Annotated in this window: 93 protein-coding genes and 4 tRNA genes; 11 read left to right on the top strand and 86 right to left on the bottom strand. The window is 54.5% G+C overall.

Annotation, left to right across the window (positions count from 1 at the left end):
* Nucleotides 1–234: 234 nt before the first annotated feature.
* From ACYCZJ_RS09330 to ACYCZJ_RS09315, 4 genes are all read left to right on the top strand, one after another.
* Nucleotides 235–582, top strand: coding sequence for a hypothetical protein (locus tag ACYCZJ_RS09330; RefSeq protein WP_461553942.1), 348 nt, complete (start codon nucleotides 235–237; stop codon nucleotides 580–582).
* A gap of 102 nt (nucleotides 583–684) precedes the next feature.
* Nucleotides 685–1452, top strand: coding sequence for a hypothetical protein (locus ACYCZJ_RS09325; protein WP_461553941.1), 768 nt, complete (start codon nucleotides 685–687; stop codon nucleotides 1450–1452).
* Between the two features lie 253 nt (nucleotides 1453–1705).
* A complete protein-coding gene (locus tag ACYCZJ_RS09320) occupies nucleotides 1706–2113 on the top strand; it encodes a GFA family protein (RefSeq protein WP_461553940.1) in 408 nt (135 codons plus the stop codon).
* An 84-nt stretch (nucleotides 2114–2197) separates the two neighbouring features.
* Complete coding sequence (locus tag ACYCZJ_RS09315; protein ID WP_461553939.1) at nucleotides 2198–3076, top strand: oxygenase MpaB family protein; 879 nt, start codon at nucleotides 2198–2200, stop codon at nucleotides 3074–3076.
* A gap of 56 nt (nucleotides 3077–3132) precedes the next feature.
* Here the strand turns inward: ACYCZJ_RS09315 and ycaO are convergent, their stop codons facing one another.
* The 3 genes from ycaO to pmbA form a co-directional block, all read right to left on the bottom strand.
* Complete coding sequence (gene ycaO, locus ACYCZJ_RS09310) at nucleotides 3133–4848, bottom strand: 30S ribosomal protein S12 methylthiotransferase accessory factor YcaO (RefSeq protein ID WP_461553938.1); 1716 nt, start codon at nucleotides 4846–4848, stop codon at nucleotides 3133–3135.
* 89 nt (nucleotides 4849–4937) lie between these two features.
* On the bottom strand, nucleotides 4938–5567 hold the full coding sequence (locus ACYCZJ_RS09305) for a GDSL-type esterase/lipase family protein (protein ID WP_461553937.1): 630 nt from the start codon (nucleotides 5565–5567) through the stop codon (nucleotides 4938–4940).
* A gap of 4 nt (nucleotides 5568–5571) precedes the next feature.
* Nucleotides 5572–6909, bottom strand: a complete 1338-nt coding sequence (gene pmbA / locus ACYCZJ_RS09300; RefSeq protein WP_461553936.1) for a metalloprotease PmbA — start codon at nucleotides 6907–6909, stop codon at nucleotides 5572–5574.
* Between the two features lie 66 nt (nucleotides 6910–6975).
* Between pmbA and yjgA the strand changes: the two genes are divergently transcribed.
* A complete protein-coding gene (gene yjgA, locus ACYCZJ_RS09295) occupies nucleotides 6976–7500 on the top strand; it encodes a ribosome biogenesis factor YjgA (RefSeq protein WP_461553935.1) in 525 nt (174 codons plus the stop codon).
* A 51-nt stretch (nucleotides 7501–7551) separates the two neighbouring features.
* Here the strand turns inward: yjgA and ACYCZJ_RS09290 are convergent, their stop codons facing one another.
* The 5 genes from ACYCZJ_RS09290 to pal all read right to left on the bottom strand — a co-directional run bounded on the left by ACYCZJ_RS09290 (nucleotide 7552) and on the right by pal (nucleotide 11593).
* Complete coding sequence (locus ACYCZJ_RS09290) at nucleotides 7552–8730, bottom strand: YeeE/YedE family protein (protein ID WP_461553934.1); 1179 nt, start codon at nucleotides 8728–8730, stop codon at nucleotides 7552–7554.
* A 154-nt stretch (nucleotides 8731–8884) separates the two neighbouring features.
* Complete coding sequence (queC, locus tag ACYCZJ_RS09285; RefSeq protein ID WP_461553933.1) at nucleotides 8885–9574, bottom strand: 7-cyano-7-deazaguanine synthase QueC; 690 nt, start codon at nucleotides 9572–9574, stop codon at nucleotides 8885–8887.
* Nucleotides 9574–10221, bottom strand: coding sequence for a 7-carboxy-7-deazaguanine synthase QueE (gene queE, locus ACYCZJ_RS09280; protein ID WP_461553932.1), 648 nt, complete (start codon nucleotides 10219–10221; stop codon nucleotides 9574–9576). Before queE ends, queC begins: the two co-directional genes overlap by 1 nt.
* 4 nt (nucleotides 10222–10225) lie before the next feature.
* The gene (ybgF, locus tag ACYCZJ_RS09275; protein WP_461553931.1) at nucleotides 10226–11017 is read right to left on the bottom strand and encodes a tol-pal system protein YbgF; all 792 of its coding nucleotides are present in this window, start codon (nucleotides 11015–11017) and stop codon (nucleotides 10226–10228) included.
* Between the two features lie 6 nt (nucleotides 11018–11023).
* Entirely contained in the window at nucleotides 11024–11593 is a 570-nt protein-coding gene (gene pal / locus ACYCZJ_RS09270; protein ID WP_461553930.1) for a peptidoglycan-associated lipoprotein Pal, read from the bottom strand.
* Nucleotides 11594–11676: 83 nt separating this feature from the next.
* On the opposite strand from pal, the gene ACYCZJ_RS09265 reads away from it, so the two are divergent.
* The gene (locus ACYCZJ_RS09265; protein ID WP_461553929.1) at nucleotides 11677–11907 is read left to right on the top strand and encodes a hypothetical protein; all 231 of its coding nucleotides are present in this window, start codon (nucleotides 11677–11679) and stop codon (nucleotides 11905–11907) included.
* Nucleotides 11908–11947: 40 nt separating this feature from the next.
* Here ACYCZJ_RS09265 and tolB read toward each other — a convergent pair whose 3' ends face one another.
* The 9 genes from tolB to ACYCZJ_RS09220 are packed head-to-tail and all read right to left on the bottom strand — an operon-like array spanning nucleotide 11948 to nucleotide 18604.
* Entirely contained in the window at nucleotides 11948–13240 is a 1293-nt protein-coding gene (tolB, locus tag ACYCZJ_RS09260) for a Tol-Pal system beta propeller repeat protein TolB (protein WP_461553928.1), read from the bottom strand.
* A 30-nt stretch (nucleotides 13241–13270) separates the two neighbouring features.
* Entirely contained in the window at nucleotides 13271–14167 is an 897-nt protein-coding gene (gene tolA / locus ACYCZJ_RS09255; RefSeq protein ID WP_461553927.1) for a cell envelope integrity protein TolA, read from the bottom strand.
* Complete coding sequence (tolR, locus tag ACYCZJ_RS09250; protein WP_461553926.1) at nucleotides 14167–14586, bottom strand: protein TolR; 420 nt, start codon at nucleotides 14584–14586, stop codon at nucleotides 14167–14169. Before tolR ends, tolA begins: the two co-directional genes overlap by 1 nt.
* 3 nt (nucleotides 14587–14589) lie before the next feature.
* A complete protein-coding gene (tolQ, locus tag ACYCZJ_RS09245; protein WP_461553947.1) occupies nucleotides 14590–15273 on the bottom strand; it encodes a protein TolQ in 684 nt (227 codons plus the stop codon).
* A gap of 2 nt (nucleotides 15274–15275) precedes the next feature.
* Complete coding sequence (gene ybgC / locus ACYCZJ_RS09240; RefSeq protein ID WP_461553925.1) at nucleotides 15276–15677, bottom strand: tol-pal system-associated acyl-CoA thioesterase; 402 nt, start codon at nucleotides 15675–15677, stop codon at nucleotides 15276–15278.
* The gene (ruvB, locus tag ACYCZJ_RS09235; protein WP_461553924.1) at nucleotides 15670–16713 is read right to left on the bottom strand and encodes a Holliday junction branch migration DNA helicase RuvB; all 1044 of its coding nucleotides are present in this window, start codon (nucleotides 16711–16713) and stop codon (nucleotides 15670–15672) included. Before ruvB ends, ybgC begins: the two co-directional genes overlap by 8 nt.
* Complete coding sequence (ruvA, locus tag ACYCZJ_RS09230; RefSeq protein ID WP_461553923.1) at nucleotides 16710–17288, bottom strand: Holliday junction branch migration protein RuvA; 579 nt, start codon at nucleotides 17286–17288, stop codon at nucleotides 16710–16712. Before ruvA ends, ruvB begins: the two co-directional genes overlap by 4 nt.
* A 16-nt stretch (nucleotides 17289–17304) precedes the next feature.
* A complete protein-coding gene (ruvC, locus tag ACYCZJ_RS09225) occupies nucleotides 17305–17832 on the bottom strand; it encodes a crossover junction endodeoxyribonuclease RuvC (protein WP_461553922.1) in 528 nt (175 codons plus the stop codon).
* 46 nt (nucleotides 17833–17878) lie between these two features.
* Complete coding sequence (locus ACYCZJ_RS09220; protein WP_461553921.1) at nucleotides 17879–18604, bottom strand: YebC/PmpR family DNA-binding transcriptional regulator; 726 nt, start codon at nucleotides 18602–18604, stop codon at nucleotides 17879–17881.
* A gap of 71 nt (nucleotides 18605–18675) precedes the next feature.
* Here ACYCZJ_RS09220 and ACYCZJ_RS09215 point away from each other — a divergent pair, with 71 nt between their 5' ends.
* On the top strand, nucleotides 18676–20160 hold the full coding sequence (locus tag ACYCZJ_RS09215; RefSeq protein ID WP_461553920.1) for a helicase HerA-like domain-containing protein: 1485 nt from the start codon (nucleotides 18676–18678) through the stop codon (nucleotides 20158–20160).
* 89 nt (nucleotides 20161–20249) lie between these two features.
* Here the strand turns inward: ACYCZJ_RS09215 and ACYCZJ_RS09210 are convergent, their stop codons facing one another.
* The 3 genes from ACYCZJ_RS09210 to ACYCZJ_RS09200 are packed head-to-tail and all read right to left on the bottom strand — an operon-like array spanning nucleotide 20250 to nucleotide 22877.
* On the bottom strand, nucleotides 20250–20753 hold the full coding sequence (locus ACYCZJ_RS09210; protein ID WP_461553919.1) for a DsrE family protein: 504 nt from the start codon (nucleotides 20751–20753) through the stop codon (nucleotides 20250–20252).
* Nucleotides 20754–20769: 16 nt separating this feature from the next.
* A complete protein-coding gene (locus tag ACYCZJ_RS09205; protein ID WP_461553918.1) occupies nucleotides 20770–21501 on the bottom strand; it encodes a response regulator in 732 nt (243 codons plus the stop codon).
* Nucleotides 21498–22877, bottom strand: a complete 1380-nt coding sequence (locus ACYCZJ_RS09200; protein WP_461553917.1) for a sensor histidine kinase — start codon at nucleotides 22875–22877, stop codon at nucleotides 21498–21500. Before ACYCZJ_RS09200 ends, ACYCZJ_RS09205 begins: the two co-directional genes overlap by 4 nt.
* A 211-nt stretch (nucleotides 22878–23088) precedes the next feature.
* Here ACYCZJ_RS09200 and ACYCZJ_RS09195 point away from each other — a divergent pair, with 211 nt between their 5' ends.
* Nucleotides 23089–23541: a DsrE family protein gene (locus tag ACYCZJ_RS09195; protein WP_461553916.1), complete on the top strand. Its 453-nt coding sequence runs from the start codon at nucleotides 23089–23091 to the stop codon at nucleotides 23539–23541.
* 79 nt (nucleotides 23542–23620) lie between these two features.
* Here the strand turns inward: ACYCZJ_RS09195 and ACYCZJ_RS09190 are convergent, their stop codons facing one another.
* The 5 genes from ACYCZJ_RS09190 to nudB form a co-directional block, all read right to left on the bottom strand.
* Nucleotides 23621–23854, bottom strand: coding sequence for a hypothetical protein (locus tag ACYCZJ_RS09190; protein ID WP_461553915.1), 234 nt, complete (start codon nucleotides 23852–23854; stop codon nucleotides 23621–23623).
* A gap of 69 nt (nucleotides 23855–23923) precedes the next feature.
* Complete coding sequence (clsB, locus tag ACYCZJ_RS09185) at nucleotides 23924–25081, bottom strand: cardiolipin synthase ClsB (protein ID WP_461553914.1); 1158 nt, start codon at nucleotides 25079–25081, stop codon at nucleotides 23924–23926.
* A complete protein-coding gene (locus ACYCZJ_RS09180) occupies nucleotides 25078–25830 on the bottom strand; it encodes an endonuclease/exonuclease/phosphatase family protein (RefSeq protein ID WP_461553946.1) in 753 nt (250 codons plus the stop codon). Before ACYCZJ_RS09180 ends, clsB begins: the two co-directional genes overlap by 4 nt.
* A 75-nt stretch (nucleotides 25831–25905) precedes the next feature.
* Nucleotides 25906–27696: a GGDEF domain-containing protein gene (locus ACYCZJ_RS09175; protein WP_461553913.1), complete on the bottom strand. Its 1791-nt coding sequence runs from the start codon at nucleotides 27694–27696 to the stop codon at nucleotides 25906–25908.
* A 113-nt stretch (nucleotides 27697–27809) separates the two neighbouring features.
* Complete coding sequence (gene nudB, locus ACYCZJ_RS09170) at nucleotides 27810–28247, bottom strand: dihydroneopterin triphosphate diphosphatase (RefSeq protein WP_461553912.1); 438 nt, start codon at nucleotides 28245–28247, stop codon at nucleotides 27810–27812.
* A gap of 90 nt (nucleotides 28248–28337) precedes the next feature.
* Here nudB and ACYCZJ_RS09165 point away from each other — a divergent pair, with 90 nt between their 5' ends.
* Nucleotides 28338–28865, top strand: coding sequence for a hypothetical protein (locus ACYCZJ_RS09165; RefSeq protein WP_461553911.1), 528 nt, complete (start codon nucleotides 28338–28340; stop codon nucleotides 28863–28865).
* Between the two features lie 28 nt (nucleotides 28866–28893).
* Here the strand turns inward: ACYCZJ_RS09165 and aspS are convergent, their stop codons facing one another.
* The 10 genes from aspS to ACYCZJ_RS09115 form a co-directional block, all read right to left on the bottom strand.
* Nucleotides 28894–30678, bottom strand: coding sequence for an aspartate--tRNA ligase (gene aspS / locus ACYCZJ_RS09160; RefSeq protein ID WP_461553910.1), 1785 nt, complete (start codon nucleotides 30676–30678; stop codon nucleotides 28894–28896).
* 39 nt (nucleotides 30679–30717) lie between these two features.
* Nucleotides 30718–31335 (bottom strand): DUF502 domain-containing protein, encoded by a 618-nt coding sequence (locus tag ACYCZJ_RS09155; RefSeq protein WP_461553909.1) that lies wholly within the window; start codon nucleotides 31333–31335, stop codon nucleotides 30718–30720.
* Between the two features lie 37 nt (nucleotides 31336–31372).
* Nucleotides 31373–31630: an FmdB family zinc ribbon protein gene (locus ACYCZJ_RS09150; protein ID WP_461553908.1), complete on the bottom strand. Its 258-nt coding sequence runs from the start codon at nucleotides 31628–31630 to the stop codon at nucleotides 31373–31375.
* An 81-nt stretch (nucleotides 31631–31711) separates the two neighbouring features.
* A complete protein-coding gene (locus tag ACYCZJ_RS09145) occupies nucleotides 31712–33601 on the bottom strand; it encodes an ATP-binding response regulator (protein WP_461553907.1) in 1890 nt (629 codons plus the stop codon).
* Complete coding sequence (locus tag ACYCZJ_RS09140; protein ID WP_461553906.1) at nucleotides 33598–33942, bottom strand: hypothetical protein; 345 nt, start codon at nucleotides 33940–33942, stop codon at nucleotides 33598–33600. The genes ACYCZJ_RS09145 and ACYCZJ_RS09140 overlap by 4 nt, the downstream gene beginning before the upstream one ends.
* Before the next feature lie 430 nt (nucleotides 33943–34372).
* The gene (locus ACYCZJ_RS09135) at nucleotides 34373–35023 is read right to left on the bottom strand and encodes a response regulator (protein WP_461553905.1); all 651 of its coding nucleotides are present in this window, start codon (nucleotides 35021–35023) and stop codon (nucleotides 34373–34375) included.
* Between the two features lie 2 nt (nucleotides 35024–35025).
* Entirely contained in the window at nucleotides 35026–37011 is a 1986-nt protein-coding gene (locus ACYCZJ_RS09130) for a TonB-dependent receptor plug domain-containing protein (RefSeq protein ID WP_461553904.1), read from the bottom strand.
* 60 nt (nucleotides 37012–37071) lie between these two features.
* On the bottom strand, nucleotides 37072–38640 hold the full coding sequence (locus ACYCZJ_RS09125; RefSeq protein ID WP_461553903.1) for an AMP-binding protein: 1569 nt from the start codon (nucleotides 38638–38640) through the stop codon (nucleotides 37072–37074).
* Nucleotides 38640–39110 carry a single-stranded DNA-binding protein gene (gene ssb / locus ACYCZJ_RS09120; protein ID WP_461553902.1) on the bottom strand — a complete coding sequence of 157 codons (471 nt, stop codon included), beginning with the start codon at nucleotides 39108–39110 and terminating at the stop codon, nucleotides 38640–38642. Before ssb ends, ACYCZJ_RS09125 begins: the two co-directional genes overlap by 1 nt.
* Nucleotides 39110–40489 carry an MFS transporter gene (locus tag ACYCZJ_RS09115; protein ID WP_461553901.1) on the bottom strand — a complete coding sequence of 460 codons (1380 nt, stop codon included), beginning with the start codon at nucleotides 40487–40489 and terminating at the stop codon, nucleotides 39110–39112. The genes ssb and ACYCZJ_RS09115 overlap by 1 nt, the downstream gene beginning before the upstream one ends.
* Before the next feature lie 146 nt (nucleotides 40490–40635).
* Between ACYCZJ_RS09115 and uvrA the strand changes: the two genes are divergently transcribed.
* Together uvrA and ACYCZJ_RS09105 are read left to right on the top strand one after the other, a co-directional pair.
* Nucleotides 40636–43452 carry an excinuclease ABC subunit UvrA gene (gene uvrA / locus ACYCZJ_RS09110; RefSeq protein WP_461553900.1) on the top strand — a complete coding sequence of 939 codons (2817 nt, stop codon included), beginning with the start codon at nucleotides 40636–40638 and terminating at the stop codon, nucleotides 43450–43452.
* A 1-nt stretch (nucleotide 43453) separates the two neighbouring features.
* Nucleotides 43454–44734, top strand: a complete 1281-nt coding sequence (locus tag ACYCZJ_RS09105) for a glycerate kinase type-2 family protein (protein WP_461553899.1) — start codon at nucleotides 43454–43456, stop codon at nucleotides 44732–44734.
* Here the strand turns inward: ACYCZJ_RS09105 and ACYCZJ_RS09100 are convergent.
* The 51 genes from ACYCZJ_RS09100 to ACYCZJ_RS08850 form a co-directional block, all read right to left on the bottom strand.
* Nucleotides 44624–45466 carry an SAM hydrolase/SAM-dependent halogenase family protein gene (locus ACYCZJ_RS09100; RefSeq protein WP_461553898.1) on the bottom strand — a complete coding sequence of 281 codons (843 nt, stop codon included), beginning with the start codon at nucleotides 45464–45466 and terminating at the stop codon, nucleotides 44624–44626. The two genes, ACYCZJ_RS09105 and ACYCZJ_RS09100, sit on opposite strands and share 111 nt — an antisense overlap.
* A gap of 94 nt (nucleotides 45467–45560) precedes the next feature.
* Nucleotides 45561–45950: a 50S ribosomal protein L17 gene (rplQ, locus tag ACYCZJ_RS09095; RefSeq protein ID WP_461553897.1), complete on the bottom strand. Its 390-nt coding sequence runs from the start codon at nucleotides 45948–45950 to the stop codon at nucleotides 45561–45563.
* 21 nt (nucleotides 45951–45971) lie between these two features.
* Entirely contained in the window at nucleotides 45972–46955 is a 984-nt protein-coding gene (locus ACYCZJ_RS09090; RefSeq protein WP_461553896.1) for a DNA-directed RNA polymerase subunit alpha, read from the bottom strand.
* Between the two features lie 29 nt (nucleotides 46956–46984).
* Entirely contained in the window at nucleotides 46985–47614 is a 630-nt protein-coding gene (rpsD, locus tag ACYCZJ_RS09085) for a 30S ribosomal protein S4 (RefSeq protein ID WP_461553895.1), read from the bottom strand.
* 15 nt (nucleotides 47615–47629) lie between these two features.
* On the bottom strand, nucleotides 47630–48019 hold the full coding sequence (gene rpsK / locus ACYCZJ_RS09080) for a 30S ribosomal protein S11 (protein ID WP_087447756.1): 390 nt from the start codon (nucleotides 48017–48019) through the stop codon (nucleotides 47630–47632).
* 14 nt (nucleotides 48020–48033) lie between these two features.
* Nucleotides 48034–48396 carry a 30S ribosomal protein S13 gene (gene rpsM, locus ACYCZJ_RS09075; protein WP_461553894.1) on the bottom strand — a complete coding sequence of 121 codons (363 nt, stop codon included), beginning with the start codon at nucleotides 48394–48396 and terminating at the stop codon, nucleotides 48034–48036.
* A gap of 58 nt (nucleotides 48397–48454) precedes the next feature.
* A complete protein-coding gene (gene rpmJ, locus ACYCZJ_RS09070) occupies nucleotides 48455–48568 on the bottom strand; it encodes a 50S ribosomal protein L36 (protein ID WP_124705130.1) in 114 nt (37 codons plus the stop codon).
* A gap of 42 nt (nucleotides 48569–48610) precedes the next feature.
* Nucleotides 48611–48829, bottom strand: a complete 219-nt coding sequence (gene infA / locus ACYCZJ_RS09065) for a translation initiation factor IF-1 (RefSeq protein ID WP_461553893.1) — start codon at nucleotides 48827–48829, stop codon at nucleotides 48611–48613.
* Between the two features lie 19 nt (nucleotides 48830–48848).
* The gene (secY, locus tag ACYCZJ_RS09060) at nucleotides 48849–50174 is read right to left on the bottom strand and encodes a preprotein translocase subunit SecY (protein WP_461553892.1); all 1326 of its coding nucleotides are present in this window, start codon (nucleotides 50172–50174) and stop codon (nucleotides 48849–48851) included.
* A gap of 2 nt (nucleotides 50175–50176) precedes the next feature.
* Nucleotides 50177–50611, bottom strand: coding sequence for a 50S ribosomal protein L15 (rplO, locus tag ACYCZJ_RS09055; RefSeq protein WP_461553891.1), 435 nt, complete (start codon nucleotides 50609–50611; stop codon nucleotides 50177–50179).
* A 3-nt stretch (nucleotides 50612–50614) separates the two neighbouring features.
* Complete coding sequence (rpmD, locus tag ACYCZJ_RS09050) at nucleotides 50615–50803, bottom strand: 50S ribosomal protein L30 (protein ID WP_461553945.1); 189 nt, start codon at nucleotides 50801–50803, stop codon at nucleotides 50615–50617.
* Between the two features lie 5 nt (nucleotides 50804–50808).
* Nucleotides 50809–51318, bottom strand: a complete 510-nt coding sequence (gene rpsE, locus ACYCZJ_RS09045; protein WP_147074887.1) for a 30S ribosomal protein S5 — start codon at nucleotides 51316–51318, stop codon at nucleotides 50809–50811.
* Nucleotides 51319–51330: 12 nt separating this feature from the next.
* Nucleotides 51331–51684 carry a 50S ribosomal protein L18 gene (rplR, locus tag ACYCZJ_RS09040; RefSeq protein WP_461553890.1) on the bottom strand — a complete coding sequence of 118 codons (354 nt, stop codon included), beginning with the start codon at nucleotides 51682–51684 and terminating at the stop codon, nucleotides 51331–51333.
* Between the two features lie 13 nt (nucleotides 51685–51697).
* Nucleotides 51698–52231 carry a 50S ribosomal protein L6 gene (gene rplF / locus ACYCZJ_RS09035; RefSeq protein ID WP_461553889.1) on the bottom strand — a complete coding sequence of 178 codons (534 nt, stop codon included), beginning with the start codon at nucleotides 52229–52231 and terminating at the stop codon, nucleotides 51698–51700.
* Nucleotides 52232–52244: 13 nt separating this feature from the next.
* Entirely contained in the window at nucleotides 52245–52640 is a 396-nt protein-coding gene (gene rpsH / locus ACYCZJ_RS09030; RefSeq protein ID WP_461553888.1) for a 30S ribosomal protein S8, read from the bottom strand.
* A gap of 15 nt (nucleotides 52641–52655) precedes the next feature.
* Nucleotides 52656–52961 carry a 30S ribosomal protein S14 gene (gene rpsN, locus ACYCZJ_RS09025; RefSeq protein WP_461553887.1) on the bottom strand — a complete coding sequence of 102 codons (306 nt, stop codon included), beginning with the start codon at nucleotides 52959–52961 and terminating at the stop codon, nucleotides 52656–52658.
* A 7-nt stretch (nucleotides 52962–52968) separates the two neighbouring features.
* Complete coding sequence (gene rplE / locus ACYCZJ_RS09020; RefSeq protein ID WP_461553886.1) at nucleotides 52969–53508, bottom strand: 50S ribosomal protein L5; 540 nt, start codon at nucleotides 53506–53508, stop codon at nucleotides 52969–52971.
* Nucleotides 53509–53517: 9 nt separating this feature from the next.
* Nucleotides 53518–53835 carry a 50S ribosomal protein L24 gene (gene rplX / locus ACYCZJ_RS09015; RefSeq protein ID WP_124705140.1) on the bottom strand — a complete coding sequence of 106 codons (318 nt, stop codon included), beginning with the start codon at nucleotides 53833–53835 and terminating at the stop codon, nucleotides 53518–53520.
* A 9-nt stretch (nucleotides 53836–53844) separates the two neighbouring features.
* Entirely contained in the window at nucleotides 53845–54213 is a 369-nt protein-coding gene (rplN, locus tag ACYCZJ_RS09010; RefSeq protein WP_124705141.1) for a 50S ribosomal protein L14, read from the bottom strand.
* A 140-nt stretch (nucleotides 54214–54353) separates the two neighbouring features.
* Entirely contained in the window at nucleotides 54354–54623 is a 270-nt protein-coding gene (gene rpsQ, locus ACYCZJ_RS09005; protein WP_461553885.1) for a 30S ribosomal protein S17, read from the bottom strand.
* Nucleotides 54620–54823 (bottom strand): 50S ribosomal protein L29, encoded by a 204-nt coding sequence (gene rpmC, locus ACYCZJ_RS09000; protein WP_461553884.1) that lies wholly within the window; start codon nucleotides 54821–54823, stop codon nucleotides 54620–54622. The genes rpsQ and rpmC overlap by 4 nt, the downstream gene beginning before the upstream one ends.
* Before the next feature lie 2 nt (nucleotides 54824–54825).
* Entirely contained in the window at nucleotides 54826–55242 is a 417-nt protein-coding gene (gene rplP, locus ACYCZJ_RS08995) for a 50S ribosomal protein L16 (RefSeq protein WP_124705144.1), read from the bottom strand.
* Nucleotides 55226–55933: a 30S ribosomal protein S3 gene (rpsC, locus tag ACYCZJ_RS08990; protein WP_461553883.1), complete on the bottom strand. Its 708-nt coding sequence runs from the start codon at nucleotides 55931–55933 to the stop codon at nucleotides 55226–55228. The genes rplP and rpsC overlap by 17 nt, the downstream gene beginning before the upstream one ends.
* 9 nt (nucleotides 55934–55942) lie before the next feature.
* The gene (gene rplV, locus ACYCZJ_RS08985; protein ID WP_461553944.1) at nucleotides 55943–56275 is read right to left on the bottom strand and encodes a 50S ribosomal protein L22; all 333 of its coding nucleotides are present in this window, start codon (nucleotides 56273–56275) and stop codon (nucleotides 55943–55945) included.
* A gap of 8 nt (nucleotides 56276–56283) precedes the next feature.
* Nucleotides 56284–56559 carry a 30S ribosomal protein S19 gene (rpsS, locus tag ACYCZJ_RS08980; protein WP_124705146.1) on the bottom strand — a complete coding sequence of 92 codons (276 nt, stop codon included), beginning with the start codon at nucleotides 56557–56559 and terminating at the stop codon, nucleotides 56284–56286.
* A 13-nt stretch (nucleotides 56560–56572) separates the two neighbouring features.
* Nucleotides 56573–57400 carry a 50S ribosomal protein L2 gene (rplB, locus tag ACYCZJ_RS08975; protein ID WP_461553882.1) on the bottom strand — a complete coding sequence of 276 codons (828 nt, stop codon included), beginning with the start codon at nucleotides 57398–57400 and terminating at the stop codon, nucleotides 56573–56575.
* 9 nt (nucleotides 57401–57409) lie between these two features.
* Entirely contained in the window at nucleotides 57410–57721 is a 312-nt protein-coding gene (gene rplW / locus ACYCZJ_RS08970; protein WP_461553881.1) for a 50S ribosomal protein L23, read from the bottom strand.
* On the bottom strand, nucleotides 57718–58338 hold the full coding sequence (gene rplD / locus ACYCZJ_RS08965; RefSeq protein ID WP_461553880.1) for a 50S ribosomal protein L4: 621 nt from the start codon (nucleotides 58336–58338) through the stop codon (nucleotides 57718–57720). Before rplD ends, rplW begins: the two co-directional genes overlap by 4 nt.
* Nucleotides 58338–58982: a 50S ribosomal protein L3 gene (gene rplC / locus ACYCZJ_RS08960; protein WP_461553879.1), complete on the bottom strand. Its 645-nt coding sequence runs from the start codon at nucleotides 58980–58982 to the stop codon at nucleotides 58338–58340. The genes rplD and rplC overlap by 1 nt, the downstream gene beginning before the upstream one ends.
* Before the next feature lie 89 nt (nucleotides 58983–59071).
* Nucleotides 59072–59380, bottom strand: a complete 309-nt coding sequence (gene rpsJ / locus ACYCZJ_RS08955; RefSeq protein WP_124705151.1) for a 30S ribosomal protein S10 — start codon at nucleotides 59378–59380, stop codon at nucleotides 59072–59074.
* A 79-nt stretch (nucleotides 59381–59459) separates the two neighbouring features.
* Nucleotides 59460–60650, bottom strand: coding sequence for an elongation factor Tu (tuf, locus tag ACYCZJ_RS08950; RefSeq protein WP_461553872.1), 1191 nt, complete (start codon nucleotides 60648–60650; stop codon nucleotides 59460–59462).
* 24 nt (nucleotides 60651–60674) lie between these two features.
* Nucleotides 60675–62765, bottom strand: coding sequence for an elongation factor G (gene fusA / locus ACYCZJ_RS08945; protein ID WP_461553878.1), 2091 nt, complete (start codon nucleotides 62763–62765; stop codon nucleotides 60675–60677).
* A 57-nt stretch (nucleotides 62766–62822) separates the two neighbouring features.
* A complete protein-coding gene (gene rpsG / locus ACYCZJ_RS08940) occupies nucleotides 62823–63293 on the bottom strand; it encodes a 30S ribosomal protein S7 (RefSeq protein WP_147075042.1) in 471 nt (156 codons plus the stop codon).
* Between the two features lie 92 nt (nucleotides 63294–63385).
* Entirely contained in the window at nucleotides 63386–63763 is a 378-nt protein-coding gene (gene rpsL / locus ACYCZJ_RS08935; RefSeq protein WP_124705464.1) for a 30S ribosomal protein S12, read from the bottom strand.
* Nucleotides 63764–63925: 162 nt separating this feature from the next.
* On the bottom strand, nucleotides 63926–68125 hold the full coding sequence (gene rpoC / locus ACYCZJ_RS08930; RefSeq protein ID WP_461553877.1) for a DNA-directed RNA polymerase subunit beta': 4200 nt from the start codon (nucleotides 68123–68125) through the stop codon (nucleotides 63926–63928).
* A gap of 71 nt (nucleotides 68126–68196) precedes the next feature.
* On the bottom strand, nucleotides 68197–72270 hold the full coding sequence (rpoB, locus tag ACYCZJ_RS08925; protein ID WP_461553876.1) for a DNA-directed RNA polymerase subunit beta: 4074 nt from the start codon (nucleotides 72268–72270) through the stop codon (nucleotides 68197–68199).
* Nucleotides 72271–72418: 148 nt separating this feature from the next.
* Nucleotides 72419–72793 (bottom strand): 50S ribosomal protein L7/L12, encoded by a 375-nt coding sequence (gene rplL / locus ACYCZJ_RS08920; RefSeq protein WP_461553875.1) that lies wholly within the window; start codon nucleotides 72791–72793, stop codon nucleotides 72419–72421.
* A 66-nt stretch (nucleotides 72794–72859) separates the two neighbouring features.
* Nucleotides 72860–73381: a 50S ribosomal protein L10 gene (rplJ, locus tag ACYCZJ_RS08915; RefSeq protein WP_124705460.1), complete on the bottom strand. Its 522-nt coding sequence runs from the start codon at nucleotides 73379–73381 to the stop codon at nucleotides 72860–72862.
* A gap of 298 nt (nucleotides 73382–73679) precedes the next feature.
* On the bottom strand, nucleotides 73680–74378 hold the full coding sequence (gene rplA / locus ACYCZJ_RS08910) for a 50S ribosomal protein L1 (RefSeq protein WP_124705459.1): 699 nt from the start codon (nucleotides 74376–74378) through the stop codon (nucleotides 73680–73682).
* Nucleotides 74379–74810 (bottom strand): 50S ribosomal protein L11, encoded by a 432-nt coding sequence (rplK, locus tag ACYCZJ_RS08905; RefSeq protein ID WP_124705458.1) that lies wholly within the window; start codon nucleotides 74808–74810, stop codon nucleotides 74379–74381.
* A 98-nt stretch (nucleotides 74811–74908) separates the two neighbouring features.
* A complete protein-coding gene (nusG, locus tag ACYCZJ_RS08900; protein ID WP_461553874.1) occupies nucleotides 74909–75442 on the bottom strand; it encodes a transcription termination/antitermination protein NusG in 534 nt (177 codons plus the stop codon).
* On the bottom strand, nucleotides 75439–75786 hold the full coding sequence (secE, locus tag ACYCZJ_RS08895) for a preprotein translocase subunit SecE (RefSeq protein WP_461553873.1): 348 nt from the start codon (nucleotides 75784–75786) through the stop codon (nucleotides 75439–75441). The genes nusG and secE overlap by 4 nt, the downstream gene beginning before the upstream one ends.
* A gap of 56 nt (nucleotides 75787–75842) precedes the next feature.
* Nucleotides 75843–75918, bottom strand: a tRNA-Trp gene (locus ACYCZJ_RS08890).
* 57 nt (nucleotides 75919–75975) lie between these two features.
* A complete protein-coding gene (gene tuf, locus ACYCZJ_RS08885; protein WP_461553872.1) occupies nucleotides 75976–77166 on the bottom strand; it encodes an elongation factor Tu in 1191 nt (396 codons plus the stop codon).
* 51 nt (nucleotides 77167–77217) lie between these two features.
* A tRNA-Thr gene (locus ACYCZJ_RS08880) sits at nucleotides 77218–77292 on the bottom strand.
* Between the two features lie 42 nt (nucleotides 77293–77334).
* Nucleotides 77335–77408 (bottom strand) — tRNA-Gly (locus ACYCZJ_RS08875).
* 71 nt (nucleotides 77409–77479) lie between these two features.
* Nucleotides 77480–77564: transfer RNA gene (locus ACYCZJ_RS08870), tRNA-Tyr, on the bottom strand.
* A gap of 39 nt (nucleotides 77565–77603) precedes the next feature.
* Complete coding sequence (gene ychF / locus ACYCZJ_RS08865) at nucleotides 77604–78695, bottom strand: redox-regulated ATPase YchF (RefSeq protein WP_461553871.1); 1092 nt, start codon at nucleotides 78693–78695, stop codon at nucleotides 77604–77606.
* A gap of 3 nt (nucleotides 78696–78698) precedes the next feature.
* Nucleotides 78699–79280, bottom strand: coding sequence for an aminoacyl-tRNA hydrolase (pth, locus tag ACYCZJ_RS08860; RefSeq protein WP_461553870.1), 582 nt, complete (start codon nucleotides 79278–79280; stop codon nucleotides 78699–78701).
* Between the two features lie 21 nt (nucleotides 79281–79301).
* On the bottom strand, nucleotides 79302–79931 hold the full coding sequence (locus ACYCZJ_RS08855) for a 50S ribosomal protein L25/general stress protein Ctc (protein WP_461553869.1): 630 nt from the start codon (nucleotides 79929–79931) through the stop codon (nucleotides 79302–79304).
* Between the two features lie 113 nt (nucleotides 79932–80044).
* Nucleotides 80045–80995 (bottom strand): ribose-phosphate pyrophosphokinase, encoded by a 951-nt coding sequence (locus ACYCZJ_RS08850; protein ID WP_461553943.1) that lies wholly within the window; start codon nucleotides 80993–80995, stop codon nucleotides 80045–80047.
* Between the last annotated feature and the right edge of the window lie 12 nt (nucleotides 80996–81007).

Below are 81007 nucleotides of genomic sequence, written 5' to 3'. Positions count from 1 at the left end.
AAAAAATGGACCATGCCCATCCAGAACTGGCGCAATGCAATGAGCCGATTTATTATCGCCTTCGAGGATCGACTTCAAGGACATATTTAAACGCGGGGCAGTTACACAGAATTATTTACAGGCTCGACACGCCTGAAAGTGACATATCTCATTTCAAATCGGAGTTGTCACTATGCCACCAATGATGCCCCCTGTTTCCATCTGCTCGCCGTCTCGTTTTTCGCGCTGGTCATCGTGACTGGTACAGCCCTGCCAGCTGACGCCTCCGCTCAGAAGTACCCTGATGTCGTTTCCGTCAAGGTCCATGCGCGCGGCTCGGATACCTTCGACTTTGATGTCACGGTTTCTTCTCCCTATGACACGCCTCAACGATACGCGGATGCCTTCCGCGCTCTAGGCAAGGATGGCAAGGTTTTCGGTGTGCGCAAACTTCTTCATGACCACGCCACCGAGCAACCCTTTACCCGGGATCTATACGGGGTAAGCATCCCTCGCAGTGTGCGCGCAGTGGTGATCCAGGCAAAAGACCAGAACTATGGATATGGTGGCAAGACCGTAGAAGTTGCCTTACCTGGGCGCTAGGGTGAGGAGCCATTGTGCTGAGAAACACAACGCACCCTAACCGCATTCCAAGGGGTCTATACGGTTGCAGCCGAACACCAATGTCAATCGTCTGAAAAACACATGAGGCCGTATTTCTCGCGATTACAAGAGATTCATCGAATTCGTGGCAAGCTCGAGCGAGACGGATTCCCACGCCTGCAGATGTCGCTCCTGGTGACCATCACTGGCGCAGCTGGCTTTCTCGCGTCTTACTCTTTGCTCCATGCCGGAATGAGTGAAATGTGGGTTCGGTATCTCGTCGCACTGGGTATTACGTATTTGGTCTTCCTGCTGCTCCTGTGGATGTGGCTAAGAACCAGCGCTAAGGATTATGCTGATTTCCCAGACCTATCAAACTTCGTGCCCGGACATGGTAATAGCTCAGGCGCCAGTTATGGCGGAAAAGGTGGAGAATTCGGTGGCGGTGGCGCGAGCGGTTCATTCGATCAGCCTATTGAACCCATGCACCTGGAGAGCGTGTCGTTGTCCTCCGATACCAATCCGGTTGGTGAAGCACTGGGTGCGGTTTCGGACGCAGATGAATTGGCCATTCCTCTGGCAATCCTGGTTCTCGTTGTCGCTCTCCTGCTCTCATCTTTCTTTGTGATCTATTCGGCCCCCATTCTGTTCGCCGAATTGCTGGTTGATGGCGTTCTTGCTGCGAGCTTATATCGCCGACTTCGTGGACTTGAAACACGTCATTGGCTTGAAACGGCAATTCGCCGAACATTCTGGCCATTCTTGTTAACGGCGCTATTTGTTGCTGCTGCTGGCTGGGCAATGGGATTTTACGCACCGGGTGCCGAGTCGATCGGTGACGTTCTGCTGCATGCGAAGAAAGTGCTGTAAATTGGCAATGGGCCGCATGGTGGTTAACATGGACTGGCCTACAGTGGATTTTGCACACCTCTGGGCAACCGGCTACCTTGCCCGTCAGGTATCCACATATTTCACAGCCAACGCACAAGTTGTGTCATGCATCTCTGAATGAAAGGCATTGAGTCGGCGAAAACGAATGGCGTGTCCAAGGCTATGAAGGACCCTGACACCTCTTTCCAGCGAGATGATCTAAAGCATATCCCTTAGTCCAAACATTAATTCTATGGAGCAATACATGCACAAAGGTAGTTGTCTTTGCGGAACAGTGGAGTACGAAATTACCGGTTCACTTGGTCCGATCTTGTTCTGTCATTGCTCCCGCTGCCGCAAAGCGAATGGCTCGGCATTTGCGGCAGTGTCTCCGGTCGCAACATCCAATTTTCGCATCGTTAAAGGACAGGAGTGTCTGCGCAGCTATCGCACTGATGCAGGTGTTCAGCGGGTGTTTTGCGGCACCTGTGGTTCGCCCATTATTGCCATGCGCGACAATATGCCTGAAACGGTACGCGTACGCATAGGTACGCTTGATACTTCGGTAGACGCAAATATCTCCGCACATATTTTTGTTGGCTCGAAAGCCGGGTGGTACGAAATTCATGACGATCTGCCACAACATGAAGAACGGCCATAAACGGGTTAATCTTCCGCTCAACACGGGCGCGCTGCTGATAGGCGGCCGCCAAGTTAACTGGCGTGCGGGTGTCACCATAGGGTCATGAAACAACGCTTACGCGACCAGATACGCGGCCTCGACCCGGTGCGCGATCATCAGCGCATTGTCTATCTGGATGTGTGTTTCGAGTTTCCTTTCGACACGACCCGCGCGCTGGAATTCGCTTTGTTCCGCACTTATTGCGTACCGGGCATTTCCGCTTTGCTGGATCGTAGCGGCGAATTCGGACGCTGCCCGCAGAAGCGCTACGACGACACCGATCTCATCATCAGCGAAATGATGGAATGGGGCTACGACAGCGCACGCGGAAGTGCGGCACTAGCGCGCATGAACCAGATTCACAGCCATTTCAGGATTGCCAACGAGGATTTTCTATACGTATTGTCCACCTTCGTGTTCGAGCCGATACGCTGGAACGCGCGTTTCGGCTGGCGCACGATGTTTGAACAGGAACGCCTCGCGTTGTTTTATTTCTGGCGCGAAGTGGGTGAGCGTATGGGGATACGGGAGATACCGGAAACCTGTGCGGCATTCGAACGCTACAACGTGGATTATGAACGCACGCATTTCATGTTTGCGGAGAGCAACCGCCGCATCGGTTCCGCCACATGCGAACTGTTCGCCAGCTGGTTTCCCGCACTATTACGGCCCGTTGTGAGACACGTCATTTATGCGTTGCTGGATGAGCCGGTGCGCCACGCCTTCGGTTTTCCGAAACCGCTGCCTGGGCTGCGTGCGACTGTTGTCGGTGCGCTCAAGCTACGCGCGCTTGCTTTGCGTTGCCTGCCGGCACGGCGCCAACCACGGCTGCGCACGCAGATGACACACCTCAGCTATCCTGCGGGGTATCAGCTGGACCAAATCGGCCCAGCGTATATGTCACATGCTTCTTCGCCTCCGTCGGATAAGCCACATCCATGAAACATTGCAACGGCTCTCTCAGAACCATGCCCGCAGCCTGATTATTCTGGATTGAATCAAGCCCGGTTCAACTTGCCATACGCAGCCAGCAGCCGCTGATGCATATCGCACCCTGACAATTCCATGCCGGGTGCTTGCAGACCAAAAAAGCGCTGTTCACCGCGCAACATGGCCTGGGCTTGTTTCAGGGTATCCGCACCGTAAAGCGTTTGCAGGCTGTCGCTGTAGTGTTCGGCGTCTTCCATCAATAGCAGGGCTTCGATGCAGCGATAAACATGACGTCGGGCGGGATCGAGCTGTTCGAAGTGGCGCACCCAGTGGCAGCCTGCGCGGATCGCTTCGTTATCGCCAATGGCAAGCGCCAGCAGCGTTTTCAGCTCACCCACACGCAGGTCTTTCCACAGCGTACCGGCATCGGCAACGAGGCCAATCAGCGCAGCGACAGGGCGCTGATCGTCGAGAGCAAGCTCCTCGATCTGGTCCAGCAGTTCGCTGCATTCCTCGTCATCCAGTTGCGCCAGATGCAGAATGGCGTGGCGTAACCGGTTACCCACGCTGTTGTTGTTCCATTCCAGATCGTCGGTGGGATAGATTTCGGACATGCCGGGGACAATGATGCGGCACGCATACACGCCCAGATCGGGGAAATCCGCGATATAAATATCGCGTTCCTCGGTATGGATAAGCTCGCACAACCAGGCATATTCCTGCCCGGTTGTGCCGCTGAAGTTCCAGTCGGCAAATTCATAATCGGGTGTTGCACGCAGAAATTCCCAGCTGATGATGCCGCTGGAATCAACGAAGTGAATTTCCAGGTTTTGCGGATCGGCGATTTCTTCCAGGTCGAAACCCGGTTCGGGAAAGTCGCCCAGCGCATCCAGCGCGCGGCCCTGCAGCAGCTCGGTAAGCGCGCGTTCCAGCGCGATTTCAAAGCGCGGATGCGCGCCGAAACTGGCGAAGCAGCCCTGGTCGCGCGGGTTGAGCAGGGTGACGTTCATCACCGGGTATTTCCCGCCCAGCGAGGCGTCCTTGACCAGGATGCCGAACCCGGCGGCGCGCAAGTCGCGGATGCCGGCCTCGATTTTAGGATAGCGCGCGATGACGGCCTCCGGCACATCGGGCAGGCACAGGCCTTCGGCAATAATGCGGAACTTGACGTGGCGCTCGAAGATTTCCGACAACGCCTGTACGCGCGCCTCGGCGGGGGAATTACCCGCCGACATGCCGTTGCTGACATACAGGTTACCGATAATATTGACCGGGAACCACAATGTGGCGCCGTCGCGCTGACGCTGGTAGGGTAACGCACAAATACCGCGCGCGGCATTGCCGGAATTGTGTTCCACCAGCGCATGCGCCTTCACTGTTTCATCCGGGTTATAAAACGCCTGCAACTCGGCATCCAGCAAATCTTCCGGCCAGCGCTCATCTTCCCTCAGGGGGAACCATTTTTCCTGCGGGTAATGCACATATTCGCGCTCGGCTATCGTTGCGCCGAGGTAATAATGGGTCCAGAAATAATGGCAGCCGAGACGTTCGAAATATTCGCCCAGCGCGCTCGCCAGCGCGGCTTTTTGCGATGCGCCCTTGCCATTGGTGAACAGGATCGGACAATCGCGGTCGCGGATGTGCACCGACCAGACATTGGCGATGGGATTGAGCCAGGAGCGCTCCTCGATATGGAAGCCCAACGCCTCCAGTTTGGCCTGCATGGACTGGATAGACGCTTCCAGTGAAGCGTCTTTGCCGGGAATGAAGCTTTCAGTTTGCATGGTGCTATTCCGTGAATAATCTAAAATGGTCATTAAGATAACTGCACCGGCGCGGGTCGGCAATCCTTGAGCTTATCCCGGAATGATCGTCAAATTGCGCCAGTCTGGTGTAGTAGCTTGGCCAGTGCTTCAGCAATCATTCGATAGCCAGCCGCATTAGGGTGTATCGGGTCGGATTTTTTAGTATTGTCGAATAATACGGTTTTCAGCACGTGGCTCTCATATGGCACGTCTGCCTTGGCAGCGATATCCGCATAAAATCTGGGCACACTACCGAACAGCCTAGGCTCCGGCACACCGATCAACACCACGGCAATCCCGCGCTGGCGCGCCTCGTACACCATGGTACGCAGATTGGTCGCGATGGTAGCGGCATCCAGCTTGTGCAATAAATCATTGCCGCCCAGGCATAACAGCAACAATTTAGGATGTACGGCATCCAGCATCCCAGGCAGGCGCGTCACACCCTGGGCTGTGAGTTCGCCGGGTACGCCGGCGGCCACCACTTTGCGACCGATAAGCTGGCTGAGCTGTACCGGGTAGCTGTTTGCCGCGTCGACCCCGGTACCGTAAGTCAGGCTGTCCCCGAATGCCAGCACCACATCGTCCGGCCCCAGATGGGGCAAGGCCGGCTGGCGGGCACCACAACCGGCAAGCAGGACTACTATCAACAGATACAGCCAGACCAGGCCTCGCCCTGTGGGCAGGTAAATCCTCAAAAAATTACTCTCCGGCCACGGTCATGCGCTCTATCAGGATCGAGCCGGTCTGCTTGGAACCGCGCGCCTCGACATCGGTGCCGATAGCGATGATTTGCATGAACATGTCCTTGAGGTTGCCGGCGATGGTGATTTCTTCCACCGGGTACTGGATCACGCCGTTTTCCACCCAGAATCCGGCTGCGCCGCGTGAATAATCGCCGGTCACCATATTGATGCCGTGGCCAAGCAGCTCGGTGACCAGCAGGCCGGTATTCATCTTTTCGAGCAGGGCGGCAAAGTCTTCGCCGGTACTGGACAGAATTAGATTGTGGTTGCCGCCAGCGTTACCGGTGGACTGCATCCCCAGTTTGCGTGCACTGTAAGTGCTGAGGAAATAGCCGCCCAGCACGCCGTCCCTGACCAGATCGCGATCCTGCGTGGCGACGCCCTCATTGTCAAACGGGCTGCTGGCCAGCCCTTTCGAGATATGTGGACGCTCGGCAATCTGCACGATCGGAGAAAATATCTGCTTGCCCAGGCTGTCGAGCAGAAACGACGACTTGCGGTACAGGCTGCCGCCGCTGGCAGCAGAAACGAAATGCCCGATCAGCCCCGCCGCCACGGGGGCTTCAAACAGAACCGGCACCTGGGCGGTTTTGACCTGGCGCGCATCCAGACGACGCACGGTGCGTTCGCCAGTGCGGCGGCCCACCGTGGTCACGTCATCCATGTCGGCGGCATCACGCGCCGTGGTGTACCAGTAGTCGCGTTGCATTCCTGCGGCTGATTCGGCAATCACTGCACAGCTGATGGCATGCCGTGAAGTCGGATAACCGGCCAGGAACCCCAGGCTGTTGCCGTACACGAACAGCGACTCCTGGGTATTCACGCTGGCGCCTTCGGAATTGGTGATGCGGCTGTCCACAGCGAGGGCGGCCACTTCGCATTCGCGCGCGGCATCAATCGCCTGCTCGACGCTGTATGCCCACGGATGGTAAAGATCAAGATCGGGAATATCGCGCGCCAGCAATGCTTCGTCGGGCAGGCCGGCGAAGCTGTCCTCAGCGGTATAACGCGCGATGGTGAGCGCCTTGTCGACGGTATCGTGCAATGCCTGCATGCCAAAATCGGAAGTCGACGCATGGCCCTTGCGCTGGCCAATGTATACGGATACGCCGATCCCCTTGTCGCGGTTGTATTCGATGGTTTCCACTTCGCCTTTGCGCACTGTCACGCTCTGGCCAAAACCGGCTGAGGCTTCGGCTTCGCAGCCGGTGGCACCCTGCTGGCGGGCATAGTTAAGCATGTTATCGACAAGCGCTTGCAGGTCGTCGCGGGAATGGCTGAATCGATCGGTCACGGAGACTCCAGGAGGAAATGCCTAAAAGCCGTTATCATAGCAACATTTCCTCACCCGCTGCGCACCATGGACGACGACATCGAACAACCCATCAGTAAAAGTGAAATCAAACGCCAGATGACCGCGCTGCAAAAGCTTGGTGAAGAACTGGTCGCGTTGCCCGCCAACAAGCTGGATCAGCTGGATTTACCCGAAACGCTGCGCGACGCAGTGAATCAGGCCAAGCGCATCACCGCTCATGGCGGTCTGCGCCGCCAGATGCAGTATATCGGCCGCCTGATGCGTATCACTGACGCGCAACCCATCGCCGAGCAACTCAACGCCTGGCGTGGCGATAGCGCGGAAGTCATCGCCGAATTTCACCGTATGGAAAACTGGCGCACGCGCCTGCTCGCCGACGATGCGGCGTTGACTGAGTTTGTCGATATTTACCCGCAGGCCGATGCCCAGCAACTGCGCACCCTGGTGCGCAATGCGCGCCGTGAAGCGGTTGCCACACAGGCACCGAAAAGCAGCCGTGCATTGTTCAAACTGATTCGTGAGCTGGTTTCAAACGATTCAACCGATGCACCGGAGCAGATGAACGAATAAAAAAAGGCAGGATGCAAGCATCCTGCCCTTTTCTCAGCTACGCAATCAGATTCAGTCGCGCATCATGATCCAGTATTGCACTTTCATGGTGATCGCGCTGCCGCCCACAATCGCGAAAAACGCGATGAAAGACCCCAGAGCAAGCGTCGACACGCCGGTAATGCCTTGACCGATCGTGCATCCCATCGCCAGAATGCCACCGAAGCCCATGAACACCGCCCCGATCACATGGGTGATGAAGTCCTTGAAGGACGCAAACCATTCGATACGGAAGCTGCGGCTCACTACCGACCACAGGAACGAGCCTGCCAGCACGCCCAATAGCGCCATGATACCGAAAGTCAACACAGCGCTCTTGAATCCGGACGCGGTATATCCCAGCATTTGCCCCATCGGGTTGATGAAGGTAAACGATTGCGGGCTAAGCGGCATGATATCGGCTGGCTTACCGGCATCCGAGTTCGCCAGGAAATCCCATTGCTGGCCGTAGCTCAGCAACGTGTGACGGGATCCGTCCACCATGACACTGACGTTGCTGGTCACATACCAGGCGGCAAGTACTGCCAACCCAACCACCAAGCCGCCGAGAACGAGATCACGGTTACTGCGGAAATCTACCGATTTGAATACATATGCAAGCAACGCCAAACCCAGTAATCCGCCGATAATCAGGCGAGCCTTGACCGCGTTTTGAGCCCCTGTCAGGAGCGTGCCCAGATCCTGGTGTGCGCCCACATTGATTGCCAGCGGACGTATCCAGCCATTAAACAGGATACTGAACAAGGTCTTGTCCGAATTCGGAAACGGGTTGGTCATATAATAGGCGATGACACCAATAATCAGCACGACCACGATGGATTTAAGGTTACCGGCGCCGGCACGGACCAGGCTCTTGTTACCGCAACCGGAAGCCAGCGTCATCCCCATTCCGAACATCAATCCGCCCAGCAGGTTTTCAGCCCAGATTAATTGCCCACTGCGGTAGGGAGGGAAAGATGCGTCAGGATTCAGCTTGCCGAAATATTCCAGCACAACCACACCCAGCAGAGCCACGGCAATTGCCAGCAACCAGGAGCGCATGCGGCCGGTATCGCCCATGTTGACCCAGTCGGATACTGCACCCATGGTGCAAAAATTTGTTTTGTTCACAACCGCGCCCATAATCAACGCTATGCCGAAGGTAAGCCAGAGAAACACTGACTGTCCCTGCTGAAAGGTATCAAAAATCATCTTTTACTCCTGTTACGGTAACGCACTGCCGCACGAATTTTATATTTTGTAGCCGTTTAACAACATCCCGCGATAGATACTCGACGCATGATGAAGTTTGTATTCAGGCTACCCATTCACTACATTGTCCCGATACAACAGGAACGACACAGAACTACTTGGAATCCACCCTATATCGCGTCGCATCGGCCACACCGGCTTCAATGAAACCTTGTCGGCGCAACCGGCACGAATCACATACGCCACATGCACGTCCTGCTACATCGGCCTGGTAACAGGAAACCGTGGCATTGTAATCCACACCCAGCCCGGTTCCAAGCTGGATTATTTGCGCTTTGCCGAGCTGCATCAACGGTGTATGGATATTCAGTTGCCTACCTTCCACCCCGGCTTTGGTTGCCAGATTCGCCATTGTTTCAAATGAAGCAATGTATTCCGGACGGCAATCGGGATAGCCGGAGTAATCCACCGCATTCACGCCGATGAAAATATCGCGGCTCTCCAGCACTTCCGCCCAGGCCAGTGCAATCGAGAGCATGATGGTATTACGCGCCGGGACATAGGTCACTGGTATGCCTGTACTGGCCTGCTCCGGTACGGCAATGCGCGCATCGGTCAGCGCCGACCCTCCGAACATGGCCAGATCGAGCTTGAATACGCGATGCGCGACGGTGCCCTGTGTAGCAGCCACTCGCGCGGCCGCATCCAGCTCGGCGCCATGACGCTGTCCATAATCGAAACTTAAAGCGTGGCAGGCGTATCCTTCGCTACGGGCGATGGCCAGTACGGTTGCGGAATCCAGCCCGCCGGACAGCAATATGACGGCGCGTCGCGTTTCGCTCATCAACGCCCCGCCACTTCGCCCCAGAAAATTTTATGCAGCTGCACTTGCAGGCGCACCGGCAGACGGTCGCGCAGTACCCAGTCGGCCAGCTGGCCGGGCTGTATTTGCCCGTGCACCGGCGAAAACAATACCGGGCAACGTTGGGTCAGTTGATGTTCCAGTAACAGACGGCGCGCCCAATCGTAGTCGGCCGCATCGGCAATGACGAATTTTATCTCGTCGTGCCGAGTCAGGTAATCGAGGTTGTTCCAGTCGTTCTTGGTCACTTCACCGGAACCTGGTGTTTTGATATCCATAATTCTGGAAACCCGTGGATCAACACCACCGATATCGAGTGCGCCACTGGTTTCAAGTGACACATCGTAGCCGGCGTCGCACAGCGCGGTGAGCAGACACAACGCATTTTTCTGGGCGAGTGGCTCACCACCGGTGACGGTGACAAAACGAGGGGCGTATTCGGCTACCCGCTGCAGAATCGTGTCGATATCCATGCTGTTACCGCCATGAAATGCATAGGCGGTATCACAATATCCACAACGCAGCGGACATCCTGTCAGGCGAATGAATACCGTAGGCAGGCCGGCACGGCTAGTCTCGCCTTGTACGGAATAAAAAATCTCGGTAATACGTAGGCTAGCGTCGGACAAGATATTACTTCAGCGCATCCAGGCGCTTGCGCGCAAGCGTAGCGGCATTACTGTCCGGATATTTGGTAACCAAAGTTTGCAAGGTCTTGCGAGCCGCATCGAGATTGCCCAGTTCCAGTTGTGCACTGGATATATTGAGCATTGCATCCGCAGCTTTGGGATTATCTGGATGAGTTGCAATCAGCTTTTTTTGCTGAGCAATAGCGGACTTGTAATCCTTCATGGAAAAGTACGTATTGCCTATCCAGTATTGTGCGCTGGGAACCAGCGGATTATCCGGATATTTTTTGATGAAGTCCTTGAATGCCGTAATGGCGGCCGTATAGTTTGCTGCCTTGAACTGGTTCAATGCAGCCTCATAGTCCTGGGCACTATTTCCGCCTGCCGCAGGCAGCGCGGGTACAGCCACCGCTGTTTTATCCGGTGCGGCATTGGGAGGCACTGGCGTAGCGGGTGCGTTATCTGCATGTGACAAATTCCGCAACCGGGTATCCAGGTCCGTATACAGGTCATTCTGTCGTTTTTGGGTTACGCTGATATCGTTGGACTGTACGTCCACATCGCCGCGCAAGCGCCGCACTTGAGCTTTGAGCGATTCAACCTCTGACAACATATTAAGCATGGAGCCATTTTGCAGCATGGATTCAAGTCGGCCGATCCGGGCATCCATGTTGTTAATTTGCGTTTGCATGTCAGCCAGATGGCGCGTCACTTCCGCGTCATCCGCCCATGCCGGCAGATAGACGCCGGCAAGGCAGATAACCAGTAGCAGGCGATGAAGTGACGCGCGCATCATCAGCGCTTACTCGCCTTGATAGACGATATCGACGCGGCGGTTTTCTTTCCAGGCTGCCTCATTATCACCGGTAGCTTTGGGTTTTTCTGCACCGAAGCTGATCGCTTCCATCTGTGACTCTGGCACACCCATTACATTCATCACCTTGCGTACGCTATCGGCACGACGCTGACCCAGAGCCAGGTTATATTCACGGCTACCGCGATCATCTGTATTGCCTTGCAGGGTCACTTTGGCATCCTTGTGGCTGCTCAGGTAACCAGCATGCGCTTGCAGGGTTGGGCGATAGCTATCCTGCACCACCGAGCTGTCGAAATCGAAATACACGCTACGCTTCGACAACGGGCTATTTGGGTCGGTGAGCGGATTAACCTGCTTGTTACGAGCGGCCTCTTCTTCGGCGAGACGACGCTGCTCCAGTGCACGCGCTTCAGCTGCTTTTTCGGCAGCCGCCCTGGCTGCTGCATCCTGTGCTTTTTGCGCGCTTAAATCCTGCACATTGGCAGGTTTTTCCTGCATAGAAGAACAACCAGCAAGTACACCAACCAGAAGCAGACTCAGTATCATTTTGTTCATGTTATTTCCTTTGAGTTTAATTAATTACACGTGCAACCAGTTGAACAAGTTATTGTCACAACCAGCATGGCTGCGTTGCTGGCTTGACCAAATTCATCATAGTGCCAAATGTGTCCTTGGCAACGGACACGACGAAGCATTTTCTGATGATCCCCGGGCTTATGGCGCAACTTGCCGGTGAAAAAGGTTTTTCTGTTTCACCGGTTCGATTTGCCAACTCCCCATATCGTAGCTGCATGCCGAGAGAATCCGCCCAGCGTGCATTTGCGAAAAACCGAAAATCTTCTCCGGTATCCAGCTACGACAGCGCCTGAGATACCGGATTTCGTTGCGAGTTCCTTGCTGACTATTCCGTCAGCTTTTAGGCCCCCAGGCTGGTTCTCGCATATCCCCCGCCTGATCGGATAAACGGGCGCGTGTCTTGCCATCCACCGATACAGTCGCCAGAATTCCGCGCCCGTTAATCTCGGTTGCATAAACAATCATGCTGCCGTTAGGCGCAAAACTGGGGGATTCGTCATGAATGGTATCCGTCAGCACCTGTACCTGGCCACTATCAAGGTTTTGCAGCGCAACCTGAAAACGCCCTGCATCACGGCGAATATAAGCAAAACTTTTTCCGTCCGGACTCCATGCTGGCGAAACATTATAGCTGCCCTCGAAGGTAACGCGTTTGACATCACTACCATCCGCAGCCATGCGGTAAATCTGCGGGCTGCCACCGCGGTCGGAAGTGAACAGAATCGACTTTCCGTCCGGGCTCCAGGTTGGCTCTGTATCGATATTGCCACCATGCGTCAGCCGGGTTACACCCGAGCCATTGGCATTGATGGTATATATCTGCGATCCATTGTCACGGGTGAGGACAACCGCCAGCTTGCTGCCATCCGGAGCCCAGGCGGGCGCGCTATTACTACCCTTGAAATTGGCCAGCACACGGCGTGACCCGGTGGCGAGCGACTGAATGTAAATCACCGGTTTCTTGTTCTCAAACGAGACGTAGGCAATACGTGAACCATCGGGCGACCAAGCCGGCGAAATCAATGGCTGCGTGGAATTCACCACGACCTGGGGATCCTGTCCATCGGAATCCGCGACCAGTAGCTGATAATGCTTTCCCTGCTTGATGATATAGGCAAGACGCGTCGAGAACGAACCCGGCACACCGGTCAGCTTTTCGTACACGACATCGGCAATCTTGTGCCCGGTAGCGCGTAATTGTGCAGGGGTAATCGTAAAGTTGAGTGCGGCGACCTGCGATTGTTTAACCGCATCCATCAAACGGAAGCGCACTTCCAGCCGTCCATCCGGCAGCGGCACAATGCGGCCGATCACCGCGGCATCACTGCCCAAGGCTCTAAACGCAGGAAATTGCACGTCTCCGGCATCGGTAGGGGGAGGCTGCACACTGCTCGCATCCACCAGTCTGAACTGGCCGCTTCGGCTCAAATCTCCGCCCACAACGCTGCTAATGACCTGCGCCGGCCCAGGTGCACCAGCAAACGGCACGATGGACACCGGAATACGAGTAGCCGCGCCGCCAAACACCTCGATCGTCATGGTGGCAAAAGCAGCCTGCGCCAAGCCGAACAGCAGCAGAAAAACAGCAAACCGGCCAAGGTTTGGGTTAAACCATTCAATCTTCATAAGTTATCCATTTTAACACATTCATCCGGCTCAATTTTCCTGCTTGGGCTGGATCGGTAAAGTCAGATCGTGGAAACGTGCGGCGACTGCTTTGTCAGGGGGCAACGGCAAAGGCACCGCTTTCAGAATCGCGCGTTCCACTGCGGTATCGTAAGCTGGCTGGCCGCTACCAGTCACCAGCCGGACTTGAGCCACCTCACCCGTAGGAAGCACCGTCACGGCAAATACCGCCTTGGGATTACCCACCATATTCTCCGGCAGGCGCAACATGCTGGCAATTTTGCTGCGAATGCGCTCCTTGTAAGCCGCTTCCATTTTGGCCTGCTCGGCGCCCAGCTGGCTTGCCTGCTGGACTTGCTGCAAACGGCTGGTTTCACTCGCCAGTTCCTTGTTCATGAAATCACGCGATTGCTGCATGTTCAGCTTGCGTAACGCTTCCTGTTTGCGCTTCAAGTCGTCCTGCTTGCGCTTCTCCTCCTGCTGCTTCTCCTGCGCCAGTTTTTCCTGCTGCTGCTTTTCCTGTTCAGCCAGTTTGCGTTGTTCCGCTTCCTGCTTTTTCTGTTGCAATTGCTGCTGCTTGTGTTGTTGCGCCTCAAGTTGTTTTTGCTGCTCGAGTTGCGCCTGTTGCTCACGTAGCTGCTGTTCTTTCCGCTTTTTTTCCTTTAAAGCGATATCGGGCTTTGGCTGAGGTGGCTCTGGCTCAACCACGGGCTCTGGCTTGGGTTTTGGTTTCGGTGTTGGCTGAGGAGTTACCACCGGCTTTACCCTGGGTGGCGGCAATGCTTCCCACAAATCCGCCATCACCGGGGGCGGCGGATGGGATCGCCAGTTCACGCTAAATATCAAAAATCCGATAAACAACAAGTGCACCAGCACCGCCAATATCGCAGCGGGCAAACGCCCGGATTTAATCGTGTCCTCCCGCATTAACTGGCCCCGGGCTTGGCCAGCAGGCCCAGACGCTTGACATGATTTTGCTGCATCAGACTCATGATCTTCATGACTTCTTCATAACGCACACTCTTGTCGGCGGCGATGACAACCGGCTGATCGGGATTGACCTGTTGTTTCTCGTTGATGATGCCCGCCAGTTCGGCGCGGGTCACGACATTATCCGAGCCGCCGGTAGCACGATCGCGCAAACGCAACGTGCCATCGGCGCGAATCGTGACTTCGATCGGCTCGACCGGCACGGACTGGGATTTGGCCACGCTCGGCAATTCCACTTGCCCGGGGTTGATCATGGGCGCAGTGATCATGAAAATGATCAGCAGCACCAGCATCACATCGATGTAAGGCACCACGTTGATCTGGTTCATCTGTTTGCGCGGGCGACGGCTACTCATGTATCAAGCCCTGTGAGCCTGACGTTGCAGGATATTGGAGAACTCTTCCATGAAACTCTCAAAACGGTTGGCCAGGCGGTCGATGTCATGGGTATAGCGGTTATAGGCCACCACTGCCGGTATCGCGGCAAACAACCCCATGGCCGTGGCTATCAGCGCCTCGGCAATTCCCGGTGCCACATTCGCCAGCGTGGCCTGTACCACATTGGACAAGCCACGGAACGCATTCATGATGCCCCACACGGTGCCAAACAATCCGACGTAGGGGCTCACTGAGCCGACCGTAGCGAGAAAAGCCAGATTCGATTCCAGCTTGTCCATTTCGCGCTGATAGGTGGCGCGCATGGCGCGTCTGGCACCGCCCATGACCGCACTCATATCCATGCCGGGTTGCCCCTTGAGCTTGCTGAACTCGCGGAACCCGGCTTCAAAAATACGCTCCAGTTCGCCCGCCTGCTTCCAGTCCTGGGTGGCGCGCTTAAACAGTGTTTGCAAATCCGCCCCGCTCCAGAATTCCTTCTCGAACGCCTCGGCCAGGCGGGTAGCGCGTCGAATGGCAAACATCTTTATGAAGATATACCACCATGACATGAACGACGCGACCAGCAACAACCCCATCACGAATTGCACTGCCACACTGGCGTTACCCACCAGCGCCAGCATGGAAAGATCCTGGCTTAACCCGATATTCACGCTATTTTTTCCAATGCTTGTAAAAGATTGTCCGGTATTTTAACCGGTTTGAATGACAGCGAGCTGACGCATGCCACCTCGGTTTCACCCCCCACGAGCAAATTATCGCGCACAATATTCTGGCCAAAAACAATACGGCACTGACCAAAGCGCTTGACCTTGCTGACGACGCGGAGTTCATCATTAAACCGTGCCGGTTGCAGATATTCCACCGCGACACGCCGCACCACAAACATCACCTCGTACGCAGCGATCAGTTCAGTCTGCTCAAAACCCAGCGCGCGCAACCATTCGGTACGGGCGCGTTCCATAAATTTGAGGTAATTGGCGTAATACACGACACCGCCGAAATCGGTATCTTCGTAATACACGCGCACCGGCCACACAAATTCAGACATCGCCATCCCATAATTCCGCTGCCCCGGCTTTGCCCGGTGCGGCCAGGCCAAAGTGGCGATAGGCCATGCCGGTAGCCATCCGCCCGCGCGGCGTGCGCTGCAAATAACCCTGCTGGATCAGGAAGGGTTCGAGCACGTCCTCGATGGTATCCCGCTCCTCGCCGATGGCCGCAGCGAGGTTGTCCAGTCCGACCGGACCGCCGTCGAATTTTTCCAGCACCGCGGCAAGCAGTTTGCGATCCATCACATCCAGACCGGCGCTATCCACATCGAGCATCACCAGCGCGGCGTCCGCCACATGTCGGCTGACGATGCCGTCGGCACGCACTTCGGCATAGTCGCGCACCCGGCGCAGCAAGCGGTTGGCAATGCGCGGCGTACCGCGCGAACGGCGCGCAATTTCGAATGCGCCGTCATCGACAATACTCATCTCCAGCAAATGCGCGGAACGGGCAACAATGCGGGCGAGTTCTTCCGGCGTGTAGAACTCCAGCCGGGCGACGATGCCGAAGCGGTCGCGCAGCGGATTGGTGAGCATGCCGGCGCGGGTGGTGGCGCCGACCAGGGTGAACGGCGGCAGGTCGAGTTTGACCGAGCGTGCCGCCGGTCCTTCACCGATCATGATGTCGAGCTGAAAATCCTCCAGCGCCGGATAAAGTATTTCTTCCACTACCGGCGACAGACGGTGAATTTCGTCGATGAATAGCACATCGTTGGGCTCGAGATTGGTCAACAGGGCGGCCAGATCACCGGCGCGCTCCAGCACCGGCCCGGAAGTCTGACGCATGTTGACGCCCATTTCCCGCGCGATGATATGCGCGAGCGTGGTCTTGCCCAGCCCTGGCGGGCCGAACAACAGTACGTGATCGAGCGACTCACACCGTTTGCGCGCTGCCTCGATAAAAATACTGAGTTGCCCACGTGCCTTCTCCTGACCGACATATTCGGACAAATTTTTGGGGCGCAACGCGCGTTCAATTTGTTCCTCCACCACACTTTGCGCGGCGGGAGCGATAAGCCGGTCGGTTTCGATCATGTTTTCGAGAGCAGTTTAAGCGCCTGGCGTATGCCGTCTTCCACACTGGTAGTAGCGGCCAACTGGCGCACTGCGTGGGTAGCTTCGCGTTCATTGTAACCCAGCGCCAGCAATGCGTTCAGCACATCACCGCCAGCGTCCGTCACACCACTATGCCCGGCCCCTGGCAAAGCATCCGCCAGCTTGCCCTTCAGTTCCAGCAACAGGCGCTCGGCAGTTTTTTTGCCAATACCGGGGATTTTAGTGAGCCGCCCGGTATCCTGCATCGCCACAGCCTGCGCCAGCTCGTTCGCATTCATGCCGGACAGCACCGCCAGAGCCATTTTCGCACCGACGCCGGTGATCTTGATGAGTTGCCGGAAAGTCGCGCGTTCGGCTTCGCTGCCAAAGCCGTACAGCAACTGTGCATCCTCACGCACCACCAGATGTGTGTGCAACGCCACCCGCTCACCGAGCGCGGGCAGATTGTAGAAAGTACTCATCGGCACATCGATTTCATAGCCGACACCATGCGCATCCACCACGATCTGCGGCGGGTGTTTCTCAATGAGCGTCCCGGTGATTCTGCCGATCATTTGCAGTCCTTTTTATTCACACCAATCGCCCATTTTTGATCCGATAGCCCGCTGTAGCCAGGCTACCCATCCCTTGTCCGCCATGCGCGTGGCAGATGGCGCAGGCCAGTGCATCGGCAGCGTCCGGACTGGGTACGCCGGGCAGATTCAACAAGCGTTTGACCATTTCCTGCACCTGCTCCTTGGCAGCGTGACCATTACCCACCACCGCCTGCTTTACTTGCAACGCGGTATATTCGGCAACCGGCAAGGCCTCCAGCACCGCCGCGCAAATCGCCGCACCCCGTGCCTGGCCGAGCAGCAAGGTGGATTGCGGATTCACGTTGACGAACACTTTTTCCACCGCCGCTTGTTGCGGCTGGTGAGTCTGGATCACCTCGCGCAGACTCAACAGGATCACTTTCAGCCGCTCCGGCAACTCCCCTTCCCCGCTTTTGATACAACCGCTGGTAAGGTAATGGAGGTGGTTGCCGGTTTTTTCGATGACGCCGAAACCGGTGATGCGCAGACCGGGATCAATGCCGAGGATGCGGATGGTGGTCAAGACCGGCAATCAAAGCAACAAGTGACGATGCGCACAAAAATCACTGTCAGTCGTTAATCACAACGGAAGTATAAACTTCCTGCACATCGTCCAGCACTTCCAGCGCATCCAGCAATTTCTGCATTTTTACTGCATCGTCACCGCTCAATTCGGTTTCGTTCAACGCCTTCATGCTGACTTCGCCAAACTCGGCCTTGAAACCGGCAGTTTCCAGCGCCGCCTTGACGGCATGAAAATCGTGCGGAGGCGTGATGACCTCGATGCTGCCATCGTCATTGCTCACCACGTCTTCCGCGCCGGCTTCCAGCGCGGCTTCCATCAGCTTGTCTTCGTCGGTACCCGGCGCAAACAGCAATTGACCACAGTGCTTGAACTGAAACGCCACACAGCCGTCGGTGCCCATATTGCCGCCGTATTTGCTGAACGCGTGACGCACATCGGCAACGGTGCGCACCTTGTTGTCGGTCAGGCAATCCACCATCACCGCCGCGCCGTTGATGCCGTAGCCTTCGTAGCGGATTTCCTCGTAATTCACGCCTTCCAGATCGCCGCAGCCGCGTTTGATGGCGCGCTCGGTGGTGTCTTTCGGCATATTGGCGTCAAACGCCTTGTCCATCGCCAGACGCAGGCGCGGGTTGCAACTCACGTCGCCGCCGCCCAGTTTCGCGGCAACCGTGATCTCCTTGATCAGACGCGTAAAAATCTTGCCGCGCTTGGCATCCGTCGCGGCTTTCTTGTGTTTGATGTTCGCCCATTTGCTGTGGCCGGCCATAGCTACCTCCGGTATTCTCAAAAATACGCTAATCTTACCACTGCGACCCCCTATCAGATAAGGCCAGAACAATGACAAAGCCGCTGCATATCGCTCAAGCTGATCAAGCGCTGTATCTGCTACCCCAGATGGCCAACCGCCACGGCCTGATTACAGGCGCCACCGGCACCGGCAAAACCGTCACCCTGCAGGTCATGGCCGAGTATTTTTCAGCCATCGGCGTGCCGGTGTTCATGTCCGATGTGAAGGGCGATCTGTCCGGTGTCTCCCAAGCCGGTGGCGGCAACGCCAAGGTAGAGGCCCGCGTAACACAACTCGCGCTGGCCGATTTTGCTTACCAGGCCTATCCAGTCACCTTCTGGGATCCCTTCGGCACCATGGGGCACCCGGTGCGGGCCACGATCTCCGATATGGGGCCGCTGTTGCTGGGGCGCATGCTTAATCTCAACGATACGCAGGCCGGCGTACTCAACCTGGTTTTCAAGATTGCCGATGACAATGGCTTGTTGCTCCTTGATCTCAAGGACCTGCGCGCCATGCTGCAATACGTGGGCGACAATGCCAAGGAATTCACCACCGAATTCGGTAATGTCTCCGCGGCCAGTATCGGCGCCATCCAGCGCGGCCTGCTGGAACTGGATAGCCAGAGGGGCGAGAAAATATTCGGCGAACCGATGCTGAACATCGCTGACCTGATCCAGACCGACCCGGCAGGGCGCGGTATGATCAACATCCTGTGCGCCGATCAGTTGATGCAATCGCCCAAGACCTACGCCACGCTGTTGCTGTGGCTGCTGTCAGAACTGTTCGAAAACCTGCCCGAGGCAGGCGATCTGGACAAGCCCAAGCTGGTCTTTTTCTTTGATGAGGCGCACCTGTTGTTCAACGATGCCCCGCAGGCACTGGTGGATAAAATCGAACAGGTGGTACGGCTCATCCGCTCCAAGGGCGTGGGGGTGTACTTTGTCACCCAGAACCCGGCCGATGTGCCCGACAAGGTGCTGTCTCAACTCGGCAACCGCGTCCAGCACGCTCTGCGCGCCTTCAGCCCGCGCGATCAGAAAACAGTCAAGGCCGCAGCCGAAACCATGCGCGATAACCCCCAACTCGACGAGGAAAGCGTCATCACCGAACTGGGAGTCGGCGAAGCACTGGTGTCCTTCCTCGACGAAAAAGGCCGCCCCGGCATGGTCGAGCGCGCCCTGATCCTGCCGCCGCAGGGCCAGATCGGCCCCATTTCCGCCGCGCAACGCCAGGCCGTCATCGCCGGTTCGCTGGTTACCGGACATTATGAAAAAGAAGTAGACCGGGAATCCGCCTACGAAAAACTCAAAGCCCGCGCCGAACAGACGGCTGTAACAGCTGCGCAACACGCCGAAACCAAAGCAGATAATGGCGGCCTGCCGGGCACCATTTTCGGCGGCAGTAGCGGCAGCCGTGGCCGCCAGGGCGCGATGGAAGCCATGGCCAAAAGCGCCGCCCGTGCCATCGGCACGGAAATGGGCCGACGCATCATACGCGGGGTGCTGGGGTCATTGCTGGGAAAGAAGCGGTAATGTTTGGTAGGGTGCTCATGCTCCTATATTTTTAGGCAAACACTACGGTGAGGATGTGACGAAATTACCGAACAACGGATTTGCTGGATCTACTTCTTCCGACGTATATCCCTGGTTGATAACGGCGTGGGATTGATGTACTGGTAGCCCTTGTATTCCAGGTAGGCAATTTCCGCAAAACCGGATGGCACTACGGTAATGAAACCATCCATATCCTCGGGCTTATAACCGGCTACTTTCATGGCATTGCTGCACATGTAAAACGTCACGCCTTCTTTTGCCAGCGCAGCCATCTTGTCGACAATAACCTGATATTTTGTATAGTTTTCTTTGGCAAAGGCCCTGAGTTCTGGACCATGAGTCACGATCGCGACTTTTCCGCGTGTGACCTTGCGGGTATTTTGCACAAAATCGTAGAGCAGATCCAGTTTCTGCGGGTCGTCATAGCTCACGTCGAATACGGTATTCAGGACGGGGGTCGGACGTGTTTGAACCGTGGCGGTTCCGTATGGGGCGACCATGTCCTTAGCGCTCACACTACCCAGGCACGCCAGCATACCTAGAATAAGGATGGTGAATGGTTTCCATCTCACAGGGCACCTCCTGCCTTCACGCACGGCTGTTTTGAAACTTGATCCAGGCAGTCAATTTCTCTTCCTCTTTCTGGAGTTCGAATGGATTGATCAATCCGCGCTGCAGGGCAAGCGCCACGGCGCGCATCCGCACGTTAATCAGTTCGCTGTCGCACAAAGTATAGCCTTCCGCATTCGCGCCCAGTTTCATGTAAAGCGATTGGAGTCGATTCTGGACACCGCGCCGGGACAAATAGTGCCGCTCTGCGATGGCGTTATCTGTCAGCCCCAGAGCCAGATCAATCAGGACTTCGAATTCGATGTCGGAAATCGACGTGGCGTGTTTATGCGCCCGAGCCTGCACCGGGCGCACGTGCGGATCGATCCAGCACTGGCATTCCTCGAAAACCGCCTTCACCGCTTTTTCCAGAACCGCCAGCGAATTATTTTTCAGGACATAGCCATACACGGTTTCTGCCGGGACTATTTTTGCGAGCGCGCGTACGTACATCTCGTCATCGTATTGCGACCAAAACAGAAAACGCGCGGCTGGCTTGCTTTCCCATACTCTGCGGGCCAGTTCAATGCCGTTTATTTTGGGCATCTGGATATCCGTAATGACCCATGGCTCATTTAGTTCGGCGCACAGCGATAAAGCTTCCATACCGTTTTCTGCAACCAGTATTTGGCGTGGCGTGAGTGATTCGATCAGGAAACTGCGATCCCTGTGATTATCCTCCGCGACTATCAGCGTCTGGTGAGCGTTCATGGATGAAAACTCGTTTCGCGCGATGCTGCAAGCAGCCAGCGAAAATCCAGCCGCGTGCCAGTATTGAACCGTGAGTGCTCAAGACTGAATACGGCACCCATTGCACGGGCACGCTGGCGCAGATTGGAGAGCCCGTGTCCCGGTGTGCCGGAAATCGCATCTGCCGCAAGCCCGATACCATCGTCATCAATCGTTAATACCATGTGGTCGTCGACGATACGCAAAGCAATTTCTCCCACTGAGGCATGCGCATGTTGCAAGACATTGGTGGCGGATTCACTGATGATACGAAATAAATTAACACGCTGAAACTCGGTAAGCGCTTGTTCGGCAGCCTGTTCGAAGTGAAGAGCCCAGTCCATCGATGCTGTCGCATTGCGCTCCAAAAAAGAACGTGTTGCGGCCTCCAGGCCGAGGATGTCCAGCGTTTGCGGATGGAGGTCGTCGATAATGCGCCGTATGCCGGTGGAAATGTTGCCGATTTCCTGCCCGAGCATAAGCAATTGTTGCGCTTGTTCCGCACCGCCAAGCGGATGCTTTTCTGCGGATTCCAGCATCCGTGCAGCGGCTGTCAAATCGGCCAGCGCCTGGTCATGCAGGTCCATGGCGATGCGCTTGCGTTCGTGTTCAGCACCTTGCAGCACTTTTTCCACGGCAACCACATTGAGCAGGCGCCGGGTCATGTCGGCAACGCAATGGGCCAGTTCGTCAAATTCATCACGGATACGTGAAGGAGAATCTACGGGCACCAGATTCCCGCTGCATAGTAATCGGGTTTGCCGGGCAAGGGTGCCCAGCCGCGTGCGCACCGAGCGCACGGTAATCGCCGATAGCACCACGGCCAGAAGCAGGCACGCCAGCAATATGTATAGTGAAGTCTCCGCCAAATTTGCAATCACGCTATTGAGCCGGGTGTAGTAATTCGCATACGCTGCGCGTTTTCCATCCCATAAGGCGCCATTGAATGCCTCCAGTTTTGGCATTAAAGCCACGAGCGCCGTTTTGGCGGGTACGGGATTGAATCCGTCCCGGCTATTGATGATCGGCAGTTCTTTCTCCACAAGCGCCCTTAGATGCGAAGGCATCTTGTAGAGCACTTCGGGATACAGCAGATTTCCGGAAAGAATGGTCGCTTGTTCGAGATATTCCGGCCCTGCAGCAGGCTCGAACTGATGCGTGGCTATTTTTTGAAGCCGGTAGCCAGCTTCCATTGCCAGGTGCAGATGATCGGTAATGCGCACCCATTGCCGCACCACCTCATTTTCATGTCGAATTTGAGCCAAACCAAACAATGAATAGCCTATCAGCACAACCAGTAGTGCAATGACGACTGCCGGCGCAAGTGCAAGCTGATAAACAAATGGCAATCTCGGCATAAACTCGCCCGCTCAGTAAGTATCGTTTTGATTTTATACCCGATTTATACATTCACGACTGTGCAAATGCACAGTCGTGAATGTCTGGCATACACAAATTTTTTGCGTTTAGAACACTTTCCTTAAATCCGGCATATCGCAATAGTGGGAATAGCAGGATTTGTTCTGCACACATAGAGCAATAACCCACCCGATACTGGAAGGAGACATCATGAAAAAAAGACCCATTATTCATTTTCTACTCGCGCTCGCTTTGACGGGGACAGCTATTCCACCTGTCGTGGCGGCGAATTTGCAATCAGACCACGCTACCGCTGCCACCCGGCAAAAGGTTGTCATTCAAGTGAGTGACAATGATCCGAAAAAGTGGGCTCTTGCATTGAATAATGCCCAAAATGTGCAGGAGGACATCGGTAAAGGCAATGTGGATATTGAAATTGTGGCTTACGGGCCTGGCCTGCCAATATTGAAACTCGACTCACCCGTCGGCAACAGGGTGGAGGATGCAATTGCCAGTGGCATCAAAGTGGTTGCCTGCGAAAACACCATGCGAAAAACCAATCTGACCAAGGACGACATGCTCCCCAAGCTGGATTACGTTAAATCCGGTGTGCCCGAAATCATGCATAAACAACAACAAGGCTATGCCTATATACGCCCCTGAAATCGCCTGTACGCTGAAAGCGATCCCCTCCGGGATAGACGGATATGTTTCTCCCGGAGCCAGTTGTATTTCACAATAATCACAGGCCTACTAGTTGTACATCCACCCCGCGCTCGACAAGATTTTGATGGATGGCGTGCATGCTGGTGCAGTCGGGGTTGTAGGCAACCAGCATGAGGTGCGGAGCGAATTGGGACACATGGGCACTGATGACACAGGGATCTTCTCGTACGCAGTCTTCGATCGCGTCCTTTTCAGTCGGGCCGAGTTTGCGGTCTACGTGGAACATGACACTGGCAATGGATGTGAGCATGGGATTTTCCCTCCAGTCTGTCAGCATAGTCCAGCTGGCGCATCTCCGGCAGGTCATCAATTAAATTCATCAGTTGAGCTTGCCATAGCCCAACATGCCCATCATGAACCTCACTACGCCGTAAGCCAGCCAGGCGAGACTGCGCTTGTACCAGGGCCGATGCAGCCAACGGTCATGGATCAGGCACTGGCTGCCTGTATCAATGGCGGCTTGCAGACTGGCGTGCAACTGGCCGGCGAATGCATGGTCTTCGAGCACAATATTGGCCTCGCGCGCCAGCAACAGACTGAACGGGTCAATATTACTGGAGCCCACCGTAGCCCAGCGCTGGTCGATTACCGCTACTTTGGCGTGCAAAAAACTCTTGTGGTATTCGCATATGGTTATCCCCGCCATCAGGAATTGCCCGTAAAGCGCGCGCGACGCATAGTGCAGCAGACGGTATTCCACCCTGCCCTGCAGCAACAAGGAAACCTTGACACCACGCTCGGCCGCTTCGATCAAGGCACGCCGGAAACGCATACCCGGCAGAAAATACGCATTGGCAATGATGATTTCACTGCGCGCTGCATTGATGGCATCCAGATAGGCTTCTTCAATATCGCGCCGGTGGCGCAGGTTGTCGCGCACCAGCAAGGTGGCATGCTGTTCGCCCACCGAAGCCGCTTGAACGGACACTGAATGCATCCGCTGCGGCCTGCGACCCTGTGTCCACGTTACCAATTTCCACAAGCGCCGCATCACGGGCGCGATTTGGACCAGGACCGGCCCTTCTACCTGTACCGCATAGTCGTAACGTGGTGGAATCTGGCCGGGAGTATCCATATCGTCAATGATATTAATGCCGCCCACGAACGCGATGCGCGCATCGATCATGCTGAGCTTGCGATGCTGACGGCGCAGGCGGTTGCGACGCAAATGCAACAGGCCGGGCTCAGGACGAAAAATCAGGATTTCAACCCCGTCGCGGCGCATCCCGTTCAATAACTCGGATGACAATGCCTTGCTGCCGAAGCCGTCCAGCATCAAATACACTTTTACACCGCGCAATGCGGCACGCGATAAGGCAGCGGCAATCGTGCGTCCAGTGGCATCATTTGTGAAAATATAGGTTTCCAGATGAACTTCATGTTGCGCAGCATCGATGGCTGTTTGCAACGCAGGAAAAAATTCCACGCCATTCTGCAGCAGCGTAATACGATTACCCGACAGAAGACCTGGCGTCATGTGTGCCTGAGCGTCGCCGTCAGCGCAGCGTGGTCTGAAATACGCCGCCAGTAGGGTCCTTGCATGACGCTCGCGTCGGCCACGTCAAAACCGCGTACGTAAATACGATCGAGGTGAAACATGGGAAATGCCGATGGAAAACTGCGCGCAGGACTGCCATTGGCAAGCTCGAACACCTCTCTCAATCCCAGTTCCTGAGCCAGTTGTTTCCCGGCTCGGATGCGCCAATCGTTAAAATCACCGGCAATAATGAGCGGCGCATCGTCCGGGACTGCGCTACGGATGCGCTCAGCCAGCAAATGCATCTGCACAGTGCGGCCACGCTCGAACAAACCCATGTGTACGCATAGACAATGCAGCGCCTGCTTCATCCCTGGCACCGCCATCTCGGCATGCAACAGACCACGTGATTCGTAGGCGTGGGCAGAAATATCCAGATTTTCCCAACGCAGAATGGGGTAGCGCGACAGGATGGCATTGCCGTGGTGACCGGCATCGTATACGGCGTTCTTGCCATAGGCAAAGTCCGTCCATACGCTGTCAGCAAGAAACTCATATTGAGGTGCTGTGGGCCAGTTGGCGAAACGCGCTGCATGACCAGCGTGGCTACCCTGCACCTCTTGAAGAAACACGACATCAGCGGACAAGGCGCGCAGCCGCTCGCGCAGCTCATGAATGACCATGCGTCGGTTAAAGTGGGAAAACCCTTTATGGATGTTATAGCTGGCGACGCGCAGAACGATGCTCATGGCCATATGATATAGCAACTCCTGCGGCCGCAGCGTCAGCGTGATGCTCCAGGAAGCGGATTAGATCCTGATTCGCTAAGCGGCAGCGCGCGGCTGTACGCGTTCCTGTGCGCTGCTACGTTTATCAATATAGATACTGGAACCCAGCGTACGTTTCGCCATTTTCTTGACTTCTGTTGCAGCGGCGGCGACCTCGTAATGCCCGGCAAAGCGTCCCGGCGTTACTTGCACTATCCCGATAGACAACGCCGGAAAAGGATGAAATTCCATGTTGCCGCGCCGGTCTTCCGCCTCATAACCGCCGTCTGCCAGAATCCGGGATGACAGCATCTGTGCCAGATTGCTATCAAACGCATCCAGCATCCTGCGGCAGCGCTGTTCCCAATCCAGGCTCTGGAACAATATAAAAAAGTCATCGCCACCGATATGCCCGACAAAATCCATGTCCGGATCGCAATGGATTGAGAGCAGGTTGGCAGTCATCTGAATCACTTCGTCACCCTTGCGATACCCATACACATCGTTGAAGGGCTTGAAATGATCCAGATCGGCATAGCACGCACAAAATGTCTGCTGATTTTCCAGCAAACGTTCCGTATGTTCGGTGATCGGCACATTTCCGGGCAGCAGGGTCAAGGGGTTGGCATAGCGCGCCGCCTGGATTTGCAAATCGGTGATTTCCTGCATCAGATCAAAACTTGAGCCTACACCCAGATACTGCCCTTGATCGGTGAAGATATAGCCATCGGCAAAATTGCTTTTTCCCTTGTTGACGACCAACTGACTCAGCTCGGCCACCGGCGTTTTGATATCGACGATCAACGGGTCGCTATCCATGAACATGGCGCATGGCTTACGCCCATACAACTCACGCGTATACACCCTTGAAAATCGATCAATCAGCAGACTACGATTGATCAATCCAACTGGCACACCATCCTTAACCACAGGCAAGGCATGGAGCTTGGGATGCGCTTGCAATACATTGAGCACCTCTTCGCTCATCGCATTGGGCGATACTGAAGGCGCATCCATCAATAACTTTCTGGATAGATGTTTACGTGCATCGATCTTCTGCGTATGCGGATAAACACAAATTTGCGCGCTGGCCATACACTCCAGCACTTCCGGACCAAGTGAATGGGCCGGGCGATCAAGCGGGTGGCCAATAAAATAACCTTGCCCGAAACAGATGCCCATGTCCTTGATGATCTGAAATTCCGCCCGGTTTTCAATCCCTTCCGCAATCAGACGGGCACCGCCGTTCTCGGCGATCTGCTGGATGGAACGGATAAATTGCAGCTTGGTTGGATCCTGATGAATTCCATGGACGAAATGCTTGTCTATCTTGACATAATCCGGCTGCAATTCTGACCACAGTCTGAGACTTGAAAAACCTTCACCCAAATCATCCAGCGCAATCTGGAATCCTTGTGCACGCAATGCCATGACGGCTTCTATAACTGGCGCCAACGCCATCTTGGGCGAACTTTCGGTAATCTCGAAAACAATACGGTCGCGCGGAAAATCTTCTCTATTCAGGAGCGCCTGAACTTTATCAGTTGCCAAACAACCTTCCAGCAAACCCAGCGGACTGATATTCAAGAACAGGCGCCCCGGGAGCGCACGCTTGATAAACTTATCCAGTACAGTAACTACGCACAATGACTCGATGCGGCCGGATAAACCGAATTGTTCGGCTGTACTCAGCAATTTGATGGGGGCATGTAGCGGGCTATCGGAAGGGCCGCGTATGAGTCCCTCATATCCAATTAACTGCCCCGCCTTTAAATCCATAATGGGCTGAAAAACAGCCTGGAGCGTCTCTTTTTTCAGGATATCCAGCAACAGGTCATGCAGTCTCATGGACACCTACCTATTATTTACAAAATAACCTGAGCATCCTATAGAGGAAATATGTCAGTTCCGTGACAAAGCCAGCCACCTGAAATTTAAACCGGAACCTTGTATCAACTGGTTTACCGGATCAATCGTCTGATTGCCTCGGCATTGCTGGGTGAAAAACATTTTTCTGCTGCGGCCTCCACGCTTAACCATGTATAGCCCAGGTGCTCGCGCGGTGACACTATGATGGGTAATATTTTGGGCAACATCAAGCCAAATACATGCTCGGTATTTTCCGTGATGCCCGGCGCGTAGCGATGACGCCACTGCGGGTAAATGGAAAAAGTGTTTTGATAACCCCAGTCGCTCAGCTGGAAACATTGCGTCTCCAGTCCTGTTTCTTCCGCTACTTCTCGTACCGCTGTTTGCAGCAGGGTTTCCTCACCATCCCGGCTTCCCGTTACGGATTGCCACAAACCCGGCTGGTCCGCACGCTCCAGCAGCAGTACTTGCAGGTCCAGCGTATAAATAACGACCAGCACGGAAACCGGCTGTTTATAGGATCGCCCCATGTACTTTCTCAAGATCAGCCAGTAATTACCGTTATTACGGTAAATATTGGTATAAAGTTACCAGAATAAAACAAAAAATGGAGACCGAAGATGGATACGACACCCTGCTATATCCGCACCCCGCTTGGCCGGGACGAACTGCAACAGCCCAAACTCGGCCTCAGGCCACGTTGCCGGCAATTACTGTTCGTACTGGATGGTACATTATCGGTAGCGCAAGTGGCTAAATCCATGCCAGGCATTAGCGACCTGGAAGGCACACTGCAAGACATGCTGAAGCTGGGATTGATTTGCGCCAGTAGCGAGGCGTCCGCACAGGCAAGTCTCAGCGCCGATTTCAAAGAAAGCAGTCACGATGATCTGGCTGACAAGCTGGATCATGCCATGCACCGCAGCACGAACAGCGGCAACCGCTTTGAAGATGCCAAGCGCCACGCGGTGGACATGATGACGGCGTTGTTTGGCGCCAAATCCTCACACATCGACAAACTCGCACAGGCCAGCACACAAGGCGAATTGCTGGCGGAAGTGGCCAAGTGCAAAAAAATACTCGGCGCCGTCGCCAGTTCATCAAAGGCCCAGCACTTCGAGCAATCGGTACTTGCCGCGCTGAAATAATCGCCTTGCTCCGGCGACGGCTAAAGTTTTATGCTTTTGCCGCCTCGACATTGCGCAAACGCACGTGCAATTCACGCAACTGACGCTCATCGACCGCATTCGGCGCCTGTGTCATCAAATCATTGGCGCGCTGGGTTTTCGGGAAGGCGATTACATCGCGGATGGACTCCGCTCCGGCCATCAACGCCACCAGCCGATCCAGGCCAAATGCCAGGCCGCCGTGTGGTGGAGCACCGAATTGCAGGGCATCCAGCAGGAAACCAAATTTCTCGCGTGCCTCCTCCTGGCTGATACCCAGTGCACGGAACACGATTTCCTGAACCGCTTCCTGATGGATACGCACCGATCCGCCGCCCACTTCCCAACCATTCAGCACCATGTCATAGGCGCGTGACAATGCGGCACCCGGATCGCTTTCCAGCAATCCTTCGTGGCCTGGCTTGGGTGCGGTAAACGGGTGGTGCAATGCATCCCAGCGCTGCTCGCCTTCGTTGTATTCAAACATCGGGAAATCCACTACCCACAGCGGCTTCCATTCATTTACGGCATGGCCTTTTTCGTGGCCGACCTTGCTGCGCAGCGCACCCAGCGCGTCATTGACGACGCCGGCTTTGTCCGCGCCGAAGAAAATCAGATCGCCATTACCTGCAGCGGTGCGCGTGATGATCTCGGCCAACGCGGTTTCCGGCAGGAATTTGACGATGGGCGATTGCAAACCGGTCTCATTGAGCCGGGTCACATCGTTGACCTTGATGTAAGCCAGGCCTTTGGCGCCGTAGATTTTGACAAAATCAGTGTAGTCGTCGATCTCCTTGCGCGACAACTCTGCACCGCCAGGTACTTTCATTGCAGCCACCCGGCCACCCGGCATGTCTGCTGCACCGCGAAACACCTTGAAGTCCACGGTTTTCATCAGGTCGGTCAATTCGACCAATTCCAGCGCCACACGCATGTCGGGCTTGTCGGAACCATAACGATTCATTGCCTCGCTGTATGCCATACGCGGAAACGGGTTGGGTAAATCCACGTCCATGACCTTTTTGAACATCTCGCGGATCATGGCTTCCACCAGATTCATGATCTCCTCTTCGGACATGAACGAGGTTTCAATATCCACCTGGGTAAATTCGGGCTGGCGATCCGCGCGCAAATCCTCGTCGCGGAAACATTTGGTGATCTGGAAATAGCGATCAAAACCGGACACCATCAGCAATTGCTTGAACAGCTGTGGCGATTGCGGCAGCGCGTAGAACATGCCTGCATGCACACGCGACGGCACCAGGTAGTCGCGAGCGCCCTCCGGCGTTGAACGCGTCAGCATCGGCGTTTCGATTTCCATGAAACCATTGACGTCGAGATAATCCCGCAAAGTTTTGGCCACGCGATAACGCAATCGCATATTGTTCTGCATCGCCGGACGGCGCAGGTCAAGATAGCGATGGGTGAGGCGCACGTTCTCGGACAGGTTTTCGTCATCCAGCTGGAATGGCGGCGTGGCGGACGCATTGAGCACTTCCATCTCCAGCGCCAGCACCTCGATCTCTCCGGTCGGAAGATTGGTGTTAATCGTACCTTCCGGACGGGAGCGTACACGGCCGGTAATTTTCAACACGTATTCGCTGCGTACATCCTCGGCGATTTTGAAAGTATCAGCGCGATCGGGATCGCAGACCACCTGCACCATCCCTTCGCGGTCGCGCAGATCAATGAAAATCACTCCGCCGTGGTCGCGGCGGCGATGAGCCCAGCCACACAGTGTGATGGTTTGGTCCAGATGGGTGCGGTTTACAGAGCCGCAGTAATGGGTGCGCATGATAATTTTGAATTTGTATTGTTGAAGAATTGGAACTGCTTAATGGCTGGAATGATTGACCAATACCTGAGTGTCAGGCGACGACACAACGCCCATGGAAACGATATATTTGAGGGCCACATCCACACTCATATTTAGCTCTATGGTGTCTGTTTTTTTCACGAAAAAATAAAACCCGTTCACCGGACTGGGTGTCGTAGGAATAAAGACCCCCACGTATTCCGCATCCAGATTACCAGCCACACCACCCGGAATATTGGTCTGGAATGCCAGAGACCACGCATCCGGATGCGGGTAGCGGACCAGTAACACTTTACGAAACGCCTCGCCCGAACCCGAAAACAAGGTGTCCGATACCTGCTTTACGCTGTAATAAATGGATTTTACTACTGGAATTCTTCCCAGCAAGCTTTCCCAAAACAACAGCAAACGCTGGCCAATGATATTGGCCGTCACCAAACCGGTAAGCAAAATCACCGCCAAAGTCAGCACCACACCCAACCCCGGCAGATGCATTCCTAACCAGGCCTCTGGCCGCCACGCCTGCGGCAGCAGCAGCAGGGATTGATCCATGCTGCCAATGATGAGATTAAGCACCCACAGTGTAATCCCCAGTGGCACCCAGATCAGCAGCCCGGTGATAAAGTAACGCTTCATATCGAGCTATCCCCTGGCAGCTTGCTGTAGCGTCCGTTTACGGACACGCTGGACAGGTGCCGGTCCCACAAGCCGGTGCAGACGCTGCGGCCTCTTCTTTCTTGGGGGCTGCTCCACCTTTGAAATCAGTCGCGTAATAACCATTGCCTTTAAGCTGGAAGCCGGCCGCGGTAAGCTGTTTACTGAAGCTGTCCTTGCCGCATTGCGGGCACACGGTCAGTGCGGCCGCTGACATTTTTTGCATGATGTCTTCGGCGTGGCCACAAGCAGCGCATTTATAAGCGTAGATAGGCATAGCAGACTCCTGAAAAAACGGTTAACAATTCAACCCGTTATTGTACATTAAGAATGTCTGATATATGGATTTTTCAGGACATTACAAGTGGGGCAGCATTTTCGACAGCAATACCCGCAATTTGGCCGGCCGCACCGGCTTGTACAGTAGCGCATGACCACTCACCTTGATCGCACGTACCGATTCCGGAGCGGTATCTCCGGTAATCAGGACTGCCGGTATTTGCGTGCCAAAACTGGCGCGAAACCTGACGATCACATCCAGTCCGATCTCGCCGTCGCGTAAACGGTAATCGCATAACAATACGTCCGGCACCTGATCCAGCTGCGCAAGCGCATCACTGCCCGTCGTCGCGGAAATCACGCGCAATCCCCAGCCGGTCAGCAGGCTGCGCATGGCGGCAAGGATTTCTTCGTCATCATCAATGACGACAGCCAGCCCCTGCATTTGTCCGGACAAGGTACGCCGCCCCGGGTCACGCAAGTCCTCTATTTCTGTACCCGGCAAGGATTGCGCCACGCTGACAGTAAACACCGAGCCCAGTTGCGGACGCGAGCGCAGGCTCAGTGGGCAATTCAACAATCGCGTCACGCGCTCGACAATGGCCAATCCCAGTCCGAGTCCATTTCCGCGCGCTCGCTCGGGGTTGTGCAGCTGGACGAATTCTTCAAAAATATCTCGCTGACAGTCTTCCGGAATGCCTCTGCCACTATCCCAAACTTCGATCAGCACTCGTGAATCCCGGCGGCGGCAACCTACGACAACGCCACCTGAATCCGTGTAGCGCAGCGCATTCGATACCAGATTGAATAATACGCGTTGCAGCAACAGGGGATCGGTCAGCAACAATGCCCGGCTAGGCACGACCAATAGCTTCAGCCCTTTTGTTTCGGCCTGCTGGGTAAATTCGGTGCGTATCCGATCAAGTACCCGGTTAACCGGAAACACACGTTCGTGCACTTCCAGAACACCCGCATCAAGTCGGGAAATATCCAGCAAGGAATTGAACAAACCTTCCATTGCAGCCACCGAAGCTTCGATATTGGCCAATATCCGCAATTGTTCCGGTTCATGCAGCGTCTCCTTCAGCGCAGCCAGAAACAAGCCCAGCGCATGGATAGGTTGACGCAAATCATGGCTGGCCGCAGCCAGAAACTTTGACTTGGCGATATTGGCATGCTCAGCGGCGTCTTTTTGTTCAGCCAGCGCGGCTGTCGCTTCCTGAATTCGTAGCTGCAGGCCACGTCGCGAATTGCTGATATCTTCTGTCATCTGATTGATGCCAACCTGCAGCGCGCCCAATTCACCGCCGGCATCGTGCTCCACTCGCGCATGCAGACTGCCGGCACCAATGGCATGCACCACAGCCAGCATTTCACGAATCGGTTTGGTTACATTTCTCGACAGACGCAATGCCAGCGCCATACCCAATACCATCACCAACAGGCAAATGCCTGCGCTGGTAAGCAACATGGTGCGATTGATGGCTGCCAGATGCGCCAATGACATGCCCACCCGCACCCAGCCCACACGTTGTCCGGCCTTATCGGTGACATGGCTGCGCAAGGTAAAAAGATCTGTCGCATGCAGAGGTGCCAGATTAATCGGCGCAGTAAAAATCAGCCGGCCACCGGCCTCCATTTGCGCTGTCGTGCCTTCAAGCGCCGTTGGTAACTCGCCAACGGCAGCAAGCAATTTGAATTGTTCATCGTAGATAGCTGCAAAACCAACGCCGGCCTCGGCATGCTGCGCACTCAGCAGGTTTTTCAAAAATTCCTGATTATGTGTAACCACACCATACTCTGCCGCTGCAGCCAAATACCGGGCTTGCGCTATGCCGCGCTCGCGTAACGCCTGCTCGGCATCATGGATGCGGCTGTAACTGAAATACACCCCGAGAATCAGCGCAATGATCAATGCCGGCAGCATTCCCAATAACATGGCGTGCTGTCGCAAACCCCATCGATTCAAAGCGGTGACTCCATGCGCAATGCTGAAAGCAGTTGCGCACCAGACGGAATATTGGGAGACAGCACACGCACCACATTGCGGTTAACCCGCACATTAAAATAACGTGGCGCTTGTGGTGGCAACACGAATGGCCGACGCCTGATTATTCCAGCAATCGGCCGACCAATCTGAGCCGCTGTGGAATACACTGCGAACTCTAGATACGGCGTGTTTCGTTCGGACAATACCAGTATCACCTGACATGCACTGGCTTCGGTCACCATGCCAATACACAGCAACAATGCCGCCAGCCATAGCTCGGCACTACCAAAATCCGGTCTTCGATAGCTCAGCTTGCCCATCTCTGCTGACTTGTCCCCTAAATCTTGTTGCTTAGCGTGCAGGATGGATTGTCATCCGTGATCTGACCAGCGTGATGCCTTTTGATGGCCTAGACCATCAGGATTAATTCATTTGGTAGCGTAATTCATTGTTTTATCTAAAACTAGGCCGAATGACAGGTTCCGATTTTCTGCCCAACTGGGATAATTGCTTCACTGGCTTACGCATAAACCAAGTGCAACAAAACCGATTTATTTGAGCTGGCAATAACGAAAACCAACCAACCCAATTTCAAATATCGCGCAAGCTGTGCGACACAGTCTGCCGCTTAACCCCCATTTTCTATCTGTATAGAAGCGGGGGTTCTTTTTTGCCCACTGCCATTCCTCCGTAAAAAGGTACGGAAGTCTCGCCATGACAAATTGCACATGAATTACTGTCCGCAGAGGCTTATAGCAATTTGCGCCGTTGTGCTTCCATCACCGCCTCGGTACGATTGTTCACTTCGAGGGCACGGAAAATCCCGGCCAGATGGACTTTGATCGTCCCTTCACCCAGCCCCAACTCTCGGGCGATCAGTTTATTGGGCTTGCCGGCAGCAAGAAGCTTGAGCACATCCATTTGCCGTTCAGTCAAACAACAGGGCATCTGAGCACGCGAAGCCAGCCGAGAGGCAATGGCCGCTTCCACCGGGTTCAATTCTTGATCCATTACCAGTGGAGGCAGATAGATGCCTCCCGACAATACGAGTCGAATTGCCGAGAGCATGACCTGACTGGAGGAAGATTTGGGGATATAGCCCAGCGCTCCGACATCCAGCACCGCCTGCACATTGGGGCGAGATTCGGAACCCGACAACACCACCACCGGCACTTCAGGATGAGCCGCCTGAAAATGCACGACGCACTCGACGCCAGTCACGCCCGGCATGTGCAGATCGAGCAATGCGAGATCGACATCTTCATGCAGATCGGCATGAATGATGGCCTCCTGACAGGTAGCCGCTTCCAGCACTTCAATATCGCCCCCGCCCAACTGCTGCAACAGATGCCGAGCACCTTCGCGAAACAGTGCATGATCATCGGCCAGAATAATTTTCATCTTTACCAGCCCAGTGTCAGTGTCACAAAAGCACGCCGCTCAAAATGCGTTTCCGGCCGGAATTCACTATAAGGCCCATTCAGGCTTTGCCCGACCAGCGCCAACTCGGTCTCGTGCGCACCATCACGCCAGCGCCTGGCAATGCGTGCATCGATCCGTTCATAACGGTGCACCGGGTCACCCTCACCCAGCCAGGTCATGGCAGCTTCCTGATAATAGCCCATACTGGCCTGATATCCACCCTGGAATTCCTGGCTGACCAGCAGGCTGGTCTGATGGCGTGGTACCGAATAGCGTGTATCTTGATCGGAAGAACGCGCTTTTGTCCAAGCCTGGTTGAGCACGATCAGGCTGCCTGCCAGCGGGCGCCAGCGCAACTGGAATTCCGCCCCGGTGAGCGTGGCGTCATACAGGTTGCGAGTCGTTGTGTAACCATTGTAGGGGTCAAGAATCTCGGTACCCGGCGCATAGTATTGCTTGATCTGGCCTATCAATTTGCTATAAGTGTCGTGAAACACTCGCGCATCTACGGTCAGTCTCACTTTGCGGAAATCACCGACGTAACCGATTTCACGCGACACCACCTGCTCGGAGCTCAGCCCACCATTGTTCAGCGCAACTTGATTGAGCAAAAGCCCATTGTAGGTGTAACGAAAATTCGCCCTCTCCTCCACCGGGGTGGGTGAACGATAACCCTTGCTGATACTGGCACGGAGGGCATGATCCTGGTTGATCAGATAGTTCACGGCCAGACGTGGTGAGAATGTAGCACCTCCATAATACTGCTTCTCCAGCATCGCGCCGGACTGTACCAGCCAATGCGAAGTAGCACGCCACTCGCCATTGAGAAACAGCCGGTATAGATTACCCCCCAAGACTTGATTTGAACCCAGATAGCTGGCTGAAGTAACCTGATCACGCCGCACCTCCGCGCCCCACACCAGGCGTACATCCTGGCGTGGATTGGTAATCATCTGAAACTCAAGGCTGTCACGATAAGCTTCGTAGTTAAGATTGACCGGATAGTTAAGTGTAGGCGGCAAAGGGGGCGGCAATAATTGGAGTGCTGGTGGCCCCAGAAATACACTCCATTCTTCCCGCACACGATTGTGGGAGTGATTGAATTGCAGCGACCATTCGCTATCGGTATCAGGCGCCCGGCGGAATTTTATTTGCGCGAAATCACTCACGGAATACTGATTATGCGCAGGATAGGAAAAATCGTTGGGAAAACCTTTCTGCCAGTTTCCTTCGCTATAACCCGCTTCCGCCGTCAGTTCATCCGTGGTATTCAAATGATAATCCGCACGCAGGTTGACCAGCCGGTCACGCGACAAATCGGGCAACATTGAATAACGCTGATCCTGTTTCTGCGCCACGGTAATGCGGTAATCCAGCGCATCGTGTTGGCCGCCATAACGATACATGCCATCACGCACACTATTGTCACCCACCGTTAGAGAGGCGGTGCTACCCTGGGTTTGCGAGGGATGCTTGGTAATGATATTGATCACCGCCAAAAAAGCATTCGGCCCGTAAGTTGCCGCATTGGGGCCGCGGACCACCTCGATACGCTCAATATCCTCGATCGCCAGCGGCAGATCACGCCAGTTGACCTGGCCAAAACCGACGTTGTAGATAGAGCGACCATCCACCAGCACCTGCATGCGTCGCGAATAGGCGTCGCTCATGCCATGGTAGGTCACCACAGGAATATTGCCGGCGTAATTGGATACGCTAAACCCCGGCACCAGGCGCAGCAAATCTGGAATCTCGCGAAAACCCGAGGCACGGATCATTTCCTGATCAATTACCGTCACCGCAGCAGGGGCCTCCTGTTGCGGCTGCAATAGCCGGGACGCGGACAACACTACCGGCAAGTCGGCAAGATAATCGGTCTCGGTAGGTAATCTTCCTGTATCTGCCCACAAAGGCCCGCTCCCGAGCAGTGCAAGTCCTGTAATCAGACGCAGCATTGCTGATTGCATGTTTCTCCCTCTTTCCTTCTTATTTTTTATTTGCAACCTGCGGGTAACCGGCTATCGGTTTTATGTACTTCTAGCCATCTCCTGCAGCGATACATAGTCCACTTTACCCGTACCCAATGCGGGCAAGCTCTCAATGTATTCAAAGCGACGCGGCACGGAGATTTCCGGCATCCCCATCAATCTGGCCGCTTCCAGCAAGCGCTCGCGCGACAAACCAGGCGCTGTAGTAAACAACACAATTGCCTCACCACGCTGCTCGTCCAATACCGTTGCCGCTCCATGCTGAAAATCCGGCGCCGCTTTAATTGCTATCGCCTCTACCATTTCCAGCGAGATCATCTCTCCCGCCACTTTGGCAAAGCGCTTGACGCGTCCGATAATATGGACGAAACCATCATGGTCAATGTCTACGACATCGCCTGTATTGTACCAGCCCGATCCGACTTCCGAGACTGGCGCCTCCAGCACACCGGGGTGCTCGACACGATAATAACCCAGCATCAGATTCGGTCCCCGCACATGCAGCACACCGCCGCGACGAATCCCCGGAACAGGTACCACCCGCGCCTCCACACCGGGCAATAAATGCCCCACGCTGCCATGACGTATATCCGTCAGCGGATTTACCGCCAGCACCGGCGCGGTTTCAGTCGCTCCGTAGCCTTCCAAAAGCTCGATACCAAATTTGTTACGCCATATCTCGCGTACCGATTCCGCCAGTTTTTCAGCCCCGGCCACCACAATACGCAGGCTGTGGAAATCTTCCACTGAGGCATACTTTGCGTAATTTCCAAAAAATGTACTGGTGCCAAACAGTACCGTGCATCCACGTTCGCGAATCATTTCGGGTATCTGTTTGTAATGCAGCGGCGTGGTATAGAGCATGTTGGACACGCCGGTAAGCAAGGGCAGCAATACGCCCGCCGTCAAACCGAAAGAATGAAAGATGGGCAGCGCATTGAAGAATTTTTCATCCGCAGAAAAATCGATCGCGGCGCAAATCTGATCCACATTGGCAAGCAGCGCATGGTTGGATAGCACCACGCCTTTCGGCCTGCCTTCCGACCCTGAGGTAAATAACACAACCGCCTGACTATCTGCGTTGCCAGGGCTGGTGGCGCGTGCCGGGAACCGCATCGCATAGCCAATCAGCCAGGCTTTATCCAGCCAGCCGAATTTGGCACGCATGTCTTCCAGATAAACCAAACGCACCTGTTCGCCTAGCATTACAGCTTGTTGTTCGAGTTCAGCGGTCTTGAGAAATTGCCGTGAAGTGATCACGGTTTTAACTTGTGCAGCAGCACAGGCATCAAGCAGATTTTGCACGCCTGCCGTGTAGTTGAGCATGGCCGGAACGCGCCGGTAGGCATTCATGCCCAGCATCAGCCCCACTGTGCTGGCAAGATTGGGCATCAATACGCCAACATGCTCATCCGGCGCGGTGATTTTACTTACCAGCCGTCCCAGCGCCAGCGTAATTTTGAGCAATTCTCCGTAGCTATAGCGTGGCTGACGAATGTCCTCCAGTGCCTGACGCTCTCGGCCAAATCGCGTCAGCGTATCGAGAAAACGGGTATAGAGACTTTCTGTTATGCCCGGCTCAACAAATTTAACCTGGGCAGCTCCCATCAAAACGGAATATCGTCTTCCATGTCGTCAAAGCTCGAACCGCTGGATTTATTTGCCGGACTATTTGATGCGGCGGCCGGGCGGGCAGCTGCCGGACGACGGCTCTCCCCACTATCGTTATCCATACTGGCTGAGCCGCCACGACTGCCCAGCATCTGCATTTTGTCGGCAACAATTTCGGTGGTGTAACGTTCCTGGCCTTCCTTGTCGGTCCATTTGCGCGTCTGGATGCGGCCTTCCACATACACCTGGCTGCCTTTTTTCAGATACTGACCGACCACTTCAGCCGTTTTCCCGAAAAATGAGACGCGATGCCATTCGGTTTTTTCCTGTTTCTCACCGTTTTTATCTTTCCAGTTTTCAGTCGTTGCCAAAGTCACATTGGCGATCGCATCACCGCTGGGTGCATAGCGCACCTCCGGGTCCTTGCCCAGATTTCCCACCAGAATTACTTTATTAACCGATGCCATTATATTGCCTCCCCTATCAAATTAAGCGCGCCCTGCTCATCCCAGCCATGCAATGCAACTTTCAGTATGGCCACACCCTCTTCAGCAATCACAGCAGCTTCGACCACGCCGGATAACGCGCCGAGGTGACGGGTAAGCTGCCCGGCCCGGTTGGTATCCATGGGTCCGACGTGAAACATGCGGGTTTTCACTGCAGGTGGAGTACGCATCCCTGCTGCAGTCACCAGCCAAATCAGCATCAGACCGGAACTGAACATGAACACCGCAGAAAACCCATAGTGCTGCGACAGCCAGCCGCCCGCAGCACCACCAAAAAACAGCCCCAGAGACTGCGAAGTATTATACACCCCCATCGCCGTGCCCTTTGCCGTAGTGGGGGCAAGCTTGGAGATCAGCGAAGGCAGCGTGGCTTCAAGTATATTGAATGCCACAAAATACAGTGTAAGCGCAGCCACTATGCCCCAGAAATGATGCATGCTGGCGGACATGCCCAGTTGGGCAGCCAGCATGGTCGCTATGGCAGCCACGAATACCTGCTTCAGCTTACCGCGCGTCTCGCCATAAATAATGGCCGGCACCATCAGGACAAATGCCACGACCACCACCGGCAGATAGATTTCCCATTGGTGGTTGATATCCAGATTACTGGTATTGCGCAGGGCAAAAGGCAGCACGACAAACATCGCCATTTGCGCAGCATGCAATGAAAAAATGCCGAAATTGAGCCGCAGCAGCTGGACATCCTTGAGCACCCCGCCGAGCCTTGCAGTGTTGGCTTGGGCATCCGCATGGAAGCGACTGACCAGTGGATCTGGAACACCCCACTTGACCACCGCCAGCGCGGCGATCGCTAATATGCCGGTCATCGCAAATATTCCCGGCATCCCGATAAACTGATACAAGGCAGGTCCCAGTACCAGCGACACCGCAAAGGTTACGCCTATGGTTCCGCCAATCATGGCCATCGCCTTGGTGCGATGCTCCTCACGCGTCAAGTCGGCCAACAAAGCGGTGACGGCCGCCGAAATTGCCCCGGCGCCCTGAATTACCCGGCCCAGAATAATGCCTTCGATCGTGGTTGCATAGGCAGCCACAAAACTGCCCACGGCAAATAAAACAAGACCGAAGTAAATCATGCGCTTGCGCCCGAATTTATCCGACGCAATACCGAATGGCAATTGCAGTGCCGCCTGGGTCAGCCCGTAGGCACCCAGCGCCAAACCGATCATGGTGTGATTCGCCCCGCCGGGAAGATGTTCGGCGTAAAGTGCGAATACTGGCAAAATCAGGAACATTCCTAACATACGCAAGCCAAATATGCTGGCAAGGCCAATACTGGCGCGTAACTCGGTGGGGGTCATTTTTTCGGATGGCTGCATGGATTTGGGCACGCTCTCAAAAGTCGGTATATTAACAGGTTAGCCTTTTCCGCTTAACCCGGAAAAGGCATTTAACCACGGGATGTCCGCTCTTTTTGAGCAGTCTGCGCCCCGCTGGTTCCATTCATTCAGGAATATGCAATCCAATGGAATACATCCGCATTCGCGGTGCCCGCACCCACAATCTGAAAGACATCAATCTCGATCTACCCCGCAACCAGCTGGTGGTGATTACCGGTCTGTCCGGTTCGGGCAAATCATCACTGGCTTTCGACACACTCTATGCCGAGGGACAGCGCCGTTACGTAGAGTCATTGTCGGCCTATGCACGGCAATTTTTGCAGCTGATGGAAAAACCCGACGTGGATCTGATCGAGGGGCTGTCCCCTGCTATTTCCATCGAGCAAAAAGCCACCAGCCATAATCCTCGCTCTACCGTGGGCACCGTCACCGAAATTCACGACTACCTGCGTCTGTTGTTCGCCCGTGTCGGCACGCCGCAATGTCCCGATCACCATATCGAACTCGCTGCACAGACCGTTTCACAAATGGTAGATCATGTGCTGGCGCTGCCTGAAGATACCAAGTTGATGGTGCTCTCACCGCTGATAGTCGGACGCAAGGGCGAACACCTTGATCTATTCGATGAGTTGCGCGCGCAGGGTTTTGTGCGTGCACGCATTGACGGGAAGGTTCATGAAATGGATGCCCTGCCCAAACTCGACAAGAACAAAAAGCACACCATTGAAGTCGTCGTAGACCGTCTGAAGATACGTGCCGATGCCAAACAGCGTCTGGCCGAATCATTCGAGACCGCATTACGCCATGCCGATGGTCGCGCATTGGCAGTAGAAATGGATAGTGGAAAGGAGACCTTGTTCTCCGCGCGCTTCTCCTGCCCGGTATGCGATTATTCACTGCAGGAACTCGAGCCACGCCTGTTTTCGTTCAACAATCCTATGGGTGCCTGCCCCAAGTGCGACGGGCTGGGCGCCATCCAGTATTTCGACCCCAAACGCGTGGTGGCCTTTCCTCACCTGTCGCTGGCCTCGGGCGCAGTCAAAGGTTGGGACTGGCGCAATCAATTTTATTTTCATATGCTGCAAAGCCTGGCTTTGCACTATGGATTCGATCTGGATACGCCGTTCGAACAACTGCCTCATCCGCTCCAGCTGATGTTGCTTCATGGCGGGGACAAGGAAAAGATCGCGTTCCGCTACCCGGGTGAACGCAAACCCCGCAGCCATGTTTTTGAAGGCATCATTGCAAATCTGGAACGGCGCTACCGTGAAACCGATTCCAGCGTCGTGCGCGAGGAGCTGGCCAAATATCTCAACAACAAACCTTGTCCAAGCTGTGCCGGCACGCGCCTGCGCCGCGAGGCACGCCATGTATTCGTCAGCAACCAGACCATCTATGCGCTGTCGGCGCTGCCGCTCAAGCAGGCGCAAAGCTTCTTTGAAACCTTGAAATTATCCGGTAACAAGCAAGCGATTGCAGACCGCATCATCAAGGAAATAGCCGTCCGGCTGACCTTTCTCAATAATGTCGGACTGGATTATCTGTCGCTGGACCGTTCCGCCGACACGCTTTCCGGTGGCGAGGCACAGCGCATCCGGCTCGCCTCGCAAATCGGTTCCGGGCTGACCGGGGTGATGTATGTGCTGGATGAGCCCTCCATCGGCCTGCACCAACGCGACAATGAACGCCTGCTTGGTACCTTGAAACGCCTGCGCGATATCGGTAATACGGTGATTGTGGTGGAGCATGATGAGGATGCCATCCGTCTTGCCGATTACGTGGTAGACATGGGTCCCGGTGCGGGCGAGCATGGCGGATGTGTGGTCGCCGAAGGGACACCCGCCGACATACTCGCCAATCCGGCCTCGCTGACCGGTGATTACCTGTCCGGGCGACGCGGCATCGCTCTGCCCGAAGCACGTCGCATCCCGGACCCGGAACGCATGTTGATCCTCACCGGCGCAACCGGCAACAATCTAAAGAATGTGACGCTAAAACTGCCCGCCGGATTACTGGTATGCATCACGGGCGTGTCCGGCTCCGGCAAATCCACCCTTATCAATGACACTCTCTATGCCGCAATGGCGCGGCATCTGTATGGTTCTGCAGCAGAACCCGCAGCGCATACCGATATCCAGGGACTGGCATTATTTGACAAGGTTATCAGCGTCGACCAAAGCCCGATTGGGCGCACCCCGCGTTCCAACCCGGCAACTTATACGGGCCTGTTCACTCCAATCCGCGAACTGTTCGCCGGAGTGCCGGCAGCTCGCGAACGCGGCTACGGCCCGGGACGTTTTTCCTTCAACGTCAAAGGTGGACGTTGCGAAGCCTGTCAAGGCGATGGGGTCATCAAGGTGGAAATGCACTTCTTGCCGGATATCTATGTGCCCTGCGATGTGTGCCACAGCAAACGCTATAATCGCGAGACGCTGGAAATCCAGTACAAGGGCAAGACCATTCACGAAGTACTGCAAATGACCGTTGAGGACGCGCATGCCTTCTTCAATGCCGTGCCCGTCGTTGCACGCAAATTGCAAACACTACTCGACGTGGGTCTCGGTTATATCAAGTTGGGACAGGCCGCCACCACCCTGTCCGGTGGCGAAGCACAGCGTGTCAAACTGTCGCTGGAACTTTCCAAACGCGACACGGGACGCACTTTGTATATCCTCGACGAACCCACCACTGGCCTGCATTTTCAGGATATCGACATGCTGCTCAAGGTACTTCATCGATTGGCGGATCAAGGCAACACGGTTGTGGTAATCGAGCACAACCTGGATGTGATCAAGACAGCGGACTGGGTAGTGGATATCGGGCCTGAAGGCGGTGAGGGCGGCGGCCGGATTCTTGCTGCCGGCACCCCGGAGCAAGTGGCCGCCAAACCAGCCAGTTATACCGGGCAATATTTGAAACCCATTCTGAAACGCAAAAAATAATATGCAAGCTAGCCATGCACGCGAATTACTGATCAACTCATTTCACGCCGCCCTGGCGGGAGCCGATCCACTGCGGTTCGTTCCGTCCTATCTGCCCGCACCACCGGCAGGCCGCACCTTGGTCCTGGGTGGCGGCAAGGCGGCTGCCAGCATGGCGTTTGCGGTGGAAAACCACTGGCCTGATAATGCACCGCTACAGGGATTGGTTGTCACGCGTTATCAGCACAGCCTGCCCACTCAACGTATTTTAGTGATCGAAGCGAGCCACCCGCTTCCCGATGGGCATGGCGCTGAAACTGCACAACGCATGTTGGCAGAGGCCACATCGCTTACTGCCGATGATTTATTGCTGGCCTTGATATCCGGCGGCGGCTCCAGCCTGATGGCCTTGCCGGTTGCCGGAATCAGCCTGCAAGCATTGCGTGGGGTTACGCGCGCGCTGGTGAATTCGGGCGCGACAATTCAGGAAATCAATATCGTCCGCAAACATCTAACCCAATTAGCAGGTGGTCAATTGGCGCGTGCGGCAGGCGCGGCGCGCGTCCATGCCCTGATCCTGTCCGACGTCGTAGGCGATGACCCTACGCACATTGCATCCGGCCCGTGCTGCGCTGATCCAAGCACATTTGCCGATGCGCTCGCGATCCTCGATCGCTTCCATATCGAGCCCGATGTTACCGTGCGGACCCATCTGCAGCGTGGTGCTTCCGGCGAGTTCGAGGATACCCCAAAACCTGGCGATGCCTGTTTAGCCAGGACAGAAAACCATGTCATCGGCAACGCCAGCCGGATGCTTGCCGCTGCTAAAGATTATTTCCAGGCACATGGGATCACCGCCATTATTCTCAACGAGGCAGAAACACAGTCGTCACAGCAAGTTGCACAAACGCATGCCCGGCAGGTCCAGAAAATATTGGCCGAGGACAACGCCCGTCGGCCAGTGGCCTTATTATCCGGAGGCGAAACCACTGTCGCCACCGATGGAAGCGGGCGTGGCGGTCGCAACGCCGAATATCTGCTGGCGCTGACAATCGAGTTGAGGGGTCTGGAGAACGTGTACGCACTGGCGGCTGATACTGATGGCATTGATGGAACAGAAAACAATGCTGGCGCGCAGATTGGCCCGGATACGCTGTCACGCGCACAGGAACTCGGGCTCGATCCAGTAAAATTATTGGCTGATCACGATAGCTATTCCTGCTTCGAGGCCTTGGACGATTTGCTGGTGACCGGCCCAACACGTACCAATGTGAATGATTATCGCGCCATTCTGATTATTTAACCTGGCTTTAACACGGCGACTACATCGCCTTACCTGCAACCCGAAATCCGCAGCTGCGCTGCCGCGATTTACAGCCAGTTCGAGCAATCCTGCGCTATTGCTGAACCAGAAACCTTGCCCTCTGGCTAATCGGCCAAAAGTCTCTCCGTGTGCCAATTCCATCCCGCGCACACTCACCCGGCTGAGCGGCGAGATGGCTGTAGCGCGTATGCCGGTAAACGCATTGCCATAGTGGTCGATATAAATAACCCGCTCCAGATCGCCAATATCAAACTCGACCTGTAATTTTTCAGCCTGTGATAATTTGTGCTCCGGAAAGGCACCGCGTGCAATTTCCGCTGCAATCACGGCAAACAAATCACGCCCGTGAAAGGTGCTGGATAGCAATTCCGGCTGCCACTCTATTTTCCATATCCTGGCTTGAGTATCGCGTCCTGCAACAACCGACAGCAGACCATTATCCGGGCCCACATACCAGTGCCCGCCAGCAGTGACAACTGCGCCGTGACGTTCGGTGCCCACGCCAGGGTCCACTACCGCCAGAAACACACTGCCTGGCGGAAATCCTGCTGCCAGCGCGGCCAACAGATGCGCACCAGCATGCGCATTGAAATCAGGCGTCTGATGCAGCAAATCCACCATCAGTTGCCCCGGCGCCTCGACTGACAAGCGCGCCTTGACCTGGCCGACATAGGGGTCAGCTACACCGAAATCACTGAACAATACGATCATCGTCCATCCCTGCTATAGATTAAGCCTGATACTATGCAGAAAACAAAAAAGCCGGACAAGCCCGGCTTTTTTTACTGCAATTCTTCTGCAATTCTTATTCTGTCGCTTCGACTACACCCGCATCTTCGGCACGATCTACCATCTCGATCAGTGCCATGGGCGCATTGTCGCCATCGCGAAAACCGTATTTAAGGATGCGCAAATATCCGCCGTTACGGCTGGAAAAACGCGGGCCCAATTCATCAAACAACTTGACGACCATCTCACGGTCACGCAAGCGATCGAATGCAAGACGACGGTTAGCCAGTGACGGCTTTTTTCCCAAGGTAATCATGGGTTCTGCAACACGACGCAATTCCTTGGCCTTGGGTAACGTGGTTTTGATAACCTCGTGACGCAACAAAGCATTGGTCAGGTTGCGCAACAGTGCAGCGCGGTGGCTGCTGGTGCGATTCAGTTTGCGATTGGCGAGACGGTGACGCATCGTTATATTCCTTCTGCTAAATTACGGCTTCTCGAGGCCTGCAGGCGGCCAGTTCTCGAGTTTCATTCCCAGGCTAAGGCTCTTGGAAGCCAGCACATCCTTGATTTCGTTAAGCGACTTGCGACCCAGATTAGGTGTCTTGAGCAACTCTGTCTCGCTACGTTGAATCAAATCACCGATATAGTAAATATTCTCGGCCTTCAGGCAATTCGCTGAGCGCACGGTCAACTCCAGATCGTCCACTGGACGCAGCAGCATCGGATCAACTTGTGCCACTTTCGGCAACTCGGTAGCGACCGGGGTTCCCTTCAGGTCAGCAAACAATGCCAATTGATCGACCAGAATACGCGCCGCATAACGCACAGCTTCTTCAGGTTCAATGGTACCGTTGGTTTCCACATCGATCACCAGTTTGTCCAGATCCGTACGCTGTTCGACACGCGCGCTCTCTACTGCATAGGCTACACGGCGCACCGGGCTGAACGATGCATCCAGTTTGATAGCGCCCAGTGTCTGCGTGTCATCAGGCTGGCTACGAACAGAAACTGGCTGGTAGCCACGTCCCAGCTCAACCTTGATTTCCATGTCCAGCTTGCCACCTTTGGTAAGGTGCGCGATGACATGATCAGGGTTCAGAATTTCCACATCATGACCAATCTCGATATCGCCTGCCGTCACAGGACCTTCGCTGGATTTTTTCAGCTTGAGCGACACTTCGCTACGATCATTTAATTTGAGCGCAATGCCTTTAAGGTTCAGCAAAATGTCTACGACATCTTCCTGTACGCCTTCGAGTATCGAATACTCATGCAATACGCCGCTGATAGACACTTCAGTCGGTGCGGCACCCGGCATGGATGACAGCAGGATACGGCGCAGCGCATTGCCTAAAGTATGGCCGTAGCCGCGCTCGAACGGCTCCATGATGACACGGGCACGCAATGGTGAAACGGTTTCTACATCAATGATGCGGGGCTTCAATAAATCAGCGGTACTGCTTTGCATAAACGGTGTCCCTCATAAAAGCGTCGGGATTACTTGGAATACAATTCCACCACGAGATGTTCGTTGATGGTAGCGGGTAGTTCAGCGCGTTGTGGCTTGGCTTTGTAAGTGCCTTTCATATCCTTTGCACTGACTTCAACCCATTCAGGAAACCCGCGCTGTTCGGCAGCCTGCAATGCGCCCTTGATGCGCAACTGCTGTCTGGATTTTTCGCATACTTCAACGACATCACCTGGCTTAACCACATAGGACGGGATGTTCACACGCTTGCCGTTTACCAGAATACTGTTATGACGTACGACCTGCCGCGATTCAGCGCGCGAAGCGCCAAACCCCATCCGGAATGCAACGTTATCCAGACGGCTTTCCAGAATCTGCAACAGATTTTCACCGGTCACACCACGCTGGCGGTCAGCTTCCTTGTAAACATCGCGGAATTGACGCTCTAATACGCCATAAGTACGACGCAGTTTTTGTTTCTCGCGGAGCTGAACGCCATAGTCGGAAAGACGATTGTTTTTCTTCTGGCCATGCTGGCCAGGTGGGTAAGGGCGACGCTCAACCGCACACTTATCGGTAAAACATTTTTCGCCTTTTAAGAACAGTTTCTCGCCTTCGCGACGGCACTGGCGGCATTTAGCATCAAGATTTCTGGCCACGTTGGGACTCCTGCTTTAGATACGGCGTTTCTTGGGCGGACGGCAGCCGTTATGCGGCACTGGCGTCACGTCGGAAATACTGGTGATTTTAAAACCGGCGTTATTCAATGCGCGAACTGCAGATTCACGACCTGGACCAGGTCCCTTAATACGCACCTCAAGATTCTTAACGCCACATTCCTGCGCCAGCTTGCCTGCATTTTCAGCAGCAATCTGAGCAGCAAACGGGGTACTCTTACGCGAGCCTTTAAAACCGGCGCCGCCTGAAGTAGCCCAGGATAAGGCATTTCCCTGACGGTCGGTAATCGTAACAATGGTGTTATTAAAAGAAGCATGAATGTGAGCAATGCCTTCCGCCACATTCTTTTTGACCTTCTTACGGACTCTGATATTCGCTTTAGCCATGATTCTCTATTCCTTTATTTGGTCGCGCGAACTGCTTTGCGCGGACCCTTGCGAGTGCGAGCGTTGGTACGAGTGCGCTGGCCTCGCAATGGCAAACCACGACGATGACGCATACCACGGTAGCAACCCATATCCATCAGGCGCTTGATGTTCATGGTCATTTCACGGCGCAAATCACCTTCGACTGTGTACTTGGCCACGCCTTCGCGCAACTTTTCCGTCTCGGCGTCGGTCAGATCCTTGATCTTGGCTGCTGTATTCACACCCGCTTCCGCACAAATCTTGCGGGATACGGTGCGACCGATACCGTAAATTGCGGTAAGCGCAATTTCGGCATGTTGGTGGTTCGGGATGTTTACCCCTGCGATACGGGCCATCTAATCACTCCGGAATCGAAAACATTAAATTGTATCATTTAAAGCCAGGCTAAAACAATTAGCCTTGGCGTTGCTTGTGACGCGGGTCTTCACATATCACCCGAACGACGCCTTTACGACGCACAATCTTGCACTTTCGGCAGATTTTTTTAACTGATGCACGTACTCTCATAAAAAACTCCTCGACTTAACCGTGCAAAACACGGCAAATAACTTACTTGGCTCGAAACGTAATTCGAGCCTTGGTCAGATCATACGGCGTCAACTCAACCGTTACCTTATCGCCAGGCAAAATGCGGATATAGTGCATACGCATTTTTCCAGAGATATGTCCCAGCACAACATGACCATTTTCCAGTTTGACTCTGAAGGTCGCATTAGGCAGGGTCTCCAGAATTTCGCCTTGCATCTGGATGGTATCTTCTTTAGACATCTATCGAGCCACCTGCCGGTTAACGTGAAACAAAACCATTACCCTTGAAGTTGGCCTTTTTGAGCAGCCCTTCATATTGGTGGGACATAATGTACGCTTGAACCTGTGCCATGAAATCCATCGTCACCACCACGATAATCAGCAATGAGGTACCGCCAAAATAAAATGGCACATTAAATTTCACAATCAAAAATTCGGGCAGCAAACACACTAGCGTGATATAGATTGCACCCACCAAAGTAAGGCGCCCCATTATTTTGTCAATGTAGCGCGCCGTCTGTTCACCAGGGCGAATTCCTGGAACAAATGCGCCGCTCTTTTTAAGATTATCTGCCGTCTCCTTGGGGTTAAATACCAAGGCCGTATAGAAAAAACAGAAAAAGACAATTGCCGTCGCATACAGAATCACGTAAATCGGCTGCCCAGGTGACAACGTCGCACCCACATCTTTCAGCCAGCTCATGCTGTCTCGGCTACCAAACCAACCTGCCAAGGTTGCCGGGAATAATATAATGCTCGAAGCAAAAATCGGCGGTATGACGCCAGCCATGTTCAGCTTGAGTGGCAGATGTGAGCTTTGCCCACCATATACTTTATTACCTACCTGGCGTTTGGCGTAATTCACCAGAATTTTTCTTTGGCCGCGCTCTACAAATACGACCAGTGCAGTGACCAACACCACAGCCACGAACAGCATCAGGACTAGCGGTATGGAGAATGCCCCGGTGCGCGTCAATTCCAGCGTACCACCAATCGCATGGGGTAACCCGGCAACGATACCAGCGAAAATAATCATCGATATACCGTTGCCAATACCGCGCTCAGTAATCTGTTCACCCAGCCACATCAGGAACATGGTGCCGGCAACCAGCGTCATGACAGCCGTCACACGGAACATGTAACCCGGATCAATCACCAAACCTGCCTGTGACTCCAACGCGACCGCAATGCCAAGCGCCTGGAAAAACGCCAATCCCACAGTGCCATATCGGGTGTACTGGGTAATCTTGCGGCGCCCACTTTCACCTTCTTTTTTCAGTGCTTCCAACTGAGGTGAAACCACCGTCATCAGTTGCATGATGATGGATGCCGAAATATACGGCATGATTCCCAGAGCGAACACAGTGAATCGCGATAATGCGCCACCCGAGAACATGTTAAACATGCCCAGAATGCCATTTTCCTGCGAGCGGAACAAATGTTCCAAGGCAACCGGATCGATGCCCGGCACCGGAATATGTGCACCGATGCGATACACAACCATTGCGCCAATCAGGAACAGCAAGCGTCGCTTCAAGTCCCCGAATTTATCGGCACTACCAATATTAGGCTTATTCGCAGCCAAAATTACTCCAGGAAGCTGCCGCCAGCAGCCTCAATCGCAGAACGTGCACCTTGTGTCGCCAATATACCTTGCAGCTTTACTGCACGCTTTAATTGGCCACACAAAATAACCTTTGCTGTCTTGGCACGTGCATGGACAATACCTGCCTGTTTAAGCACCAGGATATCAATCACATCTACCGGCAATTTATCCAGATCAGACAACAGGACTTGTGCAGTATCACCTGCAGTCATCGAAACAAAACCGCGCTTGGGCAGACGGCGCTGTAAAGGCATCTGTCCACCCTCAAAGCCGACTTTATGAAAACCGCCTGTACGAGATTTTTGGCCTTTATGACCGCGGCCTGCCGTTTTACCAAATCCGCTACCGATGCCGCGACCGACACGACGTCTTGCGCTGCTGCTGCCATCGGCAGGTTTAATAGTATTAAGTTGCATTGATTAACCCTCGCACTTCACGAGATAACTTACTTTATTAACCATACCGCGATTTGCCGGCGTATCCAGCACCTCAACAGTATGATTCATACGACGCAGACCCAAGCCCTTGACACAGGCACGGTGTGACTGCTTGGTACCAATAACGCTTTTAACCAGCGTCACCTTCATCATTTTGGCGGCAGCACTCATCATTATTACTCCATAATCTCTTCGATTGATTTGCCGCGCTTGGCCGCAATTTCAGAAGGAGAATTGACTTGCAGCAGACCATTGATGGTTGCGCGCACCACGTTATACGGATTGGTTGAACCAATACATTTGGCCAGAATATTATGCACACCCATCACTTCAAACACAGCACGCATTGGGCCGCCAGCAATAATTCCGGTACCTTCAGAAGCTGGCTGCATATAAACCACGGCCGCTCCGTGCTTGCCGATTACGGCATGATGCAAAGTCCCGTTTTTGAGGTTGACTTTTACCAGCTTGCGGCGGGCTTCATCCATCGCCTTTTGCACGGCCACGGGAACCTCACGTGACTTGCCCTTACCCATACCGATACCACCATCACCATCACCCACCACGGTCAAAGCGGCAAAGCCCAGAATACGCCCGCCCTTCACAACCTTGGTTACGCGATTCACTGCGACCATCTTTTCACGCAGTCCGTCGGTACTCTCTTGATTTGTTTCAAATCTTGCCATTATTTACCCCAATTAGAAGCTCAGGCCATGCTCGCGGGCAGCGTCGGCCAAAGCCTTAACGCGTCCGTGGTAGCGGAATCCAGATCGGTCAAACGCCACTTCGCTGATTCCAAGCCCTTTGGCTTTCTCGGCGATACGCTTGCCCACAGCAACTGCCGCACTGATATTGCCGCCATTGGCAACATCCTTGCGCATTTCGACTTCAACGCTTGAGGCACTGACCAATACTTTGTCCCCCGCTGCATCGATAATCTGTGCATAGATATGGCAGTTGGAACGGTACACCACAAGACGGGTGACTTTTTGCTCTGCAATGCGGGCACGGGTTTTGCGTGCTCTGCGCAGGCGCGCGGTATTCTTGTCCATGATTAACCTTTACCTATTTTTTCTTGGTTTCTTTGATCGTCACCACTTCGTCGGCATAACGCACACCTTTACCCTTATAAGGCTCCGGCTTACGATAGGCGCGTACGTCAGCGGCTACCTGACCCACTTGCTGACGGTCAATACCCTTAATCAAAATTTCAGTCTGGGTAGGCGTTTCCACTTTCACACCAACCGGCATCTTATGTACGATTGGATGCGAATAACCCAATGACAGGTTTAGCGCATCCCCAGCAGCCTGGGCGCGATAACCCACACCAATCAGCGTCAGCTTCTTTTCAAAACCTTTGGTCACCCCTTGCACCATATTCGCCAGCAGAGCGCGCATGGTACCCGACATGGCATTAGAACGAATACTGTCCGAAGCCGCCTTGAATTGCAGGGCATCACCTTCACGCTCCACTACGACATCAGCATTGGCCCGCTGAACAAGCGTCCCCAACGGGCCTTTAACTGTAATTGCATCAGCACCCAGAGTCACTTCGACCCCCGCAGGCACGGCAACAGGATTTTTAGCTACGCGAGACATTGCAATACCCTCATCAGGCTACGATGCACAGGACTTCGCCGCCCACGCCATTGGCGCGCGCTTTGCGATCGGTCATTACCCCATGCGAGGTCGACACAATAGCGATACCCAGTCCGTTCATCACTTTAGGAATTTCCTGGCTGCCTTTGTAAATACGCAGACCAGGGCGGCTTACTCGTTCGATTTTTTCAATGACAGGGCGGCCGGCATAGTATTTAAGACTAATACTCAGCTCTGGCTTGCCGTCATTTTCACGCACCGCAAAATCGTCGATAAAGCCTTCGTCTTTTAATACCTGTGCAATCGCCTTTTTAACCTTGGAAGCCGGCATCACCACACCGGCTTTTTCGACGCTTTGCGCATTGCGTATACGCGTCAGCATATCTGCAATCGGATCACTCATACTCATTCGATATTCCCCCGCTTACCAGCTGGCCTTGACCATGCCTGGCACTTCACCACGCATGGCGATCTCACGCAGCTTAATGCGCCCCAGACCAAACTTACTGTATACACCACGTGGGCGACCAGTTAGCTGGCAACGATTGCGCAAACGAACCGGGCTTGCATTCCTTGGCAGCTTTTGCAGCTTGAGACGCGCCTCGTAGCGCTCCTCTTCAGACAGTTTTTCATTACCGACAGCAGCGAGCAGCTCCGCACGCTTTACAGCGTACTTTTTGACTGTTGCACGGCGTTTTTTATCACGGTTGATCAAAGCAAGTTTTGCCATGACATCCTCAGTTCTTGAACGGGAATTTAAAAGCCGCCAGTAATGCACGCGCCTCTTCGTCGGTATTAGCGCTGGTGGTGATTGTAATATTCATACCACGCAACACATCGATTTTGTCGTATTCAACTTCCGGAAATATGATTTGCTCACGCACACCCATATTGTAGTTACCACGACCATCGAAAGACTTTCCGGACAATCCACGGAAGTCACGAATACGTGGTATGGCAACAGTCACCAAACGATCCAGAAACTCATACATGCGCTCACGACGAAGCGTGACCATGCAGCCGACCGGATAATCATCACGGATTTTAAAGCCGGCGATGGATTTTTTGGACTTGGTAACAACTGCCTTTTGACCTGCAATTTTCTGCATATCGCCTACAGCATGTTCCATCACTTTCTTGTCGGCAACCGCTTCGCCCACGCCCATATTGAGCGTAATCTTTTCAATACGCGGCACTTCCATCACGGATTTGTAGCCAAACTGCTGAACCAGCTGAGGAGCAACCGTGGTTTTATAAAATTCATGTAAACGAGCCATGTCTACCCCTTAAGCGTCAACGACTTCGCCGTTAGACTTGAAAACCCGGACCTTGCGACCATCTTCAAGAACCTTGAATCCAACGCGATCTGCACGCTTGGAAGTCGCATTAAATAGTGCGATATTGGATATATGGATAGGCATCTCTTTAGAAACGATGCCACCCGCGTCACCTTTAACCGGATTTGGTTTAACGTGTTTTTTTACGCTGTTGATCCCTTCAACCAGAAGACGGTCATCATCACGCACACGCAATACCGAACCGCGCTTACCCTTGTCTTTTCCAGCAATAACGATAACGTCATCACCTTTGCGAATTTTGTTCACATTGCCTCCTTACAGCACTTCAGGAGCCAGAGACACGATTTTCATAAAACGCTCGGTACGCAGTTCACGCGTCACCGGGCCGAAAATACGTGTACCTATTGGTTCCAGTTTGTTGTTCAGCAAGACGGCAGCATTACCATCAAACTTGATCAACGAACCATCGGGTCTGCGCACGCCCTTGGCAGTACGCACCACTACAGCGTTATAAACATCACCTTTTTTGACGCGACCACGGGGGGCAGCATCCTTGATGGTCACTTTGATAATGTCACCAATACTTGCATAACGCCGCTTGGATCCACCCAGCACCTTGATGCACATAACCGAGCGCGCACCAGTGTTATCAGCAACATCCAGCCTGGACTGCATTTGAATCATTTAAACTCTCCAACTTAACCCGCCGAGCCAGGTTACCCTGCCAAGACAGCTAGTTTTGGACCCGTACGGGGAAGATCGCCGTTTCCGGCGGGACGAAAAGCGTAAGACTATACCAGCTCTTTACAAGAAATACAAGTCTATTAGACTGCTCGCGCTTTATTTACCAAAGTCGCAACGCGCCAAGCCTTGGTTTTTGCTATGGGCCGGCATTCTTCAATAATCACCAGATCGCCCTCATGAAACTCATTGTTTTCATCGTGAGCATGATACTTCTTGGACATGCGCATCACCTTGCCAATAACCGGATGCTTAACCTTACGCTCAACCAGTACCGTGACCGTTTTATCCATTTTATCGCTGATTACGCGCCCAGACAGGCTGCGCGCCACTTTGATTTCGGTTTCACTCATTTTTTTACCGCTTTCAGTTCATTCTCACGCTGAATCGTATGGATACGCGCTATATTTTTACGCAATTTACCCAATTCACTGGTTTTGCTGGTCTGCTGGGTCGCCACCTGCATACGCAGGCTAAATTGCGCCCGCAGCAATTCCAGCAATTCCTGCTTGATTTCCGGCGCGGATTTCGTTCTCAGTTCGCTAGCATCCATAATCAGCTACCTATCATTCGAGTTACAAACGCTGTCTGGATCGGCAGCTTCGCGGCAGCAAGGCGGAAAGCCTCGCGAGCCAACACCTCATCCACACCATCCATCTCATACAGCATCTTGCCTGGCTGAATTTCTGCCACATAGTACTCCGGATTACCTTTACCGTTACCCATACGCACTTCTGCGGGTTTCTCCGAAATCGGCTTATCCGGGAAAATACGTATCCAGATGCGGCCGCCGCGTTTAATGTGACGCGTCATGGCACGGCGCGCGGCTTCAATCTGGCGCGCAGTCAACCGACCACGTCCGATTGCCTTCAAGCCATATTCACCGAAGCTGACCTTATTCCCGCGCGTAGCAATACCGGTATTACGGCCCTTTTGCTCTTTGCGATACTTCCTTCTAGTTGGCTGCAGCATGTTTCGCTCCTGGCTTTCTTACACGTTTTTCCGGTTCCGGAGCGGCTACAGGCTGCTCACCCTTCGCCAGCGCATCACCTTTGTATACCCAAACCTTGACACCAATAATGCCATATGTGGTTTTGGCTTCATGGAAACCGTAGTCGATGTCTGCGCGTAAAGTGTGCAGAGGCACACGCCCCTCGCGATACCACTCGGTACGCGCAATTTCAGCACCATTCAGGCGGCCCGAACTCATGATTTTAATGCCTTGTGCACCCAGACGCATGGCATTCTGCATGGCACGTTTCATGGCACGGCGGAACATGATGCGTTTTTCCAGTTGGCTGGCAATATTGGCAGCAATTAACTGCGCATCCACTTCAGGCTTGCGCACTTCCTCAATATTGATATGCACAGGCACGCCCATCATCTTTTGGACCTGCAATTTCAGCGCCTCGATATCTTCGCCTTTTTTACCAATCACGATGCCTGGTCGCGCACTATGAATCGTAATACGAGCGTTCTTGGCTGGCCGCTCGATAACAATTTTACTCACCGAGGCATTCGCCAGTTTCTTTTTCAGGAAATCACGAACCCTTATATCTTCATTCAAGGTCGCCGCAAACGTACGACTACCGGCATACCACCTGGATGTCCAGTTGCGTGCGACCGCCAGGCGAAACCCAATCGGGTGTATCTTCTGTCCCATTGCCGTTCCTTATTCGTCGCCAACCGTCACAACAATGTGACAAGTCTGCTTGTTGATACGGTTGCCGCGACCTTTGGCACGCGCCATAAATCGCTTCATGGAAGGGCCCTGATCAACGGTGATGACAGCGACTTTTAGCTCATCGATGTCCGCGCCTTCATTGTGCTCGGCATTGGCTATTGCCGACTCCAGCACCTTCTTGATCACGCCAGCACCTTTTTTGGGGCTGAAAGCCAGGATATTGAGGGCTTTATCCACTGGCAGGCCGCGAATTTGATCAGCCACCAAACGGCCTTTTTGCGCCGACATGTGACTGCCTCGTAATACTGCAGATACTCTCATCATGGCTCCTATCTCTTGGCTTTCTTGTCTGCTGCGTGTCCTTTGAAGGTACGAGTCAGCGAAAACTCACCCAGCTTGTGACCTACCATGTTTTCGGAAATGAACACGGGTACATGCTGCTTGCCGTTGTGGACCGCGATTGTCAATCCAATAAAATCCGGGAGTACCGTAGAACGACGCGACCAGGTCTTAATTGGACGCTTATCATTACCCGCGCGCGCCGCATCTACTTTTTTCTGCAGATGATCGTCAACAAACGGGCCTTTTTTAACTGAACGTGGCATAGCTATCTACCCTTTAACGTTTATGACGACGGCGCACGATCATGCCGCTGGTACGCTTATTACGGCGCGTACGGAAGCCTTTCGCTGGCACACCCCATGGACTGACCGGGTGACGACCTGCTGCGGTTTTACCCTCACCACCACCATGCGGGTGATCAACCGGGTTCATCACCACACCGCGCACGGTCGGACGAATGCCACGCCAACGAGTTGCACCTGCCTTACCCAGGGAGCGCAAGGAATGTTCGCCATTACCTACTTCACCAATCGTGGCGCGGCAGTCGACGTGAACTTTACGAATCTCGCCAGAACGCAGACGCAGCTGGGCATAACTTCCTTCACGCGCCAGCAATTGCACCGAAGTGCCCGCGGAACGTGCAATCTGCGCTCCTTTGCCCGGCAGCATTTCAACGCAATGCACGGTAGTACCGACCGGAATATTGCGCAGCGGCAGAGTGTTACCGGCCTTGATAGGCGCATCGGAGCCATTCATCAGCTGCATGCCGGCTTCGATCCCCTTGGGGGCTATCACGTAGCGACGCTCACCATCCGCGTAACACAGCAAAGCCAGATGGGCGCTGCGGTTGGGGTCGTATTCCAGGCGCTCGACTTTCGCCGCAATGCCATCCTTGTTGCGGCGAAAATCCACCAGACGATAATGCTGCTTATGACCGCCCCCCATGTGACGCGTGGTAATGTGACCGTTATTGTTACGCCCCGCAGTTTTGCTTTTGCTTTCAACCAAGGAAGCAAGCGGCTTGCCTTTATGCAAACCGGGTGTGACAACCTTGACGACGGCGCGACGGCCGGGGGAAGTTGGTTTAACTTTAATCAGTGCCATTTTCTACTCCTACTGCCCGGCCGTGAAGTTGATTTCCTGCCCAGGCTTCAGGCAGACAAAGGCTTTTTTCCAGTCGCTACGACGACCCATGAAACGGCCAAAGCGCTTCTGCTTGCCCTTGACGTTGGCAATCTGCACACTTTCAACCTGTACCTTGAACAACAACTCGACCGCAGCCTTAACCTCCGGCTTGGTCGCATCTGAAGCCACACGGAAAATTACCTGCTCATATTTATCAGCAACATAAGTGCTTTTTTCTGACACCTGTGGTGCCAGAATAACCTGCATCAAACGCGCATCATTGAATTTAACGGGACTCATGCCAGCATCTCCTCAACCATCTTGACCGCATTTTTGGTCATCAGCACATTATCAAAATGCGCCATGCTAACCGGGTCAATGTGACGCACTTCAACCACCAGCACATTAGGCAGGTTGCGCGAGGACATCCACAAATTATCATCCAGATCATCAGTCACAATCATGACGCGACCCAAACCCATCCCCTTCAATCTGTTCGCCAGGTCCTTGGTCCTGGGAGCAGCCATGGACATACTCTCCACCACCGATAAACGCCCATCGCTGGCCAATTTGGACAGAATCGAAGCTACGCCCGCACGGTACATCTTGCGATTGACCTTTTGCGTGAAATTCTCATCAGGACTATTCGGAAAAGCACGACCACCTCCACGCCATATCGGGCTGGATGTCATACCGGAACGCGCACGGCCCGTACCTTTTTGGCGCCATGGCTTTTTGGTACTGTGTTTGACGGTGCGACGATCCTTTTGTGCACGATCGCCACTGCGGGCATTCGCCATATAGGCAGTAACCACCTGGTGCACCAACGCTTCGTTGTATTCGCGACCAAACAATTCGTCTGACGCAACCAGCGTGCTGGTCGCCTTGCCTTGCTCGTTAATTACCTTGAGTTCCATTATGCACCCACCTTCACACTGGGGCGCACAACCACGTGCCCACCCTTGGATCCGGGCACAGCGCCTTTGATCAGGATTAACTGACGCTCGGTATCGATACGCACAACTTCGAGCTTTTGCACGGTACGCTGAACCGCGCCCAGATGACCGGTCATTCGCTTGCCCGGAAAAACGCGACCCGGATCCTGTGCCTGACCAATCGAACCAGGCACATTATGCGAACGCGAGTTACCGTGCGACGCACGGTTGGAAGAGAAGTGGTGACGCTTGATAACACCGGCATAACCCTTACCCTGCGTTGTACCAGTCACATCCACCAACTGCCCGGCCTGAAAAATCTCCACGCTGACCACACCGCCCAACTGCAAAGAAGCAGCATCGGCATCCGTCAGGCGAAATTCCTTGAGAAGCGAGCCCGCTTCCACGGCAGCCTTGGCTAGATGACCCGCTTCCGCCTTGGTCACTCTGCTGGCGCGGCGCACGCCATAAGCCACTTGCACCGCTGCGTAGCCATCAATGGCGGGGGTTTTGATCTGAGTCACACGATTGTTCGACACATCCAGCACCGTAACCGGAACGGTGGAGCCGTCCTCGGCAAATAGCCGGGTCATGCCGATCTTGCGACCGACGAGTCCTAAACTCATTTTTCTATCCTTAGCAAAAAGGCGCCGATTTCAATTGACCGGCATTTTTTTATCCCCGGGAAAACCGCCCGGCACGGATACAAACTTGATTAAACCTTGATTTCCACTTCTACACCCGCCGGCAAATCCAGCTTCATCAACGCATCCACAGTCTTGTCTGTGGGATCAATAATGTCCATCAAACGCAAATGGGTACGGATTTCAAACTGGTCACGCGATGTCTTGTTGACGTGAGGCGAGCGCAATACGTCAAAACGTTCAATCGAGGTAGGCAATGGGACCGGGCCTTTCACCACTGCACCCGTACGTTTCGCAGTCTCCACAATTTCGAGCGCGGACTGGTCAATGAGGCGGTAATCAAACGCCTTGAGGCGGATACGAATTTTCTGGTTTTGCATAGCAGTACCCTAAAGAGCGGAACATCAAACGCGAAAAGGCGGAATTATACCGCCCTTTCGCACTTTTCAGCAATTACTTTTACTCGACGATTTTCGCCACCACACCCGCACCGACGGTACGGCCACCTTCGCGAATCGCGAAGCGCAGACCTTCTTCCATCGCCACCGGCGCAATCAGCGCTACCGTCACCGATACGTTGTCGCCCGGCATCACCATTTCGGTGCCGGCCGGCAGTTCAACCGCGCCGGTCACGTCGGTGGTCCGAAAGAAGAACTGCGGCCGGTAGCCGTTGAAGAATGGGGTGTGCCGGCCGCCCTCATCCTTGCTCAGCACGTAGATCTCGGCGCTGAACTTGGTGTGCGGGTTGATCGAGCCGGGCTTGGCCAACACCTGGCCACGCTCGACGTCTTCGCGCTTGGTGCCGCGCAGCAGGACGCCGACGTTGTCGCCTGCTTGTCCCTGGTCGAGCAGCTTGCGGAACATTTCAACGCCGGTGCAGGTGGTCTTGATGGTGGGCTTGAGGCCGACGATCTCGACTTCTTCACCAACCTTGATGATGCCGCGCTCAATACGACCGGTGACGACGGTGCCGCGCCCGGAGATGGAGAAGACGTCTTCTACGGGCATCAGGTAGGCGCCGTCGATGGCGCGCTCCGGATCGGGGATGTAGCTGTCGAGGGCGGCGGCCAGTTTGTGGATGGAGGGTTCGCCAATGTCGGACTGGTCGCCTTCCAGCGCTTTGAGGGCGGAGCCGATGATGATCGGGGTGTCGTCGCCCGGGAAGTCGTATTTGCTGAGCAGTTCGCGCACTTCCATTTCAACCAGTTCGAGCAGTTCGGCGTCGTCGACCATGTCGGCTTTGTTCATGTAGACGATGATGTAGGGGACGCCAACCTGGCGCGCCAGCAGGATGTGTTCGCGCGTCTGCGGCATGGGGCCGTCGGCGGCGGAGACAACCAGGATGGCGCCGTCCATTTGCGCGGCGCCGGTGATCATGTTCTTGATGTAGTCGGCGTGGCCCGGGCAGTCGACGTGGGCGTAGTGGCGTTTCTCGGTCTCGTATTCGACGTGGGCGGTGTTGATGGTGATGCCGCGCGCCTTTTCTTCCGGGGCCGAGTCAATGTCTGCGTAGTTCTTGGCTTCTCCACCAAATTTCTTCGACAGGATGGTGCTGATCGCCGCCGTCAGGGTGGTCTTGCCGTGGTCAACGTGACCTATCGTCCCTACGTTGACGTGGGGCTTGGTTCGCTCAAACTTGCCTTTTGCCATGATATCTATCCTCTAAATCTGACGTTATTTCTTGTTGACAATCGCTTCAGCGACGTTTTTTGGCGCCTCTGAATAATGTTTGAATTCCATGCTGTAGGTCGCACGCCCCTGGCTCATGGAACGCAATGTAGTGGAATAACCAAACATCTCGGCAAGCGGCACCTCGGCCTTGATTGCCTTGCCGCTCGGCAAATCTTCCATACCCTGAATCATGCCGCGGCGCGACGATAAATCACCCATCACGTCTCCCATGTAGTCTTCAGGTGTTTCCACTTCTACCGCCATCATTGGCTCAAGCAGAACCGGGGTGGCTTTACGCATACCATCCTTGAAACCCATCGAAGCAGCCATCTTGAAAGCGTTTTCGTTGGAGTCTACGTCATGATAGGAACCGTCAAACAAGGTAACCTTGACGTCAACCACAGGGAAGCCAGCCAGCACACCATTCGGCAATGTTTCGCGCAGACCCTTTTCCACTGCAGGAATAAATTCGCGCGGTACAGTACCACCCTTAATTGCATCGACAAATTCAAAGCCTTTGCCGGCCTCATTGGGCTCCATCTTGAGCCAGACATGACCGTATTGACCTTTACCACCCGACTGTTTGACGAACTTGCCTTCAACCTCAACCGTTTTCTTGATGGCCTCGCGGTAAGCCACCTGCGGTGCGCCCACGTTGGCTTCTACACCAAACTCGCGTCGCATGCGATCCACCAGAATTTCCAGGTGCAATTCACCCATACCGGAAATAATGGTCTGGCCCGATTCTTCGTCAGTACGCACACGAAAAGATGGATCTTCCTGAGCCAGGCGATTCAGCGCCATACCCATTTTTTCCTGGTCTGCCTTGGTTTTAGGCTCGACCGCTACGTGAATCACCGGCTCCGGGAATATCATTCGCTCCAGAATGATGGTCTTGTTCAGATCGCACAGCGTATCGCCTGTCGTAGCCTCTTTCAAACCCACTGCGGCCGCAATATCGCCAGCATGCACTTCCTTGATTTCCGCACGCTGGTTGGCGTGCATCTGCAGAATGCGGCCAATGCGTTCTTTTTTGCCCTTGATTGGGTTGTATATCGTATCCCCGGATTTCATGGTGCCGGAGTAGACCCGAAAGAAAATCAGCTGCCCAACAAATGGATCAGTCATGATCTTGAATGCCAGAGCCGAGAACGGCTCGTCATCCGACACCTTGCGTTCGCCCTGCTCGCCATTTTCAAGCTCACCTTTAACGGGCGGCACATCCAACGGGGAAGGCAGGTAGTCGATCACCGCGTCGAGCATGGCCTGCACACCCTTGTTTTTGAAGGCGGAGCCGCACAACATCGGCATGATTTCGCTGGCAATGGTACGGATGCGTAGCGCACTCTTGATTTCAGCCATACTCAAGTCACCTTCTTCAAGGTACTTGTTCATCAATCCTTCGGAGGCCTCAGCCGCAGCCTCAACCATTTTTTCACGCCAAGATTCACACTCAGCCAGCATGTGCGCCGGGATTTCGCGCTCATCAAATTTCATGCCCTGGGTTGAATCATCCCAGTAAATGGCTTTCATTTTGACCAGATCAACAACACCCTCGAACTTCTCTTCAGCGCCGATTGGCAACTGAATAGGCACCACATTCGCCTTCAGCCGCAAACGCATTTGCTCATAGACCTTCAGGAAATTGGCTCCTGTACGGTCCATTTTGTTGACAAACGCCAGCCGTGGCACGCGATATTTATTAGCCTGACGCCACACCGTCTCGGATTGAGGCTGCACGCCACCTACCGCACAGTAGACCATACATGCACCATCCAGCACACGCATGGAACGCTCGACTTCAATGGTGAAGTCTACGTGGCCCGGCGTGTCAATGATGTTGATGTGATGCTCCGGATAATTGCTCTCCATGCCTTTCCAGAAGCATGTTGTCGCAGCCGAAGTAATCGTGATGCCCCGCTCCTGTTCCTGCTCCATCCAGTCCATGGTCGCAGCACCGTCGTGCACCTCGCCGATCTTGTGCGATACACCTGTGTAGTACAGGATGCGTTCCGTAGTCGTGGTTTTGCCCGCATCAATATGCGCGCTGATTCCGATATTGCGATAACGTTCTAGAGGAGTTTTGCGAGCCACTTTATTACTACCCAGTTAGTGCCGGCGTCATGCGGCCAGCCATTAATCTTAAAAACCTTAGAAACGGAAATGCGAGAACGCCTTGTTGGCCTCAGCCATGCGGTGCACTTCATCACGTTTCTTCATTGCACCGCCGCGTCCTTCAGCCGCATCCATCAACTCTCCAGCCAACCTGAAGCCCATGGATTTTTCCCCGCGTTTACGCGCCGCCTCTTTCAGCCAGCGCATTGCCAATGCAGAACGGCGCGCGGGACGCACTTCAACCGGCACCTGATAGTTGGCACCACCAACGCGTCGGCTTTTCACCTCAACCACCGGACGAATATTGGACAACGCAAGCGTGAATATTTCCAGCGGGTCTTTACCGCTTTTTTGGCTAATCTGTGCGAATGCGCCGTAAATAATCCGCTCGGCAACAGATTTTTTCCCGCTTGACATCAGTACGTTAACAAACTTGGCCACATCCTGGCTGGCAAACTTCGGATCTGGCAATATGTCGCGCTTGGGAACTTCTCTACGTCTTGGCATGGCTTACCTCAATATTGAATACAAATTTTCAGTGCTGAACTTGGTGGCGCGCGTCGCGCTCTACGCAACCCAACACCAAAAACGCAAACCTCTTAGGCTTTCTTGGGACGCTTGGCGCCGTATTTGGAGCGACTCTGCTTACGATCTTTAACCCCCGCTGTATCCAGACTGCCGCGCACGGTGTGATAGCGCACACCCGGCAAATCCTTGACACGACCACCACGAATCAGAACCACCGAGTGTTCCTGCAGGTTATGGCCCTCACCACCAATATAGCTGCTGACTTCGAAACCATTGGTAAGACGAACCCGGGCGACCTTGCGTAGCGCAGAGTTAGGCTTTTTTGGGGTAGTGGTATACACACGGGTACATACGCCGCGTTTTTGTGGACAAGCTTCCAGCGCTGGCACCTTGCTTTTAACACGCTTGGCGACGCGGGGTTTGCGCACTAATTGATTGATTGTTGGCATGCTATTTCGTTTCCCAAGTATGGTTGTTCCGCTTTCGACCCTGATTCAGGCCGCTTTAAACAACGGGGACGGCATTACGCCGTCCCGTCAAAGCTGTCCGGCTGAGCAAAATTACAGACCGGTAAAAAAGACGGTGGATTCTAGGGGCTTATGACCAAATTGTCAAGCCACCTGCTCGCTTCCAGCCGCGCTATCTTCGCCTTCAGTAAAGGCCGTGTCCGAACCCATATCCTCGCCCAGCTTCTGACGACGACGGGTAGTGTGATAGGCCAGACCCGTACCAGCCGGAATCAAACGACCCACAATAACGTTTTCCTTGAGCCCGCGCAGATCGTCCTTCTTGCCCATAATTGCAGCCTCTGTCAATACCCGCGTAGTTTCCTGGAACGATGCTGCGGATATGAACGAATCCGTTGACAGCGACGCCTTTGTAATACCCAGCAATACATAAGTGAAAATAGCCGGCTGCTTGCCCTCGGCCTCCACACGCTCGTTTTCAGCCAGTAACTCTGCACGCTCAACCTGCTCGCCCTGAATAAAGCGCGTATCACCGGCATCGGCCACATTGACGCGACGCAACATTTGCCGAACAATCACTTCGATGTGCTTGTCGTTGATTTTGACACCCTGCAGACGGTATACATCCTGAACTTCGTCCGTGATGTAACGCGACAAAGCCTCTACGCCCTTCAAACCCAGGATGTCATGCGGGTCAACCGGGCCATCCACAATCATTTCGCCCTTGTTGACCACTTGACCATCGTGCGCGGTGACATGTTTTTCTTTCGAAATCAGATATTCATGCGCTACACCATCAAAATCGGTAATCACCAGACGCTGCTTGCCCTTGGTATCTTTACCGAACGAAACGGTGCCGGTGACGGCAGCCAGCACACCCGCATCTTTAGGCGAACGTGCCTCAAACAATTCAGCGACACGTGGCAGGCCGCCGGTAATATCACGGGTTTTAGATGTTTCCTGTGGAATACGCGCCAGCACTTCGCCGACACCCACGTCCTGGCCATCTTTCACCGTAATAATGGAGCTGATCTGGAAAGTGATATTGACCGGTGTTTCAGTGCCCGTCATTTTTACTTCATTACCTTTGGCATCGAGCAGCTTTACCTGTGGACGCAAACCTTTGACAGCGGCACCCACGCGACGCTTTGGATCAATGACAACCAGTGCTGACAAACCCGTCACATCATCGATCTGCTTGGCAACCGTCGAACCTTCCTCAACGTTCTCGAAACGCACGCGGCCGGCATATTCAGTAATGATGGGGCGCGTATGCGGATCCCAGGTGGCCAATATCTGGCCAGCTTTGGCTTTGACACCATCCTTGACGCTGAGGATCGCACCGTATGGCACCTTGTGACGCTCACGTTCGCGGCCATTGTCGCCCATGATGATAATCTCGCCACTACGCACAATCGCAATCATTTCGCCTTTGGCGCTGGTTACATAACGCATCGCCGGGCTGTAATTCACCACGCCGGCCGATTTACATTCCAGCTGGCTGGCTACAGCGGCACGCGATGCGGCGCCACCGATGTGGAAAGTACGCATGGTGAGCTGGGTGCCCGGCTCGCCGATGGACTGCGCAGCGATGACGCCCACCGCCTCACCCACATTCACCAGATGGCCACGACCCAGGTCTCGGCCATAGCACTTGGCGCACAGGCCATAGCGTGTATCGCAGGTGAGTGCGGTACGTACCTTCACCTCGTCGACCCCCAGCGCCTCGATACGCTCAACGGCATCTTCATCCAGCAAGGTGCCAACATCAATCACCGTCTCGCCGGTTTCCGGGTGAATCACATCCAGCGCGGTGACGCGGCCCAGAACACGCTCACGCAACGGCTCAATGACTTCGCCACCTTCCACCAGCGCTTTCAGCACCAGACCTTCACGGGTACCGCAATCGTCTTCGATCACCACCAGATCCTGAGTCACGTCCACCAGACGACGGGTCAGGTAGCCCGAGTTGGCCGTCTTCAATGCGGTATCGGCCAAACCCTTGCGTGCGCCGTGAGTCGAGATGAAGTACTGCAGTACGTTGAGGCCTTCGCGGAAGTTCGCAGTAATCGGCGTTTCGATAATCGAGCCGTCCGGTTTCGCCATCAAACCGCGCATGCCCGCCAACTGGCGAATCTGCGCAGCCGAACCGCGTGCACCAGAGTCGGCCATCATGTAAATAGCGTTGAATGATTCCTGGGTGGTTTCCACTCCGTCACGCGTGGTCACGGGTTCGCTGCCAAGTTGCGTCATCATGGCCTTGGCCACCTGATCGCCGGCACGGCCCCAGATGTCCACAACCTTGTTATAGCGCTCGCCCTGAGTCACCAGACCAGAGGTATATTGCGCCTCGATTTCCTGCACTTCTTTTTCGGAAGCGCTGATGATGTCCTGTTTCTGCGTCGGCACCAGCATGTCATCCACGCAAATCGACATGCCACCGCGCGTAGCGTAGGTAAAGCCTGTATACATCAGCTTGTCGGCAAAAATCACCGTCTGGCGCAAGCCGCAACGACGGAAACTGGCGTTGATGAGCTTGGAAATTTCTTTCTTCTTGAGAATCTTGTTGACGTGGGTAAACGACAGGCCAATCGGCAGAATTTCGGACAGCAGCGAACGGCCCACGGTCGTTTCGTAGCGTGTGATTTTTTCCGCACGCTCACCCTGCTCGTCGTAATACGCTTCCTTGATACGCACCATCACCTTGGCGTTCAGCTCCACCTGGCGCGACTCGTAAGCACGCGACACTTCATCGACGTCGGCAAACATCATGCCCTCGCCACGCGCATTCACGCGCTCGCGGGTCATGTAGTACAAGCCCAGCACGATATCCTGCGATGGCACGATAATCGGCTCGCCGTTGGCAGGCGACAGCACGTTATTGGAGGCCAGCATCAAAGTGCGGCACTCCATCTGCGCTTCCAGCGACAGCGGTACGTGCACAGCCATCTGGTCGCCGTCGAAGTCGGCGTTAAACGCCGCACACACCAGCGGATGCAGCTGGATCGCCTTACCTTCGATCAGCGTCGGCTCAAACGCCTGGATACCCAGACGGTGCAAGGTCGGTGCACGGTTCAACATCACCGGGTGTTCGCGAATGACGTCTTCGAGGATGTCCCATACCACGGGCTCTTCGGTTTCCACCATACGTTTTGCTGCCTTGATGGTGGTCGCCAGTCCCATCACTTCCAGCTTGTGGAAAATGAACGGTTTGAATAGCTCCAGCGCCATTTTCTTGGGCAGACCACACTGATGCAGGCGGAGTTGCGGGCCCACCACGATGACCGAGCGGCCCGAGTAGTCGACGCGTTTTCCCAACAGGTTCTGGCGGAATCGGCCACCCTTGCCTTTAATCATGTCGGCGAGCGATTTCAGCGGACGCTTGTTGGCGCCAGTCATGGCCTTGCCGCGACGACCGTTGTCCATCAACGAATCCACCGCTTCCTGCAGCATGCGTTTTTCGTTGCGCACGATGATTTCAGGCGCCTTGAGTTCAAGCAGGCGCTTCAGGCGGTTGTTACGGTTAATCACGCGACGATACAGATCGTTCAGGTCGGAAGTGGCGAAACGGCCACCATCCAGCGGCACCAGCGGGCGTAGCTCGGGGGGCAGCACCGGCAGCACTTCCAGCACCATCCACTCGGGTTTGATACCGGATTTCTGGAACGCCTCGATCACCTTCAGGCGCTTGGATAGCTTCTTGATCTTGGTGTCCGAGCCGGTCTTGGCCAGATCGTTGCGCAGCGTTTCTGCCTCGCTGTAGATATCGATACTCTTGAGCAGGTCACGAATCCCTTCCGCGCCCATGTAGGCCTTGAATTCGTCGCCGTATTCTTCGACTTTGGCGAGATAGTCATCTTCGGTCAGCAACTGCGCACGGTTGAGCGGCGTCATGCCGGGATCGGTCACCACGTAAGCTTCAAAATACAGCACTCGCTCGATGTCGCGCAGGGTCATGTCCAGCACCATGCCCAGACGCGACGGCAGGGATTTAAGGAACCAGATATGCGCCACCGGACTGGCCAGTTCGATGTGCGCCATGCGCTCGCGACGCACCTTGGACAAGGTGACTTCCACACCGCATTTCTCGCAAATCACACCGCGGTGCTTGAGGCGCTTGTATTTGCCGCACAAACATTCGTAATCTTTTACCGGGCCGAAAATTTTGGCGCAGAACAAACCGTCGCGCTCGGGCTTGAAGGTGCGGTAGTTGATGGTTTCGGGCTTTTTAACTTCACCATACGACCAGGAACGAATTTTATCAGGCGACGCAAGACCGATTTTGATCGCGTCAAATTCTTCTTCCTGAGTAACCTGTTTGAATAAATCGAGCAGTGCTTTCATAGTTTCCTCCAGAGCTTAGTGGCTTACAGCGGATTAACGCCGGCATCAACCGGCGAACAAACTATCCGCCGTCAGTAACGCTCCAAATCAATATCGATTGCCAGGGAACGGATCTCTTTCACCAACACGTTGAAGGATTCCGGCATACCCGCTTCAATCTTGTGCTCACCCTTGACGATGTTCTCATACACCTTGGTACGTCCGGTCACGTCGTCGGATTTCACCGTAAGCATTTCCTGCAGCACATAGGCGGCACCATAGGCTTCCAGCGCCCACACCTCCATCTCGCCAAAACGCTGACCACCGAACTGCGCCTTACCACCCAATGGCTGCTGAGTCACCAGACTGTAAGGTCCGGTTGAACGCGCGTGCATCTTGTCATCCACCAGGTGATGCAGTTTAAGCACGTGCATGTAACCAACCGTCACCGGCCGGTCAAACGCCTCACCGGTGCGGCCATCACTCAGCGTGATCTGACCGCTACGCGGCAGGTCCGCCAGTTCCAGCATGTCCTTGATCTCGGCTTCGTTGGCACCGTCGAATACCGGTGTGGCAAAGGGCACGCCACCGCGCAGGTTACGCGCCAGTTCGATGATTTCTTCATCGCTAAAGCTGGCGAGATCTTCCGACTTGCCTGTGGCGTTGTAGATCTTGGTGAGAAACTTGCGCACATCAGCCACTTTTTTCTGTGCCTGCAACATGTTGTCAATCTTTTTGCCGAGCCCTTTGGCGGCCCAGCCCAGATGGGTTTCCAGAATCTGTCCGACGTTCATACGCGAAGGAACGCCCAGCGGGTTCAGCACGATATCCATCGGCGTACCATCCGCCATGAACGGCATGTCCTCGATAGGAACGATTTTGGAGACCACGCCCTTGTTGCCGTGACGGCCGGCCATCTTATCGCCGGGTTGCAGGCGGCGTTTGACTGCCACGTACACTTTCACCATCTTTTGCACACCGGGCGGCAACTCGTCACCAGCGGTGAGCTTTTTCTTCTTCTCTTCAAACATCGCATCAAACTCGATACGTTTTTGATCCAGACTATCCTTGAGCGATTCCATCTGACGGCTGGCCTCATCGTCAGCCAGGCGAATATCAAACCAGTCATAACGATTCAGGCTATCCAGATATTCCTGGGTAATCTTGCTGTCCTTGGCCAGTTTTTTAGGACCGCCTTTGACAACTTTGTTTTTCAGCAGCCGCTGCAAGCGGGCGAATGCGTCTTCTTCGACGATGCGCATACGGTCAGCCATGTCCTTTTTATATTCGGACAACTGGCTATCGATGATCTGCTTGGCACGGGCATCGCGTTCGATACCTTCGCGCGTGAAGACTTGCACGTCGATCACCGTACCCGCCATACCAGACGGTACGCGCAACGATGTGTCCTTAACGTCGGAGGCTTTTTCACCAAAAATGGCGCGCAGCAACTTTTCTTCCGGCGTGAGCTGGGTTTCACCCTTCGGCGTGACCTTGCCTGCCAGCACGTCGCCCGCTTCCACTTCGGCACCGATGTAGCAAATACCGGATTCGTCCAGACGCCCGAGCATGCGCTCAGACAGATTGGATATGTCACGGGTAATTTCTTCCGGTCCCAACTTGGTATCGCGCGCAACGACCGTCAACTCTTCAATATGGATGGAGGTATAGCGATCTTCCGCCACCACGCGTTCCGAAATCAGGATCGAATCTTCAAAGTTGAAGCCGTTCCATGGCATGAATGCAACCAGCAGGTTTTGCCCCAATGCCAATTCGCCCATGTCGGTCGATGCGCCATCGGCAATGACATCGCCACGCGCAAGGATATCGCCCACCTTGACCAGCGGACGCTGGTTAATGTTGGTGTTCTGATTGGAACGCATGTATTTGATGAGGGTGTAGATATCCACACCCACCTCACCGGCGGTAGCTTCTTCGTCGCTGACGCGCACCACGATGCGGCCGGCGTCCACGTAATCCACCACGCCACCGCGCCGCGCCTGCACCGTGGTGCCGGAGTCTACCGCAGCGGTACGCTCGATACCCGTCCCGACCAGCGATTTTTCGGCACGCAGACAGGGTACCGCCTGGCGCTGCATGTTCGAGCCCATCAATGCACGGTTGGCGTCGTCATGCTCGAGGAACGGAATCAGCGAAGCGGCCACAGAAACGATCTGTGACGGCGCCACGTCCATATACTGGATACGGTCCGGACTGGCCAGTTCGAATTCATTCTTGTGCCGGCACGACACGATTTCGCTGGTGAATTTGCCATTCTTGTCCAGTTCCGCGTTGGCCTGGGCAATGACGTACTTGCTTTCCTCGATGGCAGACAGATACTCGATCTGATCTGTTACCTTGCTATTTTCCACCTTGCGATAAGGTGTTTCGAGAAAACCGTATTTATTGGTCCGCGCAAACAACGCCAAGGAATTGATCAGTCCGATGTTCGGACCTTCCGGGGTTTCAATCGGGCAAACGCGGCCATAGTGGGTCGGATGCACGTCGCGCACTTCGAAGCCGGCACGCTCGCGCGTCAATCCGCCAGGGCCCAGCGCAGAAACACGGCGTTTGTGGGTGATCTCTGACAACGGATTGGTCTGGTCCATAAACTGGGACAGCTGACTGGAACCGAAGAACTCTTTCACGGCTGCCGATACCGGCTTGGCATTGATCAGATCATGCGGCATCAGGTTTTCCGATTCCGCTTGCGACAGCCGCTCTTTCACTGCACGCTCGACACGCACCAAGCCGGCACGGAACTGGTTCTCAGCCAACTCGCCGACACTACGCACACGCCGGTTGCCGAGGTGATCGATATCGTCGATCTCGCCACGTCCGTTACGCAATTCCACCAGTATCTTGATCACAGCGACAATATCTTCGGTGCTCAGAATCCCGGCGCCTTCCAATTCGTCGCGACCAACACGACGGTTGAACTTCATCCGCCCGACAGCAGACAGATCATAGCGATCTTCATTGAAGAACAAACCTTTGAACAGCGCTTCCACCGCATCTTCGGTAGGCGGCTCGCCTGGACGCATCATGCGGTAGATCGCGACTCGCGCCGCATACTGGTCTGGGGTTTCGTCGGTGCGCAGCGTGCCGGAAATATAGGCACCCTGGTCCAGGTCATTGGTATAGATGGTGTTAATCTTGGCGATGCCTGCCGCATGCAGCTTTTCGAGTAACTCCTCGGTGATTTCGTCGTTGGCATTGGCAATAATTTCGCCGCTATCCTTATCCACCACATTGACCGACAGCACCCGCCCGAGCACATATTCTTCCGGCACCGCGATTTTGGTCAGGCCGGCTTCTTGCATCATGCGAATATGTTTGACGGTAATGCGCTTGTCTTTGGGGACAATCACCGCATTCTTTTTGTCCACAATGTCGAAGCGCGCAATCTCGCCGCGCAGGCGATCCGGCACCAGCTCGAACTGCACGCCCTTCTTGGCAAAGTGAAAGGTATCAGTGGTAAAGAATTCCGCAAGAATCTGCTCGTTGTTGTAACCCAGCGCTTTGAGCAGCGTGGTCACGGGCATCTTGCGACGGCGGTCAATACGGAAATACAGGTAATCCTTGGCATCAAATTCGTAATCCAGCCAGGAGCCGCGATATGGAATTATCCGTGCCGAGAATAGCAGCTTTCCGGAGCTATGCGTCTTGCCACGGTCATGCTCAAAAAATACGCCCGGCGAACGGTGCAATTGCGACACAATCACGCGATCTGTGCCGTTGATAATGAATGAGCCGGTAGGTGTCATGAGCGGAATCTCGCCCATGTACACTTCCTGCTCCTTGACTTCTTTCACTGTCGGCTTGGACGCCTCGCGATCCATGATGGTCAAGCGCACTTTGGCCCGCAACGGCGCAGCATAAGTCAAACCGCGCTGCTGGCATTCCACCATGTCGAATGGCGGCTCACCCAGCACATAGCTGACGAAATCCAGCTTGGCATTACCGGAATGGCTGGAAATGGGGAAAATCGAAGTGAATGCGGCCTGCAAACCCTCATTGGCTCGACTGTCAGCCTTGACATCGGCTTGCAGAAAAGCCCTGAAGGAATCAATTTGGGTGGCCAGCAAAAAAGGCACTTGGAGGATGCTTGCGCGCTTCGCGAAACTTTTCCGGATGCGTTTTTTCTCGGTGAATGAGTAACTCATGGATTCTCCTAGAGGGCCCTGCGCAGAAAACAAAAGACAAAAGACAACACACGACTAATCCGCCTTGATGTTGAGCCTCTGTCTTGTGCATTCTGCATTGACCGGGTATACCCGGCCAATGACAGAAATTGTGTTGTTTGGTGCGTAATTACTTGACTTCGCAAGTCGCGCCAGCCTCCACCAGTTGCTTCTGGACGGCCTCGGCTTCTGCCTTGGAAACGCCTTCTTTAACAGCCTTGGGAGCGCCGTCAACCAAATCTTTAGCTTCTTTCAGACCCAGGCCGGTAATGGTGCGCACCACTTTAATGGTGTTCACTTTGTTTTCGCCAGCGCCGGTCAGAATCACATCAAACTCGGTTTTTTCTTCAGCGGCAGCAGCAGCGGCAGGCGCAGCAGCAACAGCCACAGCAGCAGCGGCAGCAGACACGCCAAATTTCTCTTCCATTTCCTTGATCAGTTCGGACAGATCAAGCACAGTCATGCCAGCGATGGCATCCAGAATGTCAGCTTTAGATAAAGCCATAATATTTCTCCTGATTGAAAAGTTTTAAATTGGTTCAATACGGCGCCATAATGCGCCGCCAATAGCTCAAGCCGTTTGCTTGTCGCGTACCGCAGCCAGCCCACGCACAAACTTGGTCGGAACCTCGTTGAGCGTACGCACAAACTGGGTAATCGGTGCCTGCATGGTGCCCATCAGTTTCGCCAGCAACTCGTCGCGGCTTGGCATGTTGGCCAGATTCGAGACATCTTTGGCAGACATCACATAATTGGCCATTGCGCCCGCCTTGACAACGATCTTGTCGTTAGCTTTGGCAAAATCCGAAAGCACTTTTGCAGCAGCTACCGGGTCTTTGGAAATGCCGTATGCCAACGGCCCAACCAGATGGTCGGTCAGGCCAGCAAACGGTGTCCCGGCAACCGCACGACGCGCCAAGGTGTTTTTCAACACCCTCAAATACACGCCATTAGCTCTAGCCTTGGCACGCAAAGCAGTCATGCCCACAACACCGATGCCCCGGTATTCAGCCACGACCACCGTCTGGGCATTTGCCAGTTCGGCACCCAGCTCGGCTACCACTGCCTTCTTTTCCTCTAGATTCAGACTCAAGGTCTTACCTCCTTCAATAAACACCGGCCGTTATCGGGGGAGAAACCCCAATAAAGCCGAGAGTCGGCGACCTTTCATCAGGAGAAACAACTACCAAGCTTTTCCTGTATCGGGGCACGCCATCTGCGTTGGGATCAGGACTTAACATAACCATCCTGAAAATTAAATCGGGTACATTCGACAAAAAACTCCTGTCGTTTACACCACAACCCCAACGGTCTTTGACAACCTGTCGGCACTTTCGTACCCACAGCCCAAAGTTCTGCCTGGGACGCTGACGCGCCCCGGCTGTTAACAATTATTGCGCCGCCAGACTGGCGTGATCTATCCGTACGCCAACACCCATGGTGCTGGATACAGAAATTTTCTTCATGTACACACCCTTGGCATTGGCAGGGCGCGCTTTGGACAGCGCATCCACCAGCGCGGCCAGATTTTCACGCAGCGCTTCCACTTCGAACGAGGCACGTCCGATGGTGCATTGCACAATGCCGCCCTTATCGGTACGGTATTGCACCTGACCGGCACGCGCATTTTTCACCGCGCCTGCAACATCGGGGGTCACGGTGCCGACTTTCGGGTTAGGCATCAAACCGCGCGGCCCCAGCACCTGGCCGAGCTGGCCTACCACTCGCATGGCGTCGGGGCTGGCGATTACCACGTCAAAATCCATGCGGCCAGCTTTGATCTCGGCAGCCAGATCATCGAAACCAACGATATCAGCACCCGCTTCCAATGCAGCCTTGGCAGCCTCGCCCTGGGCAAACACTGCAACACGCACCGTTTTACCGGTACCGCGGGGCAACACCACGGAGCCACGGACCAATTGGTCGGATTTACGCGCATCCACACCAAGGTTGATGGCCACGTCCACGGATTCGTCAAATTTGGCTGTGGCAGTTTCTTTTACCAGACCCAGGGCGTCGTTTACCGGGTAAGTTTTGGTACGGTCAATTTTTGACTGGATTGCCTGTTGGCGTTTGGACAGCTTGGCCATTTATACGCCCTCCACTTCAATACCCATGCTGCGGGCGCTACCTGCAATAATACGCACTGCAGCATCCATATCAGCTGCAGTCAGATCCGGCATTTTTGCCTTGGCAATATCCTCTGCCTGGGCGCGCGTCAGCTTGCCCACTTTATCCGTATGCGGCTTTGGACTACCCTTTTGTATGCCTGCCGCCTTTTTGATCAGGATAGTGGCAGGCGGGGTCTTCATCACGAAGGTGAAGCTCTTGTCTGCGAAGGCGGTAATAACCACAGGAATCGGCAAGCCCGGCTCCATGCCTTGAGTCTGGGCATTGAATGCCTTGCAGAATTCCATGATGTTCAGACCGCGCTGACCCAGCGCCGGCCCGATAGGCGGGCTGGGATTTGCCTTGCCCGCAGGCACTTGCAGCTTGACGTAGCCAACGATTTTTTTTGCCACTTGCTACACTCCTAAAGATGGGTTCTAACGGATCGTCGGCGACTGCACGATCCTCCCCGTTGCACAAAACTGGCGGCATACCGCCATCAACTCAAATATCAGGCTTTTTCTACTTGACTGAAATCCAGTTCAACCGGCGTAGCGCGGCCAAAAATCAGCACCGACACTCGCAACTTGCTCTTGTCATAATTGACATCTTCCACATTGCCGTGAAAATCATTGAACGGACCTTCGGTCACCCGTACCGCCTCGCCCACTTCAAACAGGACTTTTGGCCGCGGCTTTTCCACGCCTTCCTGTATCTGATGCAGAATCGCTTCGACTTCTTTTTCCGTAATCGGCGTAGGCTTCATGGCGGAACCGCCAACAAATCCGGTAACTTTGGTAGTATTCTTGATCAAATGCCAGGTTTCATCATTCATTTCCATCTGCACCAGGACATAGCCCGGGAAAAACTTGCGCTCGGAAATTGATTTCTGACCGGACTTCATTTCGACCACTTCTTCCACCGGCACCAGAATCTCACCAAATTTGTCCTGCATTCCGGCACGCTCGATGCGTTCCTTGAGATTGCGCTGTACGCTCTTCTCAAACCCGGAATAGGCGTGCACTACATACCAGCGCATACTCATGTGCTCTGCCCCATCAGTAATTTCACCGCCCACAACAACCCTGCATCCACCAGCCAGAGGAACAACGCCATTACCACAACAAATGCGAACACAATACCCGTGGTCTGTATGGTTTCTTTACGCGTCGGCCAAACCACTTTACGCGCCTCGACCACCGACTCCTGACTGAATGCAAAAAATTGCCGCCCCGCTTGCGTGAACCAGAAAATCGCAATTGCCAGCGCAAAGCCAAGCAGAATGGCACCCAAACGAACCACCGACGGGCTGTCTGCTAAATAATAAAAGCCGGCAATGCCCGCGATAACCATCAGCACGGCAGCCAGCAACTTGATTTTGTCGGTCATATGAACCCTGTGAGACTCACCAACATCAGTGAGATGGTCACGCTCCCGTTATATAGTGGCAGGCCAGGAGGGCCTCGAACCCCCAACCTTCGGTTTTGGAGACCGACACTCTGCCAATTGAGCTACTGGCCTAGAATCAACCCGACACCCCGCGCGAAATCACTCGCGCCAGCTGCCGGGTAATTACTTTTACTCGACGATTTTCGCCACCACACCCGCACCGACGGTACGGCCACCTTCGCGAATCGCGAAGCGCAGACCTTCTTCCATCGCCACCGGCGCAATCAGCGCTACCGTCACCGATACGTTGTCGCCCGGCATCACCATTTCGGTGCCGGCCGGCAGTTCAACCGCGCCGGTCACGTCGGTGGTCCGAAAGAAGAACTGCGGCCGGTAGCCGTTGAAGAATGGGGTGTGCCGGCCGCCCTCATCCTTGCTCAGCACGTAGATCTCGGCGCTGAACTTGGTGTGCGGGTTGATCGAGCCGGGCTTGGCCAACACCTGGCCACGCTCGACGTCTTCGCGCTTGGTGCCGCGCAGCAGGACGCCGACGTTGTCGCCTGCTTGTCCCTGGTCGAGCAGCTTGCGGAACATTTCAACGCCGGTGCAGGTGGTCTTGATGGTGGGCTTGAGGCCGACGATCTCGACTTCTTCACCAACCTTGATGATGCCGCGCTCAATACGACCGGTGACGACGGTGCCGCGCCCGGAGATGGAGAAGACGTCTTCTACGGGCATCAGGTAGGCGCCGTCGATGGCGCGCTCCGGATCGGGGATGTAGCTGTCGAGGGCGGCGGCCAGTTTGTGGATGGAGGGTTCGCCAATGTCGGACTGGTCGCCTTCCAGCGCTTTGAGGGCGGAGCCGATGATGATCGGGGTGTCGTCGCCCGGGAAGTCGTATTTGCTGAGCAGTTCGCGCACTTCCATTTCAACCAGTTCGAGCAGTTCGGCGTCGTCGACCATGTCGGCTTTGTTCATGTAGACGATGATGTAGGGGACGCCAACCTGGCGCGCCAGCAGGATGTGTTCGCGCGTCTGCGGCATGGGGCCGTCGGCGGCGGAGACAACCAGGATGGCGCCGTCCATTTGCGCGGCGCCGGTGATCATGTTCTTGATGTAGTCGGCGTGGCCCGGGCAGTCGACGTGGGCGTAGTGGCGTTTCTCGGTCTCGTATTCGACGTGGGCGGTGTTGATGGTGATGCCGCGCGCCTTTTCTTCCGGGGCCGAGTCAATGTCTGCGTAGTTCTTGGCTTCTCCACCAAATTTCTTCGACAGGATGGTGCTGATCGCCGCCGTCAGGGTGGTCTTGCCGTGGTCAACGTGACCTATCGTCCCTACGTTGACGTGGGGCTTGGTTCGCTCAAACTTGCCTTTTGCCATGATATCTATCCTCTCGCCGTAAACGATCGCTACAAACATTACAAAAACTTGTGGTGCCCATGACGTGGATTGAACACGTGGCCTCTCCCTTACCAAGGGAGTGCTCTACCACTGAGCTACATGGGCTCGGAGGCGCCCATCAAACTAAACAACGGACAGCCAATAAACTGGAGCGGGTGAAGGGAATCGAACCCTCGTCGTAAGTTTGGAAAACTTCTGCTCTACCATTGAGCTACACCCGCACACATTGCCGGATGATGCTTTCCCGACATGACCGCACGCGCGATCCGCAACATCAAAACCACCCAAATTCTGGTGGAGGGGGAAGGATTCGAACCTTCGAAGGCTGAGCCGTCAGATTTACAGTCTGATCCCTTTGACCGCTCGGGAACCCCTCCAAAACAAGCCGAAAATTATCTCAATAATCGCTACTTTTGTCAAACGTTAAAGCGGAAATGCATCACGTCGCCATCTTTTACCAGATATTCCTTGCCTTCCAAACGCATTTTTCCGGCTTCTTTTGCCCCATGCTCACCTTTGCAAGCAATAAAATCATTATAACCAGTGACCTCAGCACGGATAAATCCGCGCTCGAAATCGGTATGAATAACTCCAGCCGCCTGCGGAGCAGTACTACCTTTGTGAATTGTCCAGGCACGCACCTCCTTCACCCCTGCGGTGAAGTAGGTTTCCAGGCCAAGTAATTCGTATGCAGCGCGAATCAGCCGGTTTAAACCGGGTTCGGATTGCCCCAAGTCCGCCAGAAACGCCTGCTTATCAGCGTCATCCATATCGACCATTTCCGCTTCCAAAGCCGCACACACCACCACCACGGGCGCGCCCTCGCGCGCGGCAAATTCACGCACCCGCTCCAGCAGTGGATTATTGTCAAAACCCTGCTCATCCACATTGGCCGCGTAGAGCACCGGTTTGGCGGTAAGCAGGCACAACGGCTTGAGCAAGGCCTGCTGTTCGGCATCCAGGTTCATGGCGTATACCGGCTTGCCCTGATCGAGATGCGCCCGTGTCTCATCGAGCAAGCTTACCAACTTCGCCGCTTCCTTGTCGCCCGAACGAGCCGCTTTCTGGTAGCGTATAAAGGCTTTTTCCAGCGTGCCCAGATCCGCTAACGCCAGCTCGGTCTGGATGGTTTCAATGTCGGAAATGGGATCTACCTTACCCGCCACATGGATGACATTATCATCTTCGAAGCAGCGCACCACATGAGTAATAGCGTCGGTTTCACGGATATTGGCCAGAAACTGGTTACCCAGACCCTCACCTTTTGAAGCACCCGCCACCAATCCGGCAATATCCACAAACTCGACAATGGCAGGCAGCACACGTTCCGGCTTGACGATCTGAGCCAACTGAGCCAGACGCGAATCAGGCACCTCAACTACGCCAGTGTTAGGTTCGATAGTACAGAAGGGATAGTTCTCGGCAGCAATGCCAGCGCGCGTCAAGGCATTGAACAGGGTGGACTTGCCCACGTTTGGCAAGCCGACAATTCCACATTTGAGACTCATGATTTATTTGGTTTGTGTGTGCAATTTAAGCATGGCAACAGAAAAATCACCCCGCAACATGTCGGGCAATACATGCAATGAATTGGTGACGGCATCTTCGATTTGCGTCAACTCATCTGTACGCGGCGGGTTTAAAACATAATTTACCACTTGGTTTTTTTCACCTGGATGGCCAATCCCCAGACGCAGCCGCCAGAAATCCCGACTGCCAAGCTGAGCGGCGATATCCTTGAGACCATTGTGTCCGCCATGACCACCCCCCATTTTCAGCCGCGCAACTCCCGGCGCCAAATCCAGTTCGTCATGCACCACCAGCAACTGCGCGGGTTCGATTTTATAAAACCGTGCCAACGCGGCTACCGCCTTACCGCTTGCATTCATAAAAGTTTGCGGCTGCAATAAAAAAACTTCGCCGGACGCGGTGTTTCCACGCCCGGCGATACCAAAATAGCGACCTTCCGGTTTAAGCATGATGCGCAAATCTTCGGCACAACGCTCTATCCACCAGAACCCGGCATTATGCCGGGTACGCGTATATTCTCGCCCCGGATTGCCCAGTCCTACAATCAGTCGCAGGGCGGTCACGAAACGATATAATTCAGCGCATTAAGCGGCAGGAGGCGTGGCCGAAGCTGGTGCAGCTTCAGTCGGCTCAGCCGCATCCTCTGCTACCGCACCACGCGGAATCACGATGGTGACCACAGCCGAATCGTCACCCTTATGGCTGGAAAGCTCCACACCCTTGGGTAACTTCAACTGTGAAAGATGAATGGAATGACCAGCTTGCAAGTCCGCCAAATCCACCTCAATGTATTCCGGCAGATTATCAGCCAGACATGATACGTTCAGATCCGTCATGATGTGGGTGACGACGCCGGAAGCCAGTTTCACACCGGGCGCGATGTCAGCGTTGACAAAATGCAATGGCACTTTGACGTGGATTTTTTGAGTTTTGTCTACGCGCTGGAAATCGATGTGCTGAACTTCCATGCGAAACGGGTGCATGATGTAGTCGCGCAAGAGCACGGCTTCTTTGACGCCATCGATAGCCAAGGTAAGAATCGACGCGTGGAAAGCCTCGCGCTTGAGCGCGTAAAACAGCGTATTGTGATCGAGCTCGATATTGACAGCCTCTTTGCCTGCACCATACACCACACCGGGGGTTTTGCCCTGGCGACGCAGGCGGCGGCTCGCACCCTTACCCTGTACGTCTCGTTTGTTAGCAATTACTTCCATGATTTACTCCAGTCAAAATGACCAAACCCGCTCAACGCAGACTTCGTCTGATTACCCCGTACCCGCGACCAGGCTACAGAGGCGTGAAGCACGCATGCGTACCTCACTAAAACTTATTCCATAAACAACGAACTGACCGAATCATCGTTGCTGATACGGCGCATGGTTTCCGCCAACAATTCCGCAACCGAAAGCTGGCGAATGCGGGATGAGTTCTTGGCTTCTTCGCGCAACGGAATGGTGTCTGTTACCACCAATTCATCTATCGCGGAATTCTCGATGCGCTGTACAGCCGTACCGGACAATACAGGATGGGTACAATAGGCCAGCACACGTTTGGCGCCCTTGTCTTTCAAGGCTTGTGCAGCCTCGCACAAGGTATTGGCGGTATCTACCAGGTCGTCCATGATGACGCAGGTCCGACCGTCCACGTCGCCGATTATATTCATCACCTTGGCCACATTGGGCTTGGGACGGCGCTTGTCAATAATGGCAAGATCCGATTCGAGGCGCTTCGCCAAAGCCCTTGCGCGCACCACACCCCCTACGTCGGGCGACACAACAATCAAATCAGGGTAGGATTTTTTCCACACATCACCCAACAGGATCGGGGAGGCATAAATATTGTCGACCGGTATATCGAAAAAGCCCTGAATCTGATCCGAATGCAGATCCATGGTCAGCAGCCGATCCACACCCGCACTGGCCAGCATGTTGGCGACCACCTTGGCCGTGATTGCCACCCGCGCAGAACGCGGACGGCGATCCTGGCGCGCATAACCAAAATACGGTATCGCTGCCGTGATACGCCCGGCCGAAGCGCGCCGCAAAGCATCGACCATCACCATAATTTCCATCAAGCTATCGTTGGTAGGCGCGCACGTGGATTGCAGTACGAACACGTCCTTGCCGCGCACGTGCTCTAGCAATTCAACCATCACCTCGCCATCGGAAAACCGCGCAACCGTCGCGCGCCCCAGATGTATATTAAGGTGGCGCACCACGTCTGCGGCTAGCCGGGGATTGGCATTGCCGGTAAATACCATCATGCTGTCGTACGACACAATCACCCCATC

The sequence above is a fragment of the Sulfuriferula sp. genome (assembly GCF_054605375.1).
The sequence above is the reverse complement of the archived record's forward strand: the minus strand, read 5'-3'. Positions and strand labels throughout refer to the sequence as shown.

Bases quoted from the DNA above. Each gene is read 5' to 3' on its own strand.
- ycaO (WP_461553938.1), bottom strand. From the start codon at position 4,848: ATGCAAACTGAAAGCTTCATTCCCGGCAAAGACGCTTCACTGGAAGCG.
- rplW (WP_461553881.1), bottom strand. From the start codon at position 57,721: ATGAGTCCCGTTAAATTCAATGATGCGCGTTTGATGCAGGTTATTCTG.
- ACYCZJ_RS09140 (WP_461553906.1), bottom strand. From the start codon at position 33,942: ATGGGCAAGCTGAGCTATCGAAGACCGGATTTTGGTAGTGCCGAGCTA.
- ACYCZJ_RS09090 (WP_461553896.1), bottom strand. From the start codon at position 46,955: ATGCAAAGCAGTACCGCTGATTTATTGAAGCCCCGCATCATTGATGTA.
- ACYCZJ_RS09200 (WP_461553917.1), bottom strand. From the start codon at position 22,877: ATGCCGAGATTGCCATTTGTTTATCAGCTTGCACTTGCGCCGGCAGTC.
- ACYCZJ_RS09100 (WP_461553898.1), bottom strand. From the start codon at position 45,466: ATGATCGTATTGTTCAGTGATTTCGGTGTAGCTGACCCCTATGTCGGC.
- rplF (WP_461553889.1), bottom strand. From the start codon at position 52,231: ATGTCTCGCGTAGCTAAAAATCCTGTTGCCGTGCCTGCGGGGGTCGAA.
- ACYCZJ_RS09315 (WP_461553939.1), top strand. From the start codon at position 2,198: ATGAAACAACGCTTACGCGACCAGATACGCGGCCTCGACCCGGTGCGC.
- tuf (WP_461553872.1), bottom strand. From the start codon at position 60,650: ATGGCAAAAGGCAAGTTTGAGCGAACCAAGCCCCACGTCAACGTAGGG.
- rpoC (WP_461553877.1), bottom strand. From the start codon at position 68,125: ATGAAAGCACTGCTCGATTTATTCAAACAGGTTACTCAGGAAGAAGAA.
- ACYCZJ_RS09175 (WP_461553913.1), bottom strand. From the start codon at position 27,696: ATGAGACTGCATGACCTGTTGCTGGATATCCTGAAAAAAGAGACGCTC.
- rplC (WP_461553879.1), bottom strand. From the start codon at position 58,982: ATGAGTTTAGGACTCGTCGGTCGCAAGATCGGCATGACCCGGCTATTT.
- rpsL (WP_124705464.1), bottom strand. From the start codon at position 63,763: ATGCCAACAATCAATCAATTAGTGCGCAAACCCCGCGTCGCCAAGCGT.
- rplB (WP_461553882.1), bottom strand. From the start codon at position 57,400: ATGGCACTGATTAAAGTTAAACCAACTTCCCCCGGCCGTCGCGCCGTC.
- rplR (WP_461553890.1), bottom strand. From the start codon at position 51,684: ATGGACAAGAATACCGCGCGCCTGCGCAGAGCACGCAAAACCCGTGCC.
- rplV (WP_461553944.1), bottom strand. From the start codon at position 56,275: ATGAGAGTATCTGCAGTATTACGAGGCAGTCACATGTCGGCGCAAAAA.
- ychF (WP_461553871.1), bottom strand. From the start codon at position 78,695: ATGAGTCTCAAATGTGGAATTGTCGGCTTGCCAAACGTGGGCAAGTCC.
- secE (WP_461553873.1), bottom strand. From the start codon at position 75,786: ATGACCGACAAAATCAAGTTGCTGGCTGCCGTGCTGATGGTTATCGCG.
- rpsG (WP_147075042.1), bottom strand. From the start codon at position 63,293: ATGCCAAGACGTAGAGAAGTTCCCAAGCGCGACATATTGCCAGATCCG.
- rplP (WP_124705144.1), bottom strand. From the start codon at position 55,242: ATGCTGCAGCCAACTAGAAGGAAGTATCGCAAAGAGCAAAAGGGCCGT.
- ruvB (WP_461553924.1), bottom strand. From the start codon at position 16,713: ATGATCGAAACCGACCGGCTTATCGCTCCCGCCGCGCAAAGTGTGGTG.
- ACYCZJ_RS09130 (WP_461553904.1), bottom strand. From the start codon at position 37,011: ATGCAATCAGCAATGCTGCGTCTGATTACAGGACTTGCACTGCTCGGG.
- rpsN (WP_461553887.1), bottom strand. From the start codon at position 52,961: ATGGCAAAACTTGCTTTGATCAACCGTGATAAAAAACGCCGTGCAACA.
- rplO (WP_461553891.1), bottom strand. From the start codon at position 50,611: ATGCAACTTAATACTATTAAACCTGCCGATGGCAGCAGCAGCGCAAGA.
- yjgA (WP_461553935.1), top strand. From the start codon at position 6,976: ATGGACGACGACATCGAACAACCCATCAGTAAAAGTGAAATCAAACGC.
- ACYCZJ_RS09150 (WP_461553908.1), bottom strand. From the start codon at position 31,630: ATGCCTATCTACGCTTATAAATGCGCTGCTTGTGGCCACGCCGAAGAC.
- nusG (WP_461553874.1), bottom strand. From the start codon at position 75,442: ATGAGTATGCGCTGGTATGTAGTGCACGCCTATTCCGGGTTTGAGAAG.
- clsB (WP_461553914.1), bottom strand. From the start codon at position 25,081: ATGACGCCAGGTCTTCTGTCGGGTAATCGTATTACGCTGCTGCAGAAT.
- rplQ (WP_461553897.1), bottom strand. From the start codon at position 45,950: ATGCGTCACCGTCTCGCCAATCGCAAACTGAATCGCACCAGCAGCCAC.
- tuf (WP_461553872.1), bottom strand. From the start codon at position 77,166: ATGGCAAAAGGCAAGTTTGAGCGAACCAAGCCCCACGTCAACGTAGGG.
- ACYCZJ_RS09205 (WP_461553918.1), bottom strand. From the start codon at position 21,501: ATGAACGCTCACCAGACGCTGATAGTCGCGGAGGATAATCACAGGGAT.
- rplE (WP_461553886.1), bottom strand. From the start codon at position 53,508: ATGGCTCGTTTACATGAATTTTATAAAACCACGGTTGCTCCTCAGCTG.
- rpsH (WP_461553888.1), bottom strand. From the start codon at position 52,640: ATGAGTATGAGTGATCCGATTGCAGATATGCTGACGCGTATACGCAAT.
- ACYCZJ_RS09125 (WP_461553903.1), bottom strand. From the start codon at position 38,640: ATGGGAGCTGCCCAGGTTAAATTTGTTGAGCCGGGCATAACAGAAAGT.
- rplL (WP_461553875.1), bottom strand. From the start codon at position 72,793: ATGGCTTTATCTAAAGCTGACATTCTGGATGCCATCGCTGGCATGACT.
- ACYCZJ_RS09135 (WP_461553905.1), bottom strand. From the start codon at position 35,023: ATGAAAATTATTCTGGCCGATGATCATGCACTGTTTCGCGAAGGTGCT.
- infA (WP_461553893.1), bottom strand. From the start codon at position 48,829: ATGTCTAAAGAAGATACCATCCAGATGCAAGGCGAAATTCTGGAGACC.
- rpsC (WP_461553883.1), bottom strand. From the start codon at position 55,933: ATGGGACAGAAGATACACCCGATTGGGTTTCGCCTGGCGGTCGCACGC.
- rpsE (WP_147074887.1), bottom strand. From the start codon at position 51,318: ATGGCAAGATTTGAAACAAATCAAGAGAGTACCGACGGACTGCGTGAA.
- rpsS (WP_124705146.1), bottom strand. From the start codon at position 56,559: ATGCCACGTTCAGTTAAAAAAGGCCCGTTTGTTGACGATCATCTGCAG.
- ACYCZJ_RS08855 (WP_461553869.1), bottom strand. From the start codon at position 79,931: ATGGAAGTAATTGCTAACAAACGAGACGTACAGGGTAAGGGTGCGAGC.
- pal (WP_461553930.1), bottom strand. From the start codon at position 11,593: ATGAACAAAATGATACTGAGTCTGCTTCTGGTTGGTGTACTTGCTGGT.
- rpsK (WP_087447756.1), bottom strand. From the start codon at position 48,019: ATGGCTAAAGCGAATATCAGAGTCCGTAAGAAGGTCAAAAAGAATGTG.
- ACYCZJ_RS09165 (WP_461553911.1), top strand. From the start codon at position 28,338: ATGGATACGACACCCTGCTATATCCGCACCCCGCTTGGCCGGGACGAA.
- ACYCZJ_RS09115 (WP_461553901.1), bottom strand. From the start codon at position 40,489: ATGCAGCCATCCGAAAAAATGACCCCCACCGAGTTACGCGCCAGTATT.
- ACYCZJ_RS09195 (WP_461553916.1), top strand. From the start codon at position 23,089: ATGAAAAAAAGACCCATTATTCATTTTCTACTCGCGCTCGCTTTGACG.
- ruvA (WP_461553923.1), bottom strand. From the start codon at position 17,288: ATGATCGGCAGAATCACCGGGACGCTCATTGAGAAACACCCGCCGCAG.
- rpmJ (WP_124705130.1), bottom strand. From the start codon at position 48,568: ATGAGAGTACGTGCATCAGTTAAAAAAATCTGCCGAAAGTGCAAGATT.
- ACYCZJ_RS09215 (WP_461553920.1), top strand. From the start codon at position 18,676: ATGACAAAGCCGCTGCATATCGCTCAAGCTGATCAAGCGCTGTATCTG.
- ACYCZJ_RS09325 (WP_461553941.1), top strand. From the start codon at position 685: ATGAGGCCGTATTTCTCGCGATTACAAGAGATTCATCGAATTCGTGGC.
- queC (WP_461553933.1), bottom strand. From the start codon at position 9,574: ATGAGCGAAACGCGACGCGCCGTCATATTGCTGTCCGGCGGGCTGGAT.
- rpmC (WP_461553884.1), bottom strand. From the start codon at position 54,823: ATGGATGCTAGCGAACTGAGAACGAAATCCGCGCCGGAAATCAAGCAG.
- rpsM (WP_461553894.1), bottom strand. From the start codon at position 48,396: ATGGCCCGTATCGCAGGGGTAAACATCCCGAACCACCAACATGCCGAA.
- tolA (WP_461553927.1), bottom strand. From the start codon at position 14,167: ATGCGGGAGGACACGATTAAATCCGGGCGTTTGCCCGCTGCGATATTG.
- ACYCZJ_RS09220 (WP_461553921.1), bottom strand. From the start codon at position 18,604: ATGGCCGGCCACAGCAAATGGGCGAACATCAAACACAAGAAAGCCGCG.
- tolR (WP_461553926.1), bottom strand. From the start codon at position 14,586: ATGAGTAGCCGTCGCCCGCGCAAACAGATGAACCAGATCAACGTGGTG.
- rplN (WP_124705141.1), bottom strand. From the start codon at position 54,213: ATGATTCAAATGCAGTCCAGGCTGGATGTTGCTGATAACACTGGTGCG.
- rplA (WP_124705459.1), bottom strand. From the start codon at position 74,378: ATGGCCAAGCTGTCCAAACGCCAACAGGCAATCCAGTCAAAAATTGAC.
- rpoB (WP_461553876.1), bottom strand. From the start codon at position 72,270: ATGAGTTACTCATTCACCGAGAAAAAACGCATCCGGAAAAGTTTCGCG.
- aspS (WP_461553910.1), bottom strand. From the start codon at position 30,678: ATGCGCACCCATTACTGCGGCTCTGTAAACCGCACCCATCTGGACCAA.
- ybgF (WP_461553931.1), bottom strand. From the start codon at position 11,017: ATGATGCGCGCGTCACTTCATCGCCTGCTACTGGTTATCTGCCTTGCC.
- ACYCZJ_RS09180 (WP_461553946.1), bottom strand. From the start codon at position 25,830: ATGAGCATCGTTCTGCGCGTCGCCAGCTATAACATCCATAAAGGGTTT.
- ACYCZJ_RS09290 (WP_461553934.1), bottom strand. From the start codon at position 8,730: ATGATTTTTGATACCTTTCAGCAGGGACAGTCAGTGTTTCTCTGGCTT.
- ybgC (WP_461553925.1), bottom strand. From the start codon at position 15,677: ATGTCTGAATTTGTGTGGCCGGTGCGCGTGTATTACGAAGATACCGAT.
- ACYCZJ_RS09320 (WP_461553940.1), top strand. From the start codon at position 1,706: ATGGAGCAATACATGCACAAAGGTAGTTGTCTTTGCGGAACAGTGGAG.
- rpsJ (WP_124705151.1), bottom strand. From the start codon at position 59,380: ATGCAAAACCAGAAAATTCGTATCCGCCTCAAGGCGTTTGATTACCGC.
- ACYCZJ_RS09190 (WP_461553915.1), bottom strand. From the start codon at position 23,854: ATGCTCACATCCATTGCCAGTGTCATGTTCCACGTAGACCGCAAACTC.
- ssb (WP_461553902.1), bottom strand. From the start codon at position 39,110: ATGGCATCGGTTAATAAAGTAATTCTGGTGGGAAATCTGGGCAAGGAC.
- rpsQ (WP_461553885.1), bottom strand. From the start codon at position 54,623: ATGAGTGAAACCGAAATCAAAGTGGCGCGCAGCCTGTCTGGGCGCGTA.
- ACYCZJ_RS09155 (WP_461553909.1), bottom strand. From the start codon at position 31,335: ATGAAGCGTTACTTTATCACCGGGCTGCTGATCTGGGTGCCACTGGGG.
- uvrA (WP_461553900.1), top strand. From the start codon at position 40,636: ATGGAATACATCCGCATTCGCGGTGCCCGCACCCACAATCTGAAAGAC.
- rplD (WP_461553880.1), bottom strand. From the start codon at position 58,338: ATGGAACTCAAGGTAATTAACGAGCAAGGCAAGGCGACCAGCACGCTG.
- rpmD (WP_461553945.1), bottom strand. From the start codon at position 50,803: ATGAGTGCTGCCGCCAAAATGATGAAGGTGACGCTGGTTAAAAGCGTT.
- nudB (WP_461553912.1), bottom strand. From the start codon at position 28,247: ATGGGGCGATCCTATAAACAGCCGGTTTCCGTGCTGGTCGTTATTTAT.
- tolB (WP_461553928.1), bottom strand. From the start codon at position 13,240: ATGAAGATTGAATGGTTTAACCCAAACCTTGGCCGGTTTGCTGTTTTT.
- ACYCZJ_RS09105 (WP_461553899.1), top strand. From the start codon at position 43,454: ATGCAAGCTAGCCATGCACGCGAATTACTGATCAACTCATTTCACGCC.